The organism is Bombella sp. ESL0378 (assembly GCF_009725845.1).
GTDB classification, from domain to species: Bacteria; Pseudomonadota; Alphaproteobacteria; order Acetobacterales; family Acetobacteraceae; genus Bombella; species Bombella pollinis.
Genome location: NZ_WNIF01000007.1, coordinates 1 through 115,343, shown reverse-complemented (window position 1 = coordinate 115,343; position 115,343 = coordinate 1). Strand labels below are relative to the sequence as shown.

Annotated in this window: 103 protein-coding genes, 1 other RNA gene and 1 pseudogene (1 of these 105 running past the window's edge); 45 read left to right on the top strand and 60 right to left on the bottom strand. The window is 53.7% G+C overall.

Annotation, left to right across the window (positions count from 1 at the left end; translation table 11 throughout):
* From rpsM to GM556_RS05700, 5 genes are all read left to right on the top strand, one after another.
* On the top strand, positions 1–110 hold the 3' end of the coding sequence (gene rpsM, locus GM556_RS05720; protein ID WP_099026814.1) for a 30S ribosomal protein S13. Its footprint begins 268 nt before the window's first position; 110 of the gene's 378 nt are visible here — the last part of the coding sequence; its start codon lies beyond the left edge, outside the window; it ends in the stop codon at positions 108–110.
* Between the two features lie 50 nt (positions 111–160).
* A complete protein-coding gene (rpsK, locus tag GM556_RS05715) occupies positions 161–553 on the top strand; it encodes a 30S ribosomal protein S11 (protein ID WP_043557862.1) in 393 nt (130 codons plus the stop codon).
* 141 nt (positions 554–694) lie between these two features.
* Positions 695–1,714 carry a DNA-directed RNA polymerase subunit alpha gene (locus tag GM556_RS05710; RefSeq protein ID WP_155573624.1) on the top strand — a complete coding sequence of 340 codons (1,020 nt, stop codon included), beginning with the start codon at positions 695–697 and terminating at the stop codon, positions 1,712–1,714.
* Positions 1,715–1,758: 44 nt separating this feature from the next.
* On the top strand, positions 1,759–2,175 hold the full coding sequence (gene rplQ, locus GM556_RS05705; RefSeq protein ID WP_155573623.1) for a 50S ribosomal protein L17: 417 nt from the start codon (positions 1,759–1,761) through the stop codon (positions 2,173–2,175).
* A 100-nt stretch (positions 2,176–2,275) separates the two neighbouring features.
* A complete protein-coding gene (locus tag GM556_RS05700; RefSeq protein WP_155579543.1) occupies positions 2,276–2,443 on the top strand; it encodes a hypothetical protein in 168 nt (55 codons plus the stop codon).
* Between the two features lie 69 nt (positions 2,444–2,512).
* On the opposite strand, the gene GM556_RS05695 is transcribed toward GM556_RS05700, so the two are convergent.
* The 4 genes from GM556_RS05695 to GM556_RS05680 all read right to left on the bottom strand — a co-directional run bounded on the left by GM556_RS05695 (position 2,513) and on the right by GM556_RS05680 (position 11,829).
* Entirely contained in the window at positions 2,513–4,033 is a 1,521-nt protein-coding gene (locus GM556_RS05695; RefSeq protein ID WP_155573740.1) for an efflux transporter outer membrane subunit, read from the bottom strand.
* Positions 4,034–4,156: 123 nt separating this feature from the next.
* A complete protein-coding gene (locus tag GM556_RS05690) occupies positions 4,157–7,438 on the bottom strand; it encodes an efflux RND transporter permease subunit (protein ID WP_370513597.1) in 3,282 nt (1,093 codons plus the stop codon).
* Positions 7,435–10,623 (bottom strand): efflux RND transporter permease subunit, encoded by a 3,189-nt coding sequence (locus tag GM556_RS05685; protein WP_266137858.1) that lies wholly within the window; start codon positions 10,621–10,623, stop codon positions 7,435–7,437. The genes GM556_RS05690 and GM556_RS05685 overlap by 4 nt, the downstream gene beginning before the upstream one ends.
* 24 nt (positions 10,624–10,647) lie before the next feature.
* Positions 10,648–11,829 carry an efflux RND transporter periplasmic adaptor subunit gene (locus GM556_RS05680; RefSeq protein ID WP_155573621.1) on the bottom strand — a complete coding sequence of 394 codons (1,182 nt, stop codon included), beginning with the start codon at positions 11,827–11,829 and terminating at the stop codon, positions 10,648–10,650.
* 287 nt (positions 11,830–12,116) lie between these two features.
* Here GM556_RS05680 and GM556_RS05675 point away from each other — a divergent pair, with 287 nt between their 5' ends.
* The 4 genes from GM556_RS05675 (at position 12,117) to GM556_RS05660 (ending at position 15,022) form a co-directional block, all read left to right on the top strand.
* Entirely contained in the window at positions 12,117–12,404 is a 288-nt protein-coding gene (locus GM556_RS05675; protein WP_155573620.1) for a CsbD family protein, read from the top strand.
* 28 nt (positions 12,405–12,432) lie between these two features.
* Positions 12,433–13,164 (top strand): DUF4339 domain-containing protein, encoded by a 732-nt coding sequence (locus tag GM556_RS05670; RefSeq protein ID WP_155579542.1) that lies wholly within the window; start codon positions 12,433–12,435, stop codon positions 13,162–13,164.
* A gap of 140 nt (positions 13,165–13,304) precedes the next feature.
* The gene (locus GM556_RS05665; RefSeq protein WP_099026807.1) at positions 13,305–13,940 is read left to right on the top strand and encodes a ribonuclease HII; all 636 of its coding nucleotides are present in this window, start codon (positions 13,305–13,307) and stop codon (positions 13,938–13,940) included.
* Entirely contained in the window at positions 13,937–15,022 is a 1,086-nt protein-coding gene (locus GM556_RS05660; protein WP_099026806.1) for a DNA methyltransferase, read from the top strand. Before GM556_RS05665 ends, GM556_RS05660 begins: the two co-directional genes overlap by 4 nt.
* Positions 15,023–15,299: 277 nt before the next feature.
* Here GM556_RS05660 and GM556_RS05655 read toward each other — a convergent pair whose 3' ends face one another.
* From GM556_RS05655 to GM556_RS05635, 5 genes are all read right to left on the bottom strand, one after another.
* Positions 15,300–16,025, bottom strand: a complete 726-nt coding sequence (locus GM556_RS05655) for an ankyrin repeat domain-containing protein (protein WP_230873305.1) — start codon at positions 16,023–16,025, stop codon at positions 15,300–15,302.
* A 119-nt stretch (positions 16,026–16,144) separates the two neighbouring features.
* Positions 16,145–18,250: a glutamine amidotransferase gene (locus tag GM556_RS05650; protein ID WP_155579541.1), complete on the bottom strand. Its 2,106-nt coding sequence runs from the start codon at positions 18,248–18,250 to the stop codon at positions 16,145–16,147.
* Positions 18,247–21,021, bottom strand: coding sequence for a DUF4159 domain-containing protein (locus tag GM556_RS05645; protein ID WP_196424777.1), 2,775 nt, complete (start codon positions 21,019–21,021; stop codon positions 18,247–18,249). The genes GM556_RS05650 and GM556_RS05645 overlap by 4 nt, the downstream gene beginning before the upstream one ends.
* A complete protein-coding gene (locus GM556_RS05640; protein WP_155579539.1) occupies positions 21,018–21,932 on the bottom strand; it encodes a DUF58 domain-containing protein in 915 nt (304 codons plus the stop codon). Before GM556_RS05640 ends, GM556_RS05645 begins: the two co-directional genes overlap by 4 nt.
* Positions 21,933–21,961: 29 nt before the next feature.
* Entirely contained in the window at positions 21,962–22,999 is a 1,038-nt protein-coding gene (locus tag GM556_RS05635) for an AAA family ATPase (RefSeq protein WP_196424776.1), read from the bottom strand.
* Between the two features lie 134 nt (positions 23,000–23,133).
* On the opposite strand from GM556_RS05635, the gene GM556_RS05630 reads away from it, so the two are divergent.
* The 3 genes from GM556_RS05630 to GM556_RS05620 are packed head-to-tail and all read left to right on the top strand — an operon-like array spanning position 23,134 to position 26,759.
* Positions 23,134–23,745: a DUF1285 domain-containing protein gene (locus tag GM556_RS05630; RefSeq protein ID WP_155579538.1), complete on the top strand. Its 612-nt coding sequence runs from the start codon at positions 23,134–23,136 to the stop codon at positions 23,743–23,745.
* Positions 23,736–24,965, top strand: a complete 1,230-nt coding sequence (locus GM556_RS05625; protein WP_155579537.1) for a CCA tRNA nucleotidyltransferase — start codon at positions 23,736–23,738, stop codon at positions 24,963–24,965. The genes GM556_RS05630 and GM556_RS05625 overlap by 10 nt, the downstream gene beginning before the upstream one ends.
* 21 nt (positions 24,966–24,986) lie before the next feature.
* Positions 24,987–26,759 (top strand): ABC transporter ATP-binding protein, encoded by a 1,773-nt coding sequence (locus GM556_RS05620; RefSeq protein WP_230873304.1) that lies wholly within the window; start codon positions 24,987–24,989, stop codon positions 26,757–26,759.
* Here the strand turns inward: GM556_RS05620 and GM556_RS05615 are convergent.
* The 3 genes from GM556_RS05615 to GM556_RS05605 all read right to left on the bottom strand — a co-directional run bounded on the left by GM556_RS05615 (position 26,738) and on the right by GM556_RS05605 (position 30,155).
* Positions 26,738–27,235, bottom strand: coding sequence for an RNA pyrophosphohydrolase (locus tag GM556_RS05615; RefSeq protein WP_155579536.1), 498 nt, complete (start codon positions 27,233–27,235; stop codon positions 26,738–26,740). The genes GM556_RS05620 and GM556_RS05615 overlap by 22 nt on opposite strands.
* The gene (locus tag GM556_RS05610) at positions 27,228–28,748 is read right to left on the bottom strand and encodes a S41 family peptidase (RefSeq protein WP_155579535.1); all 1,521 of its coding nucleotides are present in this window, start codon (positions 28,746–28,748) and stop codon (positions 27,228–27,230) included. The genes GM556_RS05615 and GM556_RS05610 overlap by 8 nt, the downstream gene beginning before the upstream one ends.
* Before the next feature lie 156 nt (positions 28,749–28,904).
* Positions 28,905–30,155, bottom strand: a complete 1,251-nt coding sequence (locus GM556_RS05605) for a murein hydrolase activator EnvC (protein ID WP_155579534.1) — start codon at positions 30,153–30,155, stop codon at positions 28,905–28,907.
* A gap of 132 nt (positions 30,156–30,287) precedes the next feature.
* Between GM556_RS05605 and msrB the strand changes: the two genes are divergently transcribed.
* Positions 30,288–30,683: a peptide-methionine (R)-S-oxide reductase MsrB gene (gene msrB / locus GM556_RS05600; protein ID WP_155579599.1), complete on the top strand. Its 396-nt coding sequence runs from the start codon at positions 30,288–30,290 to the stop codon at positions 30,681–30,683.
* Between the two features lie 20 nt (positions 30,684–30,703).
* On the opposite strand, the gene GM556_RS05595 is transcribed toward msrB, so the two are convergent.
* The 5 genes from GM556_RS05595 to carA form a co-directional block, all read right to left on the bottom strand.
* Complete coding sequence (locus GM556_RS05595; protein ID WP_155579533.1) at positions 30,704–32,284, bottom strand: sulfatase-like hydrolase/transferase; 1,581 nt, start codon at positions 32,282–32,284, stop codon at positions 30,704–30,706.
* A gap of 117 nt (positions 32,285–32,401) precedes the next feature.
* On the bottom strand, positions 32,402–33,622 hold the full coding sequence (locus GM556_RS05590; protein WP_155579532.1) for a threonine ammonia-lyase: 1,221 nt from the start codon (positions 33,620–33,622) through the stop codon (positions 32,402–32,404).
* Positions 33,622–34,095 carry a transcription elongation factor GreA gene (greA, locus tag GM556_RS05585; RefSeq protein WP_099026795.1) on the bottom strand — a complete coding sequence of 158 codons (474 nt, stop codon included), beginning with the start codon at positions 34,093–34,095 and terminating at the stop codon, positions 33,622–33,624. Before greA ends, GM556_RS05590 begins: the two co-directional genes overlap by 1 nt.
* A gap of 139 nt (positions 34,096–34,234) precedes the next feature.
* Entirely contained in the window at positions 34,235–37,489 is a 3,255-nt protein-coding gene (carB, locus tag GM556_RS05580; protein ID WP_155579531.1) for a carbamoyl-phosphate synthase large subunit, read from the bottom strand.
* A gap of 3 nt (positions 37,490–37,492) precedes the next feature.
* On the bottom strand, positions 37,493–38,872 hold the full coding sequence (gene carA, locus GM556_RS05575) for a glutamine-hydrolyzing carbamoyl-phosphate synthase small subunit (protein WP_155579530.1): 1,380 nt from the start codon (positions 38,870–38,872) through the stop codon (positions 37,493–37,495).
* Positions 38,873–39,113: 241 nt separating this feature from the next.
* Here carA and GM556_RS05570 point away from each other — a divergent pair, with 241 nt between their 5' ends.
* On the top strand, positions 39,114–39,566 hold the full coding sequence (locus tag GM556_RS05570) for a GatB/YqeY domain-containing protein (protein WP_099026792.1): 453 nt from the start codon (positions 39,114–39,116) through the stop codon (positions 39,564–39,566).
* Between the two features lie 64 nt (positions 39,567–39,630).
* Here GM556_RS05570 and GM556_RS05565 read toward each other — a convergent pair whose 3' ends face one another.
* Together GM556_RS05565 and GM556_RS05560 are read right to left on the bottom strand one after the other, a co-directional pair.
* Positions 39,631–40,584, bottom strand: a complete 954-nt coding sequence (locus tag GM556_RS05565) for a DMT family transporter (RefSeq protein ID WP_155573607.1) — start codon at positions 40,582–40,584, stop codon at positions 39,631–39,633.
* 84 nt (positions 40,585–40,668) lie between these two features.
* On the bottom strand, positions 40,669–41,607 hold the full coding sequence (locus GM556_RS05560; RefSeq protein ID WP_155579529.1) for a DMT family transporter: 939 nt from the start codon (positions 41,605–41,607) through the stop codon (positions 40,669–40,671).
* A 128-nt stretch (positions 41,608–41,735) separates the two neighbouring features.
* Between GM556_RS05560 and dnaG the strand changes: the two genes are divergently transcribed.
* From dnaG to GM556_RS05530, 6 genes are all read left to right on the top strand, one after another.
* Positions 41,736–43,586, top strand: a complete 1,851-nt coding sequence (gene dnaG, locus GM556_RS05555; protein ID WP_155579528.1) for a DNA primase — start codon at positions 41,736–41,738, stop codon at positions 43,584–43,586.
* 150 nt (positions 43,587–43,736) lie between these two features.
* The gene (gene rpoD / locus GM556_RS05550) at positions 43,737–45,686 is read left to right on the top strand and encodes an RNA polymerase sigma factor RpoD (RefSeq protein ID WP_155579527.1); all 1,950 of its coding nucleotides are present in this window, start codon (positions 43,737–43,739) and stop codon (positions 45,684–45,686) included.
* Between the two features lie 159 nt (positions 45,687–45,845).
* Positions 45,846–46,295, top strand: coding sequence for a 30S ribosomal protein S6 (gene rpsF, locus GM556_RS05545; protein ID WP_155579526.1), 450 nt, complete (start codon positions 45,846–45,848; stop codon positions 46,293–46,295).
* A 6-nt stretch (positions 46,296–46,301) separates the two neighbouring features.
* Entirely contained in the window at positions 46,302–46,586 is a 285-nt protein-coding gene (rpsR, locus tag GM556_RS05540) for a 30S ribosomal protein S18 (RefSeq protein ID WP_155573602.1), read from the top strand.
* A 10-nt stretch (positions 46,587–46,596) separates the two neighbouring features.
* A complete protein-coding gene (gene rplI, locus GM556_RS05535; protein WP_099026785.1) occupies positions 46,597–47,226 on the top strand; it encodes a 50S ribosomal protein L9 in 630 nt (209 codons plus the stop codon).
* A gap of 192 nt (positions 47,227–47,418) precedes the next feature.
* Complete coding sequence (locus GM556_RS05530; protein ID WP_155579525.1) at positions 47,419–48,648, top strand: cyclopropane-fatty-acyl-phospholipid synthase family protein; 1,230 nt, start codon at positions 47,419–47,421, stop codon at positions 48,646–48,648.
* Positions 48,649–48,663: 15 nt separating this feature from the next.
* On the opposite strand, the gene rsmA is transcribed toward GM556_RS05530, so the two are convergent.
* Genes rsmA through GM556_RS05495 form a run of 7 tightly spaced genes read right to left on the bottom strand, consistent with a single transcriptional unit; the run spans position 48,664 to position 57,471 of the window.
* Complete coding sequence (rsmA, locus tag GM556_RS05525) at positions 48,664–49,506, bottom strand: 16S rRNA (adenine(1518)-N(6)/adenine(1519)-N(6))-dimethyltransferase RsmA (protein WP_155579524.1); 843 nt, start codon at positions 49,504–49,506, stop codon at positions 48,664–48,666.
* Positions 49,506–50,873 (bottom strand): peptidylprolyl isomerase, encoded by a 1,368-nt coding sequence (locus tag GM556_RS05520; protein WP_370513596.1) that lies wholly within the window; start codon positions 50,871–50,873, stop codon positions 49,506–49,508. Before GM556_RS05520 ends, rsmA begins: the two co-directional genes overlap by 1 nt.
* Positions 50,874–50,880: 7 nt before the next feature.
* On the bottom strand, positions 50,881–53,334 hold the full coding sequence (locus GM556_RS05515; protein WP_155579523.1) for an LPS-assembly protein LptD: 2,454 nt from the start codon (positions 53,332–53,334) through the stop codon (positions 50,881–50,883).
* On the bottom strand, positions 53,334–54,455 hold the full coding sequence (lptG, locus tag GM556_RS05510; protein WP_155579522.1) for an LPS export ABC transporter permease LptG: 1,122 nt from the start codon (positions 54,453–54,455) through the stop codon (positions 53,334–53,336). Before lptG ends, GM556_RS05515 begins: the two co-directional genes overlap by 1 nt.
* An 8-nt stretch (positions 54,456–54,463) precedes the next feature.
* Positions 54,464–55,618 carry an LptF/LptG family permease gene (locus GM556_RS05505; RefSeq protein WP_155579521.1) on the bottom strand — a complete coding sequence of 385 codons (1,155 nt, stop codon included), beginning with the start codon at positions 55,616–55,618 and terminating at the stop codon, positions 54,464–54,466.
* Positions 55,619–55,621: 3 nt separating this feature from the next.
* Positions 55,622–56,644, bottom strand: a complete 1,023-nt coding sequence (locus GM556_RS05500; RefSeq protein ID WP_230873302.1) for an L-threonylcarbamoyladenylate synthase — start codon at positions 56,642–56,644, stop codon at positions 55,622–55,624.
* Between the two features lie 35 nt (positions 56,645–56,679).
* Positions 56,680–57,471: a 3'(2'),5'-bisphosphate nucleotidase CysQ gene (locus GM556_RS05495; protein WP_155579520.1), complete on the bottom strand. Its 792-nt coding sequence runs from the start codon at positions 57,469–57,471 to the stop codon at positions 56,680–56,682.
* A gap of 139 nt (positions 57,472–57,610) precedes the next feature.
* Between GM556_RS05495 and GM556_RS05490 the strand changes: the two genes are divergently transcribed.
* From GM556_RS05490 to GM556_RS05460, 7 genes are read left to right on the top strand one after another with little or no spacing between them, the layout of a single operon-like run.
* Positions 57,611–59,122, top strand: a complete 1,512-nt coding sequence (locus GM556_RS05490; protein ID WP_370513603.1) for a leucyl aminopeptidase — start codon at positions 57,611–57,613, stop codon at positions 59,120–59,122.
* 15 nt (positions 59,123–59,137) lie between these two features.
* Positions 59,138–59,629, top strand: coding sequence for a DNA polymerase III subunit chi (locus GM556_RS05485; protein ID WP_230873301.1), 492 nt, complete (start codon positions 59,138–59,140; stop codon positions 59,627–59,629).
* Between the two features lie 8 nt (positions 59,630–59,637).
* On the top strand, positions 59,638–60,936 hold the full coding sequence (locus GM556_RS05480) for a hypothetical protein (RefSeq protein ID WP_155579518.1): 1,299 nt from the start codon (positions 59,638–59,640) through the stop codon (positions 60,934–60,936).
* An 11-nt stretch (positions 60,937–60,947) separates the two neighbouring features.
* Positions 60,948–61,811: a hypothetical protein gene (locus GM556_RS05475; protein WP_155579517.1), complete on the top strand. Its 864-nt coding sequence runs from the start codon at positions 60,948–60,950 to the stop codon at positions 61,809–61,811.
* A complete protein-coding gene (locus GM556_RS05470; RefSeq protein WP_155579516.1) occupies positions 61,808–62,341 on the top strand; it encodes a hypothetical protein in 534 nt (177 codons plus the stop codon). Before GM556_RS05475 ends, GM556_RS05470 begins: the two co-directional genes overlap by 4 nt.
* Positions 62,341–63,597 carry a hypothetical protein gene (locus GM556_RS05465; protein WP_155579515.1) on the top strand — a complete coding sequence of 419 codons (1,257 nt, stop codon included), beginning with the start codon at positions 62,341–62,343 and terminating at the stop codon, positions 63,595–63,597. Before GM556_RS05470 ends, GM556_RS05465 begins: the two co-directional genes overlap by 1 nt.
* Positions 63,594–65,030, top strand: a complete 1,437-nt coding sequence (locus GM556_RS05460) for a hypothetical protein (protein WP_155579514.1) — start codon at positions 63,594–63,596, stop codon at positions 65,028–65,030. The genes GM556_RS05465 and GM556_RS05460 overlap by 4 nt, the downstream gene beginning before the upstream one ends.
* Here the strand turns inward: GM556_RS05460 and GM556_RS05455 are convergent.
* Entirely contained in the window at positions 65,004–65,966 is a 963-nt protein-coding gene (locus GM556_RS05455) for a diacylglycerol kinase family protein (RefSeq protein ID WP_155579513.1), read from the bottom strand. The two genes, GM556_RS05460 and GM556_RS05455, sit on opposite strands and share 27 nt — an antisense overlap.
* A gap of 87 nt (positions 65,967–66,053) precedes the next feature.
* On the opposite strand from GM556_RS05455, the gene GM556_RS05450 reads away from it, so the two are divergent.
* The gene (locus GM556_RS05450; RefSeq protein WP_155573589.1) at positions 66,054–66,572 is read left to right on the top strand and encodes an NADH-quinone oxidoreductase subunit B family protein; all 519 of its coding nucleotides are present in this window, start codon (positions 66,054–66,056) and stop codon (positions 66,570–66,572) included.
* Here GM556_RS05450 and GM556_RS05445 read toward each other — a convergent pair.
* Together GM556_RS05445 and GM556_RS05440 are read right to left on the bottom strand one after the other, a co-directional pair.
* Entirely contained in the window at positions 66,488–67,354 is an 867-nt protein-coding gene (locus GM556_RS05445; RefSeq protein ID WP_099026770.1) for a phosphatidylcholine/phosphatidylserine synthase, read from the bottom strand. The two genes, GM556_RS05450 and GM556_RS05445, sit on opposite strands and share 85 nt — an antisense overlap.
* Positions 67,355–67,364: 10 nt before the next feature.
* On the bottom strand, positions 67,365–68,042 hold the full coding sequence (locus tag GM556_RS05440) for a phosphatidylserine decarboxylase (protein ID WP_155579512.1): 678 nt from the start codon (positions 68,040–68,042) through the stop codon (positions 67,365–67,367).
* Positions 68,043–68,184: 142 nt separating this feature from the next.
* Between GM556_RS05440 and gloB the strand changes: the two genes are divergently transcribed.
* A complete protein-coding gene (gene gloB / locus GM556_RS05435) occupies positions 68,185–68,895 on the top strand; it encodes a hydroxyacylglutathione hydrolase (protein WP_155579511.1) in 711 nt (236 codons plus the stop codon).
* A 9-nt stretch (positions 68,896–68,904) separates the two neighbouring features.
* Here the strand turns inward: gloB and nadC are convergent, their stop codons facing one another.
* The 10 genes from nadC to GM556_RS05385 form a co-directional block, all read right to left on the bottom strand.
* Complete coding sequence (gene nadC, locus GM556_RS05430) at positions 68,905–69,774, bottom strand: carboxylating nicotinate-nucleotide diphosphorylase (RefSeq protein ID WP_155579510.1); 870 nt, start codon at positions 69,772–69,774, stop codon at positions 68,905–68,907.
* Positions 69,775–69,787: 13 nt separating this feature from the next.
* Entirely contained in the window at positions 69,788–71,251 is a 1,464-nt protein-coding gene (locus GM556_RS05425; RefSeq protein WP_155579509.1) for an L-aspartate oxidase, read from the bottom strand.
* A gap of 11 nt (positions 71,252–71,262) precedes the next feature.
* Entirely contained in the window at positions 71,263–72,249 is a 987-nt protein-coding gene (gene nadA / locus GM556_RS05420; RefSeq protein WP_099027029.1) for a quinolinate synthase NadA, read from the bottom strand.
* A 95-nt stretch (positions 72,250–72,344) separates the two neighbouring features.
* On the bottom strand, positions 72,345–73,202 hold the full coding sequence (locus GM556_RS05415; protein WP_155579508.1) for an NrtR DNA-binding winged helix domain-containing protein: 858 nt from the start codon (positions 73,200–73,202) through the stop codon (positions 72,345–72,347).
* On the bottom strand, positions 73,202–74,422 hold the full coding sequence (locus tag GM556_RS05410) for a hypothetical protein (RefSeq protein ID WP_155579507.1): 1,221 nt from the start codon (positions 74,420–74,422) through the stop codon (positions 73,202–73,204). Before GM556_RS05410 ends, GM556_RS05415 begins: the two co-directional genes overlap by 1 nt.
* Positions 74,423–74,592: 170 nt before the next feature.
* Complete coding sequence (locus GM556_RS05405; protein ID WP_155573729.1) at positions 74,593–75,348, bottom strand: 1-acyl-sn-glycerol-3-phosphate acyltransferase; 756 nt, start codon at positions 75,346–75,348, stop codon at positions 74,593–74,595.
* 76 nt (positions 75,349–75,424) lie between these two features.
* Complete coding sequence (locus tag GM556_RS05400; protein WP_155579506.1) at positions 75,425–76,072, bottom strand: YdcF family protein; 648 nt, start codon at positions 76,070–76,072, stop codon at positions 75,425–75,427.
* Positions 76,069–76,929 (bottom strand): hypothetical protein, encoded by an 861-nt coding sequence (locus tag GM556_RS05395; RefSeq protein WP_155579505.1) that lies wholly within the window; start codon positions 76,927–76,929, stop codon positions 76,069–76,071. Before GM556_RS05395 ends, GM556_RS05400 begins: the two co-directional genes overlap by 4 nt.
* On the bottom strand, positions 76,926–77,669 hold the full coding sequence (locus tag GM556_RS05390) for an ATP-binding cassette domain-containing protein (RefSeq protein ID WP_155579504.1): 744 nt from the start codon (positions 77,667–77,669) through the stop codon (positions 76,926–76,928). The genes GM556_RS05395 and GM556_RS05390 overlap by 4 nt, the downstream gene beginning before the upstream one ends.
* Before the next feature lie 58 nt (positions 77,670–77,727).
* Positions 77,728–78,156, bottom strand: coding sequence for a hypothetical protein (locus GM556_RS05385; RefSeq protein WP_155579503.1), 429 nt, complete (start codon positions 78,154–78,156; stop codon positions 77,728–77,730).
* A gap of 128 nt (positions 78,157–78,284) precedes the next feature.
* Here GM556_RS05385 and GM556_RS05380 point away from each other — a divergent pair, with 128 nt between their 5' ends.
* From GM556_RS05380 to GM556_RS05370, 3 genes are all read left to right on the top strand, one after another.
* On the top strand, positions 78,285–80,174 hold the full coding sequence (locus tag GM556_RS05380; protein ID WP_155573578.1) for a hybrid sensor histidine kinase/response regulator: 1,890 nt from the start codon (positions 78,285–78,287) through the stop codon (positions 80,172–80,174).
* 9 nt (positions 80,175–80,183) lie between these two features.
* Positions 80,184–81,683, top strand: a complete 1,500-nt coding sequence (locus GM556_RS05375) for an ATP-binding protein (protein ID WP_155579502.1) — start codon at positions 80,184–80,186, stop codon at positions 81,681–81,683.
* 66 nt (positions 81,684–81,749) lie between these two features.
* Positions 81,750–82,193 carry a SufE family protein gene (locus GM556_RS05370; protein WP_155573576.1) on the top strand — a complete coding sequence of 148 codons (444 nt, stop codon included), beginning with the start codon at positions 81,750–81,752 and terminating at the stop codon, positions 82,191–82,193.
* Between the two features lie 91 nt (positions 82,194–82,284).
* Here GM556_RS05370 and GM556_RS05365 read toward each other — a convergent pair whose 3' ends face one another.
* Both GM556_RS05365 and GM556_RS05360 read right to left on the bottom strand, forming a co-directional pair.
* Positions 82,285–82,587 (bottom strand): hypothetical protein, encoded by a 303-nt coding sequence (locus GM556_RS05365; RefSeq protein WP_155579501.1) that lies wholly within the window; start codon positions 82,585–82,587, stop codon positions 82,285–82,287.
* Between the two features lie 220 nt (positions 82,588–82,807).
* Positions 82,808–85,258 carry a membrane-bound PQQ-dependent dehydrogenase, glucose/quinate/shikimate family gene (locus GM556_RS05360; protein ID WP_155573574.1) on the bottom strand — a complete coding sequence of 817 codons (2,451 nt, stop codon included), beginning with the start codon at positions 85,256–85,258 and terminating at the stop codon, positions 82,808–82,810.
* Positions 85,259–85,619: 361 nt separating this feature from the next.
* Here GM556_RS05360 and rpmI point away from each other — a divergent pair, with 361 nt between their 5' ends.
* The 5 genes from rpmI (at position 85,620) to lpxB (ending at position 91,171) form a co-directional block, all read left to right on the top strand.
* Entirely contained in the window at positions 85,620–85,823 is a 204-nt protein-coding gene (rpmI, locus tag GM556_RS05355; protein ID WP_099026756.1) for a 50S ribosomal protein L35, read from the top strand.
* 14 nt (positions 85,824–85,837) lie between these two features.
* Positions 85,838–86,191 carry a 50S ribosomal protein L20 gene (gene rplT, locus GM556_RS05350; protein ID WP_099026755.1) on the top strand — a complete coding sequence of 118 codons (354 nt, stop codon included), beginning with the start codon at positions 85,838–85,840 and terminating at the stop codon, positions 86,189–86,191.
* Positions 86,192–86,370: 179 nt separating this feature from the next.
* Complete coding sequence (pheS, locus tag GM556_RS05345; protein ID WP_155579500.1) at positions 86,371–87,441, top strand: phenylalanine--tRNA ligase subunit alpha; 1,071 nt, start codon at positions 86,371–86,373, stop codon at positions 87,439–87,441.
* A 1-nt stretch (position 87,442) separates the two neighbouring features.
* Positions 87,443–89,911 (top strand): phenylalanine--tRNA ligase subunit beta, encoded by a 2,469-nt coding sequence (gene pheT, locus GM556_RS05340; protein WP_155579499.1) that lies wholly within the window; start codon positions 87,443–87,445, stop codon positions 89,909–89,911.
* A gap of 36 nt (positions 89,912–89,947) precedes the next feature.
* The gene (gene lpxB, locus GM556_RS05335; RefSeq protein ID WP_099026752.1) at positions 89,948–91,171 is read left to right on the top strand and encodes a lipid-A-disaccharide synthase; all 1,224 of its coding nucleotides are present in this window, start codon (positions 89,948–89,950) and stop codon (positions 91,169–91,171) included.
* A gap of 9 nt (positions 91,172–91,180) precedes the next feature.
* Here lpxB and trpS read toward each other — a convergent pair whose 3' ends face one another.
* The 17 genes and pseudogenes from trpS to GM556_RS05250 all read right to left on the bottom strand — a co-directional run bounded on the left by trpS (position 91,181) and on the right by GM556_RS05250 (position 109,694).
* A complete protein-coding gene (gene trpS, locus GM556_RS05330) occupies positions 91,181–92,170 on the bottom strand; it encodes a tryptophan--tRNA ligase (RefSeq protein ID WP_099027028.1) in 990 nt (329 codons plus the stop codon).
* A gap of 111 nt (positions 92,171–92,281) precedes the next feature.
* Complete coding sequence (locus tag GM556_RS05325) at positions 92,282–92,773, bottom strand: FKBP-type peptidyl-prolyl cis-trans isomerase (protein ID WP_370513453.1); 492 nt, start codon at positions 92,771–92,773, stop codon at positions 92,282–92,284.
* A gap of 51 nt (positions 92,774–92,824) precedes the next feature.
* Entirely contained in the window at positions 92,825–94,057 is a 1,233-nt protein-coding gene (locus GM556_RS05320; protein WP_086441997.1) for an argininosuccinate synthase, read from the bottom strand.
* Positions 94,058–94,157: 100 nt separating this feature from the next.
* Positions 94,158–95,369, bottom strand: coding sequence for a 23S rRNA (adenine(2503)-C(2))-methyltransferase RlmN (gene rlmN / locus GM556_RS05315; protein ID WP_155579498.1), 1,212 nt, complete (start codon positions 95,367–95,369; stop codon positions 94,158–94,160).
* Positions 95,370–95,432: 63 nt separating this feature from the next.
* On the bottom strand, positions 95,433–96,185 hold the full coding sequence (locus GM556_RS05310; protein ID WP_155579497.1) for a TlyA family RNA methyltransferase: 753 nt from the start codon (positions 96,183–96,185) through the stop codon (positions 95,433–95,435).
* Positions 96,185–98,143, bottom strand: a complete 1,959-nt coding sequence (gene dxs / locus GM556_RS05305) for a 1-deoxy-D-xylulose-5-phosphate synthase (RefSeq protein ID WP_155579496.1) — start codon at positions 98,141–98,143, stop codon at positions 96,185–96,187. Before dxs ends, GM556_RS05310 begins: the two co-directional genes overlap by 1 nt.
* 6 nt (positions 98,144–98,149) lie before the next feature.
* Entirely contained in the window at positions 98,150–99,058 is a 909-nt protein-coding gene (locus tag GM556_RS05300; RefSeq protein WP_155573566.1) for a polyprenyl synthetase family protein, read from the bottom strand.
* 166 nt (positions 99,059–99,224) lie between these two features.
* Positions 99,225–99,470, bottom strand: a pseudogene (locus tag GM556_RS08765) (exodeoxyribonuclease VII small subunit); the annotation flags it as partial.
* Between the two features lie 191 nt (positions 99,471–99,661).
* Positions 99,662–100,999, bottom strand: a complete 1,338-nt coding sequence (locus tag GM556_RS05290; RefSeq protein WP_155573564.1) for an NCS2 family permease — start codon at positions 100,997–100,999, stop codon at positions 99,662–99,664.
* A gap of 23 nt (positions 101,000–101,022) precedes the next feature.
* Entirely contained in the window at positions 101,023–102,408 is a 1,386-nt protein-coding gene (locus GM556_RS05285) for a glycosyltransferase family 2 protein (protein ID WP_155579495.1), read from the bottom strand.
* Between the two features lie 3 nt (positions 102,409–102,411).
* Complete coding sequence (lepA, locus tag GM556_RS05280; RefSeq protein WP_155579494.1) at positions 102,412–104,214, bottom strand: translation elongation factor 4; 1,803 nt, start codon at positions 104,212–104,214, stop codon at positions 102,412–102,414.
* A 51-nt stretch (positions 104,215–104,265) separates the two neighbouring features.
* Positions 104,266–105,234: a peptidoglycan -binding protein gene (locus tag GM556_RS05275; RefSeq protein WP_155579493.1), complete on the bottom strand. Its 969-nt coding sequence runs from the start codon at positions 105,232–105,234 to the stop codon at positions 104,266–104,268.
* Positions 105,235–105,237: 3 nt separating this feature from the next.
* The gene (locus tag GM556_RS05270; protein WP_155579492.1) at positions 105,238–106,308 is read right to left on the bottom strand and encodes a MotA/TolQ/ExbB proton channel family protein; all 1,071 of its coding nucleotides are present in this window, start codon (positions 106,306–106,308) and stop codon (positions 105,238–105,240) included.
* Positions 106,305–107,006 carry an OmpA family protein gene (locus tag GM556_RS05265; RefSeq protein ID WP_196424775.1) on the bottom strand — a complete coding sequence of 234 codons (702 nt, stop codon included), beginning with the start codon at positions 107,004–107,006 and terminating at the stop codon, positions 106,305–106,307. The genes GM556_RS05270 and GM556_RS05265 overlap by 4 nt, the downstream gene beginning before the upstream one ends.
* A gap of 161 nt (positions 107,007–107,167) precedes the next feature.
* Positions 107,168–107,995, bottom strand: a complete 828-nt coding sequence (locus GM556_RS05260; RefSeq protein WP_155579490.1) for an inositol monophosphatase family protein — start codon at positions 107,993–107,995, stop codon at positions 107,168–107,170.
* 2 nt (positions 107,996–107,997) lie between these two features.
* Positions 107,998–108,564, bottom strand: coding sequence for an elongation factor P (gene efp, locus GM556_RS05255; protein WP_099026740.1), 567 nt, complete (start codon positions 108,562–108,564; stop codon positions 107,998–108,000).
* Between the two features lie 80 nt (positions 108,565–108,644).
* Complete coding sequence (locus tag GM556_RS05250) at positions 108,645–109,694, bottom strand: lysine-2,3-aminomutase-like protein (RefSeq protein WP_155579489.1); 1,050 nt, start codon at positions 109,692–109,694, stop codon at positions 108,645–108,647.
* A 77-nt stretch (positions 109,695–109,771) separates the two neighbouring features.
* Between GM556_RS05250 and epmA the strand changes: the two genes are divergently transcribed.
* Genes epmA through GM556_RS05235 form a run of 3 tightly spaced genes read left to right on the top strand, consistent with a single transcriptional unit; the run spans position 109,772 to position 111,890 of the window.
* A complete protein-coding gene (gene epmA / locus GM556_RS05245) occupies positions 109,772–110,761 on the top strand; it encodes an EF-P lysine aminoacylase EpmA (RefSeq protein WP_155579488.1) in 990 nt (329 codons plus the stop codon).
* 47 nt (positions 110,762–110,808) lie between these two features.
* Complete coding sequence (locus GM556_RS05240) at positions 110,809–111,192, top strand: hypothetical protein (protein WP_155579487.1); 384 nt, start codon at positions 110,809–110,811, stop codon at positions 111,190–111,192.
* A gap of 2 nt (positions 111,193–111,194) precedes the next feature.
* Positions 111,195–111,890 (top strand): hypothetical protein, encoded by a 696-nt coding sequence (locus GM556_RS05235; RefSeq protein ID WP_155573557.1) that lies wholly within the window; start codon positions 111,195–111,197, stop codon positions 111,888–111,890.
* A 17-nt stretch (positions 111,891–111,907) separates the two neighbouring features.
* On the opposite strand, the gene GM556_RS05230 is transcribed toward GM556_RS05235, so the two are convergent.
* Entirely contained in the window at positions 111,908–112,486 is a 579-nt protein-coding gene (locus GM556_RS05230) for a thiamine phosphate synthase (protein WP_155573556.1), read from the bottom strand.
* A gap of 20 nt (positions 112,487–112,506) precedes the next feature.
* The gene (locus tag GM556_RS05225; RefSeq protein ID WP_155573555.1) at positions 112,507–112,872 is read right to left on the bottom strand and encodes a hypothetical protein; all 366 of its coding nucleotides are present in this window, start codon (positions 112,870–112,872) and stop codon (positions 112,507–112,509) included.
* Positions 112,873–112,935: 63 nt separating this feature from the next.
* Between GM556_RS05225 and GM556_RS05220 the strand changes: the two genes are divergently transcribed.
* From GM556_RS05220 to GM556_RS05200, 5 genes are all read left to right on the top strand, one after another.
* Complete coding sequence (locus tag GM556_RS05220) at positions 112,936–113,181, top strand: hypothetical protein (protein ID WP_155573554.1); 246 nt, start codon at positions 112,936–112,938, stop codon at positions 113,179–113,181.
* Between the two features lie 4 nt (positions 113,182–113,185).
* The gene (locus tag GM556_RS05215; RefSeq protein WP_155573553.1) at positions 113,186–113,587 is read left to right on the top strand and encodes a cell division protein ZapA; all 402 of its coding nucleotides are present in this window, start codon (positions 113,186–113,188) and stop codon (positions 113,585–113,587) included.
* Positions 113,588–113,629: 42 nt separating this feature from the next.
* Positions 113,630–113,789: non-coding RNA, 6S RNA (ssrS, locus tag GM556_RS05210), on the top strand.
* Between the two features lie 10 nt (positions 113,790–113,799).
* Positions 113,800–114,378, top strand: coding sequence for a 5-formyltetrahydrofolate cyclo-ligase (locus tag GM556_RS05205; RefSeq protein ID WP_155579486.1), 579 nt, complete (start codon positions 113,800–113,802; stop codon positions 114,376–114,378).
* Complete coding sequence (locus GM556_RS05200; protein WP_155579485.1) at positions 114,375–115,190, top strand: TIGR00282 family metallophosphoesterase; 816 nt, start codon at positions 114,375–114,377, stop codon at positions 115,188–115,190. Before GM556_RS05205 ends, GM556_RS05200 begins: the two co-directional genes overlap by 4 nt.
* The last annotated feature ends 153 nt before the right edge of the window (positions 115,191–115,343 follow it).

Sequence of the window (115,343 nt, the reverse complement as noted above, 5' to 3'; positions counted from 1 at the left end):
TGCGTCATCGCCGTGGTCTTCCGGTTCGTGGGCAGCGTACGCATACAAATGCGCGTACTCGTAAGGGTAAGGCTGTTGCCATTGCTGGTAAGAAGAAGGCAACGCGCTAATAAGCGCGTTCTCTTTGACGCTTTTGCAGATTTAGTAGGACAAGCATATTATGGCCAAGGCTGCCGCACCGCGTATTCGTAAGAAGGAGCGTAAAAACATCATCTCTGGTGTTGCTCATGTTCTTTCGACCTTTAACAACACGATGATCACGATTGCTGATGCTCAGGGCAATGCGATTGCATGGTCTTCCTCTGGGGCTCAGGGCTTCAAGGGGTCTCGTAAGTCCACACCTTATGCGGCACAGGTTGCTGCTGAGGATGCTGGCCGTAAAGCCCGTGAGCATGGCATGGAAACGTTGGAGATTGAGGTCTCTGGTCCTGGTTCAGGGCGTGAGAGTGCTTTGCGTGCTTTGCAGGCCGTTGGTTTTACAATCACGTCTATTCGGGACATGACGCCAGTACCCCATAATGGTTGCCGTCCCCGTAAGCGTCGTCGCGTTTAAGGCGGACAGTGTATTTGGCTGGGTTGGTTGTCACGATTGGATGGTGCAACCAATCTGAGCTTTGGTAAGTTCGTACCGCACGACATGTGCGGGCCTGGTACCGCCAGAATGGCGGGCTTCGTTGTTTGAAAGGCCATGATCTTGGTTCTCCAGAAAAATTGGCAGGCTCTCATCAAACCGGAGAAGCTTGAAGTCGAACCCGGCCCAGTTCCTTCCCGCATGGCGACCATTGTTGCTGAGCCGCTTGAGCGTGGCTTTGGGCTGACGGTGGGGAACGCTCTGCGTCGTATTCTTCTTTCATCTCTTCAGGGTGCTGCTGTTACGGCCATCCAGATTGATGGGGTCTTGCACGAGTTCTCCTCTGTAGCAGGTGTGCGTGAGGATGTGACCGACATCGTGTTGAATGTGAAGCAGCTTGCTTTGCGTATGCACGGTGAGGGGCCAAAGCGTATGGTTCTTGCTGCGACAGGGCCGGGGGAAGTTACAGCTGGGCAAATCCAAACAGGTCATGATATTGAAATCATGAACCCAGATTTGGTTATTTGTACGCTGGATGATGATGTCAAATTGGGCATGGAGTTTACGGTGAATATGGGCAAGGGCTATGTCCCGGCCTCTGCAAACCGTCCTGATGATGCTCCGATTGGCTTAATCCCCATTGATGCGATTTACTCTCCCGTGCAGCGTGTCTCCTATAAAGTGGAGCCGACTCGTGTGGGGCAGGTTACTGACTATGATAAATTGCTCCTGAGTGTTGAGACGAATGGGGTGGTTACGCCGGAAGATGCCTTGGCATTAGCCGCGCGCATCATGCAGGATCAGCTTCAGCTCTTCATCAATTTTGATGAGCCGCGCCCGGTTCAGAATGAAGAGCCACAAGATGACTTGCCCTTCAGCCGTCATCTGTTGCGTAAAGTGGATGAGCTTGAGCTTTCTGTGCGTAGTGCAAACTGCTTGAAGAACGACAATATTGTTTATATTGGCGATCTCGTGCAGAAGAGCGAGCAGGAAATGCTTCGGACTCCGAATTTCGGTCGTAAGTCGCTGAATGAGATCAAAGAGGTGCTAACAGGCATGGGCCTTTCGCTAGGGATGAATGTTCCTGCTTGGCCGCCGGAGAGCATCGAGGATCTGGCCCGGCGTCTCGATGAGACCTTCTAAAAAGCCCCGGCTGGGAAGTTCGGGCAAAGGATTAGGGAAAGAAAATGCGTCATAATCTGAGCGGACGTAAACTTGGCGTCACCTCCACTCATCGCGCGGCTATGTTCCGTAATATGGCTGTCGCACTCATCAAGCATGAGCAAATCTCCACAACGCTGCCAAAAGCGAAGGAGCTGCGTCCTGTTGTTGAGAAGCTGATCACCTTAGGCAAGCGCGGTACGCTTCATGCACGCCGTCAGGCTTTTGCTCAACTGCGTGACGATGCTATTGTGAGCAAGCTGTTCTCTGTTCTGGGGCAGCGTTATGCAAACCGTGCTGGCGGTTATAGCCGTGTGCTGAAGGCCGGTGTGCGTTATGGTGATAATGCCGATATGGCTGTGATTGAGCTGGTGGATCGTGAAGTTGCTGAAAAAGGCAAAGATAGCGGGCCAGTGCAGAAAGAAAATCAAGAAGCAGCTTGAGCTTTTTCTCCAATAGGAGAATAAAGGAAAGGTCGGTGCTTTTAGGCATCGGCCTTTTTTCGTGGGTTGAGCGTAACCCCTTAGAAAAGAAGGTGTAGCCATGAGTTCTGATCTGATAAATGCATGCCACTCTATTCTGGGGCTTGTAAGGGATGTGATGGAAGACCTCGTGATGGATCATCCATGGGGATGGACGGGGTTAGCCTTCATTGTGGGGTTGCTTTTCGGGCGGAAAAAGACGGCTAGCCGTGAGGAGGCTTCCTCCTAAAAAGGAGGCGGTTGCGTAAAAAAAGGGCGTCCCTGTAAGAGGAGACGCCTTTTTTTTATGCGTAAGGTTTTAGTTTTTATCTTTTTGGATGAAGCTGGGGAGGAAGGGATTATCTGTTTGTAAGGAGGCCTTGCTGGGTAGCTTGCTTCTATTCCATCCCCCACCTAGGTCTGTGATGAGGCGTAGTGTGCTGATGACGCGCTGTTGTTGGATTTGCAGCCGCATTTCTTCATATTGTAGGGCCGTTTGTTGGGCCGTGATGACGGTGGTGTAGATTTGTGTCCCGGCAAGATATTCGTTCATAGAGACGGTGACGGCCTCTTGTGCGCTGCGTAAAGCTTGCTCTTGGAAAGTTATCTGGTCACCAAGATAATGTAGGTTCGAGAGTTGGTCCTCGGTATCTTGTAGAGCCTTTAGCACCACTTGGCGGTAATTGGCTACGGCACCGTCATAATCGGCTTCGGCTTCCCGCACAGCAGCGGAGCGCGCGCCGCCTTCAAACAGGGTCTCATTCGCTGCGGCCCCGAGGGACCATGTGCGTGTGGCAAGTTGGATGAGATGTTGGATGGGGTTACCGCTATAACCATAGCTGGCTGAGAGGCTAATTTGTGGGAAGAAAGCCCCAATCTCATAGCCGATTTCAGCATTATAGCTCTCCATTTCCCGCTCAGCTTGGGCGATGTCGGGCCGCCTTTGGAGAAGGTCAGAAGGTATGAAATGAGGAATTGTTGGTAAGGTAAAGGGGAGAGGGGCGTGTGGAATTGTCACATCGGCTGGGGGATGACCTGTTAAGACAGCAATAGCATGCTCATATTGCGCACGCGTTACACGGGCACCAGAGAGACTCGCTTGAGTTGATTCGTATTGATAGCGTGCCTGAAAAATGCTCGTAGGGTCTGCTACACCGGCTGCATATTGGTTATTGAGGATTTCGAGGTTATGCAGATAGAGGCGGACATTGCGGTCGTAAAGGTCAATTAAGCTATCCTGATAGCGGAGATTCATATAGTCGCTTGCTAATTCTAGCTCGTAAGAGAGGCGCATATTGGCAAGCAAAGCGGCATTGGCTTGCGTTGAAGCTACTTGTTGTTGGATTTGGCGACGAATCATGCCCCATACGTCAATGGTCCAGCTTGCACTTGGACCGGTGGCCCATGTGTTGGTGGTTGTGACGAAGGTATGGGGGCTCTCAGGGAGCCCGCTTGGGGTGCGTCTTCCGCTAGAATTACGATTAAAGCTGAACTTGCCGTTAAGGGTAGGAAAAAGGCTAGCGCGAACGGAATCAATCATCGCACGGGCTTTGCGATATTGCGCCTCATATTGCTTTAAGCTTTGGTTAGAGCGGCTAACCTCTTCTTCTAATTTATTTAGGGTTGGGTCGTTAAACACTCGCCACCAATCACCTTTGGGTAAGGTGCTGAGGTAAGGATTGGCTTTTTCCCATCCGGCAGGCGGGGGAGCTTCTTTAAAGCGGGGTGAAATAATGGCTTGAGGCATATCGTAATCCGGCCCGACCATACATCCGCTTAGAGTAAGGCTAAGTCCTGTTGTTAGGATGGCAATTGAAAGGGTACGAGAGGGAAGAGGCATGATAATCCGCAATAAGACGAAACAAGCAGCGATATAATGAGACATGCTATACCAGCAGAGGCTTGCATAAAGGTAGTCATTACTTTTTTAGATTTGTAAAATCTACAGCCATATCACTGCGTGTTAGTCGGCTTTGGGGGAATGGTGAGGCATCCAAGAGCGCATGTGTTGGCTTAGTCTGTCTAAGGAGAGATAAGCTACGGGGGTGGTGTATAGGGTCAGGAGTTGGCTTAGGCAGAGGCCACCGAGAATAGCGAGGCCGAGCGGTTTACGCATCTCGCTCCCATAATCCCCGCCGATGAGCAATGGGACAGCCCCTAAAGCCGCGGCGAAGGTTGTCATCAAAATAGGGCGGAAGCGTAACCGGCTTGCGGTCATGATGGCTTCTTGTGCGGATTTGCCATGCTGGCGGGCTTGGATGGCAAAGTCGATCAGCATAATGGCGTTCTTTTTCACAATGCCGATGAGCAAAATAACACCGATGAGGGTGAGGAGGGAGAAAGGCTGGCCAAAGAGGGTAACAGCCAGCAAGGCCCCTACGCCGGCTGAAGGCAGGGTGGAGAGGATTGTTAGCGGGTGGACTAAGCTTTCATATAAAATACCGAGGACGACATAAACGGCTATTAACGCGGCGAGAATTAGGAGCGGCTCTCGGCTTACAGATTTTTGCAAACTGGCTGCATTGCCAGCGAAGCCACCTTGAATCTCGCGTGGGAGATGGAGTTGCACCATGGCTTGGTTAATTGCGGTAATGGCGTCCCCTAAAGCGGCACCGGGGGCGAGGTTGAAGGATAGAGTTGTCGCGACAAACTGGCCTTGATGATTAACCGCGAGGGGGTCATTGACCTGTTTTAAGGGGCCAAGCAGAAGAAGGGGGACCATAGTCTCACTGCGTGTTGTAACGGCAGAGCCATTAGAGGCGGACTTACCTCCTGCAAGGGCATTAGCGACAGAGTTTAGATAAGAGAGCTGCCCTTCGGAGAGTGATGCGCTGGAGGTGTCATGCGCACGGACACGGATATTATTGGTGGCATAAGCCCCGTTGGCTGTACCGCCTGTTACACTCACCCGCATTTGCGTGAGGAAGTGCGGGTCGGACCAGAAGATGGGTGCGGCCTCCATAATGACGCGATATTGATTTAATGGCTCATAAATCACAGAGGCGGCGCGTTGGCCAAAAGCGTCATAAAGCGCGTTGCTGGCGAGCTGCGGGGTAATATTATAGCGGGCTTCTACATCGCGCGTGAGGGCGAGGGTGATGCCACGGCCGCCTTGCTCCATATCAGAGGTTACATCAGTGAGTATAGGCAAGTGTGAGAGGGCTTCAACTACGCGTGGGGTCCATTGGTAAAGCTCCTCGGCAGAGTTGCCCTGTAAGCTATATTGATACGTCCCATCAGTTGAGCGAGCGCCCCCGCCGATAAGGCTCGGTAGGCGGAGGCGGAGGGATAGCCCGGCTTGGTGAGAAAAAAGATGGTTCAAGCGGTTAATCGTGACAGAGATATCATCCTTGCGTTCTCTCTTCGGCTTGAGGGTGATGAACATATTGACCGAATTAGAGGAGCGTTTGCCTAACCCCCCAATCGCACTGATGACATCAGGGTCTTGGGCGAGGCGTTTTTCGGCCCTAATGGTGAGGGCCTGCAACGCATGGAAGGAAATATCCTGGTCTGCCACAAGCCGCCCCATAATCATACTCTGGTCCTGCTGGGGGAAGAGCTCCTTGGGCAGGGAGGTAAAGAGCCAACCGGCGAGGAGGAGGCTGAGCGGTAGGGAGAGGAGGACGAGTTTTGGATGGGCCATCACAGCGTAGAGCGAGCGCATATAGCCTACGGTGAGGCGTTGGAAGCCATAATCCAGCTTATGGCTACACCATTTTAGGCTGGTGCGGATTATCCCTATGGAGCTGCGCGTCTGTTTATGCTCTTGCAGAGCGAGAAGCTGGGCACTGAGCATGGGGGCTAAGGTTAGGGATAACACCATCGAGACACAAAGCGCGATGATGATTGTCATGGCAAATTCATGAAAGAAAAGGCCAGAAACCCCTTCCATCAGCAAGATGGGGAGAAAAACGACAATCAGCGATAAAGTGATGGACATGACGGTAAAGACGACCTCCCCCGTGCCGTCTATGGCCGCTTTATAGGCAGATTTTCCCATTTCCTGATGGCGTGTGATGTTCTCCAGCACCACAATGGCATCATCCACAACAAAGCCTGTGACGATGGTGAGAGCCATTAGCGACATCACATCAAGCTGATAGCCTAGCAGCTTCATAAAGGCGAATGTGGTGATGATGGAAGCGGGGACGACAAGCGCAGGGATGAGGACAGCTACCCCATCGCGTAGGAAGAAAAGAACGACCAGAACCACTAACCCCACAGCGAGGATGAGGGTCCGTTGTGTATCAGCCAGTGAGGCGCGAATGGTGACGGAGCGGTCAAGCTGGAGGTCCAAACGTGTATTACCCGGCAAAGCTGTGCGGAGGAGCGGCAAACGTGCTTTTAGCCCGTCGGTCGTTTGGATGATGTTAGCCCCACTTTGGGGATAAACGGTGCAGATAATATCTGGCTGACCATTTACATAACCTGCTTGGCGGAGGTCTTCCGCACTATCAACGACATCAGCGACATCGGAGAGGCGGACAGGTTGGTTATTGCGATAGGCGATGATGAGGGAGCGATAGGCACTTGCTTGTGTGGCTTGGTCATTCGTAGCGAGGATGAAACGCTGATTATGGCTCTCGATAAAACCTTTGGGCGTATGGGCGTTAGCAGAGGTTAGAGCGGCGCGAATATCCTCAAACCCAATCCCATAGCGGAAGAGCCGTAACGGATTAACCTCCACACGGACAGCGGGTAAGGCACTGCCGCGAATATCGACATTGCCAACACCCTCTACTTGGCTAAGGCCGGGGAGGACGATGTTATTGGCGAAATCATAAAGCTGCTGAGGGGTACGGGTTGAGGAGGTGAGCGTAAGGACCATGATAGGCGGCCCATTCGCATTGGCCTTCATATAGCTAGGGTCGCTGCGGAGGGTTGTAGGCAAGTCTTGCCGTGCAGCGCGGAGGGCTGATTGGACATCGCGCGCGGCCCCATTAATATCGCGTGAGAGGTCAAATTGGAGGAGGATGCGGGTTTGATTAACGGTGGATTGGGAGGTCATTTCCCGCACCCCCGCAATGGCCCCCAAATGACGCTCTAAAGGCTCGGCGATGGTGCTAGCAATTTCAGACGGGGAGCCGCCGGGTTGGTTGGCAATCACCATCACCACAGGGTAATCGACATCGGGTAAGTCCGAGATGGGAAGATAATGATAGCCAAGGCAGCCTGCAAGAATCATCGCCAGCGTCATGAGGAGCGTGCCGACGGGGCGACTGACAAAGAGGCGAATTAACCTCACGGGGTTTGCGCAGGATGTTCAGATTTATGGAGGTATTTTTGGACAACCCCTCGCACCTTCAAGCTACAAGTGTTCATAAAGAGATAAATCACCGGCGTGGTAAAGAGCGTCAGCAGTTGGGAGAGCATCAATCCAAAGACAATCGCCACGCCCAGCGGGCGGCGTAATTCCGTCCCTGTGCCGCTGCTGAGGAGGAGGGGGAGTGCCCCAAAAAGGGCGGCGAGTGTTGTCATCAAAATCGGGCGGAAGCGGAGCAAAGCGGCTTGGCGTATGGCCTCAATGGGGGGGAGGTTATCTTGTCGCTCCGCTTGGAGGGCGAAGTCGATCATCATAATCGCGTTTTTCTTGACGATGCCGATGAGCAGCACAATGCCGATAATGCCCATAATATCCAAGGGCATCCCAAAGCCATAAAGCCCTAGGAACGCCCCAATCGCAGCGGAGGGGAGGGTAGAGAGAATGGTGATAGGGTGAATGAAGCTCTCATACAGCACGCCTAGCACGATATAGACCGCTACAATCGCAGCAATGACGAGGCCGAGCTCATTGCCCAGTGCATTTTTAAAAGCAGCAGCCGTGCCTTGGAAAGCGGTTTGGAAGGTGCCGGGGAGGCCAATCTTCTGGCGGATATGCTCAATGGCGGTTGTGGCCTCTCCCAGCGCATGATGTGGCGCGAGATTGAAAGAAATTGTCGTGGCGGGGAATTGCCCATAATGCGTGATGAGCAAAGGCGAGGTCAGCCGGCTTAGGCTGGTGACTTGCAAGAGCGGTACTAACCCAGAGGTCGGCTGGCGTGTTGGCCCGCTCGTGCTGCCTCCTGCCTCGGAGGCGATACCCGGTAGATAAAGCTGGGAGAGAGAGCGTTGGCTCTGTTGGAAGCGCGGGTCAGCCTCCAAAATGACACGATATTGGTTGGATTGTGTGTAGATGGTGGAAACCTGCCGTTGGCCAAAACTATCATAAAGCAAATTATCGACCGTCTGTGGGGTGATGGAATAACGCGCCCCATTGGTACGGTCCAGCGTAAGCATAGCCGTTAGACCATCCGCTTGGAGGTCGGAGGTCACATCATTGAGGGAAGGCTCATGCTTGAGGGCGTCAAGAAAACGCGGCACCCAGAGGGAGAAATCGTCATAATCGGGTGTTTCAAGCATGAATTGATATTGCATGGCTGAGACGGATGTCTCCAGCGAGAGGTCTTGGACGGGCTGGGTGTAAAGATGCGTGCCGGGGAGGGCGCGTGCTGCGGCATTAAGCCGGGCTTGTATGGCATCAAGGGAGCTTTCTCGTTTTTCTTTGGGCTTTAGATTAATGAGAAATCGGCCGGAATTGAGGGTCATATTTTGCCCATCAATCCCGATAAAGGAGGAGAGGCTCACCACATCAGGGTCTTGGAGGATGAGCCGTCCGAGTTCAGCTTGCCGTGTTTTCATGCCCTCAAAAGATATATTAGCCGGCATGACGGAAATCCCCTGTATGACACCGCTATCTTGGGAGGGGAAAAAGCCTTTCGGTATGCCCCATGCGAGCAGACCGGTCATGAGAATACTCGCTACGGCGACAATGAGGGTTAATGGTTGGTGGCGAAAGACAATCTCTAAGCCGCGATCATATTGGGTGATGAGCCAGTCCATCATCTCTTGCATGAAGTCGGCAAAGCGTGTGAGCCAATGTACTCTCTCCTGTGGCGTGCTGTTGGGTTTGTGGCGTTCACTTAGCATACGCGCGCACATCATCGGCACGAGGGTGATGGAGATAAGAGCCGAGAGGGAGATAGTGATGGCCAAGGTCATCGCGAATTCATGGAAGAGACGCCCCACCACATCGCTCATAAAAAGCAGCGGGATAAGCACAGCAATTAGTGAGACTGTGAGTGAGATGATGGTAAAGCCAATCTCTTTGGCCCCTTTAAGGGCGGCTGTATAACGGTCCTCGCCTGCTTCTACAAAGCGGGAGATATTTTCAATCACCACAATGGCATCATCCACCACAAAGCCGGAGGCAATGGTAAGGGACATAAGGGAGAGATTATCCAGCGAGAAGCCCAGCAAATACATTGCCGAGAGTGTCCCAATTAGCGAGAGAGGGACAGAAAGGCCGGGGATGATGGTCGCAGGGATATTGCAAAGAAAGACAAAAATCACCCCCACAACGAGTAGCATCGCCAAGATAAGCTCTAGCCCAACATCATGAACAGAGGCGCGGATGGTGGTGGTACGGTCTGTTAAGGGGACAATATCAATCCCCGGTGGGAGGTCTTGTTGTAAGCGGGGGAGAATGGCGCGTACATTATCAGCCACGGCAATCACATTCGCGCCGGGTTGGCGTTGAATATTGAGGATAAGAGCCGGGGTTTTATTAGCCCATGCCGCAAGCTGGTTATTTTCGGCCCCCTCCACAACGCGCCCAACATCTCGTAAGCGGATAGGCCCGTTATTTTGATACGCAATGACCTGATTCATAAGTTGTTCAACGGATTGTATTTGCCCATCAATGCGGAGCGAGGTCGCATGATGGGGGCCATCGAACGTCCCTGTAGGGGAGTTGACATTCACCGTGCCGATGATGGTGCGGACAGTATCTAGCGCGATGCCGTATGAGGTAAGCTTAGGGATGTTGATTTGTATGCGATAAGCCTTGCGGTTCCCCCCGGAGAGGGTCACCAACCCCACACCGGAGATTTGGCTTATCTTTTGCTCTAAGCGTGTGTTGACGTAATCTTCCACCTCCGGTAGCGGCAAGGTGCGGGAGGTGATGCCGAGCGTCATGATGGGTGTATCAGCGGGGTTGACCTTGGCGTAAATCGGCGGGGCGGGGAGGTCATTAGGCAGGAGAGAGCCAGCATTATTGATGGCGGCTTGCACTTCTTGCTCGGCAATATCCATCTTCATGTCTAAGCCGAAGCGCAATGTGATGACAGAGGCCCCCCCAGAGGATTGGGAGGTCATTTGGTCTAACCCAGCCATCTGCCCTAATTGTGTCTCTAGCGGGGCTGTGACAGAGGTACTCATCACATCAGGGCTGGCACCGGGGTAGAAGGTCGAAACGGTGATGGTAGGGTATTCGACCTCTGGCAAAGCGGAGAGGGGGAGGAAATGATACCCTAATAACCCAGCCAGCATAATGCCCAGCATAAGCAAGCTGGTCGCAACGGGGCGTTCGATAAAGAGACGAGAAGGATTCACAGGCTCACAAGCTCAAACGGAGTATTAAGGGTGTGTGGTTGTTGCGTCAGCAGGGCCAGCGGCAATGGTAACTTTACTGCCGGGGCGGAGGTGATTAATCCCATCAGTGACGATTCGGTCTCCCTCTGCCACGCCAGAGAGGATGACGCTGTTATTATCATCACTCTGGCCTAGTTTTACAGGGTGGACAGCGGCCGTCATATCCTTCTCAATGACATAAACAAATTGTCCATCCGGCCCGGTTTGGACGGCATTGCTTGGCACAAGTAATGCGTTTTGGATGGTCTGCACTAAGAGATGTGCATTGACGAACTCATTAGGAAAGAGGCGTTCATCCTCATTGGGGAAGATACCACGTAACCGCACCGTCCCTGTTGAGGTATCAATTTGGCTATCCAGCGCGTTAACCGTCCCTGTGGCAAGCTTATGGGTGTTATCGCTACTCCATGCCTCCACAGTGAGGGAGGGATGGCTATTAAGCTGTTCTTGGACCTCAGGTAAGTTATTTTGTGGTAATGTAAAAATGACGGAAATAGGTTGCATCTGGGTAAGGGTCGTCAGACCACCAGATTGGCCTACTGTGACATAATTGCCAATGTCTAAGGCACGAATACCCACGCGCCCATCCACAGGGGCCGTAATGTGGCAATACATCAGATTAAGCTCTGCATTACGGACATTTGCTTCATCAAAAGCGACCTGACCTTCTAGTTGCTCGACAGTAAATTCTTGGTCGCGCGCTAACATAGCGGAGGTGGAGTTCTGTTTAATCAAACGCTGATAACGGCCACTATCGACACGCGCTTTAGCAAGCTGGGCGCGGTCAGCCGCAAGGGTACCCTGATATTGATGCAATGTTGCTTCATAAGGGCGTGGGTCGATGAGTTCTAGCACATCACCACGGTGAACATGCTGCCCTTCTTGATAATATACGGCCAAGATATGGCCACTAACGCGTGGGGTAATGGTAACATTTGCAACAGGGACGACTGTCCCTAAAAGTTGTAAAACGATGGGCATATTAGCCCGGTGTGCCGCTGCAACAGCTACAGCGGGGGGAGTATCACCATGACGATGCGCGCCATTATGGCTTGCGCTATGTAGTCGCCAAGCGATGATGAGGATAGCAAGGAGAGATGCCCCGGCGATCCACCATTTTTTCCCTTTTGGGGTGGGGGGAGTATGGGAGGAAGGGGCGGGGCTCATAATCAGGAAACTCTCTTGATGGTGAGGGTTATTAGCGGCGCGTTGTTATGCCAGAAAATATGGCATGAGATAGACAAATAATAGCGGTTTTATCAACAAAGTGCACCTTAACATTCTGTATTTAATTTATAAAAATACAGCCTCTACCCTTTAAGGGTAGAGCATTCCCCCTCTTGAAGAATGGGCGAGGGAACCGCATATCAGCAAGCGTAGCGGCTTTCATGTGCGTATGGGCTTGCTACAGATTTATTGATTCACAGCGCATTGCGTTGATGGGAGAGACGGACATGGTTGATACTACCGCTATGAAGGGTGAGGGCTTCGTACAAGAGGCTAAAGGGCGTGTCAAAGATGCGTTTGGTGCAGTCTCTGGTGATGCAGCAATGCAGGCTGGTGGCAAGATTGACCAGTTGAGTGGCCGTGCAAAGCATGAATTTGCTGATTTGTACGATGCTAATGAGAGCCGGATTGAGGCCGCAACAAGCTTCATTCAAGAGCGTCCCTTTGTCGCTTTGGGGATTATCACGCTTGTTGGGTTGGTTTTGGGCCGTCTTCTGTTTAAAAAGCGCGGTTAAGTAAAGTAACGGAGGGTCAGAGAGGGTTATGCAGTGGTATTATGAGCGTGATGGTCAGCAGGCTGGGCCGGTGTCACAGGCCGAACTCATCCGGTTGATGATTCAGCGCGTTATCACCCCGCAAACCCTCGTCTGGCACCCGGCTTTTGGCAATGAGTGGCGGCCTGCAAGTAAGGCAGGGTTGCCTGTGCCTAGTGGGGATGTAAAGATATTTACTCTCGCTTTAGGTGGGCCGAAGCCTGCTACCACTATAGCTGCTGGTACGGGAGGGAAGCTGGGCAAGGTGCCTTTTTTATGGGCGTGGATGTTGCTTCTACCAGAAGTTGTGAATGTGACTCTGCTGTTTGCAGGGCAAATATTGCATTGGGCGGTTGATTTGGGGAGTGCCCTAACAGGGGTATCCATAAGTGCTATTTTGTTCCTCGCCCTCATACAGGATAGAAAGACCCTTATCTTGGCTGGGGTTACGCCGCCTTCCTTTTGGTGGGGGCTCTTCTTTGTGCCCGGCTATTTTTGGTGCCGTTGGAAGTCTGTTCGGCGTGGGCTTATTTTACTCATTTTTTCTGGGCTGTTGACGGCGGGGGAAGTGGCTATTCTGGCCACTAACCCGCCGCCGGGCTTTCCTCATCTTTCTTTTCAGGTGCAGAGCGTAAAACCCTCAGCAGAGCATAGCACCATGGGGCAAAAATCTGCTTCCTCCAACCCGGATAATACCAGCCCCGCTCAGGCCACCCCGCAAGAAGGAGATGTGCAGCTTTAGGCGGTATTGCCTCATAAAAATGCATTATTTTCTCTCTTGACTCATTATTTTTAAAAAAGGGGCTTTCTTTCCGACTCGGAGTGATTCAAAATCGGCACGGATGAATGACGTGTCGAATGAAGCGAGTGGAAAGGGCCTTCATGCCAGATTACAGCCTAGAAGACCAATATGAAGGGCTTGTCGCAGGCGTGGATGAAGTCGGGCGTGGTCCGCTGGCAGGGCCTGTGGTCGCTGCTGCGGTTGTGTTTCTCACGCGGCCTTCTGCACCATTGGCGGGTCTGTTGGATGATTCCAAAAAACTGACAATAGCACGGCGGGAGAAGGCTTATGCCGCTTTGGTGGCGGAGCCAAGCGTTTGTGCGGCTGTTAGCGCGGCCTCGGTGCAGGAGATTGACCGGCTCAATATTGGTCAGGCGTGTCATTTAGCGATGCAGCGCGCGATGAGCCGCCTTGCCGTAAAGCTGGGCCAATGGCCTGCTATGGCCTTGATAGACGGCAACCGCGCGCCTGCCTTACCTTGTCGGGTAGAGACGGTTGTTAAAGGTGATAGTAAAAGCCTCTCCATTGCTGCGGCGTCTATTGTGGCCAAAGTGGTGCGAGACCGGCTTATGGCCCGTTTAGCCACACGTCATACAGCCTATGGATGGGAGCGTAATGCCGGGTATGGCACGGCTCTCCACCTTGCAGGATTGCACGAGGATGGGGTGACCCTCCACCATAGGCGTAGTTTTGCCCCCATAAAACATATGATTGCAGCAAAGGTTCACGCAGCATGAAAGCGGATATGCCCCTTAACCGGATTTTACGTGGGGAATGTGTGGAGGTGATGAAAACCCTCCCTGATGCGAGTGTGAATTGTGTCTTTGCAGACCCACCCTATAACCTCCAATTACGTGGGGAGTTGCGCCGCCCAGATGAAAGTGTGGTGGATGGCGTTGATGATGATTGGGATAAGTTTACAGGGTATGAAGCCTATGATGACTTTACCCGCGCATGGTTAAGCGAGGCGCGCCGTCTGCTCCATAAGGATGGCACCATTTGGGTGATTGGCTCTTATCACAATATTTTTCGCCTTGGGGCGATTATGCAGGATTTGGGGTTCTGGATCCTCAATGACATTATCTGGCGTAAGTCGAACCCCATGCCTAATTTTCGGGGGCGGCGTTTTACTAATGCGCATGAGACCTTAATTTGGGCAGCACGCGGGCCGGAGAGCAAATATCGCTTTAATTATCAAGCCATGAAGGCTCTGAATGAGGACCTTCAAATGCGCTCGGATTGGTATCTTCCCTTATGTACTGGTAATGAGCGGCTTAAAAATGAGCATGGGTTAAAGCTTCACCCCACGCAAAAGCCGGAGAGCTTGCTGCATCGGACACTCCTTGCAGCAACAATGGCTAAAGATGTTGTGTTGGACCCTTTTTGTGGGACGGGGACAACCCCAGCTGTGGCTAAGAAGTTAGGGCGGCGTTATGTCGCGATTGAGCGTCATCCCGACTATATTAAAGCCGCAGAAGCACGCTTGGCGGAGATTGAAGCGTTGCCAGCCGAGCAATTGGAGATTACCCCCGCTAAGCGGGAATTGCCGCGTATTCCCTTTGGGTCTTTTGTGGAGAATGGAAGCCTCCCACCGGGTACGGTGGTGTATGACCGCCAAAAACGGCTTAAAGCACGCGTCTCCCCCGATGGGACGTTAGTGTCGGGGCAGCATCGTGGCTCCATTCATAAATTAGGTGCGCTTCTAACGAATGCAGCGTCCTGTAATGGTTGGACCTTTTGGTATTTTGAGCGTGATGGTCAGCTAGTGCCGATTGATGTTTTACGGCAGGAAACGCATGAATTACGCCGCACTGCGTAATTCTGTATATTATGGGGGAGAGCTGAGATGCGTATAATACATGACCCTATGGCCCTTATGATCGCAGCCATAGCTTTGGTGTTTGCTGTGTTATTTCATTTTATAATTATGCGGCCACAAAAGCAGCGTTCTGGCTTTTCTGCCTTTTGCTGGGACGTGGTGATTTTTCTGATTTGTTGGGTGGGTATCGCGCTTATTTATTATAGTGCAATACCCTTGTTGGAGGCATCTGGAGGTTAGCGTTTGGCGCACCTCTCTTCCCCCTTAAAAGAGTTTTTTAGGGGGAAGAAGATGAGGACGCAGCAGCAGATTTATGGGGATGGACTACGTGCCGTACGCGCCGGGCTGTAGCAGGGCGCACGACATGCCGTACGGGTAGAGGGCGCAGGGCAGGGTGTGCCGGCTCGGGGAGAGAGGGGCCATTAAAACCGAGGAAGCCAATCGCGGGGATAGGTTGACCACGATCCTCTATAATACGGGGCGGAGCTTTGGCTGTAATGCCTGCTTGGCCATTAATGGTGATATGCTCACCATTGCTCTCATGGCTAGAGCTGGTGATGAGCTTCCCATCGGGGTTGTAAGTCCGCAAAGAGAGAAGTTGGAACATAATATCATTACGGCCAAGGTCGATTGCGAGATCGAGCGGGGTTTGGTCGAGGACATTACGCGCGTTAATATCAGCTCCACGGCTAAGAGCTTCTTTCGCCCCAATTAAAGAGCCGCGATTAACAGCATCAAAAAGGGCCGCGGTGGGGTTTACATCCATACGGGCGTGGCTGTCATCCCCATCTTCGGCCTCTGCACCGGGGAGAGCAGAAGGTGGGGCGGCGTGGCGTGCTGCTTTACGCGCTTCAGCCTGTTTTTGGGCATTCATGGCATCTTGCTCGGCCTCTGCTTCATCAGCCGATTGGGCATGAGCTGTGTAGGGCACCATAGCCAGTGAGGCAGCAGAAAAACCGAGGGCACAAATGATATGGGGTAGCCAAGAACTCAATGGGCGCATGTTAGGGAATAAAGCCTTCTCTTATACCAGCTACAGGGACGCTGGGCTTATCATGCCAAGCCCTACCGCGCCTTGTCAATTTCATAGATGATGGGCATATCATAGAGGGTGCGTTTTTTCTACCGTCCTTCACGCCACCAGCTTATTCCTACCAAGGTAAGAATGGCTACAAGGAGGAGCCAAGAGGGTAGGTAGGGGGTTGTTGTTGTCTCGGTAGAGAGCTGGATTTGATGTAGCGGCAGCCCTACCCAGCCTGAACCATGAAATGGCCCTGTCTCAGCGACTTGACGGAGTGTTGGTACCCCCTCACGCCCTAGCCAGATAATCCCCCCACCAGATTGACGAACAAGAGGGGTAAGTAAGGTCGCGGTACTGCGGAGGTCTTGGTCCTCCAGCGGGTTGGGCTCTGTTAGGGCCACGGTGGTGTTGAGCGCTCCTTGATGGATGGTCCAGATTTGTCCTGTTTGTTCGGCCGTAGGAGGGATAGCGATGGAGCCAGCCCATAAGCCGCTCTGCTCTGCTGTTGGGGTGAGTGTGATAAGGCTATGACTGCCATCGGGGCTAATAATCTCGGCTTGGGCATTATGGAGTACATCTAGACTGGTACGTTGGATGAAGATCCGACCTTGGCTTATATGGGCTTCAAGCTGGTTTTCTTCCAATTCTGGCTCTTTCATCAGCCAATGGGAGAGGCGGCGGAGGAGTTCTGCTTGCGGGCCGCCGCCTTTTTCCCCACGGGACCAGAGCCATATTTGGTCCGAAAGCAGCATCGCCACGCGGCCTTTATCGCTCTGGTCCAAGACGAGCAAAGGCGCACCGCTTGGTGTGGCTAAGAGCGTGCGGCCTTGTGTTTGGTCAGTGCGTAAAGCGCGGTACCACGGGCCCCATGCGTCCCCCCAGGGGCCGTGTGTGGGTAAGGCCCTTGTGACGGGGTGAGACAGGCCAAGAGCAGTCCGTTTAGGGGAGAAAGGTTGGAGGATAAGGCCATTTTCTGAAGGGATATGGGCAGGCAGGACAGCCCCTACTGGGGTATCTTGCAATGTGCCGGCCTGCGTCATTTCAGGCCCACCGACAACGAGTAACCCTCCCCCTTGGCGAACATAATGGGCGATATTCTCAAGATAGCTCTCGGGTAGGATATTTTGATTGCTAAAGCCATCTAAGATGATGAGGTCAAAACTGTTGATCTTTTGGGAAAACAGCTCATGGGTGGGAAAGGGGATTAAGGCAAGGTCAGAGAGGGGGGTATCATCGGCTGTATCGGGGGAGCGGAGAATGGTAAAATGGACCAAATCCACCGAAGGGTCGGCTTTTAGCAAGCTCCGCCATACCCGTGCGCCTTGGTTAGGCACGCCTGATACAAGCAGAACACGCAGCCGGTCCCGCACGCCCTGCAAGCGTAGCACGGTGCTGTTATTGCGTAGGGAGGCTTCCCCCGCCAATGGGGAGGCTGTGAGTTCTTTTAAAGTCAGGCCCGCATGGGTGATGGGGATAGCAATATCCACCGCTTGGCCGCTTTGTGTATGCGCGAGGACGGTGGTTCGCCCGTCACCACCATGCTCCAAAATATCAACCGCTTGCCCAGCCATTGTTCCAAGGTCATCGACCTGCACACTGATATGCGCTGTCTGACCAATGATGACATAAGGCGGTGCGCTCAAGATACGTAGGCGGCGGTCTGTTTCCTCCCCCTTTGCAGCAAGGAGGAGATGGAGCGGGATGGTTTGGCCTGTAATGGTTTTGAGCGATGAAGGCAGTTGAGCGGGGACATCATGATCCATCCCATCGGTAAGGAGGAGGATACCAGCAGGGTTGTTGAGGGTCAGGGTGGCACGGTCTATGGCCTCAAATAAGCGTGTGCCTTGCCCATTGCCGCCTGCAACATCAATTTGATGGAGTGTTAACCCATGGAGGGCCTGCCCTTGTGCGAGCAGCTGGCTGCGGGCGCGCTCAATGAGGGCACGGCGCGTCCCAACCTCCATAGAGGGGGAGAGGTCCACCACAAGGAGGGCATCTTGGGGTTGGATTTGTTTATGTGGGTGCGTTTGCTGTGGGTTAGCCAACCATAAAAGGCCGATGATGATAGCCCCAGCGCGCCATAATAGACCACGAGCATGGCGGATGAGGCCATAAAGCCCCATGATGATGCTGAGTCCTGCTACGGTAAGAAGGAGCCAAAGGGGAAGGACAGGCATCCAGATGAGAGATGGTAGAGGGAACATCATGGGGCCTCGCTTTCATCTGTTGGGCCTTCCATTGTGTCATCAGCACTATTTTTGAGGCGTTTGAGCATTTCGGGATAGTGGCGTTGGTCGTTTTTATAATTGCCTGTTAGCGCGTAGATGATGGTGTTGAAGCCAAAGCGATAGGCCAAGGTGCGTTGTGTTTCACCATCGGGGATGACGGCAAAAGGATGCTCGCCATGGCTATCCACCGCCCAAGCATGAGCCCAATCGCCATTACCGATAATAACGGGGCTGACGCTCTCACTTTCATCATTTTCCTCTTGGCGGGCGACATAAACAGTTTGGCCTGCAATCCGTCCGGGGAAGTCATGCAAAAGATAGAATGTGTGGGAGAGTGTATGTTGCTCCCCCAAAGGCATGAGGGGGGGGATAGGCAAACCAGATGTTGCGGCTTTGAGGGCCGAACGGGTGGCGTGGCCATCGCTCCCATCAAGGGGGCTTCCTGCACCCATTTCATCAATTAGAATCATACCATCATGTTGAATATAGTTGCTGAGGGCCTGACGGCCCGCCTCATCAAGTTGCGTGCTGGGGAGGATGGGCCAGTAAAGCAATGGGTAAAAGGCGAGGTCATCACGCCCCGGCACCACCCCGACAGGGCTATCCAAATGGGTGGTGCTGCGTTGGTTGAGAAAGCGCGTTAAGCCTTCTAACCCTTGCTGGACGGCGTCATCTGTTGCGGCATCGCCTGTTTGGATATGCGCTAGGCGAATGGCAAGGGCGGCCGGGGGGACGTTTTGCTCTGTTGGGGAGGCGGCATAGCTTATGGGGGAGAGGCTAGCGATGAGCAGGCTAAGCCCTATGGTAAGAATCGTGCCTCCCCGGCGAGGAAGGCGGAGGATACCGGCGCGGGCGAGGGATAAAAACATATCGAGGAGGAGGAAGCCCATGGCAAGGAGCATCAAACCCGGCCAGAAGGGGCGTTCAACCACGGCACGACCTGCTTGTTGGAGGGAGCCAAGGGCGGGTTCTTCCGCTAGAGGGGGCTGATGGTCTGCTAGATTTAGGGGGTGCCGTTGCGCCGCCCCACCATAGAAGCCAACAGGATGAAGGGCATCGGCGGTTTGTTCTGCCGTAGTGAGGAGAGGGCGGACGGTTGTGGGCGGTGTTATGAGGGTTTTCTCTGCATCTAAAAGCCGCCATGGGGCCAGAGTATCGGCCGAACTATGCGCTGTTGTATCATGATGTTGTATGAAAGGCGTACGCGTGATGAGGCGTTCCATCATCTGCGGGAATAGGCCAGAGAGGGGAAGGCTGGACCAATCCGCTGTCGCGGTGATGTGGAAGAGGATGAGCAGCCCGTTGCCCTCTTGCCGGGCAGTGACGAGGGGGGTGCCGTCTGTCAGCGTGGCCCATACATGGCGGGAGAGGTCATCTGTCGGTTGGGCCAGTAATTGGCGGGATATTGTGGCATCATGCGGGATGGTAAGCCCTGCAAATGGCGTATTGGGGGGAAAAGGTGCCAGTGGTTGAGGGTTCCCCCACGACATGGGGCCGCCGAGTTGACGCATCCCAGAGAGGAGCGGCACAGGTAGGAGGGCCGCCGCATCGCCCTGTATCCCTTGTTGGTTTTGATGAGCGAGGTCCGGCCCTGCAAAGCGGATGAGGATACCGCCCTCCCGCACCCAATGGAGCATATCGTTGAGGGAAGCTTCTGGAAGGCTCCCATCCGTAGCGATGATGATGGTGGGATGTTGGGGGAGGAGGCTATCGACTGTCCCTTCTTGGTACGGGGTGATGTCGTGGAGGGCATGTTCTAGGTAAAAGCTGCCCCCTGTTAAGGGGCGGTCATCCCCATTGAGATGCAATAAGCCGACCCGTCTTTGGGCGGCTGTGCCGGGGAGCAGAACCATCCCCGCCGGGCCTGCAATAGCCGGGAGAGAGAGCGCATCATAGGCTATATTATGTGGTAGTTGTGTGTTGAAGGGCCGAGGCGTGTTGGTGGGGATAAGCGTACTGGCTTGGAGGGCAAAATGCCCGTTGGGGGTGAGCTTCATGCCCATTAAATGGAGCATTTGCGGCGGGCAGCCGGGTAAAGTTTCGGCGAGGATTGTGGTGGGGGTGCCATGTTGGAGGGAGAGGCGTGTTAGCGCACAACGGGGCCAGCGTATATCATGACGGGACGCCGCATCTTGTAAGGCTGTGCGTAAGGCGTCATCGCCCGGTTGGGCTAAGCCATCGGAGAGAAGCATAACGCTTGCCGTGCGTAGGATGTCGTGCATCGCTGGGTTTTGTAACTGTCGAGCCAGAGCGAGCCGGTCACTAGGCCATAGCTGTGGCTTTAGGGTGGCTAAGCTTTGTTTAAGGGAGGCTGGGCTACTAGGATGGAGCGGGCTTGGCATATGCCCATCAGCCTCTGGCGCACTGAGGAAGAGCGTAATCCTCCCCCCAGCGCGTAATGTTGCTTCCCCTAAAGCGAGGGCTTGCTCTGTACGCTCTGCCCAATGTGTTGTAGCGGCCCAGCCATTATCAAGAATGAGCATGAGGTTATGGGGCACATGGCTGGAGCGCGGCGGAATATAAAGCGGGCGGCTAAAGGCAAGGATGAGTAGTGCCAAAGCTGCCAAGCGGAGCAAGAGCAGCCAGAGCGGCGTATGAGCGGCATTCTGCCGGGTTGTGGTTAATTGACGCAGCAGAATCAGGGAGGGGAAGCGTTGCTCACGCGGTTGGGGAGGGATAGCCCGGACGAGCCACCACACCCCCGGTAGAATGAGCAAAAAGAGCAGAAGATAGGGGGAGAGAAGGGTCATGCGCGCCCCCGGAGGAAGTGATGACATTCAGCCAAGACCGGGCGGGCAGGCTGGCTTGTGATATGGAAGCGGAAGAAGGACCGTGCCCCCCCAAAGCCTTGTTGAAGCTGCGCGAAATGCGCCTTCAAGCGTGTCTGATACGCATCATGAAGGCTCTCAGTGGCGGGGAGGGTGAGGTTAGGCTCTGCCTCGCAGCTGGTAAAGCGGATGGAGCCGTGGAAGGGGATTCGTTCCTCTTGTGGGTCTAAGATGGCCAGTAGGGCAGTTGGGCCGGGATGGGTAGCTAAAGCGGTGAGGCATTGGTCCATCATGGCATTATCCCATAAAAAATCACTCACCAAGAGCAGTGGTGCATGGGGGGGCAGGCCCGCAAAGGAGGGGAATGTCTGCATGGTATCGGCAGGATTATGCGGTGCATGATTTATGAGGTTATGGGCCAGTCTTGGTAAAGCTTGCCGCCCGTTAAAGCGGGATTTTAAGCCGAGGATACCAACATCCTCCCCCCCTAAGAGGGCCGCTTGGCCGAGGGCGAGGGCATCGGTAAGGGCTGTGTTATATTTGCTGGGGAGTGTTTTGGTTGATTGCCAGCGCATGGAGGCTGAAGAATCCACCCATAGGAAAAGCGGGCGCGGGGCATGTTGCTCTTGCTCGCGAACCCATAGGAGGTCTGGCGAAGGGGAGCGGGCAGATTGCTTCCAGTCGATGAGGGAAGCAGGCTCGTTGGGTTGATGGGGGCGGAACTGCCAAAACTCATGCCCATCTCCTGCGCGGCGGTTGCCATGTGGGCCACTACGCAGGCTTTGTGCGAGGGCTTGTGCGGCGATTATTAGCTCCGGCAAGGCCGGCGGTTGAGCCGGTGCGTCTTGCGCCTGAGCGGGCTTAAATAAACGCTGGAAGAATGATGAGGCCATATCCGTACCCAAAACCGCCAAATGATGGCCTAGCGGAGGCGTTTTAGCTGGTCGGCAATCAGGCTTTCAGCCGTTATGCCCTGTGTTTGGGCGGTAAAGCTTATGCCAAGACGATGGGCGAGGCTTGGCTCTGCCACATGGTGGAGGTCCTCCATAGAGGGGGCTAAGCGACCATGCAGCATAGCCCGGGCGCGTGTTGCAATCATCAAAGCCTGTGCGGCACGGGGGCCGGGGCCGTAATCAAGCGCATGGCGGACCTCCTTACTGGCGGTCTCATCTTGGGGGCGGAGGCTGCGCACAAGGGTGAGGATGGCGTCTAGGATGGTCTCTCCAACAGGGAGGGTACGGACCAATTTTTGAGCGGTGATGAGCTCTGAGGCAGAGAAAAGACTCTCGGCAGTTTTATGTGTTGCGCCAGTTGTTTGGAGGAGCATATGACGCTCAGCTTCCCGCGTGGGGAAGGTGAGGGGGATACGCATCATAAACCGGTCGAGCTGCGCTTCTGGCAGGGGGTAGGTGCCTTCTTGCTCAATGGGATTTTGTGTAGCAAGCACATGGAAAGGCTTTGGTAAGGCCCATGTCTTGCCCCCTTGGGTGACGTGCCCTTCTGCCATAGCTTGGAGGAGGGCAGATTGTGTGCGTGGGCTGGCGCGGTTAATCTCATCAGCAAGGACTAATTGGCCAAATAGCGGGCCGGGGAGGAAGCGGAAATGCCGTTGTCCATTTTCATCTTGCTCAAGAATCTCAGCCCCGGTGATGTCCGAGGGCATGAGGTCTGGCGTAAATTGGATGCGGCTATCACCAAGGCCTATAACCCGCGCACAAGTGGTGACAAGCAGTGTTTTCCCAAGGCCCGGTGCCCCCAATAACAAGGCATGACCTGCCCCTAAAAGGGTTGTGAGGACATGGTCGATGACGGCCTCCTGCCCGAGGACGATTCGGCCAATTTCTTGCTGTAGGGCTTTTAGCCGGGGGGAGAGAGCATCAAAATGGCGCATAGTGTCTTCATGATGGGAGAGGTCTTCTTGAGAGGCAGGCTGGGGTGCCGAGGAGGAATGTTGAGTCATGATTCTGTTTTAGAAACGCAGGCTAGGGGGTTTTAACAGGCCAAGTTCATCCCCAACTTTGGGGTGGATAGCCCAAGCTATCATGTAAATGGTTCCTTTAAAACGGACCATCGCAGGAAAGTAGCGAGGATGTTATGAGCATCGAGCCTTATGAGACCTTAGCCCCCTCTCCCATAGGGCTAGATGACGTTGCATTATGTGATGACGAGGCTGCTCTGCCGCATTTGCCCTTTCATATTCAGCGCGATGGAACGTGGTTATATCGGGGGACGCCTATTCGCCGTAAGGCTATGTTATGCTTGTTTGCTTCTTGTTTGGATCGTGACCAGCAAGGTCGCTATTGGCTCCAAACACCAACTGAAGCCGGAATCATTGGGGTGGAGGATGTTCCCTTCCTCGCGGTGGAGTTGGATTTTAAGGGCTGCTCCCAACGTGACCAAACGCTTTGCTTACGGACAAATTTGGATGAGGTCTTTTGTATAGGAGAGGATCATCCTTTGCTGTGTGAGTGGGACCGCCCCGCAGATGTAGCGACCGTTCCCTATATTCATATGCGTGCAGGGACAGGCGGGCAGCCTATCATGGCGCGTATTAGCCGGGCTGTGTTGTTCGAGCTTGCTGCACTTGCCGTACCTGGTTGTGTAGCGGGGGAGCCGTGCTTAGGGGTGTGGAGCCGGGGCATGTTCTTCCCCCTCTCACGCTTGCCGGAGGAAGGATGTGCCGAGGCTGAGGGGGTATGTGGGTGAGTACGTCCCTAAAAGAGGCTGTTGAAAAACTTCCCGGTTATGAGGGGTTAGAGCGTATTTGGGCGGCTATACCACAAACACGGCTTGTGGGGGGCTGTGTGCGGGATGTGCTGTGCGGTCATAATGTGCATGACCTCGACCTCGCCAGCCCTTTACCGCCAGAGGAGGCGCAACAGAGGCTAGAGGCGGCTGGGGCGAAGGTCATTCCCACAGGGTTGGAGCATGGGACCATCACAGCGGTGATAAATCACCGGCCTTATGAGGTGACCACCTTGCGGCGGGATGTCAGCACGGATGGCCGTCATGCTGTTGTGGCATGGACGGATGATTGGCAAGAGGATGCCCAACGGCGTGACTTTACCATCAATGCGTTATCGTTGGACCAAGAAGGCAGGCTTTACGATTATTTCGGCGGGGAAGAGGATTTACGCGCGGGGCGGGTGCGTTTTGTAGGGCGGGCAGCACAACGTATTGAGGAAGATGCTCTACGGTGCTTACGCTTCTTCCGCTTTTTTGCGCGTTATGGGCAAGGCACGCCAGATGAGGAAGCCTGTCAGGCCATCACGCAGCTTAGGGAGAGGATGACCCGTCTTTCCATCGAGCGTGTGGCGATGGAATTATTGAAGATTCTTGCAGGGCCACAGCTCTTGCGCACGATGAAGTTAATGGAACAAACAGGCAGCCTTGCTGTTTTATTGCCTCATCATGCGCCGCTTTCGGCTTTAGAGCGGTTATTAGCGTGCAAGGACCCGGCCGAGCCATTGCATCGCTTAGCTGTGTTGTATCCCCCCGGTGGGGGTGATGGGCAGGGTTTTGATGATATTGGGGCGCATTTAAAGCTCTCTAATGATAATCGCGCCCTTTTAGCCGCTTTTGCACGGCCAGAGCCGTCTTTAGCGGTCACAATGGATGATGATGCGCTAAGGCGGGTGCGGTTTGTACAAGAGTTGCCTATTTTGTTAGGGCGCAGCTGGCTGATACAGGCCCGCCAATTAGGCCGCCCTGATGCTGAATGGAGCATGTTGCGCCATCGTCTGGCAGAGATGGCCCAACCGGTTTTCCCCCTCGCAGGGCGGGATATGATGGCTCTAGGTGTAAAGCCGGGGCCGGAGATGGGGCGGTGGTTAAAGCGCGTGCAACAATGGTGGTTGGAGCAAGGCTGCCGAGCAGATGGGGCGGCTTGTCGGGCGTGGCTTTTGGCGCAACTTCCCCCTTGTTAAAGAGCCTGCTAAGACGGGGGCATGACACATCCCACCGCCAAACAGCCTGACCCTAAAGCACGCGAGGCCAGCCTCTCTCTCATGCGGCGATTATGGCGGGAGGATATTGCTCATAATAAACTCCAGCTTTTAGCGGTGTTGGTGTTGACCCTTGCTATGGCCTTGCTGACAGCGGCTTATCCGCTCGTCATCAAAAAGGCGATTGACATGTTCACCGCGCATGATCGCCGTATTCTCTACCAAATCCCTCTTTTGGTGGTGGTGGTTACGGGGGCGAAGGCTCTTGCTCAATATGGGCAGAATGTATGTGTGCAAACATTAGTGTTGCAGATTGTGCGGCGGTTGCAGGAGCGGATGTTTACCCATGTTCTGGGGGCCGATATTGCACAGATAGAGCAAGACGCCCCCGCCCGTTGGGCAGCACGTTTTACAACAGATGCTTTGGCCATGCGGGAAGCCTTAACACGCTCGGTCAATGCGTTGGGGGATGTGGTGACCATCATCGGGCTTGTTGCCTCGATGATTTGGACGGATTGGGAGTTGAGCGTTATCGCTGTTATCCTCTATCCGCTGGCGATTATCCCAGTGCAGAAATTAGGCCGGCGCGTGCGGCGTGCCTCTGGGGGGATGCAAGAGCAAGTGGGGGATGCTGCTGCCCTTTTGACAGAGAGCCTCTCTCTGGCGCGGCAAATCCGTATTTATCGGATGGAGGGGCATGAGCATCGCCGTATCGGCAAAGCCTTGGACCGGCTGCATGATACATTCCTGCATATTGCGTGTTATCGGGCGCGTCTGGACCCGATGTTGGAGGTTATTGGCGGGGTGGCGATTGCCTTCGTGCTGGGTTTTGCGGGCTGGCGTGCGGCTATGGGTGGGGCCAGTTTGGGCGATTTTACAGCCTTTATCGCGGCGTTATTCGCTGCGTCTCGTCCTTTGCGGGCGTTAGGGTCGCTCAATACCTCCATGCAGGAGGGATTAGCGGGGTTAGGGCGTATTTTTGCCGTGTTAGATGAGCCTATCAAGATAAGCGATGCCCCCCATGCGCGTATGTTACCAGAGGGGCCGGGGCATCTCATTTTTAAAGATGTAGCCTATCGTTATGCTGATGGTCATTACGGGGTGCAGCATATCACGTTAGAGATTCAACCGGGTCAAAGCGTAGCTCTTGTAGGGCCAAGCGGGGCGGGGAAGTCCACCATGTTGGCCCTTATCCCGCGGTTATTTGATGTCACAGAAGGGGCTATCACCCTAGAGGGTGTGGATATACGCGGCTTAACTTTGGCTAGCTTGCGGGACCATGTGGCCTATGTCAGCCAAGAGACATCCTTATTTGATATGAGTGTGCGGGAGAACATCTATATCGGCCGCCCGTCTGCTACAAAAGCGGAGCTTGATGCGCTTTGCCAAATAGACGCGTTGGATTTTGTGCACCAGCTTCCCCAAGGGTTAGAGACGGTCATCGGCCCCGGTGGGTTGAGGCTCTCTGGTGGGCAGCGGCAACGTATCATGCTGGCACGGGCTTTGCTGCGTAATCCGCGCTTGCTTTTGCTGGACGAAGCCACAAGCGCGCTGGATTCCGAGAATGAGGCCCGCGTGCAACACGCTTTAGCTCAGCTTCGGCAGGGGCGCACAACGGTGATGGTGGCTCATCGTCTCTCTACCGTGCAAACGGCGGATCTTATCGTGGTGATGGACCAAGGCCGCATCATAGAGCAGGGAACACATACCCAGCTTATGGCTCAAGCCGGACTTTATGCTCGGCTTGTGAAGGCTCAAATGTTAGAAGATGCCTGATAAAGGGCAAGTACATCGGGTAAGAGACGCTCATAAACCTCTTTTTTAAAGCCCAAATTATACTGGCCGCCTAGAATATCCTGTGGGGGCACCCATCGCCATGTGGTGAACTCGACCTCATCAAATGTATCAAGCTTGATGTCGCTGTCTTGCCCGGTAAAGCGGAATAGGAACCATTGCTGCTTTTGCCCCCGATATTGCCCGCCAAGGGCTTTACCGATGAGATGGTCGGGAAGGTCGTAGAGGAGCCAACCATCCCGTTTGCCAAGCATAACGGCCTTATTCGTGCCGATTTCCTCTTTCATTTCGCGCCAAACGGCTGTCTCGGGGCTTTCCCCTTCATCAATCCCCCCTTGGGGGAATTGCCAAATCCCCTCCGCAAGGTCAGCGCGGCGGCCCATAAAAATCTCGCCCTTATCGTTAAAAAGGATAATGCCGACATTAGGCCGATAAGCGAGGGCGTCTCTGTTAATCATGATGCTCTTTCCCCGGTTTGGCAGCGTCATTTTTAGCCGTTGATGTGGCCTCATGCGCTTGAGCAGGCACTTGCGGGTGGGCTAGCAAGCTAGCCTCATGGGCGGCATCGGCCCCGCCAGCCATCGCATTGAGGAGATGTAGGGCTTGCTGAAGCTGGAAGTCCGTCTCCGGTTTTGTGGGGTCAAAACTCGGCCATTTTGCGGGGGGCAGTCGTTCGACTGTCTTCGCAAGGGCGGGGAGGTCCGTACGGGGGGTCTCTTTGGGTAATTTGCCATCTGTGTTGGTGATGGTATGGGCGAGGTCTGCCTCATGGAAGGTGAATAGCGTATCATCATCCCGGCTGGCTAAAACGGGGATATCTGGCGTAATGCCCAACCCCTGAATCGAGCGGCCAGAGGGTGTGTAATAACGCGCTGTTGTCAGGCGGATGGCCCCTTGGTCGGCAATAGGGATGATGGTTTGGACGGAGCCCTTCCCAAAGGTGCGCTCCCCCATGATCATCCCACGATGATGGTCTTTTAACGCCCCAGAGACAATCTCACTGGCTGAGGCTGAGCCTGCATTGGTGAGGACGATAATCGGCAAGCCGTGGGTAATATCTTTACCCACACCATCCCAATGCTGGTTCCCCTCTGGATGGCGGCCACGGATGGAGACAATCTCCCCATCTTTCACAAAATCGCGGGAGACGGCAATAGCTTGGTCGAGCTTCCCACCGGGGTCGGAGCGGAGGTCTAAAATCAGCCCGCTTAGTGTTTTACCGGGTGTTTTAGCAACGGATTGTACGAGCTTTACATAGGCTTTATGGAGCTCTTTTTCCGCATCATCATCAAACTCACTCAAGCGGATATAGCCCACGCGCCCATAAAGAGCAGAGCGGACAATCTGGACATGAATAATCTCTCGCTTAAGGGTGATGGTCTGCACTTTGCCCGTTTTGGGGCGCAAGATGGTGAGGATAATTTGTGTCCCCGGTTTACCGCGCATCTTGCGGACGGCTTGGTCTAAAGTGAGGTCGGCAATGCTTTTATTATCCACCATGGTGATAACATCGCCTGATTGAATCCCCGCCCGTGCTGCAGGTGTATCATCAATGGGGGAGACAACGCGTACATGCCCCGCATCCCCTTGGACTTGCAAGCCGAGGCCGCCAAATTGACCGGACATCTCATCCTGCATGTCTTTAAGCTGCTGTGCATCCATGTAGGAGGAGTGAGGGTCGAGGTTGCTAATCATCCCATCAATGGCATTGCGGATGAGCTTCTTATTCGGCAAAGGGGTGACATATTCGGAATGAGCAATATCCATCACCGTGCCGAGTAAGGTCAGCATACGGACTGTCTCAGCATTGTTGGAATCGCTGTTACTCGCGGCGTTGGAGGCGTCTTTATGGGCACTATCTTCCGCCCATGCAGGGGGAAGTAGGGCTGGACGGCTGGCAAGAAACACGCCAGAGGCAACACCTATTGTCGAACAGGCAAGACCTAGCATAAGGCCAGCACGGAAGTTCATGGTCGGTCTATTCCTTTTAAGTCGTAACGTAACCATCATGTTGGGACGTCGCAGTGTAAGGGTGCTACGCCCGAAGAGAGTGTTAATAACCTTACAGTGTTTTGCGTTATGGTGAAACTCCCAAGAGGGGCTTCCGTTACAGGAGGGTTACCGTCTTTAGAAAAACGCTGCTGGGTTGATGAGCTTCGTCCCATGGCGGAGTTGGACAAATAACAAAGGATGTTGTGTAGGCATATGCCCAATAAGCGCACCTTGCTGTACGGCCTGCCCTGTATGGAGGGCGATTGTCCCTAACCCTGCGAGGACAAGCCGTTGTTTTTGCCCACAATCTAAAATCACCATCGGTCCAAAGGAGCGGAACGCCCCTGTAAAGAGCATCTGCCCTGTGCAGGGGGCTATAACTGGGGCAGAGGGGGCAGTTTGATAGGTTAAGCCTGTTGCAGGGCCAGCCTCGGTTGGTTGGGCCCATTGGGTGACGATGCGGCCTTGAACAGGGGCATGAGCGGCCCCGTGCTGCAAGCCTTTACCGGGGTTGGATAGGGTGCGGGTTTGTTCATCCACCATTTGTTCTTCATGATGTTGATGCAGCTTATGGAAATGCTGTTTCTCCGCTTTTAAACGGCGGCGTGTGTTGGCCTCTTGTTGGGCTAATTTTGTGATGATGGCTGTAAGGGCCTCCGTACTTTGGCGTGCTTGTGTGAGGAGGGCTTGTTGGCGCAGGAGAGCTTGTTGGGCTTGCTCTGAAAGTTTTTCAGCATGTTGGGTGCGATTTTCTGCCAGAGTTTGGCGGGTTTGGAGGCGGCCTTCCTGCACGGCCATGGTGCGGCTTTGGGTGGTTAATGTTTTTTGTTGGTCATGAAGTTGCGCTTCTTGTTGGAGGGCATGGGTCATGGCCTCTTGGTTTTGCTGTTGACGCAGCGTGAGAAGCGCGAAAGGGAGGGCGGGGTTATCTGCTGGGCCATCTGTAGGCATAAGCAAAGCGAGTTCGGGCGTTGTATCAAGCTGTCGTAATGCGGGCAGGCGTGTGGCTTCATCGGCTAAAATGGCATGTTCTTGGGCTTGGATATGCGTCTCTCCCGATGTGAGTTGAGCCAGCTGTTGCGAGAGGGCTGCTAAACGAGCCTCCACACGGGCATGTTGATGGGCTAGGAGAGCTTGTTTTTGGCGGAGTTGGGCCAGTTGATGGGCTGTTAAATGCGCTTGGGTTTCGGCTTTGCGGGTATTGTCCTCCTCTTGTTGGAGGAGGCGTGCCTTACGGGCAAGAAGCTGCTGCAAAGCTTGGCGTTTAGTTTGTATCGCGCTGGTGGAGGCCCGCACTGCCTTGGAGGCGGCTGCATGGAAGGGACAGCACATTATGATTGCCGCGAAGCCAACCAGCCAGAAACGGGAGATGTATTTTAAGAGCATAGCTCTGCGGAGTTTATCATAGGGCTTGTAAAAGTAAGAATGCGTTATGACATCATGCCGGTGATTGTGGAGCAGATAGCCCTAATCTGGCGGAGGCGGGCTGGTCTGTCCAGAGTATGGGGGAATGAGATTATGAAAGAGCATAACAAGACTTCGGCTCATCATTGTGGTTGTGGCCCGTTAAGTGAGGCGCAGAAGCATATTTTGCATGAGCGCGGCACCGAGCCTCCCGGCTCCAGCCCGTTGAATGATGAAAAACGCCCCGGACATTATGAATGTGCCGCCTGTGGGGCTCGGCTATTTAACGCGAACACAAAATATGAGAGCGGCTCTGGTTGGCCCTCCTTCTTCCACGCAGAACCTGGTGCCGTGGGGGAACGAAGCGATTCTAGCCTAGGGATGCAGCGGGTCGAGATTTATTGCACGGGCTGTCATGGTCATCTCGGCCATGTTTTTCCCGATGGCCCCCAACCAACGGGATTACGTTATTGCACAAACGGCTTAGCCCTACATTTTGTGTCAGAATAGGAAGGAGAAGTCTTGAGGTATTACTTATGAGGCAAGTGGTCGTAGTCATAAACAACACCATCAGAATGTAGGACTTCATCGTGATTATAGTAACTTTTTAAGGTGTCTTCTTTTATTTTGTAACCGAGCATTTCTAAGATGAGGAATTTCGTCATAATAGAGGAATATTGTCCGCGTGAGTTTCTCATAGCTTCAGCTTGTTGGCAGTAATGATCGGTGTTCGACTTTATATAAAAAGGTATTTTATATTGGTCCTTACCGCCATATTGTACACCATGCCCTTCAGCTCCTTGATTCACAATTTCCCCGTGGTCAGATATATAGAGTAGAGTGTAGTCTTTTAATTTTGCATCAGCTAGCTGTACGATCTGATGAAGGATGCGGTCGGTTCTATGAAGAGATTGATCGTAAGGATCGGCTTTGGGTAGAGCCTCAATATCTTCCTTTGAGACATAGTCACTATAATTTTGGTGACTCCCCATAATATGAATAATAAAGAAGTTATATGGATTTGATGTAGAAAATTGTTTTGTTATTACAGGGATTAGAGTTTCATCATGCCAATTTACATGATACTCTTTGGCACGATAGTCTGCGCGTACGAGAAAGTTACTATATTCTGATATGTAGCCAAATGTTCGTGCATATTCTCCCATACCTTCTTGGGATGAGATCCAAGAGGTTTGGTAACCGTGGTCGCGAGCAAGCTCGATAAGATTTTTCTCATCATATAGATTTTGCTGTTTATTGGGTTCGTAAAAAGACAAAAGCATGGGGACAGAAAGACGCGTTACATTCGCTCCGGAATGTGCATTGAGTATTGCACAGAGATGTCCCTCGTCTAACAAGGTTTTCATGTACGGTGTCGTAGGATGGGGCGTATAGCCATAGGTACTATGACGATTGGCAAAAGCAGATTCTCCAATAACGAGAATAATGTTTTTTTCTTTCTGAGGAAGGTCCCCGGTAATTGCAGAATTGCTTTTAAGATGTGGGACAACAGGTTTGTTGTCGTTATTAAAAAAGATAGTCGCTATATAAATCATATCTCCGGGGACACCCGGTAAGAAACGCCGTAGAAAATGCCCCCGTTCGCCTAAATTGCTACGTTGTCTCTCTGGTGCTACGTAGTTCCCTTGAACCCAGACAGTATGTGCCGTCCAGATTACAATAAGGGCACTAATAAAAAAGGGGAATATTCTAAAACGAGCACATTTATAGGTTATAAATATTGAGAGGAGAAAGAAACCAACGAGAATTATAGGAAGGATAATACCATTAGACGCAAGCATAGAGAGGGCCTCATGCTTATTAGTACCACCAATTGCTTGGAGCATGGTTGGTGTAATAGATTCATATTTAACGGATAAATAAAATTCAAACAGTGAGAATGACAATATAAATGGTACAAATAAAACAGCAATGATTTTAGGAGAATTCATCAATAAATACAGAAAAAATAAAGCCCCTATTACAATTTTTAAATTAATGTAGACATCTCCCCTTTCAAAGTGGATAAGATATATATTTAGGCGAATAAAAAGAATAAAAATAACAAATGAGAGAATAGCGTACTTATTGTTCTTTAAAATGGAATACATAATGGCCTCTACGAAGAATTACGCTCAGGAGATAGACGTTTTTTCGGGTCACGGGAAGAGTTTTTTAATTTAATAGAGAAAATTATTTTAAATGTAAGTTCTCCAAGGAAAAAACTATTAATCCCGCTCCACATGATAATGGCGGGAGAGTTCACGCTCAATCTCGAGAGCATGTTCTGTATCCCGGGCTTCAATCATCACAACGAGCTCCGCTGTCTGCACAGAAGGAGCAGCAAAGAGGCGATGGTGGGAGACCTCAATGATGTTGCCGCCATAGCTGCCAATCTTCTCGGAGATAGCGGCAAGGAGGCCGGGACGGTCGGGGATTTGGAAGATAAGCCGCAGGATGCGCCCTTCCCGCAGGAGGGAGCGGAGGATGACATGGGCAAGAATACGGGCATTGATGTTCCCACCAGAGATGGGGAAGCCGACCCGTTTGCCTTTAAAGAGGTCATGATGGGCTAAAATCGCAGCGAGGGGAGCCGCGCCAGCCCCTTCGCCCACTTGGCGGGCTTTTTCGGCAAGGGTGGTGATGGCCCCTTCTACTTGGAGCTCATTAACAACAAATACGCCATCAATATGTTTGCCGATGACATCCAAACAATGGTTGCCCGGCTGCACAACAGCGATCCCTTCTGCAATGGTCGGGCCACCGGGGACAGAGCGCAGCGGGGCAGGGTAGGCCCCAAGGGGGGAATATCCCTCTACCTGTACGCCATAAAGCTTGGTGTTGGGGCTGAGTTGCTTGAGTACGGTGACAAAGCCTGCCATGAGGCCACCACCACCAATAGGCACGACAATAGCATCAAGCGGAGGGGCGTCCTCAATCATCTCCAAAGCGCAGGTGCCTTGCCCTGCGATGACGGCAGGGTCATTGAAGGGATGGACGAGCGTTTGGCCTTCTTCGTGGCGAATTTTTTCTGCCGTTTGTACGGCTTCATCAAAATTATCACCGGCTAATACAACGCGTGCGCCCCAACTTTTTGTGGCGGCGACTTTTGTGGCAGGGGTGAAGCGCGGCATCACAATGGTTGCTTGGATGCCAAGCAAGCTGGCTTGCCGCCCCACACCCTGAGCATGATTACCTGCCGAGACGGTGATAACCCCGTGCTTGCGCTCTTCCTTGGTGAGGAGGGCCATGCGGTTTGCGGCCCCGCGCTCTTTAAAGGAGCCAATGGCTTGGAGGTTCTCTAGCTTGATAATAATCTCTGCTTCTGTCAGCCGGGAGAGTGCCACATTGCTAATGGTGGGGGTACGAGCAATGGTGCTGGCAATGCGCTTTTGGGCGTCTTGGACGTCAGTAAAGCTGAGGCTGGGATGAGAAGCAGGGTCCGGCATTATTTATACGTCACTTTCAAAACTTCGTAAGTGCGGTCACCCCCCGGTGCGGGGACGGAGACGCTCTCCCCAACTTCCTTCCCAATGAGGGCTTTGGCAAGGGGGGAGGAGATAGAAATACGGTTCTGCTTAATGTCAGCTTCGTGAGCACCGACAATTTGATAGGTTTTTTCTTGGTCGGTTTCCTCATCCACAAGCTCTACTGTGGCACCGAACTGGATGCGGTCACCAGAGAGGGTGGATGGGTCGATCACTTCTGCGGTGGAGATGAGGCTCTCTAGCTCCAACACCCGGCCTTCGATAAAGGATTGACGCTCGCGCGCGGCATGATACTCGGCATTTTCGGAGAGGTCGCCATGAGAGCGAGCCTCAGCAATGGCACGAATGACAGCGGGGCGTTCTTCAGATTTTAATTGGCGTAATTCATCCTCAAGGCGTTTTAATCCTTGGGCGGTCATAGGGCTTTTCTGCACGGAGGGTATCCTCACATTAGGGTCAATTTACAATGAATGGCACACCGCCCCTTCCATCACGCGGGAGGAAAGGGGCGGTGTACGCTGTAAGAGGTAGGATAAACAGCAGGGCGGGCGTGCTGCAAGCCTTCTCTTGCGATTAAAAGCTGCTATGGAAGTAAGATTGCAGCGGGGCTACATCAGCTTCCTTCTGTTTTAGGACGGAAATAGCATAGGTTGCTGCTCGCGCCCCCGCGATGGTGGTGTAGTGGGGGATGTTCATCGTCAAAGCCGAGCGGCGGATGTCGAAGCTATCGCGCACGGATTGCCCACCTTGTGCGGTATTGATGACCATCTGCACCTCGTTAGAGTGGATGGCATCCACACAATGAGGGCGGCCCTCCAACACTTTATTAACCTGTGTAACGGGGATACCAGCCTCTTTTAAGCGGTCTGCCGTGCCGCGTGTGGCAAGGATGGTAAAGCCCATCTCCACCAATTTACGCGCAAGCGGCTGCACATGGGCTTTATCACTCTCCCGTACGGAGAGGAACACCGCCCCCTCCCGTGGGAGATTTACCCCAGCGGCAAGCTGTGCTTTAGCAAAGGCCATCTCGAAGTTAGCATCCAGCCCCATGACCTCCCCCGTAGAGCGCATCTCTGGCCCAAGGATGGTATCAACCCCAGAGAAGCGGCTGAAGGGGAACACAGCTTCTTTCACCGCAACATGCGGGGCGACGGAGCGGCCCTCAAGCGGGAAGTCGGCTAATTTTGCCCCAGCCATGATGCGCGCACCAATCTTAGCGACAGGCACACCTGTGGCCTTAGCCACGAAGGGCACGGTACGGGAGGCGCGCGGATTGACCTCTAGCACAAAGACTTCATCATCCTTGATGGCGAATTGCACATTCATCAGCCCACGGATGCCGAGCTCGCGCGCCATGGCTTCAGTTTGTTCTCGCAACTCGGTGACGAGAGCGGGGGAGAGGGTATAGGGCGGCAATGAGCAGGCAGAATCACCGGAATGAATCCCGGCTTCCTCAATATGCTCCATCACCCCGGCGACATAAACATCTTGCCCATCGGCAATGCAGTCCACATCAGCTTCGATGGCGTCATTGAGGTAATGGTCTAACAGGACGGGCCCCGTAGCGACCTCCTCGCCCGCAGCGCGTAGCACGGTGTTGAGATAATGGGAGAGGCCTGCCTTGTCATAAACAATCTCCATCGCACGGCCACCTAATACATAAGATGGACGCGCCACGACGGGATAGCCGACCTCCTCAGCAATCTTCAAAGCTTCATCAGGATTGCGGGCGATGCCGTTGCGCGGCTGGCGTAGGCCCAGCTTGCGGAGCATAGCTTGGAAGCGTTCCCGGTCCTCGGCCCGGTCAATCGCATCTGCGGGAGTACCGAGGAGGGTGATGCCGGCTTTCTCCAACGCGCGGGAGAGTTTAAGGGGGGTCTGCCCCCCATATTGCACGATGCAGCCCAGAACGGTGCCGTTCGTCATTTCCGTTTTTACAAGGCTGATGACATCTTCAGCCGTCAGTGGCTCGAAATAGAGGCGGTCGGACGTATCGTAATCGGTGGAGACAGTCTCCGGGTTGCAGTTGACCATGATGGTCTCAAAGCCAGCTTCCCGCAGGGCGTAAGCGGCATGGACGCAGCAATAGTCGAACTCAATACCCTGCCCAATACGGTTGGGGCCACCACCGAGGATGACAATCTTCTTTTTGTCAGTTGGGCGGCTTTCGCATTCTGGCGTGCCGAAGCCGCCTTCATAGGTGGAGTATAGATAAGGCGTGTCGGAGGAGAACTCCGCCGCGCAGGTGTCAATCCGCCGATAAACGGGCAACACGCCGAGCTTGCTGCGCAGGGCGGTAACATCCTCTACGCTTTTGCCGCTGAGGCGTGCAAGTTGCCGGTCGGAGAAGCCTTGCGCTTTGACCTGCCGTAGGGCGATGGCCTCTTGTGGCAAGCCGTTTGCTTCGATGTCACGTTCCGTTGCGATGATGGCCTCTAGCTGGCGGAGGAACCATGGCTCAAAATGGCACGCCTTTTGAATATCCTCTAACGAAAGCCCAGCCCGGAAGGCCTGCGCTGCCATGAGGATGCGCTCCGGCCGCGGCTCGGAGAGAGCAGCGCGGTAAGCATCTGGAGAGCCATCACCGGGGGCTTCCACAGGGTCGAGACCTGTTAGGCCTGTCTCCATAGAGCGCAGACCTTTTTGGAGGGATTCTGCAAAGCTACGGCCCACAGCCATGGCTTCCCCAACGGACTTCATAGAGGTGGAGAGTAGGGCTGGCGTGCTGGGGAACTTCTCGAAGGTGAAGCGCGGAATCTTCGTGACGACATAATCGATGGTCGGCTCGAAGCTGGCGGGGATGGTGCCGGTGATGTCGTTTGTTAACTCATCAAGCGTATAGCCAACGGCAAGTTTGGCTGCGATTTTAGCAATCGGGAAGCCGGTGGCTTTAGAAGCCAGAGCAGAGGAGCGCGATACACGGGGGTTCATCTCAATGACGACCATGCGGCCATCTTTCGGGTTCACGCCGAACTGCACATTAGAGCCACCCGTCTCCACCCCAATGGCCCGCAAGCAGGCGATGGAGACATCACGCATGCGTTGATATTCTTTATCCGTCAGCGTCATAGCTGGGGCAACGGTGATGGAATCCCCCGTATGGACGCCCATCGGGTCGATATTCTCGATGGAGCAGACGATGATGCAGTTATCGGCTACGTCACGGACGACCTCCATCTCATATTCTTTCCACCCGATGACGGATTCTTCAATCAGTACCTCAGTGGTAGGGGAGGCGTCCAAACCGCTCGCGACAATTTGGGAGAATTCCTCACGATTATAGGCAATCCCGCCGCCAGAGCCGCCCATGGTGAAGGAGGGGCGAATGATGGCCGGTAAGCCGATATGCTCCAGAGCCGTACGAGCCTCATCCAGCGTGTGGGCAATGGCACTGCGGGGGCTTTCCACCCCGATAGCATCCATGGCCTCACGGAATTTTAGGCGGTCCTCAGCACGGTCAATCACATCAGCCCGCGCACCAATCAGCTCCACCTTATGCTTGGTAAGGAAGCCGGATTTATCCAACGCCATCGCCGCATTGAGGGCCGTTTGGCCGCCCATAGTGGGGAGGATGGCATCGGGCTTTTCTTTGAGGATGATGCGCTCAACAAACTCTGGCGTGATGGGCTCGATGTAAGTCGCATCGGCCAAGCCGGGGTCGGTCATGATGGTGGCGGGGTTGGAGTTTAGCAGGATGACGCGATAGCCTTCCTCCTTGAGGGCCTTACAGGCCTGCGCGCCGGAATAGTCGAACTCACAAGCCTGCCCGATGACAATCGGACCAGCACCAATGATGAGGATGGAGCGGATATCTGTGCGTTTGGGCATGGTTCAGGCTCCTGCCTTGCTGGTTGTGCGGGCTGCGGCGCGGCGGTCCATCACAGCGACAAACCGCTCAAAGAGGTAAAAACTATCAGTCGGGCCGGGGCTGGCCTCTGGGTGATATTGGACGGAGAAGGCTTCCTTCACAGTGGAGGCTAGCCCTTCATTAGAGCCATCAAACAAGCTGACATGCGTCACCTTCACTGTATCGGGTAGGGATTTCTCATCCACAGCGAAGCCGTGATTCTGGCTGGTGATTTCTACCCGGCCTGTTGTGAGGTCCTTAACTGGTTGATTAGCCCCACGATGGCCACGCTCTAGCTTATAAGTCGTCCCGCCCAAAGCACGGGCGAGGAGCTGATGGCCTAAGCAAATCCCAAAGACAGGAATATCAGCTTCCATCACCGCTTGGATGGCCGGGACAGCATAAACAGCCGTAGCGGCGGGGTCTGCCGGACCATTGGAGAGAAAGACGCCTTCAGGTTTTAAGGCCAGGATTTCCTCACCCGTGGCCGTGCCGGGGAGGACATGCACCTCACAACCAGCGGCCACGAGGCTGCGGAGGATGTTATCCTTCGCGCCGTAATCCAGAGCCACGACACGGCGTTTTACGGCGCGTTCTGGCCGGGTATTGTGCCATGTGGTTTTCGTCCAGCTGCGTGCGGGTTGGGCGACTTCCTTTACAAGGTCCATCCCCTCCAAGCCGGGCCATTCTGCGGCTTTTTTGCGGAGAGAGGTGAGGTCAAATTGGCCATCTTTTGGGTAAAAGAGCAGGGCATTTTGTGGCCCCTTATCCCGCAATAGCCGTGTAATACCGCGTGTATCGACCCCACTAATGCCAGCGCGCTTATGGGCTTTTAACCACTCTTGTAACGCTTGAGTGGACCGCCAATTTGCCGGAGCGGTAACATCTTCCTTTACCACAAGGCCGAGGGCTGCCATGGTAGGAGCTTCATCATCATCCCCATTCGTGCCGACATTACCAATATGAGGGAAGGTGAAGGTGATGATTTGACCGGCAAAGGAGGGGTCCGTCAATGTTTCTTGATACCCCGTCATCCCAGTGGAGAAGCAGAGTTCCCCCACGGCACCCTCATTAAAAGCCCCAAAGCCACGGCCCCAGAAATGGGAGCCATCTGCTAGTACGAGGACGGCTGTTGCCCCTTTTGGAGGTGTATCATCAGTCGGATGGGTCATGGCGGATGTCTCCTCGGAGGTCTCATTTAGGTCGGCTAGGGTGATCCCCGGCACATGGAGCAGGGCAGGCCAATGCTTGGTGGGTACCATACCAGCTTGCCGCCATTTGCGCACGGCCTCGGTCGTGACACCTGTAAGCTGGGCAATTTCAGCCGCACCGCCCGCTTTTGTGATGAGTGAATCGATGTTCATGCGTTGATACTCCGGCACATGCCTTGTGCGTTATGACATTATCATAAGCGAGTTGGAGCGTAATGGGAAGTTTTTTCCCATTGCGGAGATGAGGAGGTGGCGATTGTGATATTGGGAAGTTTTTTCCCGTATGTAGCTCTAAGCCTTTCAAAATGGCTCTTATCGACAGGAGAGAGCGAGACTGATACCAGTTAACACCCCTTTTGGGTGATTAGAAATTCATAATTAAGAGAGGACCATCATGACACTTCGTACCCGTATCATGGATGATCTCAAAGCCGCGATGAAGGCTGGCCAGTCTGAGCGTGTGGCGCAGATTCGGGCCATTTCTGCCAAGATTAAGGACCTCGATGTTGCTGCTCGTGCCAAAAGCGGCGAGGTGAGCGAGGATGATATTCTTCTGGCGTTGCGCTCTATGATTAAGACACGCACGGAGTCCGCAGCGATGTATCATCAGGGCAACCGCCCAGAACTTGCCGCAAAGGAGGAAGCCGAAATTGAGACGATTCGCTCTTACCTCCCTGCTGAATTGTCAGAAGATGCCCTCAAAGCTGCGATTGTTGAGGCCGTGAAGGCAACAGATGCTCAAAGCATGAAGGATATGGGCAAGGTTATGGGCGTGTTGAAAAGCCGTTTCGGCGCGGCTTTGGATGCGGGCCGGGCCAGCGGCCTTGTTAAGGCCCATTTAGGCTGAGAACTTTGCCCTTTATAGGCATTTTTACATCCCCGTCCGTTCATAGCGGGCGGGGGTGTGTTTATCAGTGGTAGGAGTGGGACGCTTCGTTGTTTTTATGGGCCCGGACGCATGCCAGAACCCCGCTGACAGAGAGTAGGAAGGCCGCCGCCTCCCACAGGGTGGGCAGGCGTTGCTCCCATAAGAAGCCATAGATGAGCGAGAATAATGTCTCAAAAAGAATCATCTGCCCTACCATGGTGAGGGGGAGCAGATGGGTCATGCGGTTCCAGAACGCATTGGCAATGGTGGAGGAGAACAATCCTACACCGCAGGAAATGAGGAAGAAGCGCACCCAACCTGTTGTCGGTAAATGAGCAGGCCAGAAGAAGGCCGCAGGCAGAAGGATGAGGAGCGAGAGTGCCCCAGCGACCACGCCGGTCAGTAAGTTCCATTCATCACTCGTAATATGCTCAAGTTTTTTCAGCCAGTCGGAATTAATGACATTAAACAGCGTCCAACCTAGCAGGGAGCCAATAGCCATGAGCAAGCCGACAGCTTGAAGGAGGGGGCCGGTATGATGCAAGGCGGAGCCGATGAAGAAGTTCTGCCATGAGATGCAGAGGATGCCCGCCGTGCTGAGCAGGATGGAGGGGATAAGCTGGCGGAGTGTGACTACAGCATTATGGCGGCAGATACCGGCTAATGTTACCGTTACAGGGATAAAGCCGATGATGAGAGAGGGCATTGCCACGCCACTAAGCTGAATGGCGACACCCATCATGCTGTAATAGCCTACGCTGCCGAGTATCGCGAGCAGCACAAGAGCCCGAAATGCCGCCCCGTTAATGTGAGGGAGCAGCTTACCCAGCCGTGGGAGCAGGATGAGCAGGGAGACGATCCCGAAGGTTAGATAACGTAATGTTGCCAGTTGGAAGGGCGTGAAGGGAGCGACAAGCTCCGGGGCAAGGAAGGTAATACCCCAGAAGGCTCCTGCCATGGCACCATAGGCGGTGCCAATGAGAATGGACCGTGTCATGCAGGCTCGTTGTTATGTTGTTAATATGTGAGTTGGGCCTGTGTTGTCGTAACGGGTCTTCTGCGTCAAGAGGGGTGGTGTGATTTACCCATGTTTAGCAGGGCCATGGGCACGCACGCAGGAGATGACCCCACTAATGGCCAGAATAATGGCACAGCCCTCCAACAAGGTGGGGAAACGCTGCTCCCAGAGGAAGCCGTAAAAGAGGGAAAAGAGTGTCTCAAAAAGGATCATCTGCCCTACCATGGTGAGGGGCAGCAAGCGTGTCATATTGTTCCAAAACGCATTGGCGACAATGGAGGCCAATAAGCCCATCCCACACGCAATGAGGAAGAAACGCCCCCAGCCTGCCACTGGCAGATGATGGGGCAGAAGGAAGGCAAGTGGGAGCATCAGCAACGCTAGCCCGCCAGTGACGAGACCGGTGAGGAGGTTCCAATCATTATGGGAGAGCGGGGCAATGCGTTTGAGCCAATTAGCGTTTTTAACAACAAAGCCTGTCCAGCTTAGCAATGCCGCTGTTGCCATAAGCAACCCGCCAAGCTGAAGCCATAAACTATTATGATGCTGAGGAGAGGCGTTATGGAAGTTCTGCCACGCAATGCAGATAATCCCCCCCGCACTGAGCAGCATAGAGGGGATAAGCTGGCGAATATGCAAGGCGGAATCCGCTCGCAAGGCCCCTACGACTGTAACTGTTACAGGGATGAAGCCGACAATAAGGGACGGCATCGCCACCCCGCAAAGCTGCACGGCTGTGCTGAGCAGGCTATAATAAATGATATTGCCCATCAGGCTAAGGCCCAGCAGCCCGAGCCACTCCGCTTTGCCAAGATGGGGGAGGAGCGTCTTTAAGCGTGGGGCCAGCAAGAACAGGGCAATCACCCCATATGTGACAAACCGCACCGAGGCGAGTTGGAGCGGAGCAAAGGGGCCAATAAGTTCTGGCGCGAGGAGGGAGAGGCCCCATAAGGCCCCTGCTGCTGCACCGCATGCAATACCGCTGATTGTGGAACGTGTCATAAAAGGCCCGCTCTTTGCTTTGGAAGAACTGAAAAGATGCCTTTGTGTGTTGAGGCTCTGGCGGCTTTCGTCAAGGGGGAATCGGGAGGTATCTTCCCTTTTAAGGGGGGGGATGTCAGAGTAGTGCTATGGCTTTAGATACTGCATTTTTGGATGAGCTGCGCCAGCGTACATCCCTTACGTCACTTTTTAGCCGGCGGAATAAGCTTGTCCGCTCTGGGCGGAACTGGAAGGCATGCTGCCCTTTTCATGGTGAGAAAACGCCATCCCTATATATTTATGACGACCATTATCATTGCTTTGGCTGTGGCGCACATGGCGATGCGATAACTTATGTCATGCAAAGTGAGGGGGCTAATTTTCGTGAGGCGGTAGAACGTCTCGCAGGAGAGGCGGGGATGGATATCCCCGCTGATGACCCCCAACAGGTGGAAAAAGCCCGCGTCAGGCAAACGCTTTATGATGTGATGGAGGCTGTACAAGCCATTTATCGCCGCAGACTTTACCAGCCAGAAGGACGATCTGGGCTTGATTATCTACAAAAACGGGGGTTAAGCGCGGAGACGCTGGAGCGTTTTGGCCTTGGCTGGTCTGGTGATGGGCGGTCTCTTCTCAATGCGTTAGCCGCGCAGAATATCACAGCAGAGACGCTGGTGCAGGTCGGGCTTATGCGGGTGGATGAGGCAGGGCGTCCTAAGGGAGAATTATTCTTTAACCGTGTGATGTTCCCCATTCGGGACCAGAAGGGGCGCATCATCTCCTTTGGGGGGCGTGTGCTGGGGGATGGGCAACCTAAATATCTGAATGGGCCGGAGACGGATATTTTCTCCAAAAGGCGGACGCTTTTTAACATCGACCAAGCCCGCCAAGCCATTCATAAAGGGGCTAAGGCCGTTGTGGTGGAAGGCTATATGGATGTCATCGCGATGGCACAGGCTGGCTTTGGGGGGGCCGTAGCTCCCTTAGGCACAGCCTTGGGAGAGGAGCAGATGGAACTCCTCTGGCGGATGACCGATGGGCCTATCATCTGTTTTGATGGTGATGGTGCAGGCCAACGTGCCGCCTTGCGTTCTTGCGAGGTGGCCTTACCTTTGCTCAAAATAGGGCGAACAGTGCGCTTTTGCCGCTTAGATGGGGGGGATGACCCGGACTCCCTCATTCAGCGCGAGGGCGTAAAGGGGATGGAAGCGCGTCTCGCCCAAGCCCGCCCTATGGAGGAGGAATTGTTCAGCCTGCTTACGGCGCAGGAGAGCAACCCCACGCCAGAACGCCGCGCCGCTTTGCGGGAGAAGCTATATGCACTCGCGCGGATGATCCCTGATAAATTGCTCGCTGGTGAATATCGTAGCACCTTTAGCGAGATGTTTTTTGCACGCTATCGCCGCGTTAGAGGCGGGCGTGGCGGGTATGGGCAGCGTAGTACGGAGTATACATCTGTCGTCCCCATAGCAGGGGAGCGGCAGGTCGAGGAAGGCAGTAAAGAGCGGTTAAACTTGCTAACACTCCTTCTTTTACGCTATCCAGAGATATTACCGGGGGTTGATAAAGATTATAATACCCTTTCCCTCCCCGCGCCTTTGGCAGATATCCGCACAGCCTTGCTTAGTTGGATGGATGAATGGACAGGCCCTCTTACAGCGGAGGCGTGTCAGCAATGGATGGATGAGCATGGGTTAAAAGAGACTATTACGCAGTTGCAAAACAGCCCTATGCCCCGGCAGATTAAGGTAGAGGAGGGTGAAGACCATTTGCAAATGGCCATGACGCTATGGTGGCATTTTTATGCTTTGGAGACTCTGAAATCCTTACAAGAGAATGTAGAGGAGGAGGTCCGCAAAACCGTGGAGTTTTTGTTGAGCGCACCTGCCGACTCGGACGAAGCGACCCAACGGGCCCGTTTTGCGGCTATGAAAGCCCGGCAGGCTGTCCTTTTTGCTTTGCGCCGAGGGGAAAAACCTGTCTTAGAGGGTGATACCTAGTGCAGTTTATATGGTAGAAGACCCAAAAATGGCTGAATAGAACAAGGAATTGTAAGTTTCTCGTGTTCAGTCCTTGACTTGGGGAGCAGGATTAACCAATTCCATGCTGCCCCATTACTGGCTTTACGAGTAAAGTTGACGGAGAGACGCATGGCCATCAAATCAGCCTCTGGATCAGACCGGAATGCACCAGAGCAAGATAGCTCTCCGCTTGATGTGCAGTCTGTCGCTGTTAAGAAGCTGATTGCTAAAGGGCGCGCTGGCGGGCACATCACATTTGATGAACTTAATGCTGTCCTCCCACAGGATAAGATGTCCTCTGAGCAGATTGAGGACATTATGGCCGCATTCTCCGAGATGGGGATTCAGGTCGTTGAGAGTGCGGATAAGGATGAAGATGGCAATAGCGAGGAAGGCGACAGCTCTGCCTCTGAAGATTCGGCAGAAGATGAAAATGCGGGTGGTAATATTGATGCCGTAGCAGCAAGCCGTACCGATGACCCCGTGCGGATGTATCTGCGCGAGATGGGAGCTGTGGAGCTGCTTTCCCGCGAGGGGGAAATTGCCATTGCCAAGCGCATTGAGGCTGGGCGTGGGGAAATGATAGGCGGTTTATGCCGTAGCCCGCTGACCTTCCAATCTATTTTAGGGTGGTATGAACAGCTAAAGAATGAAACGCTGCCTCTGCGTGAGGTGATTGACCTTGAGGCCAGCCAAAGCGACCCCGAATCTCCCGAAGATATGGAGGATCTCGCCTCTGAGGAGGACGATGATGATTCCGAGGATGACGCTGAGGATGGCGAAGGCGAGGGTAATGGCGGTGAGGGCAGCGGCCTCTCTCTCTCTGCGCTAGAGGAGAAGCTGCGCCCAGATATTATGTTGATGTTTGAGGCTTTTGAGCCGCTATATCAAAAGCTGGTCAAGATGCAGAGCCAACGTCTCGCTGCTCTGATGGAGGGGCGTGAGGCTTCGGCTACGGATGAGAAGAAATATAACAAGCTACGGACAGAGCTTGTCGCCCTTGTGGAGCGGATGCATCTGCATAATAACCGTATTGAGGAGCTAGTTCAGTCCCTTAAAGCTCATGTGCAGAAGCTGAACACTGTTGAGGGGCGGATGCTGCGTTTAGCAGAGAGTTGTAAAATCCCGCGTGAGGATTTTATGAATCATTATCGTCATCATGAGTTGGCCCCGGATTGGATAGAGAGCATCTGCCAGCTGACCGGTAAGGGATGGAAGACTCTGACCGGCAAGCATCTCTCAACACTTGAGAAAATGCGTGGAGAGGTCGCTGCTCTCTCTAAAGAAACAGGGTTGCCTGTTGGTGAGTTCCGCCTTGTGTATCAGACCATTTCGCGTGGGGAGCGTGATTCCACCCGCGCGAAGAAGGAGATGATTGAGGCTAATCTGCGTTTGGTGATTTCGATTGCCAAGAAATATACAAATCGCGGGTTGCAGTTCTTGGATTTGATTCAGGAAGGCAATATCGGGCTGATGAAGGCGGTTGATAAGTTTGAATATCGCCGTGGTTATAAGTTCTCCACCTATGCCACATGGTGGATTCGGCAGGCGATTACACGCTCTATTGCTGACCAAGCCAAGACCATCCGCATCCCTGTCCATATGATTGAGACGATCAACAAGTTGGTGCGGACATCACGGCAGATGCTCCATGAGATTGGCCGTGAGCCTGCCCCGGAGGAGTTAGCCGAGAAGCTTGGCATGCCGCTGGAGAAGGTGCGGAAGGTCCTCAAGATCGCTAAAGAGCCGATTTCTCTTGAGACCCCCATTGGGGATGAGGAAGATAGCCATCTCGGTGATTTTATTGAGGATAAAACAGCCGTTATCCCGCTAGATGCAGCGATTCAAACAAACTTGCGGGAGGCCACAACGCGCGTTCTGGCATCTTTGACCCCGCGTGAGGAACGTGTGCTGCGTATGCGCTTCGGTATTGGTATGAACACCGACCATACGTTGGAGGAAGTCGGCCAGCAGTTCAACGTGACGCGCGAGCGTATCCGCCAAATTGAGGCGAAAGCTTTGCGTAAGTTGAAGCACCCAAGCCGTAGCCGTAAGCTACGTTCCTTCTTGGATGATTAAGTCGTCACTTGCTTTTAAGCGGTTTTTATGGTCTAAGGCCGCTTTCCCTGCCGTGCGCTATGGCGGCGCAACGGCTATACCCGGCATTGCCCTATAGGGGTGGTGTGTTCAGGCCAGCACTGGGTTGGTCCGGGTTGACCTTATCCGAAGGGAGTTTTCATGCCACTTTATGAGACCGTGTTGATTGCACGTAATGATGTCTCTCAGGCTCAGGTTGAAGCCTTGGTCGAGACCATCTCAACACTTCTTGGCGAGCATGGCGGCACAATCCGCAAGCGCGAGTTCTGGGGCCTGCGGACCCTGGCTTATCGTATCAAGAAGAACCGTAAGGGCCATTACGTCCTGCTGGGGATTGAAGCCCCGGTCGAGGCGATGAATGAGCTGACACGTCAAATGGGCCTGAACGAGGATGTTCTCCGCCTGATGACGCTGCGTGTGGATGAGATTGACGAGACGCCGTCTCCGATTCTGTCCCGCAAGGATGATCGCGGTGGTGAGCGTGGGGCCCGTGGGGGTTCCCGCAGCGGTGGCCGTTATGAGAGTGGCCGTGGCGGCCGCCGTCAGAACGAGTCTTCCGAGGCGCGTGATCACGTGGATGAAGCGGAGTAAGAGAGCATGTCAGAAACAAACACGACACAGGCCGTTAACCCTGCGACACGCCGTTTGGCTGTGGGGGCACGCCGTCCTTTCTATCGCCGCCGTAAATCCTGCCCGTTCTCCGGGGCGAATGCACCGAAGATCGATTATAAGGATGTACGCTTGCTGAGCCGCTTCCTTTCCGAGCGTGGCAAGATTGTCCCCAGCCGCATCACGGCAGTGTCGGCTAAAAAGCAGCGTGAACTGGCGCAGGCGATTAAGCGCGCCCGCTTCCTCGCTCTGCTCCCCTATGTTGTAAACTGAGGAGCGCGACATGTCCCAGACATCATTGATTCTGCTTCAACGTGTGGAAAATCTTGGCCAGATGGGCGATGTCGTCCATGTGAAGCCGGGTTATGCGCGTAACTTCCTGTTGCCTAAGGGTAAGGCTCTGCGTGCAACAGAGGCTAACCGTGCGCGTTTTGAGACAGAGCGCGCTCAGCTGGAAGCTCAGAACATCCGTAAGCGTGAGGAGGCCGAGCGTCTTTCCGAGCGTATGCACGGCTTGAGCGTGACGTTGATCCGTCAGGCAGGTGATAGTGGCAGCCTTTATGGCTCTGTTACCCCGCGTGATATTGCAGCCGCTGCTACAGCAGCTGGTTTGACGGTGTCCCGTCAGCAAGTTGTGTTGGATGAGCCCATTAAGGTGCTTGGCCTGGTAGAGGCACGCATTATCCTTCATCCAGAAGTGTCCATTCAGGTGACTGTTAATGTGGCACGCTCTGAGGAGGAAGCTGAGCGTCAGGCACGCGGTGAGGTTATCGGTCAGGAAGAAGAAGAGGATAACATCCTTGGTGAGCTTCATGCCGAGCAAGCCGCTGAAGAAGCTGCCGCTGAGGCCGCCGAAGCTGCTGCTAAAGCCGCTCAGGGTGAAGTGGCAGAGGGCACAGGTCACGAGGGCTAATAGGCTTTCGGCTCTTTTAAGAGACCTTATAGAAACCCGGCAGAGTTCATTCTGCCGGGTTTTTTTAGTGCGCGGGGATGATAAGGGGGGCTTGTTATCTCCCCATATTGTGCAAATATTAGCATCTAGAGGTGGCCATTAGGTCCCTACAAAATAAACCTATTTTGAGCCATGTTGGGATGGAATAGCGCGATGAAGTCGGTTCTTGATGCCTTACTAAAGCGGTTCATCTATTTTGGGAGCTTAACCGTCACTTACAGTGATGGAACACAACGCTATTATCCCGGTGAAAAGCCCGGGCGTAAGTCGGCTATTCGCATCCTCTCATCAGCGGCGGAGCGCGCTCTTGCTTTAAAACCGGCCCTAGCCTTTGGGGAAGAATATATGAATGGGACGGTTGTCCCTGATGGTTGTTCCCTAGAGGATGTGATGTGGACGCTCATGCCGAATATTGAGCGTGGCGGGCTATTGAGTGAGGATATTAGTGGTAAATTGCGGTATGTTAGCCGCGTTTTGCGCCCTCTTAATTCGCTAAAACGCTCTCGTACAAATGTGGCGCATCATTATGATTTGAATGGCAGCTTATATGAGCTGTTTTTGGATAAAGACCGGCAATATTCCTGCGCTTATTTTGAGCATGATGATATGCCGCTAGATGACGCACAAATTGCTAAGAAGCGTCATATCGCCGCAAAATTGAAGCTCGATCATGCCGGGCTGGAGGTCTTAGATATTGGCTGCGGTTGGGGTGGGATGGCCCTCACGCTTGCGCGTGATTACGGTGTGAAGGTAACGGGCATTACCCTCTCAGTTGAGCAACTGCAAGTAGCGCGGCAACGGGCGAAAGAGGAAGGGCTAGAGGGCTTGGTCTCTTTCGAGTTGCTGGATTATCGGACGCTGAATAGGCAGTTTGATCGTATCGTCTCCGTGGGGATGTTCGAGCATGTGGGGGTACGGCAGTACGAGAGCTTCTTCAACCATATCAAGCGGTTATTACGACCAGAAGGTGTTGCGGTTATTCATTCCATCGGGCGGATGGATGGGCCGGGTATGACCAATCCGTGGATTACGAAATATATCTTCCCCGGTGGTTATTCTCCCGCTTTAAGCGAGACGCTTGCCGCGTTGGAGCAGACAGGCTTGTGGCTGACAGATTGTGAGGTCTGGCGGTTGCATTATGCGAAAACACTCGCTCATTGGCGTGTGCGCTTCGAGACGAATAAGGACAAGGTGCGAGCCTTATATGATGAGCGTTTTGTGCGGATGTTCGAGCTTTATTTGCTTGCCAGTGAGCTTGCTTTCCGCATTCAGGGCCATATGAATTTTCAACTTCAAATCACACGGGATATTGAAGCCGTGCCTCTTACGCGGGATTATATGTTTGTAGCCGAGCAAGCCCAGCGAGCAAAGGACGAGGCTTAAGCGCGTACCCTCCGTTTAGGAGGGGCCTTGTTGCTGGCGTAAATGGCAATGGGCGAGTGTGTCAAACTCGGCAATGGTGAGGGTTTCGGCCCGGCGTGTTGGGTCGATGCCTGCTTCTTCTAGCAAGATGCTCCCTTTGATGGGTTTGAGAGCCGCCCGTAGCATTTTGCGCCGTTGGCCGAAGGCGGCAGCCGTTATTTGCTCCATGGCTTTAAAGAGGGCGGGTGCGGGCTGCTCAGCATGGGGGATGATGAGGGCCACAGCAGAATGAACCTTTGGCGGAGGGGAGAAGGCCCCCGGCGGCAATGTCAGCGCGATGGAACATTCTGCGCACCATTGGGCGAGTACGGCTAACCGCCCATAAGCGGCACTGCCCGGCGCGGCGCAAATGCGCTCTGCGACCTCTTTTTGGAACATCAAGACCATGCGTGACCATTGCGCGGCTTGGCGTAGCCAATTTACTAAAAGGGGTGTGGCGACATTATAGGGTAAGTTAGCGATAATTTGCCGTGGTGCGGGGGTAAGCTGGGTAGCATCTAGCTTTAGGGCATCTTGCCGGACAATATGTAGCTGCTCAGGATAATGGGCCTGTAGTTCCTCAAGGAGAGGCCAAGCGCGGCGGTCAATCTCTACAGCATGAACACTTTGTGCGTTGGAGTCTAGCAACGCACGGGTCAGCCCACCGGGGCCGGGGCCTACCTCTATAACATGCGTTTTGACGAGGTTACCCCCCAAAGCCGCAATACGCATACAAAGGGTCGGGTCGAGCAAAAAATGTTGCCCTAGCGATTTAAGAGCATCCAACCCATGATGGCGGATGCTCTCGCGTAAGGAAGGGAGCGCGGTTGGTACTGCCATCAAGGAGCGAGGACAGTTTTAGCCGCCGGGCGGATTTTGATGATAGCTGTCCGGCGTAATGCGCGTTGGAGCTGCTGGGAGGCTTGCTCAACACGCTCATTCATCAACTGGTCCGCAATTTGACCAGGAGTTTGCTGGGCAAGGTTGCGTTGCTCGCGAGAGCAGACCATGAGCAAAGCAATGCCATCTGGGGCGACAAGAGGGTGGGATGAATGGCCCGTGGCGATTTTATTAACAACAGCCTTCATTTGGGGGGCGAGACGCTCCTCAACTTGTAAACCCGGATTGCTAGGGCGGCTATTGCCCAATGAGGTGTTGAGAGCCTCCATCTCCTCGCATGTTTTGATGGTCTGTGATTCATGAATCGCTTTCTGCAAAGCGAGTTTTTGTTGGTCCGTGGGGTTGGAGGGGTCTAGCTGAGTGCTGAAGGGGAAGAAGGCCTGCCGCATATTGAGGATTGTGCCCATTTGCTTACCAATCGTCCGGCGGTCCAGAACAGTCACAATCTCATAGCCCCCCGGTACTTTAATAGGGTTAGAGATAGCATTCTCCGGCATTTTTTGAACGATAGGGAGGACTTCTGGCTCGATATTATCTTCCTGCATCCAACCGCGAGAGCCGCCTTGTAGGGCGGATTGGTCTTGGGAGAACTGCGCCGCTACAATCGCAAACGGAGCCCCATTACGCAGTTGATTGATGATAGTTTGGGTAAAGGCCAGCTCTGTAGCGTCATGGCGAGGGTCATTCACAGGGACGAAGATCTCGCTGATGAGATATTGCGGTCGTCCAGCCTCGCGTTGCAGAGCTTCTTCACGCTGGGTGATTTGCAGTGGTGTAACGCGGCTGCGTGTCCCGAGCTCCTCACGCAGTACTTGCATCCAGCCAATTTGGACGCGGATTTGGTCGATTAAGGTTGTAAGAGATACGCCATCAGCTTTAAGCCGGTTGCGAAGGGCGTTTTCTGGCATGCCATTGCGCGTCTCGATGGTGCGGATGGCTTCGGCAATTTGCTCCGGTTCGACATTGATATGTCGGCGGAGGATTTCCTGCATTTTCAGCCGCTCGTTAATGAGCTGCTGGATGAGCTGCCCACGTAGACGCTCCATAACTTCTGCATTAGGGGTCAGACCGGTGGAGATGACAAAAAGCCGAGCGCGGTCTTCAACATCGCGTTGGGTGAGGATTTGCCCATTCACGATGATAATAATCTGGTCTTCCGTAGCGGGGGTATTTGCTGCTTTTCCATGTTCATGAGGGGTGGCGGCTGGGATATGCGATTTCGCCATTGCCTGCCCTCCGACCATAAGGGCGGTGCATGTTGTTAGGGAAAATAGTGCAACGCGCGAGAGACGAGAGTAAAAAGCCATAACCAGATTAGTTTCCGAAGGTACCAAGAGAATTGAACGTGACGCTGAAGCCAACCGTTACGTTAGGCCGCCGACCGCCGATATAGGTGTTTTGACGTGAGGCGTAAACATTGAGGGTGAAACATTCATTAGAATACCCAACTGTGCCCCCATTTGCCACAAATTGCTTACGGGCAATGCTACGGCGCGTGTAATAAGCGAAGGAATATTCTTTCCACCGCCCAGTCACTCCGCCGGTAAGCTCGCTGACTTTACCAAGGAAGGGGTTGTTAACGCGAGACTGGTCCATGCGGTTCGTGCGTGGGGTATAGTAATAGTAATAAGGGGTTCTAGGCTCATACACATAGCCTGCCATGACACGGAAGATGGGTATCCCCGCCGAGACGAGCCCCTCACCATAGTCAAAATGTTTACTATAAGGGTTAAAGCGCCCGCGCGCTGTGACATCAACAAAGCGAGAGGGCGTCATCTGAATGCGGCCGACAGGGTCGGAGAATGTATGATTAACGCCGGAATAGCGCATATAAGCCGGCCCCCCACGGTTGGGATGCTGGATGAAGCTTTCCCCAATGAGAACATCCACTGAGCGGCCATTCCAGCTCCAATTTTGATGTAGGCCTACATTGGCGCGTAAGCCACCATCAAGCCTGTCCGTCCCCATATAACGATTGAGGGAGAAAAGTGTCGCATCAGTAAACTCGTAAGCGAAGCTATCCTCATTAGGGAGTTGTCGATGCAGAGCACTGCCTGTGTTGGGGGCAGCAATCAGCTGAATGATAGGCTCAAAAATCTGCGTGGCATGGCCTTTGGCAAAGCTGCGGAGGAAAGGCCAGTTCATCTTTAATGCAAGGGTTGGTTGGACTTGCCCACTTACATGCGATCCAGATTTCTCATAGAGAGGTTGCTCATGCATACGCGTGGCATGATACACCATAGAATCAACACGGGCGGTTAAAACCCATTGCTGGCCCCAATTATTGGTCCAAGGGCGATCCCATTGGAAGGCAAGCTCCCCGCGTTGGTCATTTGCACCGCGATCGCGCAGAATGACAAAATCGGTCGTATGGACTGTGAGACGCCCGCCTAAAGCATCTGGCTCACCTTGGAAGTCATATGTAAAACGAGGGAGGGAGTAGGGGAGGTCCTTATTGTTAATAATACCTTGGTTAAGACCCTGATAAATCTGGGTATCTAAGCGTAGGTAGGAGCCAACACCAAAGCCCTCTAAATAGGCATTGGTATTGAGCGCATCACTACCATATCCCGGCACACTATAGTCACGCATATAGTTTGCTGCTGTTGTACGGTTAGTATTAAACCCAACGCGCCAATGAGGTGAGAGGTTAAATTCGCCTCGGCCTGCAATATAGGCTTGGGCACCATGCTCCTTCCCACCATAGCTGGGCTCACCAAAGGCATTATAGAAAGGTTGGTTACGTAGTGAGTCGTAAGCGACAGCACCGGTGAGGTTTAAATAACCGTTATTGAAGCGATTGCGGTAATTAACTGTTAATTGAGGTCCGGATTTTGTCCCTACGAGGGGCGTAAAAGTAGCGTCTTGATGGCCATCAATTACCCAAAAATAAGGGATGCTAAAGACCGTACCAAGATAATGGTCATGGGGTTTCGCATAGAAATTAAGAAACCCACTATGACGTTTTGAGCTGGGGTCAGTAATCGGCAAGTAGGGGAAATAGGCGACAGGCACCCCTAAGATACGTAACCACGCATGATTAAACTCAAGATTTTGATTATCTTTATCTTGTGTCGCATTACGCGCCGTTATGGACCAAAAAGGTGCTCGCTCGGGATGCTGTGCGCAAACAGGGCAGGCTGTATAAACAGCGTTGGAGAAATCTGTCACGCGGCCATTGTTACGCCGCGTCCCGCTGCTGGATATTTTGACATTATTTTTCATACGGGCATAAGAGGCCGTGCTAACATCATCCTTCATTCCGTGGGAGAACTCGGCCCGCTCTGTATAAGCAATTGTGCCATCTGGTTGGGTGAGCGCGACATGATGAAGTGCTGTGATTGTACCAGCAGCGCGGTCGTAAATAACCTTATCAGCCCGCATAGCTTGGCCACCCTGCCAAATACGGACATTGCCTTCTAAGACAAGAAGGCCTGTTTTATCATAGCTCTCATGGTTGGCGAGGTAAGTAACAGGCTCAGAGTCTGACACGCCGCCATTGGAGGATAGGTTGGGCTGTGTACCTGCGGGGAGAGGGCGAGCATTAGCAGGTGGTTTTGGCGCGTTAGAGGGAGTCTTTTGTGTATCTTGTGGGGGCTGCTGCGCGGGGATGGTTGTAGGAGCGGCCGTGGCGGGAACAATTTGCAAAAAGGCCCCTAGCGCACTCCCGGCGAGGGCTTGGCTTAGCAGCGACCAGGGCTTTCCAACACGGTGTGGCTTAGCCTGTAATGGCCCAGCGCGTAACGGAAAGTCAGCAGACAGTGGCATTAGCCATCCTCCAAATGCAACAACAAGGCCGCCGCGAGACATAACCCGATACCTGCTGGTGCCCAAGCAGCAGGCAACGGGGGTAAAGCACCAGATTTTCCCAGTTGCTCAGCGATTTTAGAGACCGCGAACAAAGTAAAGCCTGCTGTTACACCAATGCCGAGCATCCGCGCAATGCCACCACGCCCTGCCGGACGAATGGAAAAACCGGCCGCAACGAGCACCATAGTAACCGCAAGCATGGGAAGGGCTAAAAGCCCTTGAAAGTGGAGTTGATAGGGTATCGTAGAAAAACCGGAATGATGCAACAATTTAATGATATGAGGCAGGGCCCAAAGTGAGAGTGTATCGGCAGGGATAGCCTGCCGATTGAGGATTTTTGGTGTAAAATCAGACGGTAAAGTAAGGTCATGTGGTGTATGAGGCATGCGCGTATTAGAGAGGGTAAGCGCGTTATGGATGTTCCAATACCCATGGGAGAGAGTGCCTTCTGGGGCTTCAATCCGTTCTAAAAGATTCATAGCGCGGTCAAGTCGGAAGATGGTCAACTGTTGCGCTATCAACACAGTATTTTGTTGGTGGAGTGTCCCGATATGGAAGATAATATCCCCCCCAAGGCCGGGAATATTATCGCTACTGCGAAGCCATAAATCGGTAAAGAGCGTGCGCGGCTGGGGGTTAGGGCCTTGTAGCCACTGGGCCTCTAATGCGACAGCATGGCGGTAGCTTGCGGAGGATAGGGGCGACAAAGCAGCACTCATAAAGGTCCCTAAAAGGGCTGCACACAAGCTCGGGCTGAGGAGAAGTTGCCATACGGAGAGGCCAGCGGCACGGGTTACCACAAGCTCGGAGGAGCGCGCCAGGCGAGAGAAGCAGATCATCCCGCCCAATAAAATGGCAAAGGGAAGGATGTAGAGGCTGTAATAAGGGATATGAAGTGCGGCGATGTGTAGAACAGGTTGTATGCCCGCCTCTGGGTGGGCCGCGGCGCGGCGGAGGAGGTCGATAAAATCAAAGAGGGAAATGAGTCCGGTGAGGGCGCATAGGGTCAGTATTGTGGTGAGGGTAAATGCCCACCCTACATAACGGGCTAATGTGGTGGAAAAGCCAGTATGAACCATAAAATGCCCTACCTAGCCATGGAGGTGGATGGGGTTTTATGGCGCATACTCGCCCATAAGAGGCTTCCCCCGCCCATGAGGCTAGGGAGTAGAACCTCAGCCCATAAAAGAGGCACAAAAGCAGGATTTCCCTCTGCAAGATGTTTTAGGATGAGGGAGAGAATCATCAATAACACCACAATGAGGACAGCGAGCGTGGGACGAAGGAATGTCGCATGACGGCTGAAGCGGCTTTGTAAGACGCAGAGGAGGGCTATCATAGTATAAGAGAGGCAAGCGAGCGGGTTTGTCAGGCGCGTCCAACCCTCAATGAGCAATTTATTACGGCTATGGCGGGAGAGATTACCTTGTGGGAAAAAGAGAGCCGAGAGGGGAAGCTCTGCGACATCAGGGGCAAAGGTTTGATGATGAGCAGACCCAATATCGACTGTTTCGAGCTGGAAATAAAGTGTGCTGATCTGGCCTGTATGGCGGTTTAGCGTATGGCGAGACCCATTATGAAGGACTAAGCGCAAAAGGTCGCCTTGTGGTGTGGTCAGGCCATCTTCAGCGAGAATAGTGACGGGATAAGCGGGGTTACGGTCATCCTCAATCATAATGCCGTCAAAGCTATCATCGCTGCGGCGTTCATGGATATATACGGTCATCCCCTTACTTATGGGGGTAAAGACGCCTTCCTCCAGCAAGAAAGCTGCTGCGCGATTGCGGATTTCTAGCTCATAGCGGTGGAAGTGATGATAAGCGATCGGTGCGGCCCAAAGGCTAAGCCCGTACCCGGTGAGGCAGGCCAGCCCCGCCCCAATTAGTCCCGGCCGGGCGAGGCGGAGGGGGGAGAGGCCCATAGCTTGCAAGACGGTGAGTTCCCGGTCTCCTGCGAGCCGATGGTAGAACCATAAGGTGATAAGAAATGTCGTGACGGGGAGAATGACACTGATGAAGGAAGGCACCATTAGGAGGGTGAGATGCAAAAAGGCGAGTAGGGAAAGCCCATGTTGCACCACCATACTGATAAAATGGAGCGATTGTGTTAGCCAGATTAAGGCTGTGGCCCCGCCCGTGAGGGCAATAAGCCCCATGAGGAGATGATGGAGGATGTAGCGGTCCAACAACGCTAAGGATGTAACATGGCGAAATAGGGGGGGTGGAGTGTGCTGTAGGGCCATGTTTTAGGCAGGGCGCGGGGCCGCAGCACGTTTAAGCCTATCCTGTAAAGCACGGCCTAACCCATCATGCGGCAGGGGAGCTACAGCGATGGCCGTGAGGTTATGGCGTGCAGCAGAACGATCTATCTGCCGTAAGGCTGCAAAGAGACGGTGAGCGGCTTCTTCCACATTACCTTCTAGGCTGAGATTGACGTTAAGAGCTGGGGCGGCTCCCTCGGCTATATAGTCGCCAAAGGTAAGAAAGGCCTCACCCGGGGAGAGATGCGTTGCATTTAGGCGGACTGGTAAAGAGGGGGCATAATGGGACGCTGCTTGCCCCGGCGCGTTGGGCTGGCTGTGCGCGCTCATATGGTCCGCTACGTTAATTGGGCTACAAAGGCCCTCTAAAGCTTCTAAGGTGATGCCACCGGGGCGGCGGAGGATGGGTTGTGTGCCGGTAAGGTCTAGCACGGTGCTTTCTACCCCCACAGCGCAAGGGCCAGTATCCAAAACAGCATCAATCCGGCCATCCAGCTCTTCCAAAACATGCGATGCTTGGGAAGGGCTCACTCTACCAGAGCGATTGGCAGAGGGTGCAGCGATAGGCTGCCCAACATGTTGGAGTAGCTCCTCCACCGCACGGCCTTTAGGAACACGAATGGCCAGAGTCTTTAAGCCCGCTGTGGCAGCAGGGCAGATGCGGCTTTCTGCATGGCGGGGGAGGATGAGGGTTAGCGGGCCGGGCCAGAAGGCTTTGGCGAGTGAGCGAGCCATTTCATAAAGAGGGGCTGTCTCATCAATCTCTGCAAATGCGGCATCAGCAGTGGCAAAATGGCAGATAAGCGGGTTAGAGCTTGGCCTGCCCTTGGCTTGGAAGATGCGCTCTACCGTATGAGGGGAGGTCGCAAGCCCACCCAGCCCATAGACGGTCTCCGTCCCGAAGGCGACAAGCCCCCCTTGTTGTAACAAGCGGGCAGCACGGCGGATGCCGTCATAATCATGGTCGAGCCGTTCTGTCGTGTGGGAGGGGGCGTGAGGCATAGGCATAATATGTGGTACCAAGATGTAAGAAAGGGCGGGGATTAATGTGGGGTATAGCCTGTACAGAAGAAGGGTGGGTTCAACCATCCTTTCTTCCCATAACGGAGGGGTTGGCCTGTTTCATCCAATAAATGACCGCCCGCAGCTTCTAAAATCGCGTGCGGGGCAGCGGTGTCCCATTCCATCGTAGGGCCAAACCGGGGGTAGAAATCCGCTTTCCCCTCGGCAATATGGATGATTTTTGCCGCAGAGCCTAACCGTGTGATGCAATGAATGTGACGGCCATCTGACCATTTACGCAATAGGTCTTCTGATGTATGGTGGGAGGAGGCCATAACGCGTAAGCCTTCTTTCCCCACTGGGGCCGTTTTAATGGGGTGGCGTTGCTCCCCAATAAGTTGAAAAGCCCCTAAGCCTCTGCCCCCACCGTAAATCCCATATTGAGCAGGCAGGGCAACCGCCCCAAGAACGGGCTGATGGTCGCGAATCAACCCGATATTGATGGTAAAATTATGGCCCCCAGCGGCAAATCCGCGCGTGCCATCTAGCGGGTCTATCAACCAATAGCTGTTGCCCGGCTGGATATGCGTGCCTGAGGCATGTTCTTCTTCAGCAATAGCGGGGATGGTGGGGCAGGCATCCCGCAACCGTTTGAGAATATGCGCCTCGGAGGCTTTATCAGCCTCTGTTACAGGGGAGGAATCCTCTTTTATATCGGTCTGAAACCCACGCGCGCGGACATCACGCACAATCGCGGCGGCTTCATCAATGACCTCTAGGGCGAGGTTTAAGAGGTCATAATCTTGCGGGACAGGGGCGGAGGAAGCGTTCATGTGGGTGATAGTAGCGTATTATTGCTCATTCGTCACTTCTCCTCTTCTCTGATATAAGAGGGGAATAAGGGTCTTCGTCCTAGTCTCATAGGGGGCAGGCGGGCCAGTTTTGAGAGATAATGATTTAGGTAGGGGCATGATGTTTACTATTTCTTTCACCACAAAGCGACAAGGGCAGGATAAAGCCGGTCTTTCTGCGTTGTTATTGTGCCATGGGGCAGAGTTTATCAAGGGCGCGTTATTTCAGCATTATGATAAGATGTTAGGCGGGGCTTTAGTGCGAGCGGCCTCTTTGCGGGCATTTGCGGGGAAGGTGGGGGAGAGTGTTAGCCTCATCGCCCCAGAAGACTCGATAGCGCAATTCCATCTCATCGGTTGTGCCCCGTGTGATGATGAGCCTCAAACAACAGCGCAGGCGATGCAGTTGGCAGGAGGCAATGCGCTGCGTCTTTTAGCCCATAGTAAAATTAAAGCGGATAAGGCCAGCTTGTTGGTCGAGGCAGAGCAAGCCTCTCTTGCTGCGGAGCTTGCTTTAGGTGCTCGTTTGGGGGGGTATCGGTTTGACCGTTACAAAACAGTGAGCCAAAAACCGCAAAGCCTTAAGGTACTTCACATCGTTGTGCCCTCCACAGGGGCGATAAAGGAGCTTGAGGCACGTTGGGCCGAGCTGGAAGGCTTAGGGGAAAGTGTGTTCCTTACGCGTGACCTCGTTAATGAGCCTGCAAATCGTTTAACGCCGGCCGTGTTTAAGGACCGGATTCAGGAGCTCTCCGCCCTTGGTTTGGAGATTGAAGTGCTGGACCGCGCACAGATGGAAGCCCTCGGCTTTGGGGCTTTGTTGGGTGTAGCACAAGGCAGTGAGCAACCGCCCTTTACGGTGATTATGCGCTATCAGGGGGCCGCTAAAGCAGAGACGGCACCGCTGGCTTTTATCGGTAAGGGCGTGACATTTGATTCTGGCGGTATTTCCATCAAGCCCGCAGCGGGGATGGATGAGATGAAGATGGATATGGGCGGGGCTGCTGCCGTTGTGGGTGTGATGAGCGCATTAGCCCGCCGTAAGGCCGCAGTGAATGCCATTGGGGTTGTTGGGCTGGTGGAGAATATGCTCTCCGGTGCGGCGCAACGTCCGGGTGATATTGTTAAAAGCCATAGTGGCCAGACCATTGAGGTGCTGAATACGGATGCAGAAGGCCGCCTTGTTTTAGCAGACCTCCTCTCTTATACGCGCCAAACTTATAAGCCTGCGCTGATGGTGAATCTCGCGACCCTAACCGGGGCCATCGTTGTAGCGTTGGGGAATGATATTGCCGGCTTATTTAGCAATAACGACCAGCTTGCTCAGGCTTTAACGAAAGCAGGGGATGAAACAGGAGAGGCTTTATGGCGTATGCCGATGGGGCCTGCTTATAACCGGCGTATTGATTCCGACATTGCCGATATGAAGAATATCGGTGGCCGGCCGGGTAGCTCTAGCTTGGCAGCGGAGTTCCTCAAACGCTTTGTCGGTGAGACTCCTTGGGCGCATTTGGATATTGCCGGTACGGCATGGGCTGAAAAAGCAACAGCTTTAACCCCTAAGGGGGCGAGCGGCTTTGGGGTGCGTCTGTTGGACCGCTTTGTTCAGCTTTACAGCGATACAGCGTCATAAGGTAAGGGACGCGTTATGGAGCATCAGGCGGAGGGGATGGGTGAGAGCGCGCCGCCAGAGCGTGCGATGGTCGGGTTCTACCACCTTACCCGCACCACTTTGGAGGAAGCCTTACCCGCTTTGTTGGAACGCACCTTAGAGAGCGGGGCGCGGGCGGTTGTGCGCTGTGAGGATGCCGCTCAGGTTAAGGCCTTGGATGAAGTGTTGTGGAAAGTCCCTCCCTTGATGTGGCTCCCGCATGGTTATGCAAAAACAGGCCAGGCACATCGCCAACCCATCTGGCTTACAGAGTCTGACGAGCGACCGAATGAAGGGACGTTCCTCTTTCGGCTCAACGGGGCGTGGGATGGCGATTTGGTAGGTTTTCAACGTGTGTTCGACCTCTTTGATGGTCGTGATGAGCAAGCGGTTCAGCAAGCACGCCAGCGGTGGAAAAGCCTGAAACAAGCCGGTTACGGCATGACCTATTGGCAGCAGCAGGCCAAAGGTTGGGCGAAGAAGGGGTAGAATAGTCTATGCCGTTTCATGATCCCTTTTTGCTCTGCTTGCTGGCATTATTAGCCCTATTGCTTTGTGGTGATGGGGCTGTGCGCGTGTTTGTCCGTGGGTTATGGCGGTCTGTTCCTGTTGTTACATGGCGGCAAGGGGGCTGCCATATGGCGGGGTTCCTCATGGCCTTTGCCGCTTTGGGGGTGGTTGGGCATGCGGGGGCTGCGGCGTGTTTGGTGGCTCTAGCCCTGCTCTTTTTTGGCGGTGGGGCGGCTTTTCGCCCTATATGGGGGGTACCTGCGTTATTAGGGTATGGTCTCTCTCCAACCGGGCTAGGCGGACTGGGGTTGATGGCCTTGTGCCTTTGGGCGGCAGGCCAAGCGCAGATGAGCCGGGTAGGGCAGGTTGTAGCGATAGTGCTGCTTATAGGGTTGGGTCATGGGGGCGCATCAGCTCATCCATTATTATGGCTGGGTGGGAGTGTTGCCCTCGTAGCGATAGGCCTTTTAGTAGAATTAGGGCGCGATTGGGAGGTTTTGTTACGCTCTTGCCGTTTGCTGCGGCCGTTAATGCTTTTAGGTCTTATGGAAATCTCCCGCCAGCAAGGCCTATCAATAGGGGTAGAAACAGCATTTTGCGCCTTGCTGTTGGATGTAACTTGCCAAACTATCGCGGCTATTTGGCCATTTGCTGTGTGTTTGAGCATCCCCGCTCCACCCTTGCCGGGCTTTGTTGTTGGGTGGATGGGGTTGCATACCGCATTGGGTTTGAGCGGAGGAACCGAAGGCTGGGCAGTGATAGGGTGTATTCTAGCCATTATGGTGATGGGCTTATCATTAGGGGATGGTATGGTTAGCCTCCGTGAGGCTGCCTCTATTCAACCATGTAAGCGGGTGGAATGGGGGATAGGCCTTATCATAGCGGCTCTTTTACCATCCCTATGTGGGTTTGTGACGCAATGGATGCCCGGTGCAGCAGGTCATAGAGGGGCGTGGTTTTATCGTCTCCCCGGTGGGGATGGGAGCATGATAGCCCTCCCTCTTTTCTGGCTGGCATTATTTGTGGTGTGGCGGGGCCTCTCACGCGGGCATGTTAAGACGTGGCAGTCGCGTATTAGGATGGACGTATTAGCGGTAGGTATGCAGGCTCCCCCGCTGCGTTTATGGCCTATAAAACGCTTGGTCGTGCGAGGGCAGCAGCATATAGGCGTGGTGCAATCATCTGGCCGCGCACTTTTATCATCTCTCCCGTTGCGGGATTCTAGTGCTGTCTTTTGGCTGGTCTTTTTGGGTGGCGTTTTGGTTATGTTGGGGCTTGCCCAGTGAAGAACGCTATTATGCCATACTTTATAGATGGCGTGCGCCTAGGGTTAGAGCTTGTGTGCCAAAGTGTGGCATTGCTTGCAGTAGTGCCACTTATGGTTTGGGTGATGGAGGATGTTCCAGCCTTTTTGGTAGGGCGCGCAGTAGCCCCATTGGGTAGTCGTTATCGGCGTTTCGGGCATTTTGGGCGGGAGATTTTACGGCACGGTATTGATGTAGAAAGCGGGTTGATGCTGACGCTTGCCCTGTTAGCCCTTCTTATTTTGGCGGGGATGTCTTTTATAATGCCCTCCTGCTTAGGGCTGGTAGGGGCATGGCTTGCAGACCCGCTTTTGGTGGGGAGCTTTATTTTAACGGGGGCTTTATGGGCTGCGCCTTCTTATTTTGGGCAAGTGGTGCGGTGTTGGTTTGTTCTGTGCTTGATGGAATCTTTTCTCGTCCTTGCTGCACCGGGCGTGACGGGTTTTTTGGGGGTGCATCATCTCCTTATTGCCGCCCCCGGCTCTAGTTTGGCAGGGACAGCTTTATGCTGTGCTGTGGCATTGGCGTTCCTCACCCCTGTGCCGCGCCGTGAGGTTCTGGCTGCTGAGATGATAGAGCAGGCTTGGCCGCCTAGCCGTGCAGAGCGTGACCAAAAACAGAGGATTTTAGAGCTTTATCGTCTAGGTTGGGTGCTGCTTGTGGGGGATAGTCTTTTACCGGTGCTATTCGGGCTAGAAGGGCTGGGAAGTGTGGCCGGTTTCATTGGGCGGTTTATGGGCGGGGCAGCCCTTATCATCATAGGGCGGGCTACGGGGCTGAGCCGATACCGTCATTTTGTTGCGTTATTACTTGGCCTAGCAGGCTTAATGGCTTTGGCGGGACGATTTGCCGTATGATGGCGGGATTTGCATGCGCTTTGGTCTTGTTATTGATGTCGCTAGGGCGGGATGGTCGCTGGTTGCCGCTTTATGGCGTTGTATGTGCGGCGATTGCTGGAACATCAGGGACGGGATGGATCGCTGGGTTAGCTGTTATAGTTTTACCTGTCGCGAACCTATTGCTATGGGGCGTGATACGGCATTTTACTGTTGGGCAGCGGCGTGTTTCTAACGGTGGGCGTGAGATTTTGCCTGTGGTGCTGACGCTATTATTGCAATTTGTATTGGCCTTTTTTGGAGCAGGATTGGGTTTGGTCCCCACATTTGGCATCGGGCTGGTCCTAGCGGGGTTATGTGCAGCGGTATGTGGAGAAGCTCTGTCCCAATTTTGCGGGCTTGCTATGGCGGTGGATGGGCTGTTGGTTATGGCGAGTCTTTTGCCGTCTTGGGGCGTATTTGTAACGGGGTTAGCCCTGTGGGGTGTATTGGTGTTTTTGGCTCTGGTCCTGCTGCCGCGTTTAGCGTGGTGGCGTGTGGGGGATGATTAATGGCCTTCGCCGCTGCGGCCTTTGCGCCGGGCTTATTCGCCTCACCTATTTTATTAGGGTTATTTTGTTGGCCTTTTCTGGTGGTGTGGGTGCTTTGGGCCGCAAAACGACCAGAGGAAGCTGGGGCCATGGCGTGGCTTGGCGCGGGGTTGAGTACGCTAGCTTTGCTAGGGTGCTCCTCCCATATAAGCTGGGGGCAAGCGGTTTGTTTGGGGCTGGAAGCCTGCATAGCTGTCATTATTTTGGCTGGGCGTAAGGGCGAGGCGCACTCTCTAAATGATCAACATAGCGCGTCTTTTCGTGCGGGGATGGAGCAGTATGTCCCCCTCTTGGTGACGGGTTGTATTTTTATGGCGTTATTATTGCGCCCGCCTTTAGCTGCGCTGTTTTTTGATGCTGCCGGGACGGTTTTACTGGCATGGTGGGATGGGCGTGCCACGCGGCGCGCTATGCCTGCATGGGAGGTGGTGCGCTTACGGCTAAGCGGTGTGGTGCTTGCCAGTGTGGGGCTGATGGTTATGCGTGGGGGGAGCGTTTTTGCCACGGCGGACACGGCTTTGCAGGTCGGGCAGGTGTTCGCTTTAACCGGGTTGTGCATGATGGCAGGCTTGGGCCATAGGGCTTCTAGCCGGGCAGAGTTGGCATTGTTGGATGTCGGGTTGCGGTTTGTTCCGCTTTTTTTGCTGCCTTTGGTGATGGTGACCCCACTGGCACGGTCTTTGATGGTACTTGCTGGGCTTTTAGCCCTCGGGAGTGTGGTTTTAGGAAAGCAAGGGCGCGTACCGTCATTAACATGGGTGCTTGGCTTTGCTGTACTTGCGGCGGGGACGGGGCAAAGGCTGGTGCTTTTATGGCTCTATAGCGCAGTTTTACTCGCCGCATCGTTGCGTGTGGTGTGCGAGAGGGAGGCGGTTATAAGAGGCGAGGCGGGTTATACCAGACTACCCCCCGGAGGGTTAACGGTTTTACCCATGCAGATGATGCTCCCTCTCCTTATGATGGTGTCTATTGTGCTAGCGGCATCATTAGGGAGGGCAGCTTGCGTGGGGCTGTTTATCTGCCTTTGTATGGGGCTGCGCGGGTTGGAGCTGGAGAGCTTGCCGCAAACATTCTTAGCGGTGTGGCGATGGCATGATACCCTTATAAGGCTGTTATTGGTGCTGTTAGGGGCCTTAACATTGTTGGGGATTGCTCTGCTCGCTATGGGGCTTATGCCAGAGCCAGCCATTCAAATGGTGAGAGGGGTTGGACGATGATGGAGGACCCTATTTTAGAGGGAGGGGAACGGGTAGGGCTGTTCCATTATCGTGTATCCTCGGCAGGTTGGCTGCATTTCCTCCAACAAAATGAGCGCAGAGTGGCTTTATTGGCCTTTTGGGCCGATGAGTCTTGGGCAACAGCTTTGTTCCTATGTGCGGGGGAGCAACCTTTGCTGGTGAGTACGGCTATAGAGCAGGGACATTATCAAGCTGTGTCGCCTTATTTTCCCGCAGCACAATGGGGCGAGCGCATGGCGCGGGATTTATGGGGGGTAGAAGCATGGTCCGCTCGGGATGATAGTCCTGCGCTTGATGATGGGAGTTGGTCTCTAATAACACCATTAGCGGCTCATCCGTTGCCTGTAGCTGATGGTATGGGGCAGCCGTTGCCTGCCTGCCGGATGGAGCCATCACAGACGCAAGTGCCGGGTTTGCTGGGGATTGATTATGCCCTCTCTGAAGGTGCGATGCAGCAAATAGAGGTGCAGATTGCCGCTGGGCATCGCGGTGTGCTTTCCCGTTTGATGGGGTTGTCCCCCCAAGAGGCATTGCCGCTGATAAGCCGCATCACAGCGAGCGGATTTGTAGCGCATCCTTTGGCATTTATACGGGCCATAGAGCAAGCTGAAGGCCGCCGCCCTAACCCATATGAGCGGGATAGGCGGCTCCTTCTATTGGAGGTAGAGCGCATCGGGGTGCATCTTTTTGACCTCAGCCAAACAGCGCAACACGTGGGTGCGGGTTTGCTTGCAAGCATATGTGAGCATACGCGGGAAGCTCTAGCGGCTCTATGCGCGGATTATGGCTTCTCTCGGCGTTTGACCAATAGCATCACACTAGAAGGGCAGAGTGAGGGGGGAGAGATTTTGCCTTTCATGCAGGCTTTATCATCAATGTTGCGGCCTCGTCTTATACAGATAAAACAGCTTATGGGACTGTTTGATAATAGGCTGAAGAATATTGCTATTATTCCGACAGCTTTGGCGTGGGATTACGCTTTAGGGGGTGCGGTTGGTCGAGCTAGCGGGCGATATGTAGATTTTCGCTTCATGGATGAAGGCATGCGTGTGCAGGCTTTAGGCGGTGCGGTACGGCATGAGGGTGATGCTTGGGCGCGCCATCGTCAACGCATGACAGAATGTGAGGAATCGTTGCGTATTATAGGGCAGATTATGGCGTCCTTTGGGCAGGAGCGGGACGGGAATGTCATCCCGCGGACGGATGAAGGGCTTGGGGTCGCAGAGGGCGCGCGCGGGGATGTTTGGTATCATCTTCAGCTTGAAGCGGGGCGTATTACAAAGATACAGATACGCGACCCGGCTTTGCCACTTTTGGCTATTTTGGGCCTCGTGTTGGAGGGGCAATCGCCAGAGCAGCTAGGGGTGATGTTAGCATCCCTAGGTTTATCGCCTGCCGCTATTGCGCTTTGAGAGGGAAGGCTCCCGTGGTTGGGGGGGAGCGATAATCTTTAAAAGGGTTGGTGCGCTAGTAATTTGGAGTGGCGTGGTGCCGCGGAAGTCCCCATCACTTTGGGCGGGGATAGGGCTGGTATGGTCGCAGGTGATTTTCTCCCCTGTGAGGATGGTAAAAGCAGTGTTGGAATATGTTTTCCGTCTGAGGCGCATCATGATGAGATGCCAGATGATGAGCAACGGGTTAAGCCGGTGGAGCAGTAGGACGGAAAAAGCAGGCTGCCGATGGAGCTTGTGAGGAAAAAGCGCAAAAGGCCCCCCATATAGCCGCCCTTTGGAGATAATGCTTAAAACGGTGCGGTAAGAGACGCCATCTACACGCGTTTTGAAGGGGGGAAGCCGTTTGGAGATAGCAAGCTGTAAGGCTGTAAGAACATAGGCTGTGCGCCCTATGCGTTTTTTAAGTACGGGTGAAAGATTCTGGACAATCCATCCATCAAGGCCGACCCCTGCCATTTGGAGGAACAGGGTCGGGGTTGTGTTGTCCGCTGTTGTTATTTGCCCCGGCCAGACGCTACAGCGCGTGCCACGGGCGAGGAGGGTTACATTCTCGGCATCATCAAAGGGGATATTAAGCTCGCGTGCTAGGACATTAGCCGAGCCGATAGGCCAAAGGGCAAGGGTGCAAGAGGCCTTCATCATCGCTTGAGCAATTTCAGCAATGGTGCCATCGCCGCCACCAGCGATGATGATATCTGGTACGTTTTGTTCATCTCGTTCTAAATAAGCTCGCACAATATCCGCCGCATGGCCTTGGGCACGGGTGAGTTCCACCTGTACATCATAGCCTGTTTGCTCCAACTGCTCGACAAAATGTGTGAGTCGCTCTTTTGTGTAATGGCCAGCAATAGGGTTGGCGATAAGCAAAATATGGCGGCGAGATGAGGGGTTCATAAGGCTAGAGAGTTCCTTTTGGGGAGAGATGGCCTTTCGGTGTATAGGATAATCTTATACGCTGTTTTGAAGGAGTACGACTAGATCATGCAACCAGCACCATTGACAATGCTCCTTGCTTTTCTGGATGTACAAAAATGGCGGCCCCACTCTAAGCGGCGTGGCGGGCGAGATATTCGTCTTTTTACGTTAGAGACAGGCAGTTGTGAAGGCTGCGCGATGGAGCTGATCACTCTGGGGGGGAGTGCTTATCCGCTGGAGGGGAGTGGCTTTGAGCGCGTACAACATCCTCAAGATGCTGATTGGTTGCTCGTAACAGGGGCAGTGACGCGCTCTAGCGCGGGGGGATTAGCTAGCGCATGGGAGGCTATGCCCCCCGGGCGCAGCCTGATTGCTATAGGGGATTGCGCTTATAATGGCGGGCTGTGGGGAAGTAACTACACAACGCTAGGTGGGATTGCTGCCCTTAGCCGTGTATATAGCACTATCCCCGGTTGCCCGCCTTCACCAGAGGCTATTCTTCACGCCTTGGTGGAATTAGCAGAGGGCGGGTCATCCTCTACAGTCTCCCAAGAATCCTCTGCCTCGCGGCGTAGCCGCCAATAAGAACGGCGTGAGAGAGGGATCATAATAAGGTAAATTATGCCCGCAGCGGCTAAGGCCCCCCAAGGCTCTGCAATCAGAATAGCCGCATAAGCACCCGTGCCAACCAGCATAGGTAGAATATAGCGGGAGGGGACCTTAAAGTTCTTAAACGACCAAATAGGCAAGGTCGAGACAAGGAGGAACGCCGTTACAATCAAGCAGGTAGCGGCCAACCACGGGGAGTGAGCAAAACGAGCAACCCCCTCTAAGTGATTGCGATGGGCTTCTAACCCTAAAAAGACGGGGAAAAGTGCAAGTCCCGCCCCGGCAGGAGCCGGCACACCGGAGAAGAAGTTAGCGGCATATTCCGGCGCGGTATCATCATCCAAAGCAGAATTAAACCGTGCAAGGCGTAAGGCCATGCACACGGTGAATAAAATGAAAGGGATGAAGGAGAGCCGCTCTGTCGCAGGTAAGGCCCATAGCATGAGGATAAAAGGCGGGACGACACCAAAACACACAAAGTCCGAAAGGCTATCAAACTCCGCCCCAAAACGGGATGTTCCTTTTAAGAGGCGGGCAATGCGGCCATCTAGCCCATCCATACAAGCGGCGATGAGCAAAGCCGCTGCTGCGTGGGTGAAGTGCCCCGTCATGGAGAACTTAATTGCGCTTAGCCCCGCGCAGAGGCCGAGCATGGTAAGGATGTTCGGCACTAGGCGATTGAAGGAACGGCCATGAACACGGCGGCGTTTGCGCCGGTAACGGCGGACCATGATTTTACCAGATGTAGGTTTTTGCATGGCGAACTCGTTAGAGCCGTGCGATGATGGTTTCACCACCAATCATCGTCTGCCCTTCTAAGACTTCAGGGGTGATGCCGGGGGGAAGGTAGATATCCGTGCGGGAGCCAAAGCGGATGAGACCGAAAAGCTCGCCCGCTTTTACGCGCTCACCTTCTTGCACATTACAGAGGATACGCCGTGCGATGAGGCCAGCAATTTGGACAACGGCAAGCTGACGGCCATCATCAAGTGTAATACGCAGCTCGTTCCGCTCATTATGCTCGGAGGCTTTATCTAAGCTGGCATTGAGGAACCGGCCTGCATGATAGGCAATTTTAGAGACAGTCCCGCTAACGGGCATACGATTTACATGGACATCTAAGACAGAGAGGAAGGTAGAAACCCGCCATACGGGGGCATTGCCCATCTCCAAAGCAGCTGGAGGCGCAACAAGAGAAACGCCCGTTACGCGACCATCAGCACTAGAGAGGACGAGATTATCCCCCTGTGGGGATGTTCGGCGTGGGTTGCGGAAGAAATAGAGGCAGAATCCCGTAAAGGCGAATCCGGCCGTGCCTATCGCGCGGGTGAGACGCCACGGTGTCAGCCGCCCGAGAATGGCTGTCAGCAGGCCCGCTGTCAGGAATGGAGTAGCCGCACGGTGGGGCGGCGCAAGAACGAGTTTGAATGATTTGATAAGTGACATATCATTACTCATACGTCACCTATCGGGTGGGTCAAGTCTTTCTATGAGGTACGCTGCATAAAACAATGGTGGAGCGGGTGTTGTCACCTAGGGAGGCGACATCCATTTTAAGGGCTGATGGTTTTGGAGAGGTAAGGGCCTTATGACGGTAGAGATTAAGCCGCTTTGCGCGTTTAAAGATAATTATGTGTGGTGTGTGCGTCAGAGTGCGATCATGCCTTGGGTGGTGATTGACCCCGGCGAGGCAGCCCCTGTGATGACCTTGTTGGGAGAGCAGCCTCCCGCTGCCATTTTATTAACGCATCATCATAATGATCATATCGGTGGGGTGGCGGTATTGCGGGAGCGTTATCATGCGCCCATTTATGGTCCCGCTGATATTGCCGAGATTGATCATCCCCTAAAGGGTGGGGAGAAGCTCTCATTAGCGGGGCTGAGCTTCCATGTTTTTGCAACGCCGGGGCATACGCTGGATCATCTTTGTTATGAGCTAGAAGGGGAGCATCCTGCCCTTTTTAGTGGGGATACGCTCTTTAGCGGGGGGAGTGGTCGCCTCTTTGAGGGCACAGCCGAGCAGCTTTTTAAAAGCTTTCGGCAGTTTGATGCCCTCCCTGATGAGACCATGTTATGCCCCGGTCATGAATATACGCAGGGTAATTTAAAGTTCATCGCCTCTCTTGGGCAGGATAGCCCTGCCTTTCAGGCGCGTGTGGCGGAGGTTGCCCGTCTGCGCGAGGCTGGGCGGCCATCTGTCCCAGTAACGTTAGGGGTAGAGCGGCAGACAAACCCTTTCCTTACCGCTCCATCGGTAGAGGCCTTAGCGCAGTTACGACAGCAGAAGGACCAATTCTAACAAAAGGGGTTAGGCGGTGGTGATGTCGAGCCCAATATCAAGGGCGGTGATGCTATGGGTCAACCAGCCGAGGGAGAGACAATCCACCCCGCTTTCTGCCATGCTACGGGCTGTAGCTGGTGTAATCCCGCCGGAAGCCTCGGTAATAGCGCGGCCTTGGACCATACGCACAGCCTCGCGCAGCATGTCCGGTGTCATATTATCCAGCAAATACGCATCCGGCCCATAAGGGCATGCAAGGGCCTCGGCCAGTTGAGCGAGGGAGTCGACCTCTAATTCAATCTTCATGAGATGCCCAGCCCGTTGGCGTGCTGCTTTTAGGGCTGCGGGAATGGTGCTGCCAAAAAGGGCAAGGTGATTATCTTTGAGCATAATCGCATCATCAAGCCTATGGCGGTGATTGCTCCCCCCACCAGCGCGGACGGCATATTTTTGCAAAGCGCGTAAGCCGGGGAGTGTTTTGCGTGTGCAGCATACCCGCACGCCTGTACCCTCAACGGCTTCGACAATCTGCCCTGTCATGGTTGCAATGCCACTAAGGTGAGAGAGGAGGTTAAGGGCGACGCGCTCACCCCCTAGCACGGCACTAGCAGGGCCTTCTACCTCGGCAAGGACATCGCCTTTTGCAATGTGGTCACCGTCTTGCTTGAGCGGGATGAAGCGTGTGTCCTTATCTAGCAAGGAGAAGGCCAAGCGGGCACCGGGGAGACCGGCTAATCGTCCTGCTTGCCGAGCAACAAAGCTGGCCCGTAAGGATGGTTGCCCGGCAAGGAGTGATTGGGTCGTTACATCGCCCCCCGTGCCGAAATCCTCCCGTAGGGCGGTGGTAATGACAGGTTCCCAAAGGAGGTCGGGCAGAAAGAGAGTTTCAAGAGCCATGAGGAAATCCGTTTTATAAGGGGAGGTCGTGTAAGTGCCAGTCATAATGGCGGGCAGGTTGGAGGCCGGGGGCATCATCACGCCAATGCGCGCCGCGTTGCTCTAGGCGGTGCAAAGCCCCCCACGCGATGAAAGAGGCTGTAAGGGCACATAGATTATGCCGTGCAAGAGGGAGGGTCCGCTCTAAGAGTTGCTCTATCCCTGCACGGGTGCGGAGGATACCAAGATGATGCTGCATCTCCACCCGCAAAGGCCAATCCGTTGAGGCGGTAGGGCAGGGTGGTGTGGCCACGATGGTAGGGGACGCATCTGCTACACACGCATTGACATCCTGCCCTGCCCATTGCCCGCATAAGAGAGCCTCGAGCAACGAATTGCTGGCGAGCCTATTGGCCCCATGTAGCCCCGTGCAGGCCACTTCCCCACAGGCCCAGAGGCCGGGAAGCGTGGTCCGGCCTTTATGATCCACCTTTAGCCCGCCCATGTGATAATGCATGGCCGGTTGAACAGGCAGCATTTGGTTATCAGGGTCGTATCCTGCGGCGTGACATGCCTGCGTAATAGCGGGGAAGTGCGCACTAAAGGCCCCGCCCGGTAGGGTGCGGCCATCCAAAAACACGCGGTGGCCTTGCTGGAGCTGTGCAGCGATAGCACGGCTAACAACATCGCGCGGGGCGAGTTCTTCTGTAAAGCGGGAACCATCTTCCAAACGCAGTACGGCTCCCGCCCCGCGTGCGGCTTCGCTAATGAGGGCGAGGCGGTGCGTGGGTTCTGCTGCGATAAGAGCGGTGGGGTGGAATTGCGTAAACTCCATATCCCGTAATGTGGCCCCTGCCTGAGCGGCAAGAGCGAGTGTAATGCCACGATTTGCTAATGGGCTGGTGGTATGTTGATACAACCCGCCGCAACCACCGCTGGCTAAAATACACCGGCCTGTTGGGATAAACCCGGCGGAACTCCATACCCCTTGGAGGCTGCCATCAGGTGCGTAAAACTCTTCTAGCGTGCCTTCAAGCCAATGGATGGTCTCTTTTTTGCGGGCGGCTTGGAGTGTGTGATGCAACATCACGTGCCCGCTACGGTCGCCCCCGGCAAAGACAATTCGCTTACGGCTATGGGCGGCCTCTAAATGCAGGGCGAGTTGACCTGCCTCATCACGTGCGAGGGGGACATCAAGGCGGAGCAGCGTTTCAACAGCGTGCGGCCCGGCCTCGGTGATGCGCTGGACCATGGCGGGGTCACATAAGCCTGCCCCGGCTTTGAGTGTATCTGCGGCATGGAGGGCGGGGCTATCCTCTGGGCCAATAGCGGCGGCCATGCCTCCTTGGGCAAGGGTGCTGGCTGTGCCTTCCCCTGTGAAGCTGGGGGCGAGGATGAGGCATGGCTCCTCAAGCTCCAACGCGGCCATAAGCCCCGCCAGACCGGCCCCGATGATGATGGGCCAGCCAGCATAGCGGGAGAGGCTATCTCCCTGCATGGGACGTGCCCTCACTTAATGGCCAACATGCGCTCGACTGAACGGCGCGCCGGGGCTTGGAGGTCGGCTGGGATGGTGACTTCTGTGCTCATGGTCTCTAGGGCCTGACGAATATTTTTGAGCGTGATGCGCTTCATATGCGGGCAGAGATTACAGGGGCGGATGAAGTTGGTTTGTGGGTGCATCGCAGCGAGATTATCGCTCATCGAACATTCGGTGATGAGCATGACCTTTTCGGGCTTATGTTGGGCGATATAGTCCATCATGCTGGCAGTGGAGCCTGCATGATCGGCCTCAGCCACAACATCGGGGGAACATTCTGGATGGGCGATGATATGGAGCGGGCCATGCATACGCCGATATTGGCGGATTTCCTGCGGGGTGAAACGCTCATGCACCTCACAACGGGCGGACCATGTATGCATCTTAATGCCCGTCTCCCGCTCGATGTTCCGTGCGAGGAACTCATCGGGAATCATGATGACTTCTGGCACGCCGAGGCTCTCCACAACACGCCGCGCATTGCCAGAGGTACAGCAAACATCCGTCTCAGCCTTTACTGCGGCGGAGCTATTTACATAGGTTACAACGGGCACACCGGGGTGACGCTCCCGCAAGGTGCGGACATTTTCTGCTGTGATGCCTTCAGCTAAGGAGCACCCCGCCAAAGCATCGGGGATGAGGACGGTTTTTGTAGGGTTCAACAGCTTGACCGTCTCAGCCATGAAGTGAACACCAGCCATGATGATGACATCTTGCTCCAGATTTTGGGCTTCACGAGCAAGGGCTAAGCTATCCCCACGAATATCGGACACGCAGTGAAAGATTTCCGGCGTTTGATAATTATGAGCGAGAATGACCGCATTATGTTTGCGTTTGAGCTCTAAGATCGCCTCAATATCCTCGGCAAAGAGCCGTTCCCAGTCCTGCCGCGCCATAAGAGAGGCCACAGGGCTGTATAACGCCGCACGAGAGGGAGACGTAGCAACGGCCTGCATCATGGAGAGGTCCTTATATGATTTATACTCACTATGAGCATAATAGGGGGCGCAATAGCTTCCTTGCAAGTGTTTTATAGGATTTTATGGTGTGATTAATGCGCTGCCTCTATGGGGAGGAAGGCCGACCCCAGGTAACAAGAGGCCATTGCCGCAGGGCGAAACTGGTAGAGCTTGGCAGGTCGTCCAGCAGTAAAACGCTCATAAGCTCCGGTTTCTTCCACGAGGTTTTGATGCAGCACAAGGCGGCGGAAGTTTGGCTTATGCATAAACCGGCCAGAGAGTGTTTCTATCGCTTGTTGGAGTTGTAAGAGTGTGAAGGCCTTAGGGAGGAGCTCAAACACTGCAGGGCTATAGCGGATGCGGGCGCGCAAGCGGGAAAGAGCCGTAGCGAGGAGGCGGCGGTCATCCCCGTGTGGTGTGGTGTGTGCTGTAGGGAGTGTGCGTGGCACAAGGCCGGATTCCCACAGCAGTTCGTAGCGTTCTAGGACGCGTGTATCATCCCAGGGCAGGTCATATAGCCCAAAGGCGGGGGCGATGCGGCTTTGGCGGTCTGGGTGGTGTGTGGCCCATTGCTCAATAGCGATGATGAATTGCGCAAGTTGAGCATTGCCCGTTTCACTCCGGCGGTCCTCCCACGGGAAATGTTGATAGAGGGAGCCGTGGCAGGCGTGGGGATGGCTGGGGCTGAGGGCGAGATAAGTAATGTGAATATGCGGTATCGCCCCCTGCATGGGAAAGGAGCTGAAGGTATAAAGCTGCTCCATATAGCCAATCGGGCAGTGTGTTAAGGTTTCTGCCCAATGGCATAGGCTTTGTTGGAGGGAGTGATGGCTTTCTTCAAAAGTGGGGGTGTTTTGGTCATGCCGTAATAATGCGACATGAGGGGCTTCATGGCCGAGGGTCATTAAAACAGTGATGAGGTCAGTCGGGCAGAGGGTTTGGTATGTCATCAAGGGGTCGGGTCTAATTTGCGTAAATGCTCTGCGAGGGAATGTAGCCTCGTAGAGGAGGATGATAAACCAGGGGGTACGCCATGGTCGAGCGGGATACTCACAGTAAGCGGGCGGGTGGCTAAGGTTTCCATCCGTGGGTTTGTCATCAGCTCGTGGCATAGAGAGCGTAAGCTCATCGGCACATTTTGTTGGAACCATTGGCTTTGTATGAGCAGATGTAGCGGGCTTTGCCAATTTGTTAGGCTGACAGATATGACCCCAGAGAATGAAGGAACATAGAGTGTCCCCCCAAGGGAGAGATGCGGGGGTGGGGTGTTTTGTTCACTAGCAGCGAGGGGGCGGAATGTCGCGCTGAGTTCATGTAAGCGTAAGCGGAGGAGTAAATTGGGTTGGGCTGTTTGGGAGGGTGTGTGTGACGCAGCAGAATATAGGTTGGGTAAAAGGGCAAACTGAGTGCGTAAATGCGTGATGTCGAACTCTTTGAGCATAGTATCGGGGTAGGATAAACGCTCTGCTGTGATAGAGGCGGAGAGCAGGGCTCTATCTTGTAAAGCAGGGTCTGGCCTTACGAGGGATTGCGGGGCGAAGCGAATACTGCCTGTAGGGCGCGATAGGGTTACGGTATAAGGAAGATGCGAGGCGGCGATCTCTAATTGCGCTATATGAAAATAAGCGCGGTAGAGGGGCATTGTGTGGTTGTGGCAGCGCGCCGTTAAAGCAGGGCAGGGCATCATGCTTTTGCTGATGAGCAAGCGCGTTTTGTTAAGCCGTAATGTCAAGCTTTCCCCATTACGCACGAGGCGTAGAATGGTGCTTTGTGGCATACGGAGGGGGAGTTTGGTTTGCGTGGTGATGGTCCGCGCCCAGTCTAGCCAATTGCCTCCGAGGATGAGGGTCGCGGTCGCCCCTACAACATCCGCCCCATTCAGATGAGTATGGAAGGAAACGCCAGAGAGCTCCCGCCACGCGCCAAAAGGCCAGCCCTTAGCGCGGGAGAGGCGTATGTTTAGCGTAGGGTCTGGTCCATCCGAGGGCAGGGATTGCACAGCAAGTTGGTCAAGCTGGCGGGAGAGGATGGTCTGTGTACGGTGATATAACCCCCAAGTGCATAGTAGAAGCGCGATGAGACCATAGCAGAGCAAACGCACCGCTCGCCAAGAAGGCCGTATCGGGTAGAGCTTCTTGAAATAGCGATGAAGATAAGGTGGGGTGTTCATTTGTCCCCAGCCTCTTTGTCAGGGGTTATACAGCAATCTATTGGTTGTGGATTGCTGTGGAAAAGGAGAAGGAGAGGCATGAATCTGACAAAAAAGTTTATATTTCATGATGTTATGTAAGGATGCCCCTTTTATTTTGGCAAGGGGCATTACTTCATCTATGACGCTGATTATGAAGGGGAGCTTTTCACATCCACAGAGTTTTCCACAGGGCTTAGGGGAAGGTTATGCTCTTGGGAAAGGTGCGTCCATGCGTCTGTTATAGCTGGTATTAAAGCGCGCCCTGCCATTGTGGGGGAAAGAGGCGGGCCGATGATGACCTTCAACGTGCCGGGATATTTCCGCCATGGGGAGCGAGGCCAAAATAGGCCCGAATTTGTAACAACAGGGATGATAGGAGCTGTTGCTTGGCGGGCAAGAGCGACCACACCATTTTGGAGGGGAGCTGTCTGGCCGGGTTGGGTGCGCGTACCCTGGGGGAAGATGATAATCTGCCGCCCTGCTGTTTGGGCTTTGGCAACAGTCTCCATCATCCCACGCAGAGCTTTGGAGCCACCTGCGCGATTAACGGGGATCATCCCGCTCAACACAAGCATAGGGCCAACAAGGGGGATGGAGGTGAGTTCTTTTTTGATGACATAAGCAGGTAAGGGGACGAGATTCATCCACACAAATCCATCAAAGAAGGATTGATGCTGGGAGGCAATTAAAGCCGGGCCATCAGGCAGATTCTCTTGCCCTGTAATGACAATGCGGATAGAGCAAAGCCGCTCTAACCCCCATAAGACGGCACGCGACCATAGTTTTGCGTAAGCAAGGGCCGCATCGCGCCGGTTGAGCAGGCGGATAGGGAAGGCCACAACCCCCATAAGGAGGGTGAGGACCAACAAATAGAGATTAAACAAAAAGCCGCGTAAGAAACTCATCATGATTCTTGTTCATGACGTAGAATCTCCCTTTAGAGCAAGGGAAATATGCATCCCTCATCACGTAAGGAGCAGATTATGAAGGTGGGGGCGGGCGGAATCCTTCTTGGGCGTAGTCTGTTTGGCGTAAAATTATAACGCGGAGCAACGCCCCAATTAATTTGCTATATTGGTTCATCATGAGGAGAACCGTATGGAAATGCAATGGCGGACTCATCGCAGGGGGCTGCACCCAGTAAGGGGTTAAGCGTAATTGTGGGGCAATATCGTGGAACTCCAACAAAGAGCGGCGCATATGATAGCCCGCTGTGACGATGATGAGATGATGGAGATGCTTTTGCGTAGCCCATTGCGCTGTCTCCCACGCATTGCCAATGGTGGTTACCGCTTGGTGGCCTAAGCTGATATGCTGGGCTAAAGTAGGTGGGAGTGGTCCTGTCCCTGTGGCAGAGAGGATATGGCCTAGCTCCGTATGCGGTGAGACGCCTGAGATAAGCAGTAAGCGTTGTGGTTGTTGTTTAAGCAGCGCAATCCCGGCTTCAATACGGTTCTTTCCTCCCGTAAGGGCGACAATCCCGTCACAATCCGCAGGGATGTTTTGGAGGTCCGGCGGGGGGCGGAGTGCATCGGCACAAAAATAGACAAACCCGCCAATCAACACCCAGCTTACGATAGTGGCCACGGCAAAACAGCCGCGCCCTATTATGGCGAGGGCTTGCTTCATGATGTTGTGCGGTCCTGCATGCGGCAAAGCAGGTAAACGAGGCCCCCGCTAAGGCACATTATAAGGACCGGCAAAAGGGCTAGACTTCCCCATAATATAGGGGGAAGCAGGGTTGTAAAATGGAGTGGGTCTGTAAGGGGGGGCAGACGCAGGAGAGGGCGTAATGCCCTAGTGAGGGCTATGAAGGTCGGCAGGAGCAGGGCTATGCCTATGAGGCTCCCAAGACCGGAGATGAGGGCAAGACGCCGCGCAAATATATGATGCAGCGTGGTGGGGTTACCGCCTAATGAGAGCAGCAAGAGGCGTTGTTGAGCATTAGCGAAGGCGGTCGTGCGTGCCATGAGGTACAATAAGGCTGGGGCGATAAAGGCAATAGCGCCGCCCATAGCGAGCGCAATGCGGCAAGCTGTTTGGCGGATATTCGCTAAAAATGGCGCGAGCTTCTCAAGCTGATGTGGTGGTGGGATGACCATCGCATCAGGCTCATAACGCTGCGCTAGTGTGGTGAGCATGGCGATGTCCCCCCGATAATGGAGAGTGATGAGGGTAGGGAGCGGGCCCGGCCATGGTGTGGACCAATGAGCAAGTGTTTGTGCAACCTCTTGCTCCGAAAGACGCGTTACCTCTGTGCCGGGGAAGGTGGCAGACACAGCATGTTGTAGCGCATCAATTTTGTCATTTTGTTGCGGTAAGGCGATGACGACATAAGATGTAGCTTGCTCCTCCCATTGGTGCGTTGCACGGCTTGTCCCGTAAGGCAGAGCAAGGCTTAGGCCTAAAAGCCATGTAAGAAGGCATACACCAATCAGGAGTGACCAACTGCTTGGCCATGAGAGGGCACGGGCAAGACGTGTCATGAAAAGCGTCCTTCATAGGTAGGAGCCATGGGGGTAAGCGGGGCAAAGAGAGAGGGAGGTATTTCCTCTTTTTCGCCTTCTGTGGGGGCAGGGGGATTATAAGGCAAGGTGAGGGTGGCCTCTGGGAAGGAGACTTCCGGCGGGCGCGTGCGTATTGCAAAGAGGGCCGTTGCTCCGTTTTGGACGAGGTCTTTTATGGTGGATAAAAGATGCTCTTGTAGCTCTGGGCATAGGGTGAGCGCTGGTTCATCGACTAAAATCAAGGAAGGATGGGTAATTAAGGCACGTGCGCATGCAGCGCGGAGGCGGGTTGTGTGGCTCAGTGTGGTTGGGAGGGCCTGTGCATGGTCTTGTAGGCCGAACCATTGCAGAATTGCCTCCGTCTCGCGTTGGATTTCAGCATGTCGAAAATGGGCCAACTCTAGGGGGAGGGCGATATTATCGGCAAGGCTGAGGCGGTCCATAAAGAGGGGATTTGCATCAATATAGCCAATGCGCTGGCGTAAGCGTTGGCGCGTGCGGGCGGGAAAGTGCGGGCTTAGTGGCTCATTTAAAATAGTTGCAGAACCAGTAACAGGGCGGCGCAGGGCTAAGGCATCCAGCAAGGCTGTCTTGCCTGATTCGGCTGGCCCAACGACCCATAAAGCCTCCCCTCGTTGGAGTTGAAGGGAGAGGGATTGCAGTCCCCCTTGTATGAGGGCCGGGCTTGTGGGGAGGGAGAGGTTATGGAGTGTAATCATACCTTATCCCACCCATGAAGTGAGGGCGATTGTATAACCCGCATGATAATGTAAAGCCTTAGAGACGCCGTGCTAACCATGCTGTTGCTGTGGAGGAGGCCGCTGCAAGGGCCATAAGCAATAGGCCATCCATAATCAGGCTATGTGGTGTGAAGAGATGCCCAGCAATGACGAGTTGGTTGGGAAGTGTGTGAGAAATATGGTTGACGATATCATGGGTCTGCGGGTCCTCGGTTAGGGAGCCGAGATTAGCACTGGCGAGAGCAATGAGATGCGGGATGAGCGACCAGCCCACACCAATGATGAGGAGGATAGGGGCAAAAAGTTCTGCCAATTGAATGAGGAAACTGAAGATGAAATGGAAGATTGCCCAGATCACGGTCAGTACAACACGCCCTAGGATAGGAAGGCCCCGCTGAGGGGTACGCGCATTAGCAGCAAGACGGTCATGGCGTGGGGGGTGTAGTGGTGAGGGTGATGTATTCATGAATATTTGGGACCTTCCTGTAGGACAATGAAGCAGAACATGAGATAAAAAGAGTAGAGGTGGGATAGGTGCGTGGCAACCGTCTCATATTATATCCTCTGTCTGCACCTAGCTTCTAGAGAGGCGTAATGCAAATCTTACCTACTATGGATGAGAAAGAGGCTCATATTTTATTGCTTGACCCCGCCGGGTCAGCTCATAGCCGTGTTTATAAATTGCTATGCGGGGAGGGGATGAAGGTAACCTGCCGACAAGAGGCAGAAGCCATGCTGGAGATTGTGGAGACGCAACAGCGTGAGCGGCAGGTGGATATGGTTATTTGCTGCACCCTGCAAGAGGGGATGAGTGCTGGACAGTTTGTGTACCGGGTGCGGGCGATTCCGGCTATGCAAGATATACCTGTTTTAATGTTGACCGATGATGTCTCTCCCCGGGTAGAGCTTGATGGTTTTGAGAGTGGGGCGGATGCCTATCTCTCCAGCACGGCTCATTCTGCTTTGCTGTTATTACGGGTGCGTACGCTCTTACATTTGGCGGAGGAAAAACGGCACCGTCATCCCCACTGGCAGATGCGGCGCGCGCGTGTGGTGATTGTGCGCCCTCCTGATGATGAATTGCTACAAGATTTTTGGAACGATCCCTCCTTCTCAGAGTTCAGTGGGGCGAGCGAAGGTGATGTGGAGGCTGATGCGCCCGGTTTGGGTGAGCTATTATGGCGTGATGGTCATACCGTTACAACGGTAGCGCGCTCTAGTGAGCTTTTAGAGGGAGGTTGGCTCACTGCCCCTGATGGGCCCGATTGTATCGTCTTAGAGGATATGCGCGATAGCGAGGCAGACCTTGCTTTTTGTCATTTGCTAGAGCAACGTCGCCAAACCCTACGGACGCAAGGGAGCGTTCCTTTTCGGATGTTAGGGGTTATTCAGGCAGAGCGGTTCCGTGGGGAATCATGTGTGGCATTTTTGGAGGCCGGGTTGGAAGACCTCGTGCCAAGCGATATGCCCCCTATGGTGTTGGCATTGCGTATTCGCGCTATGGTACGGCGGAGGCGGGAGAATGAGGCGTTTCGCCAACGGGAGATGGAACGCCAACAATCAGCCTTGGCGTTAAAAGCTGCGCAAGAGCAAGCCGCCCTAGCGGAAGCCCTCGCTCAAGCGAATAGCGAACTTGCTCAGATGAATAATGAGCTTGTTCAAACTCAAGCGCGGCTCGTACAGACAGCGAAAATGGCATCGCTGGGTGAGCTTGTGGCGGGGATTGCCCATGAAATTAACAATCCGCTGGCGTTTACTCTGGGCCATGCTGATACAATCCAACGTTGTTTAACGCGCTTAGAAGGCCATGTGCAGGGGGATGATTATAAGACTATAGAGCGGGCTTTGCTGCGGTTAGAGGCGATGAAGACCGGCCTTGGGCGGATACGCGACCTTGTGGTGCGCTTGCGCCGTTTTTCCCGTTTGGAGGAAGGGCATTGGAGCAAGGTCGATGTGGCAGAAGTAATAGAAACAGGCCTAGCCCTTGTGCGGCATAGGCTGGGGAAGGCCATTTATGTTGAATGTCAGCTCCAAGCTCCATTGACATTGATTTGTCAGGAGACGCTCTTTCATCAAGCTGTGATTAATTTGATTGCGAATGCCGCCGATGCTTTGCATGAGATAGAGCGTGAGGGGCGGTTAGAGGGGGAAGGGCTTATCCGGCTAGAAACGTATTTATATGATAATATTTATGAAATTATAGTGAGCGATAATGGACCTGGCATTGAGGAGAGCGTTCGACCGTGGATTTTTGATCCGTTCTTTACCACAAAGGCACAAGGAGAGGGGACGGGGCTAGGATTATCCATTGTACATGGCATTGTGCAAGCTCATGGGGGGAGCATTGATGTCCGGGATACTTATAAACCAAGCCAGAATGGTGGCAGGCGCGGGGCGTGTTTTGTCATACAGTTGCCCGTGGAGGAAACAGCAGAGGGTTGGGCTGTGCGGAACCCAAAGGAACGAGAATATGCAAAAGAGTAAAGGGGCTGTATGAGCAAGCCTTGGGATGATGTGGGTAAGCCTTGTGTTTTGCTGGTGGATGATGAGGAGGAGATTCTCATCGCCTTAGGCGATTTATTGGAGGATAGCTGCACGCTGCTCACTGTGACGGACCCATGCAAAGCGTTGGTATTGTTAAAAGATCATAAAGAGATTTCCGTTATCATTTCAGACCAACGCATGCCGGGGATGACGGGGGACCAATTTTTGTGTCAAGCTCGTGCCCTCTCGGATGCGCGGGCAATTTTACTCACCGGCTATGCGGATTTAGATGCCGTAGTCGCGGCGTTGAATCACGGGCATATTGTCGCTTATGTGCATAAGCCGTGGGAAGGGGACCATGTACGCAGCTTGGTCTATGAAGCCCATAGAACATGGCAGGCCCAACGAGCATTGAGGACGGAGCAAGCGTTATTACGCGGTTTGATGGAGAGTCTGCCCTTCGGTCTTGTTTTTTCCGATTCTGCTGGGCGATGTATCCGCAGTAATCGGGCTTGTAGCAGTTTGGAGGAAAGTGAGCATTACACGCCAGCCTTACGCCCTATTATTGCGCGTATGCGTGAGGCTGTACGCCGGGAAGGGCAGGCGGAAGAATTGTTGGAGGTTGGTACGGATGAGGGCCAAACAGTCTGGCATGAAGTAGCGCGTATCGCTCTAAACTGGCCAGATGGAGCTGAAAGAGCCGAGGCTTGGCAAGTCAGCATGGATCGAGATGTGACGAATCGTGTGTTGATGGAAGCACGGCTTAATCAGGGGGAGCGTTTAGAGGCGTTAGGCCGCTTAGCTGCTGGTGTCGCGCATGATTTTAACAATCTTCTGACAATTCTCTCTAGTTGTTTGGATATGATGGACGGAGAGGCATCTCCAGACGATACTGTAAAAGCCATTCAGCAGAAATGGTTAGGCCAAGCGCATGAGACTATAGGGCGCGGGCAAAGCCTTACACGGCGTTTGGTGCAATTTGCACGCGCAGGTAAGAGTGAGCGCGCTGTTAGGCCATTGGATATAATAGCGTTTTTAAAAGAGCGAGCAAGCTTGTTCCGCCAGAGTTTTCATGGGGCGACCCCAGCGATTCGCTTTGTGTTGGACCTCCCAGCTGAGCCACTCCCACCTGTCCTTACCTGTCCAGAGCAATGTGAGATGGCTTTGCTCAATCTATGCGTTAATGCGCGGGATGCGATGCCGCAAGGTGGTATTGTAACATTAAGTGCGCGCCGTATCGCTTATGCTTTGCCGGCTGTTTCGGCTGATTGTGAGACAGAGTATGCGCTCCTTTTAGCCGTGCGGGATGAGGGAAGCGGTATGAGTGAGGAAGTCCAACGCCATATTTTTGAGCCTTTCTTCACCACGAAGGAAGCCGGTAAAGGGACGGGGCTAGGGCTTGCAGGGATATATAGTTTCGTTCTCGCTCATCATGGTGATGTTCAGGTCACAACAGCTCCCGGAGAGGGGACGGAGATGCAGCTCTTGCTTCCTCTTTTAAAAGCATAGAGGTTTTCATTTTAACAGAGCAGGTTATGATGATGCGGTCTATGGGCCTTAGAAGGGGGTAAAAGCATGGTTCATCACACATCCTGCTTTGTCCAAGCGCAGGGAGAGACCGCTGCGGATGCCATTGCAGCGATTGGGGATGAGTTAGCTCTCTTTGATGACTGGATGGAGCGTTACCAATATATCATCGAATTAGGGCGCAAAATCCCAGCCTTCCCGCAAGAGTGGCAAGATGATGCTCATCGGATACCGGGTTGCCAAAGCCAAGTATGGTTAGAGGCAGAGGAGCGCGATGGTCGTTTATTTTTTGCAGGGGCCTCCGATGCTGCGATTGTGCAAGGGCTAGTGGCTTTATTATTACACGTCTATTCTGGTCGTACACGGGAGGAGATTTTAGCCACTCCGTCCTCCTTTTTGCATGACCTTGGCTTGGTAAAGGCTCTATCAGCTAATCGTGGTAATGGGGTGGAGGCTATGGCGCACTCTATTCGCCAAAGAGCTTTAGCATAATATACGGTCATTGACGTTATAATGGAAAAGGGCCCTCTGGCAGATGTACCAGAGGGCCCTTTTTTAGGTCAGAGATTACAGGAGCTTCTGCTTATTGCGCGGCTGGGGCTGCAGGCTCAGCCGCATTTGGTGCAGGCATGTCAGATTTCATCGGATTTACGTTGTCTTTTGCAGCGTCGGTAACGGCAGGTTTTGCTGCTTTTTTACCGTTACATTTTGCAAATTGACCTTTCTCATTACGGCAAGGCTTTGCTTTTGGCTTCTCGCATTTTGCAAACTGCCCTTTTTCATTACGGCAAGGATGAGCCTTTCCATGGGGGGCAGCAGCAAGAGCCACTTGGCTTGTTAGGGCACCAGCGATAAGAGTAAAGGCGGCCATACGGCGAAAGGTCATGAGAGTGTTTCCTTTTAAAAGAGGATGGAACTGACTATCCGTACTTTATACAAAACTGTAAGAGGGTGATAGTGACCTCTATGTCATTTTTTAATAATTACCCAAGGATATTACTATCTGTTAGTATTCTTCTTTAAGAAGTGAATGATGTTCATAAAAAAGGGAAGCCCCGCTAAGGAGCTTCCCTTTTTTATATGTAATAATAGCCTGTATCAGACCATTATTTTTTGTTGTCGTCTTCTGGCAAAGCATAGGCGATAAGGTAATCACCCATTTTGCTCAGAAAAGAGCCATGACCACCAGCATAGGTGACAATATATTGCCGCCCATTAATGCGGTAGGTCATAGGGGAGGATTGCGCCCCAGCAGGGAGACGGTCCTTCCAAATGACATGGCCAGTCGTCATGTCATAAGCGCGGATATAATAGTCCTGCGCGGAGGTAAGGAAGGCCAGATTCCCTGCCGTAGCAAGTGGCCCACCCAAGCTTGGCACGCCGATTTTGATAGGCGGTAGCGGTATGGGCAGAGCAGAGCCATGCAAGGAGTCCCGCAATGTCCCATTACGGTGCCGCCAAACAACCTTGTTTGTCCGCATATCAATCCCTGCAATTTCACCCCAAGGCGGCATGCGGCAAGGGACCGGCAAACCAATCTTCAGTAAGAGTGGGTCTAGGAAGGGATGGAGGTTAATGGCGTAGGGAATCCCATAATTAGGCTGAATCCCGGTCTCACCACCACTACCGGCTTTCTTTTGGTTCGGGTCTGGCCAACGGGGGTTACCCGGCCCACGCGGAACGAGCGTTGAGACAAACGGGATGGAGATGGGGTTTGTAAAGGCCACCTCACGCCGTGGGTCCACAGCAAGGCCACCCCACTCGAACATACCGAGGTCCCCGGGGAAGACCAATGTCCCTTGGGTAGATGGTGGCGTGTAGGGGCCCTCATAACGCAGACTATGGAAGTAAATGCTACATACCATTTGGTCTAGGATGGTAGCCCCCCACATATCACGGTCAGAGAGAGGATTCTTAGGCCGTAGGTTCAGCTCGGAATGAGGCTGAGTGGGGCTTGTATAATCGCCAGTCGCAGCACCACCGGGGGCGGGCTTTTCAGCCACAGGGACGATAGGCGTACCCGTACGGCGGTCCAGCACAAAAATATCGCCACTCTTAGTAGGAACATAGATGGCTGGCACAAGGCTTCCATCTTTCTGCGTGATGTCAACCAAATTAGGCTGGGCAGAAACATCCATATCCCAAAGGTCATGATGGACGGTCTGGTAGGACCAAACTAATTTCCCCGTATCAGCATTAAGGGCAATAATCCCCGGCGGATAACGCTCGGCATCTTTATCACGATATCCACCCCATTGGTCAGGCGTGCCAACACCCATGGGGATGTATACGATGTTCAACGCCTTGTCGTAAGAGGATACGGACCAAGAGTTGGGGGAGTTGGGATGGAAGTGCGGATGCTCCTCGCTAGGCATTTCGTTGGGGTCTGGGTTTGCGGCATCAAACACCCAAACAAGTTTGCCTGTATAGACATCATAAGCGCGTGTCGCGCCAGAAGGCTGCTGAACGGAACCATTATCCCGTACTGCACTATTAACGATAATCAGCTTATCGGTAACGACTGGCGGGGAGGTTGGCGCATATTCACCAATAGTTGTGTAAGGTTGGTGGGAGAAGCGAAGGTCTACTTGCCCATCTTTCCCAAAGCCGTGGCACACTTGCCCCGTTTGGGCATCAATCTCGACAATACGGCCATCATTAACCATGGCGATAATGCGTTTTGCACAATCGGTCGTTGCAACAGGCTGGCCATCACTATCAAGAGCATTAGCGGGTGTTGTATGCGCACTCACCCCACGGCATGTTAGATGCTGGAAGGTTGGGTTGACGTTAATTTTGGGGTCAAACACCCATTTCGTCTTCCCTGTTACAGCATCAACCGCGAAGACCTTTTGATGCAGCGAGCAGAAGTAGAGCGTGTTATCGAACTCAAGCGGCGTGGCCTCATTCGTGGCTTCACCGGGGTCGCGGGATTTATCCAGCACATCCCCTGTACGCATAATCCATGCGACTTTGAGCTTATTGACGTTCTGGGTATTGATTTGGTCTAGCGGAGACCAATGGTTACCATCCTGCGTACGCGCATAAGCAGGCCAGTCATTATCGGGAACATTCTCCGGGTTTGCTGGGCTGGCATTAACATGCTCGGTCGGTAAGGAGCCGTTGATGTTATGCGGGTCCATAAAGGCGGAGACAATCAACGCTAAAGCCGCCAATACAACGCCAAGGCCAAGCGGCCCCGTTGCGAGATGATTGGCCGCTAAAGGACGCCGAACAAAGGGCAGAAGCAGCACAACACCGATGATGAGTACGACATCAAGGCGGGGTACTAAGCTCCAGAAATCAAGCCCAACGACACAAAGAGCCCAAATGATAGTGCCAAATAGCACAATGGCATAAATGGCAAGGGCAATGGGGTGTCGCTTAAAGAGATAAAACGCGCTGAGTAAAATACCCAACCCGCTTAGGAGATAATAAAGGGGGCCGCCTACGCAGAGGGAATAAATCCCTCCTACAATGAGCAGCAGACCAACAAGTGCCATCGCAATGGCAACCAAACGGGTCCAGATTCCCCCCGTATGGGGTGTGGAGGACATGGACAAGCCTCAAAAAAAGGTTAAGGTTCAAGTGACCGATATAATATGGCCCTTGCGGTTTGTCTGCACGGGCCATCCTTCATTTGTCTTAAAGCACAGGGAAGGGGTTCGGGGTCAAGCATCTAAGTGCAATAAAATGAGCGGTTGTAGGCAGCTTTGTCATAATCTTCACATTTTTTGGAGGGTTTCGTGTGCAGGGGTGAGAAAAACATATTTTCCCCTTGAGGAGGGGCGCAGTTGCCCCTATAAGCGCGGGAGGTTGTACACGCGTCCGGGCCGATGATGAGGCATGCCTGGCCGTGTAAGTTCTCTTTGACCATGTAAATGACAGAGAGAGCGGCTGAATTGTAAGGAGATAAAAATGCCCAAAATGAAGACGAAGTCTTCGGTCAAAAAGCGGTTCAAGATCACCGCGACCGGTAAGGTAACGTGTGGTCCGGGTAACAAACGCCATGGCCTGATTAACCGTCCGCAGAAGATGAAACGTAGCAACCGTGGTCCGCAGGTTATGACGGATATGGATGCACGCACCATCAAACAGTGGGCACCCTACGGGCTGTCATAAGGAGATAAACGACCATGGCACGTGTTAAACGGGGTACGACCACCCACGCCCGTCATAAAAAGGTTCTTGACCTCGCTAAAGGCTATCGCGGGCGTTCTTCCACCAATTACCGCATCGCGTTGGAGCGGGTCGAGAAGGCCCTGCGTTACGCTTATCGTGACCGCCGCAATAAAAAGCGTGAGTTCCGTTCTTTGTGGATTCAGCGCATCAGCGCAGCCGTGCGTGAGCATGGGTTGACCTATAGCCGCTTCATCAATGGCCTTAATAAGGCTGGGATTGAGATTGACCGTAAGGTCCTTGCAGCAATCGCCTATGATGATGCAGCTGCTTTTGCTGAGATTGTGCGCAAAGCTCAGGCGGCTCTCTAATTAAGAGCCGTCCCGCTAGTCCCTTACATGCGAGGGAGGGGCGGGAACGTAATGATTAGCGGGCTGCTCTGATTAAGTCGGGGCAGCCCGTTTTTCTTACAAGCTGCTTCAGAGATTTTTTGCCCCAACAGGGATGGGAAAACTCTTTGAAACAGCTCGTAGAGGGTGAAGGACAGGCTATGGCCAACGACCTTGAAAATCTAAAGAATGACACAATCGCAGCCTTGCAGCGTGCCAGCACACATAGTGAGTGGGATGCTGTGCGGGTGGGTACATTGGGGCGGTCTGGGACGCTAACTGGTCTGTTGCGTCAGCTTGGTTCCTTCTCGCATGAGGAGCGTAAAGAGCGCGGGCAGGCTCTTAACCGTCTGCGGGATGAGTTGACACATCTTATTGAGCAACGCGGACGAGAGATTGAGGCTTTGGCTCTCCAGCAGCGTTTAGTTGAGGAGACGGTGGATATTACGCAACCTACCCCTACGGCCCCGGTAGGGTTGATTCATCCCATCAGCCGTACGATTGAGGAAATTACAACCATTTTTGGGGCTATGGGCTTTCATCTAGCAGAAGGGCCGGATGTTGAGAGCCAGTGGCATAATTTCTCAGCCCTGAATACGCCAAAGCACCACCCTGCGCGGACGGAGCAAGATACATTCTACCTTCCTGCCCTAGAGGGTGAGGAGGAGCTGCGTGTTTTAAGGACGCAGACCTCTGGCGTGCAGGTGCGTACCATGTTGCAGGAAAAACCACCTATCCGCATCATTGCCCCGGGGCGGACTTACCGTGCCGACCATGATGCCACCCATTCCCCGATGTTCCATCAATGTGAAGGTTTGGTGATTGAGAGGGGCATTACCCTTGGCCATTTAAAAGGATGCCTGACCGAGTTCTTGCGGGCCTTTTTTAATCAGCCTGATTTGCCAGTGCGCTTCCGGGCCTCGTATTTCCCCTTTACCGAGCCTTCTATGGAGATTGATATTGGGTGGTCGCGCGAGACTGGGGCTATTGGTGCAGGCGCGGATTGGCTGGAAGTCTTGGGGGCGGGGATGGTCCATGCCCGTGTGCTGAGCAATTGCGGGCTGGACCCGGCAGAATGGCAAGGCTTTGCCTTTGGTATGGGCATTGAGCGGCTCGCTATGTTGAAGAACGGCATTGCTGACCTACGTTCTTTTTATGAGAGCGATTTACGCTGGTTGCGTCATTATGGCTTCTCAGCTTTATCCCCAGCGACTTTGACGGAGGGCTTGTAACATGAAGTTTTCACTCTCATGGTTGCGGGAGCATCTCGATTTTACAGCCTCTTTGGAGGAGATTTGCGCAACATTAAACCGTATCGGCCTTGAGGTTGAATCGGTTGATGACCCGACAGAGCGTTTATCAGGCTTCCGCACGGCAAAGATTGTGGAGGCCACGCGCCATCCTGATGCTGACCGCCTCCAGCTATGCCGCGTGACAGCAGGCGAGGGGTATGAGGAGGTTCAGGTCGTTTGTGGTGCGCCAAATGCGCGCACGGGGCTGCATGTTATTTTTGCTCCACCGGGCACTTATATTCCCGGTAGTGATATCACGATTAAACCCGGCAAGATTCGGGGGCAGCTCAGCAATGGGATGCTCTGCTCCTTACGAGAGCTTGGCATTGGTGAGGACTCTGATGGCATTGCCGAATTGCCAGAGGGTACGCCTCTTGGGGTGGATTATGTCCGTCATGCCAAGCTGGACGACCCGATAATAGAGATTGGCATTACCCCCAACCGGGGGGATGCGTTGAGTGTACGCGGTATCGCGCGGGACCTCGCAGCGGCGGGGCTAGGGCATTTTAAGCCATGGCTTGTCCCTACGGTGGAGAGCGAGGGGGCGAGCCCTATCCAGTGGGTGTTGGACCATCCCGCTTGCCCATATGTTACAGGGCGTTTGATTCGCGGTGTGAAGAATGGCCCAAGTCCGGCTTGGCTCAAGCAGCGGTTAGAGAGCGTCGGGCTACGCTCCCAATCAGCGTTAGTTGATATTACAAATTATTTGATGATGCATGTGGGCCGCCCGCTGCATGTCTTTGATGCGAACCGTTTAAAAGGGAACAGATTACTGCTCACCTCTGCCACGCGGGAGCAGTTTCGTGCGCTAGATGGGCAGGATTATGTCCTTGGTACGCATGACCTTGTGATTGCTGATGAAGCCGGGGTGCAGTCCCTTGCCGGTATTATTGGCGGTGAGACCAGCGCGGTTACGGATGACACAACGGATGTTTTTGTTGAATCCGCTTTGTTCGACCCCGTACGCATTGCCCTGACAGGCCGTCGCCTTGGGGTGCAGACTGATGCTCGCTATCGTTTTGAGCGTGGGGTGGACCCCGCTTTGGTGCGCACAGGGCTAGAGGCTGCAACCTCATTAATTGTCGAGCTATGCGGCGGCATACCGAGTGAGGTGACCGAAGCCGGAGCGGAGCCAGACTGGCAGCGTACAGCCACTCTACGCTTTGCACGGCTTGCGACGCTTGGCGGGTTGGAGATTGATGCGGATAAGGCCGTGACGATTCTTGAGGCTTTAGGCTTTGAGGTGAAAGAGCGGGGGGAGGGCCAGGCTATCTTTTCCGTTCCATCATGGCGCAATGATGTGGCCTCTGGTCGGGTCCTTGCACAGGCGCATAGTCTGGATAAAAGCGTTGCAGAACGTGCTGCTGCCCATGTTACGCAGATGGAAGCGGAAGCAGACCTTGTTGAGGAAGTCTTGCGCATCAGAGGGTTGGATGAGGTCCCCGCTCAGCCTTTGCCACAACCTCATATGGTCCCCCCTGCTGCGGTGACGGCAGAGCAAAGCCGCGCTGCACTCTTACGCCGCCTTTGTGCAGGCCGGGGCTTGATGGAGACTGTTGGCTTCTCCTTTGTGTCAGACCAAGATGCCGCTTTGTTTGAGGAGGGGCGGGAGCAAGACCGCTTGCTAAACCCGATTGCAACGGACCTCAACCAGCTTCGTCCCACGCCGGTTATTAATCTGCTGCGGGCGTTAGGGCGTAATATTGCTCATGGGCAGGGCTTTGCGGGCGATGCTGCCTTCTTCGAGCTTGGGCCGTGCTTCGGGCAGGAGGGGGACCGCCTTATCCTTGCTGGTGTGCGTGGTGGGGTGAGCGCACGCGCCCCCGGCCATGTGGCTGAGGAGCCCTCATGGATGGAGGCCAAGGCTGATTTATGGTCGGCTCTACTCACTCTTGGCATGGCAGAGGCGTCTTTAAGCTGCACAGCCGATGCACCAGACTATTATCATCCGGGACGCTCCGGTGTGGTGCGGCAGGGGCCGAAGCTTGTTCTTGGTCGTTTTGGGGAGCTGCATCCCCGTGTGGCACGTCATTTCGGCCTGAGTGGGACCGTGGCTCTGTTTGAGCTAAATGTCGCAGCGGTGCCCCTGCCGAAGATGAAGCGCAAAGCCGCGCCAGCCTTATCGGCTTTGCAGCCTGTACGGCGGGATTTTGCCTTCCTTGCTGATAAGGCGGTGCAGATTCAAGATGTGCTTAAAGCCGTACGTATGGCGGATCGTAAATTGATTACTGATGTTCGGCTTTTTGATATTTTTGAAGGTGGAACCGTGCCTAAAGGTCAACGCTCTTTGGGGGTGGAGGTTGTTCTTCAACCACAAAAAGAGAGCCTGACAGACGCACAGCTTGAGGGTGTTATGGCTGCGGTGGAGGCGGCCGTCCATAAAGCGACTGGCGCGACATTGCGCCGCTAAGCCACAGCGTCACACGAGACGAAGGGAGCGGAAATTATGGTAGATGCGGGCCCTCCTGTAGAAGGTGATGTCCCCCTTTACCAGCATGGCCGTGTCATCTGGATTCTCGCGGGGGAGCCGAGTGGCGATAGCATCGGGGCACGTTTGATGCAGGCTCTGCATCGGATAGACCCGATGTTGGTTTTCGCAGGCGTAGGGGGAGGGCGGATGGAGGCGCGTGGCCTCCGCAGCCTTTTCCCGATGGAAGACCTCACAGTGATGGGGTTTATGGAGGTCCTCCCGCGGTTGCGTCTGCTTTCGCAACGCTTGGTGGAGGCAGAGCAGGATATTGAACTCCGCCGCCCTGATATTGTCATTACGATTGATAGTCCCGGTTTTGCGTTCCGTCTCCTGCGCCGCGTGAGGCGGCTGAAGGTGCGGCGATTGCATTACGTTGCCCCTCAAGTCTGGGCATGGCGGGAAAAGCGGGTGAAGCATTATCGTGGGCTATGGGATAGTTTGCTTTGCCTCTTCCCCTTTGAGCCAACATGGTTTGCTGAGCGGGGCTTTCATGCTCATTTTGTAGGGCATCCCATTTTGCAATCGGGCGTGCCACATGGTCGGCCAGAGCGTTTTTATAAACGCCATGACCTTAGGCCAGAAAGCCCGGTTTTGCTGCTTATGCCGGGTAGTCGTAACTCCGAGGTGCCGAAATTACTGCCTGTTTTTGAAAAGACGTTAGAGCTTTTATATAAGCAATTCCCGGACCTCCAGCCGGTTATCCCAGCGACATCAGGCATGGCCCCCCTCGTGCGGAAGATGGTGCGGCATTGGGCTGTTCATCCCTCTATTGTGACGGATACGGAGGATAAGCATGACGCCTTCCGCGCGGCAGATTGCGCTTTAACAAAATCCGGCACCTCGACTTTGGAGCTCGCCATTGGAGGCGTGCCGATGGCGGTGACGTATAAGGTCAATCCACTCTCTGCCGTGTTGGGGCGGTTTTTGCTCAAAGTGCCATATATCTCGATTGTGAATATTCTTGCCGGGCGGGAGATCGTGCCGGAGTTAGTGCAACATAATTGCACACCGCAGAAATTAGCCGAGGAAGTAACAGCCCTGCTCACAGACGAGGCCAAGCGTAAGGCTCAGCAAGAGGCCTTTGGTACCGTGCTGGCTATGTTACAGGCCCCCGAAGGGGATCTCCCCGCTATGGCAGCGGCAAAGCAGGTTCTAGCTTTGATGGAGACCCCATTAGATGAGCTACGTGCTCATGAGTAAGCGGCGGTCTTAACGTAGGAAGCCTACGAGTTTTTCCGCCTCACTGACAATCGGTTCAGACACGGCGCGGGCCCGGTCTGCCCCTTGGCGCAATACATTGAGAAGATGGCCCTTATCATCCATCAGGCGGCGCGTTTCCTCCGCAACGGGGGCTAGTGTCTCTACCAACAGGTCCGCTAAGGCTTGCTTAAAGGTCCCAAAGCCTTGGCCTGCAAATTGGTTTAGGACATCCGCTAAGGATGTGTTGGACATAGCAGCATAGATGGTCAGCAAATTACGGGCTTCTGCGCGGCCCTCTAGCCCCGCTTCCTCGCTTGGTAAAGGCTCTGCATCGGTACGGGCTTTGCGGATTTTCTGCGCAATTTCGTCCGCTGTGTCATTCAGCACAATGCGGCTTTGGGCCGATGGGTCGGACTTGGACATCTTCTTACTGCCATCGCGTAAGCTCATCACACGGGCAGCATGGGGGGGGATGAGAGGCTCAATTTGTGGGAAGAACTCAACGCCCATGTCATGATTAAACTTTTGGCCAATATCGTTAGCTAATTCCAGATGTTGGCGTTGGTCGTCCCCTACAGGCACGCGCGTAGCATGGAAGGCGAGAATATCGGCCGCCATAAGGTTGGGATAGACATAAAGCCCTGCGGAGTGATTCTCGCGATTCTTTCCCGCTTTATCCTTAAATTGCGTCATGCGGTTTAGCCAACCAAGGCGGGAGACGCAGTTAAAAATCCAGCCTAGCCGTGCATGGGCACTAACGGCAGATTGATTGTAAAGGCGGGTTGGGTCGATGCCAGAGGCGAGTAAGCAGGCGGTGGAGGCTAAGGTCTGCTCCCGCAAAGCTTCTGGTGACCATGGCATGGTGAGGGAGTGCATATCCACGAGGCAAAAGAGGCAATCATGGTCCTTTTGCAAGGTAACCCAGTTACGAATGGCCCCAAGATAATTACCAAGATGGGGGATACCTGTCGGCTGAATCCCTGAGAAAACGCGCTGCATGAGCATGGTCCTGAATTAAAAAAGGGGGAGGAGACGATAAAAGCCGCCCCGCTTGGTATGGAAGGGGGCGGCAAAAGCTCTCATTATGGTGCTGATAAAGGATAGGCTTTATTATTGTAAGCCTGCATCATCCTCAACACCGAGAAGCTGGATTTTGAAGATGAGCGGGCTATTGGGGGGGATAACCCCCATGGAGCGTTTACCATAGCCTAATTTAGGCGGTACATAGAGCTCCCACACATCGCCAACACGCATGAGGGGGAGGCCCTCCATCCATCCCTCAATCACACCATCAAGGGGCATTTCCATATAAGCGGCCCCTGTGTGCATCTCTGAGGAATCGAAAATGCCACCGTCAGGTAAGCGGCCTTCATAGATGATCATCATCGTGCCCCCCTTTTGGGGATGAGGGGAATCTTTAGGGCCAGATTTTAGGATTTTATAGGCCAGACCATCAGGCTGCTTATGCACACCGGGTTGTTTATAGACCTGATCCATAAACTGCTGAGGGCTTAATTCCTGTTTTGGTTTGCCTGCACAGCCCGCCAGCCCAATAAGGCCCGCGAGGATACATATTGGCAAATAACGGAAGAAAGAACGCAGGGAATGGGACATAAAATGCCTCTCTATGAAGACGACCAACAAGGACATGGCTTAGGGGGTGCCGCCGCGCCGCCCTTTATTCGCACCCAAGCGCAAGCGTAGCGCATTGAGGCGGATAAAGCCTTGTGCATCGACCTGATTATAGGCGCCTTCATCATCCTCAAAGGTAACAACACGCGCATCATAAAGGCTATCGGGGCTTTCCCGACCCACGCAGATGACATTCCCTTTATAAAGCTTCAGCCGGACGCGCCCATTAACGGATTTCTGGCTGCTATCAATCAGGGCTTGGAGCATGTGACGCTCTGGGGAGAACCACAGGCCGTTATAAATCAGCTCTGCATAGCGCGGCATGATGCTATCTTTGAGATGCGCAGCTTCACGATCCAGCGTGATGGATTCCATAGAGCGATGAGCTTGGAGCAGAATCGTTCCACCGGGTGTCTCGTAAATCCCACGGGACTTCATGCCAACAAAGCGGTTTTCCACAATATCAAGGCGACCAATACCGTTAGCTTTGCCAAGCTCATTGAGGCGGGCCAGCAAGTTAGCCGGGGAGAGGGCCTCACCATTAATAGCGACTGGGTCACCATGTTTGAAGTCGATGGTGATTTCTGTTGCTTTATCCGGTGCAGCTTCTGGAGAGATTGTGCGTTGGAAGACAATCTCATCAGGCGGGAGGGAGGGGTCCTCCAGAATCTTCCCTTCAGAGGAGGAGTGCAGCAGGTTCGCATCGACAGAGAACGGAGCTTCACCGCGCTTATCTTTTGTGACGGGGATTTGATTCTTCTCGGCGAAGTCGAGCAGCTTCGTGCGGGAGGTTAGGTCCCATTCCCGCCAAGGAGCGATGACTTTTACATCAGGTTTAAGAGCGTAATAAGCTAGTTCGAAGCGGACTTGGTCATTCCCCTTGCCGGTGGCCCCATGGGCTACGGCATCAGCCCCCACAGCCTCGGCAATCTCAATCTGCCGTTTAGAGATGAGGGGACGGGCAATGGAGGTGCCGAGCAAATATTGCCCCTCATACACCGTATTAGCGCGGAACATGGGGAAGACGTAATCCTTAACGAAGGTCTCCCGCAAATCCTCAACAAAAATCTCTTTTACGCCGAGGGATTCAGCCTTACGGCGAGCTGGCTCTAGCTCCTCACCTTGGCCAAGGTCCGCTGTGAAGGTGACGACCTCGCAGCCATAATGCTCTTGTAACCAGCGGAGGATAACTGATGTATCCAACCCGCCAGAATAAGCCAGAACAACTTTCTTAATGCCTGAGGCTTTGCCCATGATTGCTCTATATCCTCTGCTGAAAAAACAGAAACCGACTGTCGTTACGCGATAACGCTCTTGTAACAGGTGTCAGGCCGTTGGGCCAGAGGCTAGCCTTTTAAGGCGTGGCCCGGGCCTGTCTTTGCCGCTCACTTTGGGTTTTAAGCTGCCCACAAGCGGCGAGAATATCCTTCCCGCGCGGCATACGGATGGGGGCTGCATAGCCTGCATCCATCACAATTTGGGCAAAACTAGCCAAACGCTCTCTCGTAGAGGGGCGGAACTCCGACCCCGGCCAAGGGTTAAAGGGGATGAGATTCACCTTGGCGGGCAACCCACGGATGAGCCGTACTAACTCCCGCGCTTCGGCATCGCTATCATTGACATCGCGGATCATGATATATTCAAAGGTGATGCGGCGGGAGTTTGAGGCTGCAGGATAACGATGGCATGCCGCGATAAGCTCCTCAATCGGGTATTTTCGGTTCAACGGGACAAGTTGATCGCGAAGGTCATTGCGGACAGCATGAAGGGAGATGGCAAGGTTAATCCCCAGCTCATCCCCACAGCGATCCATCATCGGCACCACGCCGGAGGTTGAGAGCGTAATGCGCCGGCGGGAGAGGGCGATGCCTTCCCCATCCATGATGATTTTCATCGCTTTGGCAACATTCTCATAATTATAAAGCGGCTCGCCCATACCCATCAGCACAATGGTGGAGAGCAGACGCGGCGTGTCCCCTTTGGGGCTGGGCCATTCCCCATAACTATCCCGTGCGGCCATAAATTGCCCGACAATTTCCGCCGCTCCCAAATTACGGACGAGCTTTTGCGTCCCTGTATGGCAAAAGCTGCAAGAGAGCGTGCATCCCACTTGGGAGGAAATACACACTGCACCACGGTCCTCGCGCCGGTCGGGGATGTAAACCGTCTCGGCCTCTTGCCCATCACGGAAGCGAAAGAGAAACTTACGCGTATCGTCCTTGGAGGTCTGCTGAGTCGTCACGCTGGGGCGACCGACGATGAAATGCTGCTCCAACTTCGCTTGCAGGGGCTTGGCAATGGTGGACATGCGGGAGAAATCCGTCACACCTTGATGATATATCCAATGCCAAAGCTGTTTAGCGCGGAAGGGTTTCTCCCCAATCTCGACCAGCACGTCTGCCAGCTCCTCCCGTGAGAGGCCAACAAGCTCGCGGCGGCCATCTTCTGTGATGGGGGTAGGCGGGGCAAAGAGAGCGGATTTGGCCTCGATGCGTTTGCGCTCACTCTCATTGAGGGCAGCGACAGCATCAGAGGCAAGCGGGGAGGAGGGGGCCGGGTGAGTCATGGTGGTGGCTCATAACATGGAGGGGCCGGAAAGGGCCAGATAATTGACGGGGAGTCGGGCGGTTTAGCCTGCCTTTTTACGGGCAGCGATGAGGAACTCTTTATTCCCCTCCGGCCCAGTGATGGGGCTTGGGACAAGGCCTAGAATCGTCCAACCGGGGAGGGCAGCAAACCAAGTGTGAATCTCTTGGCACACGCGCTCATGCACCGCCGGGTCTCGCACAACCCCTTTAGGGCCAACATCCGCACGCCCGGCCTCAAATTGCGGTTTGATGAGCGCAACAGCCCATGCGCCGGGTTTGGCCATCTCTAAGGCTGGGGCAAGCACGGTTTTGAGGCTAATAAAGCTGGCATCGCAAACGATAATATCCGGGGCCTCTGGGATATGCTCTTTGCTGAGATGACGGGCATTGGTTTTCTCCAACACTACAACACGCTCATCAGAGCGGATTTTCCAAGCGAGTTGGCCATGGCCTACATCAACAGCATAAACACGCGCCGCCCCATTTTGGAGCAGAACATCAGTAAATCCACCCGTTGAGGCCCCTACATCAACGGCGATTTTCCCCTCTGTGGAGAGGGGGAAATGCTCCAAGGCGTGTGCTAATTTCAGCCCCCCGCGCGAGACCCATGGATGGTCCTGCCCTTTAAGGGTTAAAGCCATATCATCGGGGAGTTGGTCTCCCGCTTTTTTGACAGGCTTATCCCCGTGTGGCCCTGCATAGACCAACCCGGCCATGATGAGGGCTTGCGCGCGGCTGCGTGTTTCCACCAATCCTCGCTCAACAAGGAGTTGGTCGGCACGGCGTTTGGCCATTAAGCTTTGGCCTTCCCAGCGAGAGCGTGGCGTGCCAGCTCAGCAATATGATGAGCTGTAAGACCAGCTTCTTCATATTGGGCCTCAGGCGTGTTGTGGTCGATCCATGTATCAGGCAACGCCATAGGGCGGAAGCGTACATGGTCTAGCAACCCCGTTGCGGCGAGATGCTCCACCACCTGCGTGCTGAAGCCACCGGGCGCGCCCTCCTCTAATGTGAGGAATACTTTATGTTGGCGGGCGAGGGCCTCAATTAAGGCGCCATCAACAGGCTTAGCAAAACGAGCATCCGCTACGGTAACCGCAATCCCTTCCGCAGCGAGTGTATCAGCAGCTTTGAGAGCCTCTTGCAAACGTGTGCCGAGGGAGAGAATGGCCACACCTTCCCCCTCAGAGGCACGAACAATGCGCCCCTTGCCGATGTCTAAAATCTGGCCTTCCTCTGGGAGGTCTAGCCCTAAGCCGGAGCCACGCGGGTAGCGTAGGGCAATCGGCCCGCTATCATGGGCCCATGCGGTGGCTGTCATATGCAAAAGCTCCACCTCATCAGAGGGGGCCATGACAGTCATATTAGGCAGGCAACAGAGGTAATTGAGGTCGAAAGACCCGGCATGGGTTGCCCCATCCGCACCGACTAGCCCAGCACGGTCCACCGCAAAACGGACTGGAAGATTCTGCAAGGCGACATCATGCATGACTTGGTCATAAGCACGTTGGAGGAAGGTGGAATAAATGGCACAGAAAGGCCGCATCCCCTCGCTAGCCATACCCGCAGCAAATGTGACAGCGTGTTGCTCTGCAATGCCGACATCAAAATAACGCTCTGGATAATGCTGGGCCATTTTGTCGAGCCCCGTGCCAGAGGGCATAGCCGCTGTAATGGCTACAACCTTCTCATCCTGCTTGGCACGATGCAGCAACTCACGGGAGAAGATATTGGTATAAGATGGCGGGCCAGCAGGGCCTTTTTTCTGCTCACCTGTCTCGACATTAAAGCGGGAAACCGCATGATATTTATCACCAGCGGATTCGGCAGGCTTATACCCACGCCCCTTTTCTGTGATGACATGGAGGAGGACCGGCCCTTTATTCTCGGCATCGCGAAGATTGCGTAAAATCGGGACAAGTTGGTTCATGTCATGGCCATCAACAGGGCCGACATAATAAAAACCAAGCTCCTCAAACAGCGTGCCGCCCGTAATCATACCACGGGCATATTCTTCCGCACGTTTCGCGGTCCGCTCAATGCTGGAGGGGAGGCGTTTGGCAAGCCTACCGGCTAAATCCCGCAAGGTGAGGAAGCGGCGGGAGGACATGAGCCGGGTCAGATAATTGGACATTGCCCCAACAGGAGGCGCAATGGACATCTCATTATCATTGAGGATGACAATGAGACGCTCTGCCCCTTTGCCCCCCATAGCCCCGGCATTATTCATGGCTTCATAAGCCATACCGGCGGAGATAGAGCCATCCCCGATGATGGAAATAACATTCCGCTCCCGATAAGCGGGATGATCCTCTGCATAAAGATGATGAGCCACAGCCATCCCTAGCCCTGCGGAGATGGAGGTGGAGGAATGTGCTGCACCAAAGGGATCGTAAGGGCTTTCGGAGCGGCGGGTAAAACCGGACAAACCACCCGGCTGGCGCAGAGTGCGGATTTGCGGCCGCCGCCCTGTGAGAATCTTATGCGGATAAGCTTGGTGGCCAACATCCCAGATAATGCGGTCATCGGGTGTGTTAAACACAGCATGGAGAGCCACAGTCAGCTCAACCACACCAAGGGAGGCCCCTAAATGCCCCCCTGTGGTGGAGACGGCGTTAATCGTCTCCGACCGTAACTCCTCAGCTAATGTACGGAGCTGCTCGGTGGAGAGATTCTTCATGTCCGCCGGTGTGTTTACCCGGTCCAAAAGAGGATAACGGCCCATGGTCGGGATGGAGGAAGACATGCTCATGGACGATTAATTCCTGCGTTCGATAAAATAGGCAGCAAGGGCGCGGAGTGTATCAGCTTGCGGGCCAAAGGAGGAGAGAGCCTGGCGGGCTTGCTCGCTGAGACGGTGGGCTTCTTTACGTGCCCCTTCAATACCTAATAAAGCCACATAGTTGGATTTGCAGGCATCTTCATCTTTACCAGCGGTTTTGCCAAGCTCTTCCGTACTGGCGGTGGTATCAAGAATATCATCAGCGACTTGGAAGGCTGTACCTAAATCCGCCCCATAGCGGATGATGGCCTTACGCTGTGGGTCATTAGCAGCAAGACCGGCTAAAATCGCTCCCGCCTCAGCAGAATAGCGGATGAGTGCACCGGTCTTCATAGCATGGAGGCGTTGGACCTGCTCTAGCGGGAGGGCCTTGCCTTCCCCACGAATATCAATGACCTGGCCCCCAACCATCCCAGCACTGCCAGAGGCACGCGCAAGGGCGAGGGCAAGGTCAGCGCGGATGGCAGGGTCTGGGCTGGTAGCAGGCTCTAAAAGAACCTCAAACGCGCTAGTCTGCAAAGCATCGCCAGCGAGGATCGCGAACGCCTCATTAAACTTTTTATGTGTAGAAGGTTGGCCCCGGCGAAGGTCATCATCATCCATGGCGGGGAGGTCGTCATGGACGAGGGAATAAGCATGGAGGAACTCTACAGAGGCCGCAACGCGCAAGGCTGCCTCACGCGATGCCCCAAAAAGGGCGGCTGTTTCTAATACTAAGAAGCCTCTCAGGCGTTTCCCCCCATTAAGGGCCGCATAGCGCATGGCCTCAATGAGCAAGGATTCATCACCCGGCACAGGAGGGAGGAGCGCATCAATGCTGGCCTCAATATCCCGACAGGCCAAGCGTAAAGCATCCTTGAGAGGGAGGGCGTGGCTATCGGTCATTGGGGGGTCTCCTTGATGTGGGGCATGGTGGTATAGATAGGCTGCATCATTAGAAGGGAATCTCATCATCTGGGCCAGCCTTAGAGTCCCAATGGTCATCTCGTGATGTAGGAGAGGGGGCGGCAGCCTTTTTCTTACGAGGGGCGGCGGCTGGTTTTTCTGTAGGGTCAAAACTGTCCTCAGAGAGGGAACCATCCGCTTTCTGGACGATGGCCTTAACGCGCATTTCTGCCTCGGCAAGCCGTTCTTCACAATGGCGGCGTAGGGCGGCACCGCGTTCATAAGCAGAGATGGCATCTTCCAACTTCATCTGCCCTGTTTCTAACCCACGTACAATCTGCTCAAGCTCGGCAAGGGCCGCCTCAAAGGAGAGTTGACGGAGCGGTGTAGTGTTTTGTTTAGCAGATGTCATAAAGCGGGGCACGACTATCCAAGTAGGGTTCAGAGCATGAAACTTACAGGCCATTACAGGGATATGGAGATTTTTTCCACCCCTGTTCCTCGTTGTTTAGCAAGATCACAGACTGTTTGATATATGCGGGCATGATAATGCGTGATGGGGGGGCTTTGGCAAGACTTAAGAGCGTTTTATTTTACGATAGGTTAAAAACGACTTTGCAAAACCATATAGCACAAGAACGCGCCATCCAGCCCCCAGATGATAGGTGGTAACGTACGAGCCTTCCCTTTTATAAGGGCCGTTGCGGTGTAAAGCAGCATCCCACAGGCTAAAGAGAGCATAAAATTACCCGTTACAACGGTGATAAGCAGCATACAAAGTGGTGGAAATGCGTCCTCCATGGCGGAGGGAAGGTCTCTTAAATGGCTCAACATCATGATGCCGACAAAAACAAGTACAGGGGCTGTGGCTATGGCAGGGATAGCGGTTAGGAGTGGCCAGAATACGCAAGAAGCAGCAAATAGAATAGCCACAATGAGCGCACTTAGACCTGTGCGTCCGCCAGCCTCAGCCCCTGTTAAGCTTTCCAAATAAGCAGAGACGGTGCAGGTCCCTAACAAGGCCCCTATAACGCTTGCCGCTCCATCAGCAGTAAAGGCGCGTGGGTCAAGATCTGGATGTTCTTTTGTGCCGGATAACCCGGCATGACGGGTGACAGTGAGCATTGTGCCTGTAGCATCAAAGAAATCACTCAGGAGGACATATAGTGTAATGGGTAGAACCAACCCTAAATGCTGGAAAAAATCTTTAAAATCAAAAGGAAAGAGAAGATGACGTGGGTAATGGGGCCAGTCTAATATATGGGGCGGTAAGTGGGTCAGTGTGCGCCCATCCATACCGGGGACGACCATCCCTATTAGGGTAAGACCTGCCATAGTAAGGAGTAACCCCGCCGGAATGCGTAATAATTGGAGGAGGAGGCAGAGTAAAATCCCCATTAAAGCGAGGATGACGGAAGGATGAGCAAGTGAGGCAAAGCTAAGCCCGCTGGGGGAAGGAATGGCTATACCGGCCTCAATTAAGCCAATTCGTGCAATAAAAGCTCCAATAGCGACTTGAATCCCCAATATAATACTGGTTGGAAAACTATGTATAATCGTCAGGCGTAATTTTGTGATGGATAAGAGCGTAAAGCACAGCCCACTAAAGAGAACAATGGTAAAGGCTGTAGCAGGATTAACATGCGCTTGTTGAACAATAACTTGCGCAAAGAGGACATTACTGCTCATAGCCGGAGCGAGGGCTAAGGGAAGTCGTGCCCATAGAGCCATGATGAGCGTCCCTGCCACAGCCCCCGCAATGGTTGTCATGACCATATCATGGCGGGCGAGCCCCGCCGCGGCGAGAACAGCCGGATTGACGGCCATAATATACGCCATAGAGCCAAAAATAGTTAGCCCGGCTATAACCTCTCGCGAGATGGTAGAGTGTCGCTGCGTGATGTGGAAAAAGCGATCAAGATGGGATCGTAACACAGGCATCACTCCAGCGCAGTAGGGTCAGGTTACGAGCGTGTCCCGTTATGGAAAAGCCGATACATTAATGGCGAGAACAGGCTGCGTGCCTCTTGCGCGGGAAGTTGAGCATAAATCGCCCCAATGACAGAAGGCGAGAGCCAACGGCTATGATAAATGGCCGCTTTTAGCCCAGCGGCACTCATCCCATAAGCAAGGAAATGTTGGAAGGCGGAGTCTACCTTATCTGGCATGGGCGGTTGAGGCAGTGGTTTTAAGGTAAAGTGCTGAGAGGAATCCCCCAATAATGCTTGCCCGGTAGAGCGGAGTCGCAGCCTCATATTTTCGCCTTGTGGTGTTAGCTCTAAGGCTATGCACGCCAGCAATGAGGAGGGATGAAGGGCATGCGGTGCAGCAACAGGTATGTAAGGCAGAGGTGAGAGCGCATCTGCATAAAGCCATGCGATATTTGGGGTATCTAGATTTTGAAGCAGTTGTAGCGGTATGAGGTCAGTCTCGGTAAGGAGTTCTTCTTTGTTATAGAGCCGAATAATATGCTGCTTTGTATGGAGGGCTAGCACAGTCTCTCCACAGCATAGTTGAAAGCGGGCCAACATAGGCGGTGTTTTAGTTTTAGACGAAGGGTTGTGAGAGGCTTTTAGCTCGTCTTGATTTTGGAGGGCGTAGCACTCTCCCGCAATAAGACCCTGTATAAAGCGCGCTGCGATTGTCAGACTTTGTGAGAGATGTTGTTGCCCTTGAGGGAAACTATGTTCGTTGCGGTCAAAATAACGGCGGGTCTGAGGGGTGTGGCTATTGGCTGCGGCATCATGGAGGATGCGCGCTTTGGACCAATTCGGTGGGGTTTGTAACCGTGCAAAAGGATTAGGAAGTGTTTGATTAGCCGTGGGGCGGAAAAAATCCCGTGTAACACGATGGTCAGTAAAATTCTCCACCGCATGGGTAGTAAAGAGCGCACGAGGATGTGGAATAGGGCCAGTTAAGGATTGGTTATGCCATTTTCCAAGCCCCATAATGCACCAATTTATAGGGATGGATGCGGTTTGAAGAAACGCCTCCGTCCCCATATGCTGCTCTATATCGGCAAAAAAGGCGGAGAGGGTGCTTTGAGTTGGTAGGAAATATTCATCAATCGCGAGGGGGAGCATCCAATCAAAATGTTCATGCTCGCGTTGAATAAGGCTGTTGAGCCCTGCCTCACGGCGGTGTAGCGCGTCAGTGTCCTGCGCGTCTGTCTCTATAATGCGAATATCATAATGGCGTGCGGCTTGTGTGAGCAGTTCTCGGCTACCGTCGGTGGAATGGTCATCACACACTAAAAGGGCAGAAAAGCCTAATGCGAGGTGATGTGCCATCCACCAAGGAAGTCTATGCGCTTCATTATGGATGCAAAGGAGAGCGGCTGTGCGGGGCATGGGCTAATCCATCTTCAAAGCAGCGAGGAAGGCACTTTGTGGGATTTCGACCTTCCCGAATTGCCGCATACGTTTTTTCCCTTCCTTTTGCTTCTCCAACAATTTGCGCTTACGGGAAATATCACCGCCATAACATTTAGCCGTTACGTCTTTAGACAATGCCCCCAAAGTCTCACGCGCAATAACCTTGGAGCCAATAGAGGCTTGGATGGCGATTTTAAAGAGTTGGCGGGGGATGAGGTCCTTCAATTTCGCACAAATAGCGCGGCCACGGGATTCCGCCACTGTGCGATGGGCGATGAAGGAGAGCGCATCAACGGGCTCATGATTGACAAGGATGGAAATGCGGACGAGGTCGCTCTCCTCATACCCATCCATTTGATATTCAAAAGAGGCATAACCGCGTGTGAGGGACTTCAACCGGTCATAAAAATCAAACACTACCTCATTGAGCGGTAGACGATACACCGCCATTGCTCGGTCCCCCACATAGGTGAGGTCTATTTGCACACCGCGCCGCTCGGTACAGAGGGTGAGGACAGAGCCTAAATATTCATCACGAACGAGAATAGAGGCCTTAATCCACGGTTCCTCAATATAATCAATCTTGCTGATTTCCGGCATATCAGCGGGGTTATGCAGCTCTTCGACAGAGCCATTATTCATGTGCATTTTATAAACAACAGAGGGGGCTGTTGCGATGAGGTCGAGATTAAACTCACGCGAGAGACGTTCTTGGATAATCTCCAAATGCAGCAAACCGAGGAACCCGCAACGGAAGCCAAACCCCAAAGCGGCCGAAGTCTCTGCCTCAAAATGGAAGGACGCATCATTAAGGCGCAACTTACCCAAGCTTGTGCGTAGCTTATCAAAATCATCCGCATCGACAGGGAAGAGCCCACACCATACAACGGGGATGGAGGGCTTAAAGCCGGGGAGGGCTTTTTCTGCTGGGCGGTTATCGAGCGTGATGGTATCGCCCACATTGCAATCTGCCACAGTCTTAATCGCGGCATTGATGTAGCCCATCTCCCCCGGCCCTAAGGAGTCCACAGGCTTCATTTTGGGGAGGAACACACCAACCTGGTCCACATGATAGGTGGCCCCCGTTTGCATCATGCGGATTTTATCGCCGCGTTTCAGCCGCCCTTCCTTAATCCGCACGAGGATAATCACACCGAGATAGCTATCATACCAACTATCCACCAATAGCCCTTGTAAAGGGGCTTCTGCATCGCCTTTAGGGGCAGGCAGACGTTGGACGAGGGCCTCCAAAACGCCCTCAATATTCAAGCCTGTTTTGGCACTAATCTCCACAGCATCATCAGCGGGGATGCCGACAACTTCCTCAATCTGGGCGCGTACACGCTCTGGCTCTGCCGCGGGGAGGTCAATCTTATTGAGGACGGGGACAATCTCATGGTTAGCATCAATGGCTTGATACACATTGGCGAGTGTTTGTGCCTCCACCCCTTGGGAGGCATCAACCACCAAAAGCGAGCCTTCACATGCCGCTAAAGAGCGGCTGACCTCATAAGCAAAATCCACATGACCGGGTGTGTCCATGAGGTTGAGGACGTAAACATTGCCATCCTTTGCCGGGTATGTCAGCCGGACGGTCTGGGCCTTGATGGTAATGCCACGCTCTTGCTCTAGCTCCATAGAATCAAGAACTTGGCCCTTCATCTCGCGTGCGGTAAGAGCCCCACATGCCTCAATAAGCCGGTCCGCCAAGGTAGATTTACCGTGGTCGATATGCGCGATGATGGAAAAATTACGAATGAGAGAAAGCGGTGTGTCGGTCATGACGCCCTAATTAGGTGATTTGGAGGCTTCTGTCAGCATTAAAGGGAGGGGTTAGCGGTCTGTGAGGCGGAACTCAATCCGGCGATTACGGGCTAGAGCTTCAGCACTGCTCCCATGGTCCAATGGTTGATAGTTAGAGAAAGCCGTTGCTGCGATATGGTGTGCGTCCACCCCGTTGAGGATTAAGGTTTTCACCACCGTAATAGCCCGTGCGGCAGAAAGCTCCCAATTACTGGTAGAGGTAGAATGAATTGGCTGGCGGTCAGCATGGCCATCCACGCGCAGAATCCACGGTATATCAGCAGGAATGGTTGCGGCGACCTCGCGGAATGTATGGGCAAGGGTCAGAATCTCCCGCCGCCCTGCCGGTGTCAGCTCAGCACTGCCACTAGGAAAGAGGACTTCAGAGCGAAAGACAAAACGGTCCCCCACAATCTCAATGCCCGGTTGGTTTTTAAGAAGATCACGCAACCGCCCAAAAAAGACTGACCGATAGCGTTGTAATTGGTTGACCTTATTCGCCAACGCAATATTGAGCTTCTGTCCTAAAGCGGCAAGTTGGGCATCTTTATCCGCCTCGTTCTTTTTCTCTATTTCCAACGCTGCCGCAATCGCTTGGAGCTGATGTGTCAACTCTGCCACTTGGGAGGAAAGAGCGGCAATACTGCCAAGCTGTGCTCCTTCTACAACATGAGAATGTTCCTCCATCGCAGTCAGCGCACGTTGTTTTTCATCCAATGTGGTATTGAGTGTTGCGATGAGCTGCTTTTGCTCTTGGCTCGTTTTATTGAGGGTTTGGACTTTCCCTTCACTAAGAGAGAGCATCTGGCTCAATTTAGTAAGGTCTTGGCGGAGGCTATCCAAACTACGCTCTTTTTGAGCAATCGTGGCGGAGAGGAACTCTTGCCCCAAAATAAAGACGAGCAAAACAAATGTGACGACCATCAATAACGAGGACAGAGCATCCACATAGCCCGGCCATGCGTTGATGGCACCAAGGTGACGTCTGCGGCGGGCCATGGCTTAATCTTCCCTACGCTGGGTGGAGCGCGTTTTATGATCCCGCTGGAATAAATGAGCAATATCGCTGCGCAGGCTGGTTAGTTTCTGCCCCATCTCTTGGACAAGATGTGTCATAGAGGGGTCTTCTGCATGATGTTGTTTGATGTTGTTGTTTAAGTTTTGCAATATGTGCAAAGTCGCCTGATTATTCTCATCAAGCTGGTAGAGCATCTCCTCTAAGGGGGCGAGAGGCTGGCGTGTTGGCTCGCGCAGATGGCGTAGCGTGGCGTTTAGCTCATCCAGCTTACGGAGGATAGCCACATTACCAGCACGGATAGCGTCCTCTGTTTGTGGGTCTTTCTGCGTGGCATTGGGTGTATTTTCGGCTGGTGTGTCCAGAAATGTCAGGTCAGCCAACCATTCCTCAATCTCATTAGCAAAACGGTTTTGCGCTTGGCCGGAGGTAAGATCCAAAAAGCCGAGAATTAACGATCCCGCTAATCCGAACATCGATGCTGAAAAGGCGGTGGACATCCCCATGAGAGGCTTGGTTAGGCCCATCTTGATATGATCGAACATACCTGCAAGGTCTGCTCCGCCAGAGGGCATAGCACTAATCACATCCGCTACAGAACGCACCGTGAGGATTAAGCCATAGAACGTCCCTAAAAGCCCCAGAAATACAAGAAGCTGCGTAATATAGCGGGAGATATCGCGCCCTTCATCCATGCGGGCCTCAAGGCTCTCCAACATAGCGCGGGTTGTGTGGGTAGAGAGGGTCAGCTTGGGGTTTTCCTCCCGCCGTGCGCGGAGCAAGCGTGCCATAGGGGCTAGAAGCAGTGGTGGTTCTGGCACACGCAGCCCCTCACGAGGCTGTTGGAGAATTGTAACCCAGCGAACCTCCGGGATAAGGCGCAAGGTGAGATGGAGGTTCCAAGCGATGCCTAAAAGGAGAATGGCGATAATGACCCCGTTTAGCCCCGGATTCACCATAAAAGCATGAATCAATATATCGCGCAGGGCGAAGACCACAGCGATAATGACGAGGAGAAAGACACAAATGCGAACAAGATAGCGGGTAGGATGCGTCATGGTTTTGGAGTTTTCTCATTAGAGGGCTGGTCGGCTGATAGAGGGGTCTCTACCGGAGGAGGGTTGCTCTCAGGGCGTATATCAAGCCGCTCGGTTGGGGCTGTATCATCTGCCGTAGGGCGACCTTGAGCAATAGGGTAGATTCGCGTTGTTGCGATGCCATTCTGCACAAGCAATCCACGAATCGCTAAAGCTCGGGAGAGAGCCAACCGGCGCGGCATGGAAATATCGTTGCCCGGCACATTGGCATAGCTATGCAGGATAAACCGTACCTCAGTTTTGGGAGCCATGCTCTGGGCATAATGACGGACAGCTTCAATTGTTTCCTCATTTAAATCTGCGCTATTAGGGTCGAATAACACGCGCAAGGCCCCACCCTGCAAAGGCTCTGTATGGCTATGGCTTGTGGCAGCAGGCACGACCGTTGCCGCAGGAACAGGCGGATGGAGTGCAACTGGGAAGGGGGGTGGCGTGATAACTGTAGGTGTTGGAGCTTTAGCGGGGATGTCTAATTTACGAGAATAGCCCGCTGGTGTAGGGGCTGGCGTTGCTTTTGCTTTTGCAGGCGGCTGGGAATTGGTTGTGTTTTGAGCATGCGCCACCTTGCGTTGTTTATGGCCAACCGGTGCATGATGAGATGAGGACACCGCTGCTGAGGGCAAAGCGTCCATATTGGTCGAAACTTGCGCCCACGCCATAGGGAAGCCCCTTCCTAAAAGGAGGAGTGCGCATAAGAGAACGGGAAGGAAAGCCAGCCTATTTATCATATCAACGCCATCTTATGCGGGGGAGCGGCATCCTGCAATCTTTATAGAGATGCAGAAGCAGAATACGCGCTCCTATATACAGCACGAGCGGGTTAGGATTGTGTAATAGCGTTATGGACCAATTCCCGCAGGGGTGCGTGGAAGTGTTGGTTCCCTGCCACAACATTCACATCATCATCAAGTGCACCGAGGTCACGCCCTTGGTCATCAGTTGCGTGGCCACCCGCTTCACGGACGAGTAAAAGCCCCGCCGCGCAGTCCCATGGCTTTAGTCCCAACTCCCAATAGCCCTCATAGCGGCCTGCGGCGAGCCAAGCGAGGTCCAACGCCGCGGCCCCACAACGGCGGATGCCCGCTACCTTTGGCATAAGGCTGCTCAGAACACGGCCAAAAGGCAACCGATGATGAGCAGGGACTTTGGCAAAGGGAATCCCCGTAGCGAACACAGCCTCAGCCAGTTTGCGCCGCGCAGAGACACGGATGCGCCGCTCATTGAGATACGCCCCAATGCCTTTTTCCGCCCAGAACATCTCATGAGAGGCCGGGTTATAGACCACAGCAGCCACAAGCTCGACCTCCCCACTGGGATGGCGGCGTTGCAGTGCGATGGAAATCGCCCAATGCGGAATCCCGTGGAGGAAGTTTGTTGTCCCATCTAACGGGTCAACAATCCAACGCCATGTCCAGTTCTCACCACCTGAGGCCCCGCTTTCTTCCATGAGGAAGGCATAGCCGGGGCGAGCGCGGGCCAGCTCTTCACGGATGGTCTTTTCAGCGCGCATATCGGCTTGGGAGACAAAGTCCCCCGGCCCTTTAATGCTAACCTGAAGTTGTTCAACCTCGGTGAAGTCACGCAGGAGAGAACGCGCAGCCTTTTGTGCAGCATTCTGCATGACGGCCATATGGGGAGAGAGGCGCATGATTAGTCCTTGGCACGCTCAACGTAAGTGGCATCTTCTGTACGCACAACAATGCGCTCACCCGCTTCGATGAAAGGCGGAACCATGACCTTCACACCGTTGGAGAGCATAGCCGGCTTGTAGGAGGAGCTTGCCGTCTGGCCTTTTACAACAGGGTCAGCCTCGGCAATTTCCAACGTGACTTGCGGCGGAAGTGTTACAGCCACCGGGTCGCCTTCTACCAGCTTGACGCTGATGGTCATGTTATCTTGCAAGAAGGGAAGCTGGTCACCCAAAATATCCTTTGGCAGCATGGTTTGCTCAAAGGTCTCTGGGTCCATCAGGACGATGTTATCGCCATCCATGTAGGAATAGATGTAGTCGTTATCTTCTGTAATCAGACGCTCGACTGTATCAGCGGTGCGCCAACGCTCGTTGCTCTTATTGCCACTGGCAAGGTCGCGCATCTCAACCTGAATAAAGGCACCACCTTTACCCGGTGTTAGAATCTGCTGTTTAAGGACGGTCCAACGGCGGCCATTATGTTCAATGACCTGCCCGGCCCGGATGAGGTTGGCTTGCTGTTTCATGTCAGCTCCTGATGTGCATGCAAAAGATCAAGTCGTGTCGTGATGACTTCTAGCCGTGCCGATGGGGCGGGGCAAGGGTTTTAGGTGAAGGGATATTGTTTTCCATCCACCCCACGTGCATGAGGGTGATGGTCTGGGGCAGTGGGGATGAGGTAATCCGGCCCTAAGGGAACCTTCCCTTTTCCTCCGGGAATATCCACAACATAAGTCGGCCATACTAACCCAGAGACGCGGCCCCTGAGTCGTTCAAGCAAAGCGCGTCCTTCCTCAACAGGGACATGGAAATGGGCCGTACCGGGGGCAGAATCGAGATGATGCAGATAATAAGGCTTTACACGCGCAGCAATTAAGGCCCGGAGCAATCCTTCTAAAGCCTCTTCAGTATCATTCACCCCACGCAGCAAAACCGATTGGGATAGTACAGGGATGGCCCGCCCCAATATGTGCCGAATAGCGTGGCGAGCTTGCTTTGTTATCTCACGTTCATGATTAGCATGGATGACTACCCATAAAGCGCGGTCTGTCTCTAACGCATCCAACAAAGCGGGGGTAATACGCTCCGGCGCGGCTACGGGAACACGGCTATGGAGCCGTATAATCTCTATATGCTTGATGTTAGAAAGCCGCTGAATAATATGCGTCATCCGGCGCGGGGAGAGCATGAGCGGGTCCCCCCCGGTGAGGATGATTTCACGAATGGCAGGATGTTCCTCAATCCAGCGGAACGCCGCTTCTAACTCGGAATCGCTTAACAACCCACCATCGGGGCCAACATGCTCCCGCCGGAAGCAGAAGCGACAATAAAGAGGGCAAATGAGCAAAGGCTTGAGCAACGCTCGGTCCTCATAACGGTGCACAATACCCGGCACGGGGGAGAGGGCATCATCCCCAATCGGGTCAGCTTGCTCATGAGGCTGGGTTTGCAATTCCCGCTTATCGGGGATGACTTGCCGAGCAATCGGGTCATCAGGGCCTTGGATGAGCTGTTGGAATGCAGGAGGAATCGCTGTTGCATAATGATGCGCCACAGCTTCCAGCCCCTCTTTTTGGGCAGCTGTAATTAAGCCTGCTTCTAGCAAAGCATGTGGGCTGCGGAGTGTTTTATCTGAGGGGGGGGTAGGGTCAGGCATAATGTTGCTCTAGCGAAGGCGAACGGATTCCGGCAAGATGGGAGCAAGGCAATCGTCTCATAATAAGAGGGGGCATCATGGGCCAAAGCACTGCCCAGATTAGAGAGCGTCTGCCCTTTTTACAGCGGCGGTCCCAGATGGTTCGTGCTGTTCGTGCCTTTTTTGAGGGACGCGGCTATTGGGAGGTGGAAACCCCTTACCTTGTCCCAACGCCGGGGGAGGAGGTGCATCTACGCTGTTTCCGCAGCCTGTTGGAGCATCCAGATAGCACAGCGGAGCCACGCTACCTTCACACGAGTCCCGAATTCGCGATGAAACGCCTTGTCGCTGCTACGGGGCAGCCTTTGTTTCAGCTTGCGCGTGTGTGGCGCAATGGGGAGCGCAGTGCCACGCATATGCCGGAATTTACCATGCTAGAATGGTATCATCCCGGGGCGGGCTTATCGGCTTTGATGGATGAAACAGAGCAGCTCTTACGTGCAGTTTTGCCGCCCCATCTTCCCTATAAAGATGGGGTGTTAGACCTCACCCAGCCTTTTGAGCGTCTTACCATGCAGGAGGCTTTTGCCCGTTACGTGGGGGTGGATGTGTTAGCCACGGCTGATGATGCTGCCCATTTAGCGCATGATGCTGGCGTGACGTTACGAGAGGGTGAAACGTGGGAGGATCTTTTCTTCCGCCTTTTGTTAGAAAGAATCGAGCCTGTTATTGGGCGGGAGCGGCCTACCTTCCTAACCCATTGGCCTATCGCACAAGCCGCCCTTGCTAAGCGGGACGTGGCAGACCCACGCGTGGCTTTGCGCTTTGAGCTTTATGCTGGTGGGATGGAATTAGCCAATGCGTTTGAGGAATTAACCGACCCTCACGAACAACGAGCGCGTTTTGAAGCCGACCGCACGCGGCGTTTAGCCCTTACGCCAGAGCAAGATTGGCCGTTAGATAAGGCTTTCCTCGCGGCTCTTGCTGATATGCCGCCGACATCAGGCATCGCCTTAGGGTTTGACCGGCTCGTGATGTTGGCAACCGGGGCCCCTCGTCTTGAGACGATTCTTTGGCTAAGCTGTTAAGTAATGCATGTTATGTGATGATGATTATGTGATGGGTAGGGGGCATTATGAAGCCTTATAGGGGGATGTTGGTTATTTTAGGGGCAGGGCTTTTATTGGCCGCCTGTAGTACCCCTGAGATTCAGCGGCCAAAAGTGTTGAATGCTATGATTGGGCAAAGCTCGGTTGATGTGATTCGCCGTTTTGGCGTGCCAAGCCGTGGCTACCAAACACAGGGCCATAATTTCTTATCTTATATCGAGACAACAACCCAATATTCCCCCGGTACAGGCGGTTGGGATTGGGGCTGGGGTGGCGGCTATGGGTACGGCTATGGCGGCTGGGGTGGTGTGGAAATCCCCCCCAGCTATTATAGCAGCAGTTGCCAGACCACCTTCGAGCTTGTGTCTGATCAGGTTGTGGGGTGGAAAATGCATGGGGGTGGATGTTGAGCATGCGCCGGATTCTACGGTGTAAAACACCGTTATTGATTGGCTCTTTTGTAGCATTATGCGCTGTAGCAGGCTGTAGCGATAAGCCCGACCGCCAAGACCCGTTGGATGTCTCAGCCTCTACACATGGGACCTTCCTGCCAGAGGCGGAGAGCATCCATGAGCGATATAAACCTGCTGGCCCTGATGAGCCACCTAACCCAGTTAGTGCGTATCATGTCCCGCCAGTCATGTCGTATGAGGATCGCCCATTGAGCGATAATATAGCCAGCGCGATTGAGCTTGCCGATTATGCAGTTGTAACACAGCGGGCAGGTTATTGGCAGTATTTGGAGGGAGAGGATAATTATACGGTTCTTGCTATCCCTAATAAGCCGTTTGAGGCCTATTACCGCGTTCAAGTCGCTCCTCTTGCAGAGGGTCCACGCCATACTTATGTTCGCGAGCTGATTGGCCAGACAATCATTAAAGGGTCGTGGGATGTCAAGAAAATCCGCCGCCGGGCTGCTCGATCACAGGATGGAACAGTGCGCGTTAAAACCCTCTCGGGCCCGGATTATGACCTGCTCTTTAAGCCCTTGCCTGATGGGCGTATTCAAGTCATCGGGCGTAATGGTTCTGCGATGTTGAAGGGGAGCGAATATAAGCAAGCGAACGGCATGTTGCTTGTGATTGATTCAGTATTGCCGCATCGGTGAGGGGTGGGAGGCTCTTTTTAAGAGAGAGCCTCTTTTATCTCGACAAAACGGGTGGTGATGTCCTCTGCATTATGCAGTGGAATTGCTAGAAAATCCGCTCCTGCTTTGGCCGCTGCTGCCCCGTCCTCCACGGCTGTAATATGCTCTGCTACAATGGGGAGTTCCGCAAAGAGGCTCCATTGCGTAATGGCTGTTAGGGCCGTAGCGGGGAGGCTGATATAATCTGCACCTTGCTCCCCAGCACTCATTGCATCATCTAATGTGAGGCATGAACATCCTAATTGCAAGTTTTTGGGTTTATCCTTGCGATTAATAAGGGTCTTTACCTCTGCAGGACGGGAGAGATGCAGCCCATCAATCTCTGTAAGGGGAATATCGCAAAGTAATCCAAGGTCAGATGGTGCAAGGATGAGAGCTACATTATAGCTCCACACCATTTGACGAAGGGAGTCTAACAGGCTGTGTTTTAAGGTTCTATCAAAACATAAACGCAAAGCCGTTACGCTCTCCATTTCTAAAATAGGAGGCAGCCGGTCTTGAAGCTCCGTCAATAGTTGGAGCGAGGGCAATATGGGGTAGAGGTCAGGTGCGGTCATAATAGATTAGATGTGACAGATTATAGCGTATTTTGCCAGTGCTGCATTACAGATGGCCGGATAGAGGCAAGCCGTCCTTCCATTGCTTTGGGGATAGTGGCGCGAAAGTCCCGGCAGATAACGCCATCTATGCCGCGATGTAAGGCCTCTAAGGCCAAGGCGGCGTTGGCTCCACAATCTAAGATGGAGGGGTGTTCTATGTCGGTGATAAGCTGCAACCACCAAGGCAATCCCAAACTCGCCCCGGCATAGGCTGGGGAGAGGATGGTAAAAGGGCGCGAACCACGTTGATGGCATATCTCTAGCAAGAGAGGACGCGTGCCGATTGTGAGAAAGGGACGTGGAAAAGCAGCAAAGATGCTTGACGTGCTGTGAGGATCAGTCATGTTATTCTCACATGGAAGGCGATTATATCTTTAAAAGCCATACTTACAGGGGGGAGCGTATCAGTGTCAGAGGAGACTTTACCAGCCATTATGCAGAAAAATCCTGACCTTGAACAGCTGGAGATGGCGTTAGTTCAGCTTGGCTTCGCCTTGGAGCAGCAGGAAATCCAAGCCGAGGCAGAACGCACACGGCAGGAGGAGAAATGCGGCATGCTATTAAAGCGGATTGAGCGTCTGGAAGCCCAACTGCGTGCAGTCCTCGCAGCTGATAACCTACCTCATCCTATGGGTGCGCAAGAGAAGGAGTAACATTATGGCCCAAGTAACACTTTCAGTAGGGGGTGTAAGCTATATCGTTGGCTGTCAGGATGGGGAGGAGGGCCATCTTAAAACCCTCGCCGCATCAATCAGCCAACGGTTGGAGGATGTGCGTAAGACCTTGGCACCGCGTGGGGATAAGGAAGCCCTTTTTCTCGTTTCTTTATTACTGGCAGATGAGCTTTATGAGGCACAAGGTAAGCGCATGACCGCGGAGGAAAAAGCTGCTCTTGCGCGCAGCCAGCAGTTAGAAGCAGCTCATCGGCATATGTCAGACCGATTGGCCGATGCTGCCGCTACAGCAAGTAATTTGCTCCAACGGGTAGAGGGGCATCTTAAAACATCCTCACAAGAGAGCATAACTGCTGCTACAACAACGGCTAATCCTCACAGCTAAGGTGCGCCCTTGTTATCTCGGCTCAGGAGTGCAATATGGGGGACGAAGCTGCCTAGCGCGTCAGGCACGATCAACCTCTGGGCCGATAAGCACTTCCAAGGGAACTGGCTCTGTCGTGGCTGTGGTCACGTTATTACCGGTGCCCACCTGCCCTAGCAGGTCCGGGAGGGCTGATGAGACCAACGGCTAAGGTGGCTTCACGGAACAAGCTTATGCCTGATAGCATTACATCTTCCGCACAAAAACAGCGTATTCGGCAGGCCTGCCTTGCCGATAGACCATTTGTCACACCACGGCAAAATCGGCAGCTTATCGCGCGTCTTGCAGTGCTTTTGCAGTCTATAAAACCAAACATAGTGGCTGCCGTATGGCCTTTACCCGAGGAGGTGGATTTACGCCCCCTTTGTAAACAGCTTGCGCGCGCGGGGTATCAGGTCGCCCTCCCACACACCCCTCCTAAAGGGCAGCCTCTTATATTCCGCTGTTGGACAGAAACAACGCGCATGAGGCGAGGCCGTTTTGGCACGTCCTTTCCCACAGGGCGGCGATGTAAGCCGGATGTCATACTCGTTCCGCTTGTCGCTTTTGATAGAGCAGGGGGGCGGCTTGGTTATGGCGGCGGTTATTATGACCGCACCTTACCGCTCTACCCGCAAGCGCGCTTGATAGGGTACGGTCTTTCTCAACAAGAGCAAGCGCACATTCCGATGGATGAGCATGATCAGCCCCTTCCCATGATCGTAACAGACTCTGAAATCATCCAGACAGCCAGCATGAAGGACATGTTTTGAGACTTTTATTTTTAGGCGATATTGTTGGTCGTAGTGGGCGTGATGCTGTCCTAGCTGGTTTGAAGGATTGGCGAGAGCAGCTATCTCTTGATGCCGTAATTGCGAATGCTGAAAATGCCTCCCACGGCTTTGGGCTATCCCCCCAAATTGCGCGTGACCTTCTGGATGGCGGCGTTGATGTCATCACATTAGGCAATCATGCGTGGGACCGTAAGGATTTAATTGGTCAATTAGACCAGCTTCCCACAGTTGTGCGCCCTGCAAATTATCCAGAGGGTACACCGGGGCAGGGTGGTTGCGTGTTAACTCTGCCATGTGGACGGAAGGTTTTGGTCATTAACGTAATGGGGCGCATTTTTATGGATGCGCTGGATGATCCCTTCCGCGCTGTAGATGCGATTCTCGCACGTCATCGCCTTGGCGGAACCATTCATGCTGCCATTTTGGATGTTCATGCCGAAACAACAAGCGAGAAGATGGTCTTTGGTCACCATTATGATGGCCGATTCTCCTTGATAGTAGGAACGCACACACATATTCCCACCGCCGATCATCGTATTTTAAAAGGTGGCACGGCCTATCAAACTGATGCAGGCATGTGCGGGGATTATGACAGCGTCATCGGGATGGAAAAAGAAAATGCCATCCGTAAAATGTTGAAGAAAGTCCCAACAGACCGCTTTCAACCAGCCACTGGCAAAGCCACAGTTGCCGGATTAATGGTTGAAACGGACGACCAAACCGGCCTTGCTATCAGGGTTTGTCCCTTCCGTCATGGCGGTGAACTGCTCCCTTCCACACCTGATTTTTAATTTTTTTGTAGTTTTCCTATTTTTTGGGGTTGCGTGGGTTTTGTGGTGTGGGTATAAGGCGCTCTACCGGCGGCGCTGGGGCGGGAGTTCTGGGGTTGTTTGGGTGGTCATTGAGAATTGAATATTGGTTAATAAGTAGAGACTGGAAGGGAT

Coding starts and splice junctions, on each gene's coding strand:
- rpsK (WP_043557862.1), top strand. CDS start 161: ATGGCCAAGGCTGCCGCACCGCGTATTCGTAAGAAGGAGCGTAAAAAC.
- rplQ (WP_155573623.1), top strand. CDS start 1,759: ATGCGTCATAATCTGAGCGGACGTAAACTTGGCGTCACCTCCACTCAT.
- GM556_RS05700 (WP_155579543.1), top strand. CDS start 2,276: ATGAGTTCTGATCTGATAAATGCATGCCACTCTATTCTGGGGCTTGTA.
- GM556_RS05695 (WP_155573740.1), bottom strand. CDS start 4,033: ATGCCTCTTCCCTCTCGTACCCTTTCAATTGCCATCCTAACAACAGGA.
- GM556_RS05680 (WP_155573621.1), bottom strand. CDS start 11,829: ATGAGCCCCGCCCCTTCCTCCCATACTCCCCCCACCCCAAAAGGGAAA.
- GM556_RS05675 (WP_155573620.1), top strand. CDS start 12,117: ATGGTTGATACTACCGCTATGAAGGGTGAGGGCTTCGTACAAGAGGCT.
- GM556_RS05670 (WP_155579542.1), top strand. CDS start 12,433: ATGCAGTGGTATTATGAGCGTGATGGTCAGCAGGCTGGGCCGGTGTCA.
- GM556_RS05665 (WP_099026807.1), top strand. CDS start 13,305: ATGCCAGATTACAGCCTAGAAGACCAATATGAAGGGCTTGTCGCAGGC.
- GM556_RS05660 (WP_099026806.1), top strand. CDS start 13,937: ATGAAAGCGGATATGCCCCTTAACCGGATTTTACGTGGGGAATGTGTG.
- GM556_RS05655 (WP_230873305.1), bottom strand. CDS start 16,025: ATGCGCCCATTGAGTTCTTGGCTACCCCATATCATTTGTGCCCTCGGT.
- GM556_RS05650 (WP_155579541.1), bottom strand. CDS start 18,250: ATGATGTTCCCTCTACCATCTCTCATCTGGATGCCTGTCCTTCCCCTT.
- GM556_RS05645 (WP_196424777.1), bottom strand. CDS start 21,021: ATGACCCTTCTCTCCCCCTATCTTCTGCTCTTTTTGCTCATTCTACCG.
- GM556_RS05640 (WP_155579539.1), bottom strand. CDS start 21,932: ATGGCCTCATCATTCTTCCAGCGTTTATTTAAGCCCGCTCAGGCGCAA.
- GM556_RS05635 (WP_196424776.1), bottom strand. CDS start 22,999: ATGACTCAACATTCCTCCTCGGCACCCCAGCCTGCCTCTCAAGAAGAC.
- GM556_RS05630 (WP_155579538.1), top strand. CDS start 23,134: ATGAGCATCGAGCCTTATGAGACCTTAGCCCCCTCTCCCATAGGGCTA.
- GM556_RS05625 (WP_155579537.1), top strand. CDS start 23,736: ATGTGGGTGAGTACGTCCCTAAAAGAGGCTGTTGAAAAACTTCCCGGT.
- GM556_RS05620 (WP_230873304.1), top strand. CDS start 24,987: ATGACACATCCCACCGCCAAACAGCCTGACCCTAAAGCACGCGAGGCC.
- GM556_RS05615 (WP_155579536.1), bottom strand. CDS start 27,235: ATGATTAACAGAGACGCCCTCGCTTATCGGCCTAATGTCGGCATTATC.
- GM556_RS05610 (WP_155579535.1), bottom strand. CDS start 28,748: ATGAACTTCCGTGCTGGCCTTATGCTAGGTCTTGCCTGTTCGACAATA.
- GM556_RS05605 (WP_155579534.1), bottom strand. CDS start 30,155: ATGCTCTTAAAATACATCTCCCGTTTCTGGCTGGTTGGCTTCGCGGCA.
- msrB (WP_155579599.1), top strand. CDS start 30,288: ATGAAAGAGCATAACAAGACTTCGGCTCATCATTGTGGTTGTGGCCCG.
- GM556_RS05595 (WP_155579533.1), bottom strand. CDS start 32,284: ATGTATTCCATTTTAAAGAACAATAAGTACGCTATTCTCTCATTTGTT.
- GM556_RS05590 (WP_155579532.1), bottom strand. CDS start 33,622: ATGCCGGACCCTGCTTCTCATCCCAGCCTCAGCTTTACTGACGTCCAA.
- carB (WP_155579531.1), bottom strand. CDS start 37,489: ATGCCCAAACGCACAGATATCCGCTCCATCCTCATCATTGGTGCTGGT.
- carA (WP_155579530.1), bottom strand. CDS start 38,872: ATGAACATCGATTCACTCATCACAAAAGCGGGCGGTGCGGCTGAAATT.
- GM556_RS05570 (WP_099026792.1), top strand. CDS start 39,114: ATGACACTTCGTACCCGTATCATGGATGATCTCAAAGCCGCGATGAAG.
- GM556_RS05565 (WP_155573607.1), bottom strand. CDS start 40,584: ATGACACGGTCCATTCTCATTGGCACCGCCTATGGTGCCATGGCAGGA.
- GM556_RS05560 (WP_155579529.1), bottom strand. CDS start 41,607: ATGACACGTTCCACAATCAGCGGTATTGCATGCGGTGCAGCAGCAGGG.
- dnaG (WP_155579528.1), top strand. CDS start 41,736: ATGGCTTTAGATACTGCATTTTTGGATGAGCTGCGCCAGCGTACATCC.
- rpoD (WP_155579527.1), top strand. CDS start 43,737: ATGGCCATCAAATCAGCCTCTGGATCAGACCGGAATGCACCAGAGCAA.
- rpsF (WP_155579526.1), top strand. CDS start 45,846: ATGCCACTTTATGAGACCGTGTTGATTGCACGTAATGATGTCTCTCAG.
- rpsR (WP_155573602.1), top strand. CDS start 46,302: ATGTCAGAAACAAACACGACACAGGCCGTTAACCCTGCGACACGCCGT.
- rplI (WP_099026785.1), top strand. CDS start 46,597: ATGTCCCAGACATCATTGATTCTGCTTCAACGTGTGGAAAATCTTGGC.
- GM556_RS05530 (WP_155579525.1), top strand. CDS start 47,419: ATGAAGTCGGTTCTTGATGCCTTACTAAAGCGGTTCATCTATTTTGGG.
- rsmA (WP_155579524.1), bottom strand. CDS start 49,506: ATGGCAGTACCAACCGCGCTCCCTTCCTTACGCGAGAGCATCCGCCAT.
- GM556_RS05520 (WP_370513596.1), bottom strand. CDS start 50,873: ATGGCTTTTTACTCTCGTCTCTCGCGCGTTGCACTATTTTCCCTAACA.
- GM556_RS05515 (WP_155579523.1), bottom strand. CDS start 53,334: ATGCCACTGTCTGCTGACTTTCCGTTACGCGCTGGGCCATTACAGGCT.
- lptG (WP_155579522.1), bottom strand. CDS start 54,455: ATGGTTCATACTGGCTTTTCCACCACATTAGCCCGTTATGTAGGGTGG.
- GM556_RS05505 (WP_155579521.1), bottom strand. CDS start 55,618: ATGGCCCTACAGCACACTCCACCCCCCCTATTTCGCCATGTTACATCC.
- GM556_RS05500 (WP_230873302.1), bottom strand. CDS start 56,644: ATGCCTATGCCTCACGCCCCCTCCCACACGACAGAACGGCTCGACCAT.
- GM556_RS05495 (WP_155579520.1), bottom strand. CDS start 57,471: ATGAACGCTTCCTCCGCCCCTGTCCCGCAAGATTATGACCTCTTAAAC.
- GM556_RS05490 (WP_370513603.1), top strand. CDS start 57,611: ATGTTTACTATTTCTTTCACCACAAAGCGACAAGGGCAGGATAAAGCC.
- GM556_RS05485 (WP_230873301.1), top strand. CDS start 59,138: ATGGAGCATCAGGCGGAGGGGATGGGTGAGAGCGCGCCGCCAGAGCGT.
- GM556_RS05480 (WP_155579518.1), top strand. CDS start 59,638: ATGCCGTTTCATGATCCCTTTTTGCTCTGCTTGCTGGCATTATTAGCC.
- GM556_RS05475 (WP_155579517.1), top strand. CDS start 60,948: ATGCCATACTTTATAGATGGCGTGCGCCTAGGGTTAGAGCTTGTGTGC.
- GM556_RS05470 (WP_155579516.1), top strand. CDS start 61,808: ATGATGGCGGGATTTGCATGCGCTTTGGTCTTGTTATTGATGTCGCTA.
- GM556_RS05465 (WP_155579515.1), top strand. CDS start 62,341: ATGGCCTTCGCCGCTGCGGCCTTTGCGCCGGGCTTATTCGCCTCACCT.
- GM556_RS05460 (WP_155579514.1), top strand. CDS start 63,594: ATGATGGAGGACCCTATTTTAGAGGGAGGGGAACGGGTAGGGCTGTTC.
- GM556_RS05455 (WP_155579513.1), bottom strand. CDS start 65,966: ATGAACCCCTCATCTCGCCGCCATATTTTGCTTATCGCCAACCCTATT.
- GM556_RS05450 (WP_155573589.1), top strand. CDS start 66,054: ATGCAACCAGCACCATTGACAATGCTCCTTGCTTTTCTGGATGTACAA.
- GM556_RS05445 (WP_099026770.1), bottom strand. CDS start 67,354: ATGCAAAAACCTACATCTGGTAAAATCATGGTCCGCCGTTACCGGCGC.
- GM556_RS05440 (WP_155579512.1), bottom strand. CDS start 68,042: ATGTCACTTATCAAATCATTCAAACTCGTTCTTGCGCCGCCCCACCGT.
- gloB (WP_155579511.1), top strand. CDS start 68,185: ATGACGGTAGAGATTAAGCCGCTTTGCGCGTTTAAAGATAATTATGTG.
- nadC (WP_155579510.1), bottom strand. CDS start 69,774: ATGGCTCTTGAAACTCTCTTTCTGCCCGACCTCCTTTGGGAACCTGTC.
- GM556_RS05425 (WP_155579509.1), bottom strand. CDS start 71,251: ATGCAGGGAGATAGCCTCTCCCGCTATGCTGGCTGGCCCATCATCATC.
- nadA (WP_099027029.1), bottom strand. CDS start 72,249: ATGCAGGCCGTTGCTACGTCTCCCTCTCGTGCGGCGTTATACAGCCCT.
- GM556_RS05415 (WP_155579508.1), bottom strand. CDS start 73,202: ATGACATACCAAACCCTCTGCCCGACTGACCTCATCACTGTTTTAATG.
- GM556_RS05410 (WP_155579507.1), bottom strand. CDS start 74,422: ATGAACACCCCACCTTATCTTCATCGCTATTTCAAGAAGCTCTACCCG.
- GM556_RS05405 (WP_155573729.1), bottom strand. CDS start 75,348: ATGAGTTTCTTACGCGGCTTTTTGTTTAATCTCTATTTGTTGGTCCTC.
- GM556_RS05400 (WP_155579506.1), bottom strand. CDS start 76,072: ATGAAGCAAGCCCTCGCCATAATAGGGCGCGGCTGTTTTGCCGTGGCC.
- GM556_RS05395 (WP_155579505.1), bottom strand. CDS start 76,929: ATGACACGTCTTGCCCGTGCCCTCTCATGGCCAAGCAGTTGGTCACTC.
- GM556_RS05390 (WP_155579504.1), bottom strand. CDS start 77,669: ATGATTACACTCCATAACCTCTCCCTCCCCACAAGCCCGGCCCTCATA.
- GM556_RS05385 (WP_155579503.1), bottom strand. CDS start 78,156: ATGAATACATCACCCTCACCACTACACCCCCCACGCCATGACCGTCTT.
- GM556_RS05380 (WP_155573578.1), top strand. CDS start 78,285: ATGCAAATCTTACCTACTATGGATGAGAAAGAGGCTCATATTTTATTG.
- GM556_RS05375 (WP_155579502.1), top strand. CDS start 80,184: ATGAGCAAGCCTTGGGATGATGTGGGTAAGCCTTGTGTTTTGCTGGTG.
- GM556_RS05370 (WP_155573576.1), top strand. CDS start 81,750: ATGGTTCATCACACATCCTGCTTTGTCCAAGCGCAGGGAGAGACCGCT.
- GM556_RS05365 (WP_155579501.1), bottom strand. CDS start 82,587: ATGACCTTTCGCCGTATGGCCGCCTTTACTCTTATCGCTGGTGCCCTA.
- GM556_RS05360 (WP_155573574.1), bottom strand. CDS start 85,258: ATGTCCTCCACACCCCATACGGGGGGAATCTGGACCCGTTTGGTTGCC.
- rpmI (WP_099026756.1), top strand. CDS start 85,620: ATGCCCAAAATGAAGACGAAGTCTTCGGTCAAAAAGCGGTTCAAGATC.
- rplT (WP_099026755.1), top strand. CDS start 85,838: ATGGCACGTGTTAAACGGGGTACGACCACCCACGCCCGTCATAAAAAG.
- pheS (WP_155579500.1), top strand. CDS start 86,371: ATGGCCAACGACCTTGAAAATCTAAAGAATGACACAATCGCAGCCTTG.
- pheT (WP_155579499.1), top strand. CDS start 87,443: ATGAAGTTTTCACTCTCATGGTTGCGGGAGCATCTCGATTTTACAGCC.
- lpxB (WP_099026752.1), top strand. CDS start 89,948: ATGGTAGATGCGGGCCCTCCTGTAGAAGGTGATGTCCCCCTTTACCAG.
- trpS (WP_099027028.1), bottom strand. CDS start 92,170: ATGCAGCGCGTTTTCTCAGGGATTCAGCCGACAGGTATCCCCCATCTT.
- GM556_RS05320 (WP_086441997.1), bottom strand. CDS start 94,057: ATGGGCAAAGCCTCAGGCATTAAGAAAGTTGTTCTGGCTTATTCTGGC.
- rlmN (WP_155579498.1), bottom strand. CDS start 95,369: ATGACTCACCCGGCCCCCTCCTCCCCGCTTGCCTCTGATGCTGTCGCT.
- GM556_RS05310 (WP_155579497.1), bottom strand. CDS start 96,185: ATGGCCAAACGCCGTGCCGACCAACTCCTTGTTGAGCGAGGATTGGTG.
- dxs (WP_155579496.1), bottom strand. CDS start 98,143: ATGAGCATGTCTTCCTCCATCCCGACCATGGGCCGTTATCCTCTTTTG.
- GM556_RS05300 (WP_155573566.1), bottom strand. CDS start 99,058: ATGACCGATAGCCACGCCCTCCCTCTCAAGGATGCTTTACGCTTGGCC.
- GM556_RS05290 (WP_155573564.1), bottom strand. CDS start 100,999: ATGCCTGTGTTACGATCCCATCTTGATCGCTTTTTCCACATCACGCAG.
- GM556_RS05285 (WP_155579495.1), bottom strand. CDS start 102,408: ATGCCCCGCACAGCCGCTCTCCTTTGCATCCATAATGAAGCGCATAGA.
- lepA (WP_155579494.1), bottom strand. CDS start 104,214: ATGACCGACACACCGCTTTCTCTCATTCGTAATTTTTCCATCATCGCG.
- GM556_RS05275 (WP_155579493.1), bottom strand. CDS start 105,234: ATGGCCCGCCGCAGACGTCACCTTGGTGCCATCAACGCATGGCCGGGC.
- GM556_RS05270 (WP_155579492.1), bottom strand. CDS start 106,308: ATGACGCATCCTACCCGCTATCTTGTTCGCATTTGTGTCTTTCTCCTC.
- GM556_RS05265 (WP_196424775.1), bottom strand. CDS start 107,006: ATGGCGTGGGCGCAAGTTTCGACCAATATGGACGCTTTGCCCTCAGCA.
- GM556_RS05260 (WP_155579490.1), bottom strand. CDS start 107,995: ATGCGCCTCTCTCCCCATATGGCCGTCATGCAGAATGCTGCACAAAAG.
- efp (WP_099026740.1), bottom strand. CDS start 108,564: ATGAAACAGCAAGCCAACCTCATCCGGGCCGGGCAGGTCATTGAACAT.
- GM556_RS05250 (WP_155579489.1), bottom strand. CDS start 109,694: ATGCCTGACCCTACCCCCCCCTCAGATAAAACACTCCGCAGCCCACAT.
- epmA (WP_155579488.1), top strand. CDS start 109,772: ATGGGCCAAAGCACTGCCCAGATTAGAGAGCGTCTGCCCTTTTTACAG.
- GM556_RS05240 (WP_155579487.1), top strand. CDS start 110,809: ATGAAGCCTTATAGGGGGATGTTGGTTATTTTAGGGGCAGGGCTTTTA.
- GM556_RS05235 (WP_155573557.1), top strand. CDS start 111,195: ATGCGCCGGATTCTACGGTGTAAAACACCGTTATTGATTGGCTCTTTT.
- GM556_RS05230 (WP_155573556.1), bottom strand. CDS start 112,486: ATGACCGCACCTGACCTCTACCCCATATTGCCCTCGCTCCAACTATTG.
- GM556_RS05225 (WP_155573555.1), bottom strand. CDS start 112,872: ATGACTGATCCTCACAGCACGTCAAGCATCTTTGCTGCTTTTCCACGT.
- GM556_RS05215 (WP_155573553.1), top strand. CDS start 113,186: ATGGCCCAAGTAACACTTTCAGTAGGGGGTGTAAGCTATATCGTTGGC.
- GM556_RS05205 (WP_155579486.1), top strand. CDS start 113,800: ATGCCTGATAGCATTACATCTTCCGCACAAAAACAGCGTATTCGGCAG.